At 34.4% G+C, this 115343-nt stretch carries 94 protein-coding genes, 1 tRNA gene and 1 pseudogene (2 of these 96 running past the window's edge); 64 read left to right on the forward strand and 32 right to left on the reverse strand.

What is annotated here, in order from left to right; genetic code table 11:
* The 13 genes and pseudogenes from AC5P2S_RS06765 to AC5P2S_RS06825 form a co-directional block, all read left to right on the forward strand.
* A protein-coding gene (locus AC5P2S_RS06765) for an efflux RND transporter periplasmic adaptor subunit (RefSeq protein WP_494556701.1) crosses the window boundary here: on the forward strand, window positions 1-5 show its 3' end. The gene continues 1315 nt to the left of window position 1, outside the view; only the last 5 of its 1320 coding nucleotides appear in the window; its start codon lies beyond the left edge, outside the window; the stop codon is at window positions 3-5.
* Window positions 6-67: 62 nt separating this feature from the next.
* Window positions 68-808, forward strand: a complete 741-nt coding sequence (locus AC5P2S_RS06770) for a methyltransferase family protein (protein ID WP_494556702.1) — start codon at window positions 68-70, stop codon at window positions 806-808.
* A 33-nt stretch (window positions 809-841) separates the two neighbouring features.
* A complete protein-coding gene (locus AC5P2S_RS06775) occupies window positions 842-1720 on the forward strand; it encodes a bestrophin family protein (protein WP_494556703.1) in 879 nt (292 codons plus the stop codon).
* A gap of 28 nt (window positions 1721-1748) precedes the next feature.
* Window positions 1749-2642: a cation diffusion facilitator family transporter gene (locus tag AC5P2S_RS06780; protein WP_494556704.1), complete on the forward strand. Its 894-nt coding sequence runs from the start codon at window positions 1749-1751 to the stop codon at window positions 2640-2642.
* A gap of 36 nt (window positions 2643-2678) precedes the next feature.
* Window positions 2679-4079 carry a dihydrolipoyl dehydrogenase gene (gene lpdA / locus AC5P2S_RS06785; RefSeq protein ID WP_494556705.1) on the forward strand — a complete coding sequence of 467 codons (1401 nt, stop codon included), beginning with the start codon at window positions 2679-2681 and terminating at the stop codon, window positions 4077-4079.
* Between the two features lie 144 nt (window positions 4080-4223).
* A complete protein-coding gene (locus AC5P2S_RS06790; RefSeq protein ID WP_494556706.1) occupies window positions 4224-6065 on the forward strand; it encodes an LTA synthase family protein in 1842 nt (613 codons plus the stop codon).
* Window positions 6066-6088: 23 nt separating this feature from the next.
* Window positions 6089-6559 carry an MgtC/SapB family protein gene (locus tag AC5P2S_RS06795; RefSeq protein WP_494556707.1) on the forward strand — a complete coding sequence of 157 codons (471 nt, stop codon included), beginning with the start codon at window positions 6089-6091 and terminating at the stop codon, window positions 6557-6559.
* A 45-nt stretch (window positions 6560-6604) separates the two neighbouring features.
* Window positions 6605-8644: a heavy metal translocating P-type ATPase gene (locus AC5P2S_RS06800; protein ID WP_494556708.1), complete on the forward strand. Its 2040-nt coding sequence runs from the start codon at window positions 6605-6607 to the stop codon at window positions 8642-8644.
* Between the two features lie 183 nt (window positions 8645-8827).
* A complete protein-coding gene (locus AC5P2S_RS06805; RefSeq protein WP_494556709.1) occupies window positions 8828-9619 on the forward strand; it encodes a phosphatase PAP2 family protein in 792 nt (263 codons plus the stop codon).
* A 288-nt stretch (window positions 9620-9907) separates the two neighbouring features.
* Complete coding sequence (locus AC5P2S_RS06810) at window positions 9908-10984, forward strand: endonuclease (protein WP_494556710.1); 1077 nt, start codon at window positions 9908-9910, stop codon at window positions 10982-10984.
* Between the two features lie 426 nt (window positions 10985-11410).
* Window positions 11411-11614 (forward strand): annotated as a pseudogene (locus AC5P2S_RS06815) (transposase); the annotation flags it as partial.
* 130 nt (window positions 11615-11744) lie between these two features.
* Window positions 11745-11999, forward strand: a complete 255-nt coding sequence (locus AC5P2S_RS06820) for an IS3 family transposase (RefSeq protein WP_494557012.1) — start codon at window positions 11745-11747, stop codon at window positions 11997-11999.
* A complete protein-coding gene (locus AC5P2S_RS06825) occupies window positions 12000-12494 on the forward strand; it encodes an IS3 family transposase (RefSeq protein WP_494556711.1) in 495 nt (164 codons plus the stop codon). It abuts the gene before it with no gap.
* Window positions 12495-12650: 156 nt separating this feature from the next.
* Here AC5P2S_RS06825 and AC5P2S_RS06830 read toward each other — a convergent pair whose 3' ends face one another.
* Window positions 12651-13898 carry a site-specific integrase gene (locus tag AC5P2S_RS06830; protein WP_494556712.1) on the reverse strand — a complete coding sequence of 416 codons (1248 nt, stop codon included), beginning with the start codon at window positions 13896-13898 and terminating at the stop codon, window positions 12651-12653.
* Between the two features lie 408 nt (window positions 13899-14306).
* On the opposite strand from AC5P2S_RS06830, the gene AC5P2S_RS06835 reads away from it, so the two are divergent.
* The 12 genes from AC5P2S_RS06835 to AC5P2S_RS06890 all read left to right on the forward strand — a co-directional run bounded on the left by AC5P2S_RS06835 (window position 14307) and on the right by AC5P2S_RS06890 (window position 32461).
* Window positions 14307-15548 (forward strand): tyrosine-type recombinase/integrase, encoded by a 1242-nt coding sequence (locus AC5P2S_RS06835; protein ID WP_241315154.1) that lies wholly within the window; start codon window positions 14307-14309, stop codon window positions 15546-15548.
* Window positions 15549-15563: 15 nt separating this feature from the next.
* Window positions 15564-16298: a hypothetical protein gene (locus AC5P2S_RS06840; RefSeq protein ID WP_241315152.1), complete on the forward strand. Its 735-nt coding sequence runs from the start codon at window positions 15564-15566 to the stop codon at window positions 16296-16298.
* A gap of 137 nt (window positions 16299-16435) precedes the next feature.
* Window positions 16436-21610, forward strand: a complete 5175-nt coding sequence (locus AC5P2S_RS06845; RefSeq protein ID WP_241315150.1) for a PDDEXK-like endonuclease domain-containing protein — start codon at window positions 16436-16438, stop codon at window positions 21608-21610.
* 177 nt (window positions 21611-21787) lie between these two features.
* Window positions 21788-24658, forward strand: a complete 2871-nt coding sequence (locus AC5P2S_RS06850) for an NERD domain-containing protein (protein ID WP_241315148.1) — start codon at window positions 21788-21790, stop codon at window positions 24656-24658.
* Complete coding sequence (locus AC5P2S_RS06855) at window positions 24658-26235, forward strand: hypothetical protein (protein ID WP_241315146.1); 1578 nt, start codon at window positions 24658-24660, stop codon at window positions 26233-26235. The genes AC5P2S_RS06850 and AC5P2S_RS06855 overlap by 1 nt, the downstream gene beginning before the upstream one ends.
* 215 nt (window positions 26236-26450) lie before the next feature.
* A complete protein-coding gene (locus AC5P2S_RS06860) occupies window positions 26451-27386 on the forward strand; it encodes a glycosyltransferase family 61 protein (protein WP_241315144.1) in 936 nt (311 codons plus the stop codon).
* 266 nt (window positions 27387-27652) lie between these two features.
* Window positions 27653-27931: a helix-turn-helix domain-containing protein gene (locus AC5P2S_RS06865; protein WP_241315142.1), complete on the forward strand. Its 279-nt coding sequence runs from the start codon at window positions 27653-27655 to the stop codon at window positions 27929-27931.
* A 71-nt stretch (window positions 27932-28002) separates the two neighbouring features.
* Window positions 28003-29241, forward strand: a complete 1239-nt coding sequence (locus AC5P2S_RS06870; RefSeq protein WP_241315140.1) for a primase-helicase family protein — start codon at window positions 28003-28005, stop codon at window positions 29239-29241.
* A gap of 279 nt (window positions 29242-29520) precedes the next feature.
* Complete coding sequence (locus AC5P2S_RS06875) at window positions 29521-30468, forward strand: DUF8464 domain-containing protein (RefSeq protein WP_241315138.1); 948 nt, start codon at window positions 29521-29523, stop codon at window positions 30466-30468.
* Between the two features lie 102 nt (window positions 30469-30570).
* A complete protein-coding gene (locus AC5P2S_RS06880) occupies window positions 30571-31041 on the forward strand; it encodes a plasmid mobilization protein (protein ID WP_241315136.1) in 471 nt (156 codons plus the stop codon).
* The gene (locus AC5P2S_RS06885) at window positions 31038-31892 is read left to right on the forward strand and encodes a relaxase/mobilization nuclease domain-containing protein (RefSeq protein WP_241315134.1); all 855 of its coding nucleotides are present in this window, start codon (window positions 31038-31040) and stop codon (window positions 31890-31892) included. The genes AC5P2S_RS06880 and AC5P2S_RS06885 overlap by 4 nt, the downstream gene beginning before the upstream one ends.
* 5 nt (window positions 31893-31897) lie before the next feature.
* Entirely contained in the window at window positions 31898-32461 is a 564-nt protein-coding gene (locus AC5P2S_RS06890) for a hypothetical protein (protein ID WP_241315132.1), read from the forward strand.
* Window positions 32462-32489: 28 nt separating this feature from the next.
* On the opposite strand, the gene AC5P2S_RS06895 is transcribed toward AC5P2S_RS06890, so the two are convergent.
* Both AC5P2S_RS06895 and AC5P2S_RS06900 read right to left on the reverse strand, forming a co-directional pair.
* Complete coding sequence (locus AC5P2S_RS06895; RefSeq protein WP_241315130.1) at window positions 32490-32903, reverse strand: helix-turn-helix domain-containing protein; 414 nt, start codon at window positions 32901-32903, stop codon at window positions 32490-32492.
* Window positions 32875-33000, reverse strand: coding sequence for a hypothetical protein (locus tag AC5P2S_RS06900; protein ID WP_494556713.1), 126 nt, complete (start codon window positions 32998-33000; stop codon window positions 32875-32877). The genes AC5P2S_RS06895 and AC5P2S_RS06900 overlap by 29 nt, the downstream gene beginning before the upstream one ends.
* 449 nt (window positions 33001-33449) lie before the next feature.
* Here AC5P2S_RS06900 and AC5P2S_RS06905 point away from each other — a divergent pair, with 449 nt between their 5' ends.
* Genes AC5P2S_RS06905 through AC5P2S_RS06920 form a run of 4 tightly spaced genes read left to right on the forward strand, consistent with a single transcriptional unit; the run spans window position 33450 to window position 39992 of the window.
* Entirely contained in the window at window positions 33450-36272 is a 2823-nt protein-coding gene (locus AC5P2S_RS06905) for a type I restriction endonuclease subunit R (RefSeq protein ID WP_241315128.1), read from the forward strand.
* Window positions 36273-36286: 14 nt separating this feature from the next.
* On the forward strand, window positions 36287-37201 hold the full coding sequence (locus AC5P2S_RS06910) for a DUF5655 domain-containing protein (RefSeq protein WP_241315127.1): 915 nt from the start codon (window positions 36287-36289) through the stop codon (window positions 37199-37201).
* Between the two features lie 39 nt (window positions 37202-37240).
* A complete protein-coding gene (locus AC5P2S_RS06915; protein ID WP_241315124.1) occupies window positions 37241-38785 on the forward strand; it encodes a type I restriction-modification system subunit M in 1545 nt (514 codons plus the stop codon).
* Window positions 38786-38831: 46 nt separating this feature from the next.
* Entirely contained in the window at window positions 38832-39992 is a 1161-nt protein-coding gene (locus tag AC5P2S_RS06920) for a restriction endonuclease subunit S (RefSeq protein WP_494556714.1), read from the forward strand.
* On the opposite strand, the gene AC5P2S_RS06925 is transcribed toward AC5P2S_RS06920, so the two are convergent.
* On the reverse strand, window positions 39985-40650 hold the full coding sequence (locus AC5P2S_RS06925) for a restriction endonuclease subunit S (RefSeq protein WP_494557013.1): 666 nt from the start codon (window positions 40648-40650) through the stop codon (window positions 39985-39987). The two genes, AC5P2S_RS06920 and AC5P2S_RS06925, sit on opposite strands and share 8 nt — an antisense overlap.
* Window positions 40651-41544 carry a Fic family protein gene (locus AC5P2S_RS06930; protein WP_277622908.1) on the reverse strand — a complete coding sequence of 298 codons (894 nt, stop codon included), beginning with the start codon at window positions 41542-41544 and terminating at the stop codon, window positions 40651-40653.
* A 214-nt stretch (window positions 41545-41758) separates the two neighbouring features.
* Here AC5P2S_RS06930 and AC5P2S_RS06935 point away from each other — a divergent pair, with 214 nt between their 5' ends.
* Window positions 41759-42268 carry a restriction endonuclease subunit S gene (locus AC5P2S_RS06935; protein ID WP_494557014.1) on the forward strand — a complete coding sequence of 170 codons (510 nt, stop codon included), beginning with the start codon at window positions 41759-41761 and terminating at the stop codon, window positions 42266-42268.
* On the opposite strand, the gene AC5P2S_RS06940 is transcribed toward AC5P2S_RS06935, so the two are convergent.
* Window positions 42261-42626, reverse strand: a complete 366-nt coding sequence (locus tag AC5P2S_RS06940; protein WP_494556715.1) for a restriction endonuclease subunit S — start codon at window positions 42624-42626, stop codon at window positions 42261-42263. The two genes, AC5P2S_RS06935 and AC5P2S_RS06940, sit on opposite strands and share 8 nt — an antisense overlap.
* 107 nt (window positions 42627-42733) lie before the next feature.
* Here AC5P2S_RS06940 and AC5P2S_RS06945 point away from each other — a divergent pair, with 107 nt between their 5' ends.
* Window positions 42734-43660: a tyrosine-type recombinase/integrase gene (locus AC5P2S_RS06945; RefSeq protein WP_241315116.1), complete on the forward strand. Its 927-nt coding sequence runs from the start codon at window positions 42734-42736 to the stop codon at window positions 43658-43660.
* A 924-nt stretch (window positions 43661-44584) separates the two neighbouring features.
* Here the strand turns inward: AC5P2S_RS06945 and AC5P2S_RS06950 are convergent.
* Window positions 44585-44998, reverse strand: coding sequence for a helix-turn-helix domain-containing protein (locus tag AC5P2S_RS06950; protein ID WP_241315114.1), 414 nt, complete (start codon window positions 44996-44998; stop codon window positions 44585-44587).
* Window positions 44999-45178: 180 nt separating this feature from the next.
* Between AC5P2S_RS06950 and AC5P2S_RS06955 the strand changes: the two genes are divergently transcribed.
* The 5 genes from AC5P2S_RS06955 (at window position 45179) to AC5P2S_RS06975 (ending at window position 48816) form a co-directional block, all read left to right on the forward strand.
* Window positions 45179-45721 (forward strand): hypothetical protein, encoded by a 543-nt coding sequence (locus tag AC5P2S_RS06955; RefSeq protein WP_241315112.1) that lies wholly within the window; start codon window positions 45179-45181, stop codon window positions 45719-45721.
* Between the two features lie 78 nt (window positions 45722-45799).
* Window positions 45800-46444, forward strand: coding sequence for a hypothetical protein (locus AC5P2S_RS06960; protein ID WP_241315110.1), 645 nt, complete (start codon window positions 45800-45802; stop codon window positions 46442-46444).
* Window positions 46441-48090: a hypothetical protein gene (locus AC5P2S_RS06965; RefSeq protein WP_241315109.1), complete on the forward strand. Its 1650-nt coding sequence runs from the start codon at window positions 46441-46443 to the stop codon at window positions 48088-48090. Before AC5P2S_RS06960 ends, AC5P2S_RS06965 begins: the two co-directional genes overlap by 4 nt.
* A gap of 72 nt (window positions 48091-48162) precedes the next feature.
* A complete protein-coding gene (locus tag AC5P2S_RS06970; protein ID WP_241315107.1) occupies window positions 48163-48423 on the forward strand; it encodes a helix-turn-helix domain-containing protein in 261 nt (86 codons plus the stop codon).
* 63 nt (window positions 48424-48486) lie between these two features.
* Window positions 48487-48816: a hypothetical protein gene (locus AC5P2S_RS06975; protein WP_241315104.1), complete on the forward strand. Its 330-nt coding sequence runs from the start codon at window positions 48487-48489 to the stop codon at window positions 48814-48816.
* A 369-nt stretch (window positions 48817-49185) separates the two neighbouring features.
* Here AC5P2S_RS06975 and AC5P2S_RS06980 read toward each other — a convergent pair whose 3' ends face one another.
* The 4 genes from AC5P2S_RS06980 to crcB form a co-directional block, all read right to left on the reverse strand.
* Window positions 49186-51444 (reverse strand): GmrSD restriction endonuclease domain-containing protein, encoded by a 2259-nt coding sequence (locus AC5P2S_RS06980; protein WP_494556716.1) that lies wholly within the window; start codon window positions 51442-51444, stop codon window positions 49186-49188.
* On the reverse strand, window positions 51434-53269 hold the full coding sequence (locus AC5P2S_RS06985) for a DUF262 domain-containing protein (protein ID WP_241315100.1): 1836 nt from the start codon (window positions 53267-53269) through the stop codon (window positions 51434-51436). The genes AC5P2S_RS06980 and AC5P2S_RS06985 overlap by 11 nt, the downstream gene beginning before the upstream one ends.
* A gap of 347 nt (window positions 53270-53616) precedes the next feature.
* Window positions 53617-53701, reverse strand: a tRNA-Ser gene (locus AC5P2S_RS06990).
* Window positions 53702-53812: 111 nt separating this feature from the next.
* The gene (gene crcB / locus AC5P2S_RS06995) at window positions 53813-54178 is read right to left on the reverse strand and encodes a fluoride efflux transporter CrcB (RefSeq protein WP_283414997.1); all 366 of its coding nucleotides are present in this window, start codon (window positions 54176-54178) and stop codon (window positions 53813-53815) included.
* Between the two features lie 181 nt (window positions 54179-54359).
* Here crcB and AC5P2S_RS07000 point away from each other — a divergent pair, with 181 nt between their 5' ends.
* Window positions 54360-55871: an acyl-CoA dehydrogenase family protein gene (locus AC5P2S_RS07000; protein WP_494556717.1), complete on the forward strand. Its 1512-nt coding sequence runs from the start codon at window positions 54360-54362 to the stop codon at window positions 55869-55871.
* Window positions 55872-55925: 54 nt separating this feature from the next.
* Here the strand turns inward: AC5P2S_RS07000 and AC5P2S_RS07005 are convergent, their stop codons facing one another.
* Window positions 55926-56375 (reverse strand): hypothetical protein, encoded by a 450-nt coding sequence (locus tag AC5P2S_RS07005; RefSeq protein ID WP_494556718.1) that lies wholly within the window; start codon window positions 56373-56375, stop codon window positions 55926-55928.
* Window positions 56330-56869 carry a beta-1,6-N-acetylglucosaminyltransferase gene (locus AC5P2S_RS07010; RefSeq protein ID WP_494556719.1) on the reverse strand — a complete coding sequence of 180 codons (540 nt, stop codon included), beginning with the start codon at window positions 56867-56869 and terminating at the stop codon, window positions 56330-56332. The genes AC5P2S_RS07005 and AC5P2S_RS07010 overlap by 46 nt, the downstream gene beginning before the upstream one ends.
* Before the next feature lie 344 nt (window positions 56870-57213).
* Here AC5P2S_RS07010 and AC5P2S_RS07015 point away from each other — a divergent pair, with 344 nt between their 5' ends.
* The 3 genes from AC5P2S_RS07015 (at window position 57214) to AC5P2S_RS07025 (ending at window position 58951) form a co-directional block, all read left to right on the forward strand.
* A complete protein-coding gene (locus AC5P2S_RS07015; RefSeq protein WP_283415000.1) occupies window positions 57214-57636 on the forward strand; it encodes a cold shock domain-containing protein in 423 nt (140 codons plus the stop codon).
* Window positions 57637-57713: 77 nt separating this feature from the next.
* The gene (locus AC5P2S_RS07020) at window positions 57714-58694 is read left to right on the forward strand and encodes a catalase family protein (RefSeq protein WP_494556720.1); all 981 of its coding nucleotides are present in this window, start codon (window positions 57714-57716) and stop codon (window positions 58692-58694) included.
* On the forward strand, window positions 58691-58951 hold the full coding sequence (locus AC5P2S_RS07025; protein ID WP_494556721.1) for a SemiSWEET transporter: 261 nt from the start codon (window positions 58691-58693) through the stop codon (window positions 58949-58951). The genes AC5P2S_RS07020 and AC5P2S_RS07025 overlap by 4 nt, the downstream gene beginning before the upstream one ends.
* On the opposite strand, the gene pdeM is transcribed toward AC5P2S_RS07025, so the two are convergent.
* From pdeM to AC5P2S_RS07055, 6 genes are all read right to left on the reverse strand, one after another.
* The gene (gene pdeM, locus AC5P2S_RS07030; protein ID WP_494556722.1) at window positions 58948-59592 is read right to left on the reverse strand and encodes a ligase-associated DNA damage response endonuclease PdeM; all 645 of its coding nucleotides are present in this window, start codon (window positions 59590-59592) and stop codon (window positions 58948-58950) included. The two genes, AC5P2S_RS07025 and pdeM, sit on opposite strands and share 4 nt — an antisense overlap.
* Window positions 59593-59691: 99 nt before the next feature.
* Window positions 59692-62139 (reverse strand): ligase-associated DNA damage response DEXH box helicase, encoded by a 2448-nt coding sequence (locus AC5P2S_RS07035; protein ID WP_494556723.1) that lies wholly within the window; start codon window positions 62137-62139, stop codon window positions 59692-59694.
* A 157-nt stretch (window positions 62140-62296) separates the two neighbouring features.
* Window positions 62297-63877, reverse strand: a complete 1581-nt coding sequence (locus AC5P2S_RS07040) for an ATP-dependent DNA ligase (RefSeq protein WP_494556724.1) — start codon at window positions 63875-63877, stop codon at window positions 62297-62299.
* 227 nt (window positions 63878-64104) lie between these two features.
* Window positions 64105-65124, reverse strand: coding sequence for a ligase-associated DNA damage response exonuclease (locus tag AC5P2S_RS07045; RefSeq protein ID WP_494556725.1), 1020 nt, complete (start codon window positions 65122-65124; stop codon window positions 64105-64107).
* Window positions 65125-65212: 88 nt separating this feature from the next.
* Window positions 65213-65719 carry a pyridoxamine 5'-phosphate oxidase family protein gene (locus tag AC5P2S_RS07050; protein WP_494556726.1) on the reverse strand — a complete coding sequence of 169 codons (507 nt, stop codon included), beginning with the start codon at window positions 65717-65719 and terminating at the stop codon, window positions 65213-65215.
* Between the two features lie 33 nt (window positions 65720-65752).
* Window positions 65753-66613, reverse strand: a complete 861-nt coding sequence (locus AC5P2S_RS07055) for an SDR family oxidoreductase (protein WP_494556727.1) — start codon at window positions 66611-66613, stop codon at window positions 65753-65755.
* A 162-nt stretch (window positions 66614-66775) separates the two neighbouring features.
* Between AC5P2S_RS07055 and ku the strand changes: the two genes are divergently transcribed.
* The 4 genes from ku (at window position 66776) to AC5P2S_RS07075 (ending at window position 70961) form a co-directional block, all read left to right on the forward strand.
* The gene (ku, locus tag AC5P2S_RS07060) at window positions 66776-67555 is read left to right on the forward strand and encodes a non-homologous end joining protein Ku (protein ID WP_120214141.1); all 780 of its coding nucleotides are present in this window, start codon (window positions 66776-66778) and stop codon (window positions 67553-67555) included.
* Window positions 67556-67644: 89 nt separating this feature from the next.
* Window positions 67645-68256, forward strand: a complete 612-nt coding sequence (locus tag AC5P2S_RS07065) for a DNA polymerase ligase N-terminal domain-containing protein (RefSeq protein ID WP_494556728.1) — start codon at window positions 67645-67647, stop codon at window positions 68254-68256.
* 65 nt (window positions 68257-68321) lie between these two features.
* Window positions 68322-70181 carry a DNA ligase D gene (gene ligD / locus AC5P2S_RS07070; RefSeq protein ID WP_494556729.1) on the forward strand — a complete coding sequence of 620 codons (1860 nt, stop codon included), beginning with the start codon at window positions 68322-68324 and terminating at the stop codon, window positions 70179-70181.
* Between the two features lie 48 nt (window positions 70182-70229).
* The gene (locus tag AC5P2S_RS07075; RefSeq protein ID WP_494556730.1) at window positions 70230-70961 is read left to right on the forward strand and encodes a DNA-binding domain-containing protein; all 732 of its coding nucleotides are present in this window, start codon (window positions 70230-70232) and stop codon (window positions 70959-70961) included.
* 259 nt (window positions 70962-71220) lie between these two features.
* Here AC5P2S_RS07075 and AC5P2S_RS07080 read toward each other — a convergent pair whose 3' ends face one another.
* The 9 genes from AC5P2S_RS07080 to kduI all read right to left on the reverse strand — a co-directional run bounded on the left by AC5P2S_RS07080 (window position 71221) and on the right by kduI (window position 81803).
* Entirely contained in the window at window positions 71221-72834 is a 1614-nt protein-coding gene (locus AC5P2S_RS07080; RefSeq protein WP_494556731.1) for a UxaA family hydrolase, read from the reverse strand.
* A 135-nt stretch (window positions 72835-72969) separates the two neighbouring features.
* Window positions 72970-74433 carry a tagaturonate reductase gene (locus tag AC5P2S_RS07085; RefSeq protein WP_494556732.1) on the reverse strand — a complete coding sequence of 488 codons (1464 nt, stop codon included), beginning with the start codon at window positions 74431-74433 and terminating at the stop codon, window positions 72970-72972.
* A 4-nt stretch (window positions 74434-74437) separates the two neighbouring features.
* Complete coding sequence (locus AC5P2S_RS07090) at window positions 74438-75967, reverse strand: MFS transporter (RefSeq protein WP_494556733.1); 1530 nt, start codon at window positions 75965-75967, stop codon at window positions 74438-74440.
* A 29-nt stretch (window positions 75968-75996) separates the two neighbouring features.
* Window positions 75997-76656, reverse strand: coding sequence for a beta/alpha barrel domain-containing protein (locus tag AC5P2S_RS07095; protein ID WP_494556734.1), 660 nt, complete (start codon window positions 76654-76656; stop codon window positions 75997-75999).
* A 210-nt stretch (window positions 76657-76866) separates the two neighbouring features.
* Window positions 76867-77871 carry a sugar kinase gene (locus AC5P2S_RS07100; protein WP_494556735.1) on the reverse strand — a complete coding sequence of 335 codons (1005 nt, stop codon included), beginning with the start codon at window positions 77869-77871 and terminating at the stop codon, window positions 76867-76869.
* A 139-nt stretch (window positions 77872-78010) separates the two neighbouring features.
* The gene (locus AC5P2S_RS07105) at window positions 78011-78358 is read right to left on the reverse strand and encodes a cupin domain-containing protein (RefSeq protein WP_494556736.1); all 348 of its coding nucleotides are present in this window, start codon (window positions 78356-78358) and stop codon (window positions 78011-78013) included.
* 276 nt (window positions 78359-78634) lie between these two features.
* Window positions 78635-80044 (reverse strand): glucuronate isomerase, encoded by a 1410-nt coding sequence (uxaC, locus tag AC5P2S_RS07110; protein WP_494556737.1) that lies wholly within the window; start codon window positions 80042-80044, stop codon window positions 78635-78637.
* A 36-nt stretch (window positions 80045-80080) separates the two neighbouring features.
* Complete coding sequence (locus AC5P2S_RS07115) at window positions 80081-80866, reverse strand: gluconate 5-dehydrogenase (RefSeq protein WP_494556738.1); 786 nt, start codon at window positions 80864-80866, stop codon at window positions 80081-80083.
* A gap of 100 nt (window positions 80867-80966) precedes the next feature.
* Window positions 80967-81803 (reverse strand): 5-dehydro-4-deoxy-D-glucuronate isomerase, encoded by an 837-nt coding sequence (gene kduI, locus AC5P2S_RS07120; RefSeq protein ID WP_494556739.1) that lies wholly within the window; start codon window positions 81801-81803, stop codon window positions 80967-80969.
* 791 nt (window positions 81804-82594) lie between these two features.
* Between kduI and AC5P2S_RS07125 the strand changes: the two genes are divergently transcribed.
* From AC5P2S_RS07125 to AC5P2S_RS07195, 15 genes are all read left to right on the forward strand, one after another.
* Window positions 82595-85885: a SusC/RagA family TonB-linked outer membrane protein gene (locus AC5P2S_RS07125; RefSeq protein WP_494556740.1), complete on the forward strand. Its 3291-nt coding sequence runs from the start codon at window positions 82595-82597 to the stop codon at window positions 85883-85885.
* A 9-nt stretch (window positions 85886-85894) separates the two neighbouring features.
* Window positions 85895-87715 carry a RagB/SusD family nutrient uptake outer membrane protein gene (locus AC5P2S_RS07130; RefSeq protein WP_494556741.1) on the forward strand — a complete coding sequence of 607 codons (1821 nt, stop codon included), beginning with the start codon at window positions 85895-85897 and terminating at the stop codon, window positions 87713-87715.
* A gap of 245 nt (window positions 87716-87960) precedes the next feature.
* Window positions 87961-90519 carry a pectate lyase family protein gene (locus AC5P2S_RS07135; protein WP_494556742.1) on the forward strand — a complete coding sequence of 853 codons (2559 nt, stop codon included), beginning with the start codon at window positions 87961-87963 and terminating at the stop codon, window positions 90517-90519.
* Window positions 90520-90765: 246 nt separating this feature from the next.
* Entirely contained in the window at window positions 90766-91779 is a 1014-nt protein-coding gene (locus AC5P2S_RS07140; protein WP_494556743.1) for a pectinesterase family protein, read from the forward strand.
* A gap of 101 nt (window positions 91780-91880) precedes the next feature.
* The gene (locus AC5P2S_RS07145) at window positions 91881-92879 is read left to right on the forward strand and encodes a DUF4861 family protein (RefSeq protein WP_494556744.1); all 999 of its coding nucleotides are present in this window, start codon (window positions 91881-91883) and stop codon (window positions 92877-92879) included.
* 162 nt (window positions 92880-93041) lie between these two features.
* The gene (locus AC5P2S_RS07150; protein WP_494556745.1) at window positions 93042-94286 is read left to right on the forward strand and encodes a glycoside hydrolase family 88/105 protein; all 1245 of its coding nucleotides are present in this window, start codon (window positions 93042-93044) and stop codon (window positions 94284-94286) included.
* 93 nt (window positions 94287-94379) lie between these two features.
* Window positions 94380-95216, forward strand: a complete 837-nt coding sequence (locus AC5P2S_RS07155) for a rhamnogalacturonan acetylesterase (protein ID WP_283415026.1) — start codon at window positions 94380-94382, stop codon at window positions 95214-95216.
* A gap of 150 nt (window positions 95217-95366) precedes the next feature.
* On the forward strand, window positions 95367-97034 hold the full coding sequence (locus AC5P2S_RS07160) for a glycoside hydrolase family 28 protein (RefSeq protein WP_494556746.1): 1668 nt from the start codon (window positions 95367-95369) through the stop codon (window positions 97032-97034).
* A 76-nt stretch (window positions 97035-97110) separates the two neighbouring features.
* A complete protein-coding gene (locus AC5P2S_RS07165) occupies window positions 97111-98055 on the forward strand; it encodes an alpha/beta hydrolase (RefSeq protein WP_494556747.1) in 945 nt (314 codons plus the stop codon).
* A gap of 4 nt (window positions 98056-98059) precedes the next feature.
* On the forward strand, window positions 98060-99031 hold the full coding sequence (locus AC5P2S_RS07170; RefSeq protein ID WP_494556748.1) for a pectinesterase family protein: 972 nt from the start codon (window positions 98060-98062) through the stop codon (window positions 99029-99031).
* 353 nt (window positions 99032-99384) lie between these two features.
* Window positions 99385-100167 (forward strand): T9SS type A sorting domain-containing protein, encoded by a 783-nt coding sequence (locus AC5P2S_RS07175; RefSeq protein ID WP_494556749.1) that lies wholly within the window; start codon window positions 99385-99387, stop codon window positions 100165-100167.
* A gap of 486 nt (window positions 100168-100653) precedes the next feature.
* Entirely contained in the window at window positions 100654-101430 is a 777-nt protein-coding gene (locus AC5P2S_RS07180; RefSeq protein ID WP_494556750.1) for a T9SS type A sorting domain-containing protein, read from the forward strand.
* A 222-nt stretch (window positions 101431-101652) separates the two neighbouring features.
* Window positions 101653-102960: a pectate lyase family protein gene (locus AC5P2S_RS07185; RefSeq protein WP_494556751.1), complete on the forward strand. Its 1308-nt coding sequence runs from the start codon at window positions 101653-101655 to the stop codon at window positions 102958-102960.
* Window positions 102961-103003: 43 nt separating this feature from the next.
* Window positions 103004-105628, forward strand: coding sequence for a pectinesterase family protein (locus AC5P2S_RS07190; RefSeq protein ID WP_494556752.1), 2625 nt, complete (start codon window positions 103004-103006; stop codon window positions 105626-105628).
* 177 nt (window positions 105629-105805) lie between these two features.
* Window positions 105806-106837, forward strand: coding sequence for a LacI family DNA-binding transcriptional regulator (locus tag AC5P2S_RS07195; RefSeq protein WP_283415034.1), 1032 nt, complete (start codon window positions 105806-105808; stop codon window positions 106835-106837).
* 49 nt (window positions 106838-106886) lie between these two features.
* Here AC5P2S_RS07195 and AC5P2S_RS07200 read toward each other — a convergent pair whose 3' ends face one another.
* Window positions 106887-107552, reverse strand: coding sequence for a head GIN domain-containing protein (locus AC5P2S_RS07200; RefSeq protein WP_494556753.1), 666 nt, complete (start codon window positions 107550-107552; stop codon window positions 106887-106889).
* 113 nt (window positions 107553-107665) lie between these two features.
* Here AC5P2S_RS07200 and AC5P2S_RS07205 point away from each other — a divergent pair, with 113 nt between their 5' ends.
* The 3 genes from AC5P2S_RS07205 (at window position 107666) to dnaJ (ending at window position 111084) form a co-directional block, all read left to right on the forward strand.
* Entirely contained in the window at window positions 107666-109210 is a 1545-nt protein-coding gene (locus AC5P2S_RS07205; protein WP_494556754.1) for a S41 family peptidase, read from the forward strand.
* Between the two features lie 142 nt (window positions 109211-109352).
* Window positions 109353-109892, forward strand: coding sequence for a nucleotide exchange factor GrpE (locus AC5P2S_RS07210; protein ID WP_494556755.1), 540 nt, complete (start codon window positions 109353-109355; stop codon window positions 109890-109892).
* A gap of 70 nt (window positions 109893-109962) precedes the next feature.
* Window positions 109963-111084 (forward strand): molecular chaperone DnaJ, encoded by a 1122-nt coding sequence (gene dnaJ / locus AC5P2S_RS07215; protein ID WP_494556756.1) that lies wholly within the window; start codon window positions 109963-109965, stop codon window positions 111082-111084.
* Window positions 111085-111120: 36 nt separating this feature from the next.
* On the opposite strand, the gene AC5P2S_RS07220 is transcribed toward dnaJ, so the two are convergent.
* Window positions 111121-111768, reverse strand: coding sequence for a metal-dependent transcriptional regulator (locus tag AC5P2S_RS07220; protein ID WP_283415039.1), 648 nt, complete (start codon window positions 111766-111768; stop codon window positions 111121-111123).
* Window positions 111769-111872: 104 nt separating this feature from the next.
* On the opposite strand from AC5P2S_RS07220, the gene AC5P2S_RS07225 reads away from it, so the two are divergent.
* A complete protein-coding gene (locus tag AC5P2S_RS07225) occupies window positions 111873-112904 on the forward strand; it encodes a threonine aldolase family protein (protein ID WP_283415040.1) in 1032 nt (343 codons plus the stop codon).
* A gap of 35 nt (window positions 112905-112939) precedes the next feature.
* Here the strand turns inward: AC5P2S_RS07225 and lgt are convergent, their stop codons facing one another.
* Both lgt and yidD read right to left on the reverse strand, forming a co-directional pair.
* Window positions 112940-113770 (reverse strand): prolipoprotein diacylglyceryl transferase, encoded by an 831-nt coding sequence (gene lgt / locus AC5P2S_RS07230; protein WP_346772090.1) that lies wholly within the window; start codon window positions 113768-113770, stop codon window positions 112940-112942.
* Between the two features lie 453 nt (window positions 113771-114223).
* Window positions 114224-114460, reverse strand: coding sequence for a membrane protein insertion efficiency factor YidD (gene yidD / locus AC5P2S_RS07235; RefSeq protein ID WP_283415042.1), 237 nt, complete (start codon window positions 114458-114460; stop codon window positions 114224-114226).
* A 324-nt stretch (window positions 114461-114784) separates the two neighbouring features.
* On the opposite strand from yidD, the gene AC5P2S_RS07240 reads away from it, so the two are divergent.
* On the forward strand, window positions 114785-115343 hold the start of the coding sequence (locus AC5P2S_RS07240) for an MFS transporter (protein ID WP_494556757.1). It continues 593 nt past the right edge of the window; the window shows 559 of its 1152 coding nt (coding positions 1-559); the start codon lies at window positions 114785-114787; its stop codon lies off the right edge, out of view.

The raw sequence follows: 115343 nt of genomic DNA on the forward strand, positions 1-115343 counted from the left end.
ATTAATTAACAAAAAGAGTGGAATTAACCGTAAGGTGTTTCCACTCTTATTTTAAATATTAATTATTATGGCTTTAAGACAAGAACTAGAAACACAAGGTAGCTGGCTATTCAGATACAGAAGTTTTTTACCACTCATTGTTATTTTCATCGGTTTAGCAGTTTTTATTGAAAGCAATTGGAACAGAAGTGCTTCCGAATGCAGTCTTTATTACGAAATAATCTGCCTCCTTATTAGTATGTTCGGATTGGGAATAAGAATTTATACGGTTGGATTTACGCCTAAAAATACATCAGGCAGAAATACAAAAGAAGGTCAGGTTGCTGATGAGCTTAATACAACAGGTATTTATAGTATTGTCAGAAACCCATTGTATCTTGGTAATTTCTTTATGTGGCTTGGTCTGGCTATGTTCACTGAAAATGCATGGTTTATAGTTTCATTCATTCTTTTCTATTGGATTTATTATGAAAGAATCGTATTTGCAGAGGAGCAGTTTCTTGAAAGAAAATTTGGAGATTATTATGTCAGATGGACTGAAAAAGTACCTCCTTTTATACCCAATTTTTCATTATTCAAAAGTAATCAACTGAGATTCAGTATCAGGAAAGTTTTACTTAAAGAAAAAAACGGACTTTTTGCCATCTTCCTGATTTTTACGGTTTTTGATCTTACAGCCGAACTTATGAATAATCATCTTCATTTTAATACTATCTTTATGATAGGTTGTCTATTGACTATGCTCTTATATGTTGTTTTGAAGATACTTAAAATTAGGAACATGTTTTCTCTGGAAAATAGCAGATAGAAAATATATAAATAAACAAAAAACAAAAAAGCGATGTTACTAAACAAAAGAATTTCAATCGGATATTTTATCCGACAAATTAAATACCAGATTGTACTGATTGTATTTTTTGCCTTTCTTATAGGATTTTTAGATGATATCTCAATTTTAAATAAGATATCAATCCCTCTAAGTATTCCCGCGTTACTGGGCACTGCCGTGTCACTATTATTAGCATTCAGAACTGCACAATCCTACGAAAGATGGTGGGAAGCAAGAACGGTTTGGGGGGCGATTGTCAATGACTCAAGGTCATTTATAAGACTTGTAAAGCAATTTGTTCCTAAGGAAAGTCAGGATACAAAAGAATTTGCAGAAAGACAAATTGTTTGGCTTTATGCTCTCGGTGAGGCGCTAAGAAAACAGCCATTCTCAAGTAGGGTTCAAGAGTACCTTAACTCTAAAGACATCAAAGGAACAAATATTCCGAATGCTTTGTTAGACAATCATTCTGAGCAGATTCGGAAAATTGCTAACGATTATGATGTTTCAGATTTTAAGCAAGTACAGCTTAATGAAGTATTAATGAGATTATGTGACAGTATGGGTAAATGTGAACGATTGAAAAATACTGTTTTCCCAAGAGCCTACAGTATATTATTGCATACATTAATTTATGTTTTTGCTTTTTTATTGCCCTTTGGTTTGGAAGATTCTCAGTTGACTGTAGAAATAGCCACTACTATTATTGTCCCTATTATATTTATTTCGATAGAGAAAACAGCAATCATTATGCAGGATCCATTTGAAAATACACCGGTTGATACACCAATGACCTCTTTGGCACAAACCATAGAGATTAATATTCTTCAGATGATAGGAGAAGAAAATGTTCCTGTAAAAAAACTAAATGATTCTTATTTTGAAATGTAGTTTAAGTTTAAATTAATGTCTAAAAATTATGAGTAACGATAATAAAAATCTATCTGCCTCTGCAAAACACAAAAAAAATCTTTTGATTGTGCTTTGTTTAAGTGGTACATATATGATTGCAGAAGTAGTTGGAGGTATAACTACAAAAAGCTTAGCACTATTAGCTGATGCTGCACACATGTTGACAGATGTTGTAGGATTGTTTTTAGCATTTATTGCCATCAAGATAGGTGAAAGAAAAGCAACCTCTCAAAAGACTTTTGGCTATTATAGAACAGAAATTCTGGCAGCAGTTATCAATGCAGTAGTTTTATTGGGTATTTCTATATATGTTTTGTTTGAAGCCTATCAGAGATTTCAAAGTCCTCCAGAAGTACAGAGCACTCCAATGTTAATCGTGGCTGGTATTGGTCTTATTGTAAATATTATAGGAATTATGATCATTCGCAAAGATTCAAATACGAGTCTTAATATGAAAGGCGCTTATTTTGAAGTTCTTTCAGATGGTTTAACGTCAATTGGGGTAATGATCGCTGGTGTAATAATGTTAACGACAGGATGGTATTATGCTGACCCATTGATTTCCGCAGCAATTGGTCTTTTAATTTTTCCAAGAACTTGGAAGCTCTTAAAAGAGGCTGTAAATGTCCTTTTAGAAGGAACGCCAAAAGATGTAAATATTGAGGACTTACGAAAATCTCTTGAATCCATAAAAGGGGTTAAAAAATTACATGATCTTCATGTCTGGTCTCTAACTTCAGGTGTTAATGCAATGAGTTCACATGTTATTACTGAGCATAGTGAGGATACAAATATTCTCCTAAAAACACTTTCAGACAAAGCTACCACTGATTTTAAAATTTCACATACTACCTTTCAAATTGAGACGGAAGGGCATCAAGAAGGTGAAGTACACCTTTAAAATTTTTAACCAGAACATTATTGAAAATACTGAAATATGGAAAACAAATTTGATGTAATAATTATCGGCTCTGGTCCCGGAGGGTATGTTTCAGCTATTCGCTGTGCACAACTGGGTATGAAAACAGCAATTATAGAAAAGTATCCCGTCTTAGGAGGAACATGTCTTAATGTTGGATGTATTCCCTCTAAAGCAATGCTGGATAGTACAGAACGTTTCGCAGATATTATAAATGATGCTGCTGAACACGGTATTTCTGTAGAGAATCCTAAAGTAGATTTCAATAAGATGGTAGCCCGAAAATCTGATGTTGTATCTAAAATTAATGGAGGAATCAAATTCTTAATGAAAAAAAATAAGGTCGAAGTTCTTCAAGGCTGGGGCTCATTCATTGATAAAAATACTATTCTTCTAAAAACTGAGACGAGTGAATTAAAAATCACTGCAGATAATATTATTATAGCTACGGGATCCAAACCGTCTTCCTTACCAGGAATAACAATTGATAAGCATCGAATTATAAGTTCAACGGAAGCACTTTCATTGAAGGAAATTCCAAAACATCTTATCATCGTTGGAGGAGGAGTAATAGGAATGGAAATGGGGTCTGTTTTTGCAAGACTGGGAACTAAAATTACAGTTTTAGAATACTTAGATAGGCTGATTTATACCATGGATGAAAAAATAGGTCTTGAACTTCAAAAATCGCTTAAAAAACAAGGTTTTGAATTTCTTATGAATCATGAAGTCAAAGAAGTTATTGCTGCAGATAATAATGTAAAGGTTCTGGCAAAAAATAAAGAAGGTGAAGAAATCTTAATAGAAGGCGATTATTGTCTTATTTCTATTGGAAGAAAGCCCTATACTGAAGGGCTTGGTTTAGAAAATGTCGGAATTAAACTTTCTTCTAAAGGTCAGATTGAGACTGATCAAAATTTAGAAACGAATGTTAAAGGTGTCTATGCGATCGGAGATGTCATTAAAGGTTCTATGCTGGCACATAAGGCTTCAGAAGAAGGAATATTTGTAGCAGAGACTATTGCAGGACAGAAACCCCATATCAATTATAATTTAATACCAAATATAGTATATACAAGCCCAGAAGTTGCTGGGATAGGAAGTACGGAAAGGGAATTGAAATCACAAGGTAGATTATATAGGGTAGGAGAATTCCCTTTTTCTGCATCAGGCAGGGCAATTGCGAGTGGTCATACAACTGGTTTGATCAAGATTCTCTCTGATGATCAATCCGATGAGATATTAGGAATCCATATAATCGGTGAACGAGCCTCTGACATGATAGGAGAAGCAACCGTAGCCTTGGAGTTCAGAGCTGCTTCTGAAGATATTTCCCGCATTTCTCACGGCCATCCAACTTATTATGAATCGATACGCGAAGCTTGTCTTGCCGTACATGGAATAGCTATTCATATTTAATACTTCTAAGCTAATTGCAGGATGAAATTTACAAACCTATTTAAAAGTAGTTATACGCTACTTATCAGATTTTTTATTTTATACATTATCCTTTCTTTTTTGATAAGATTAGGATTCACAATATTTTCTATAAATCAATCTGATTTGGCAGTAATCTCATTTGTGAAGATCTTTATTTTAGGTTTTATCTTTGATCTTGGAGTAGGACTATTTTTTGTTTTACCATATAGTATCTATTTATTATTTCTTCCTAAGAAATTAATTAATACAAAATTTAATAGGTCAATCACCTATTTTAGTTTTTCACTTTCTGTTCTTATACTATTTTTCTCATTTTTCGCGGAAATAACCTTTTGGCAGGAATTTGAAAGTCGTTTCAACTTCATTGCTGTTGATTATTTGATCTATACATACGAGGTGGTCAGTAATATCAATCAATCTTATCCATTACCCTTCTTGTCAGCCATTATGATTGGGCTGACCGTCCTCGTTATTTTTATATTTCATAGAAAGAAATATTTTTCAGACGCATTTACTGGAAAAACAAAATTTTATACACGACTCAGGGTAACCGCAGTTATTGTTTTTGGTACTTTAATCTATGCACTCTTCGTCGATAATAGTCTTGCAGACACTAGCAGAAACAGATACCAAAATGAATTATCGAAGTCAGGTATTTATTCATTCTTTTCAGCATATAAAAACAATGAGATAAATTATGATCATTTTTATAAACTCATTGACAGTACTGAAGCTTTCAAAATTGTAAGGAATGACCTGAAAGAGCCTAATTCATTTTATTCATCAAACAATTTTAGTATAAAGAGAAAAATTAAAAGTCCATTACCGCTTCCCCAAAGACCCAATGTAATAATGATTACAATGGAAAGTTTCAGTGCAGATTTTATGAAAACTTTTGGAAATAATCAGAATTTAACTCCAACTCTCGATTCTTTAGCAAAAGAAGGCATTTTATTCACAAATATGTATGCAACTGGAACAAGAACAGTGAGAGGAATGGAAGCTCTTTCAATTGCAGTTCCTCCTACACCAGGAAATAGTATCGTAAGAAGGAAAAATAATAATGACCTTACCACAATTGGATCAATTTTTAATTCGCAAGGATACAACACAAGTTTCTTTTATGGAGGTGATGGATATTTCGATAATATGAATAAGTATTTTGGAAACAATGGATATAATATATTAGATAGACCAAGAAATGCCATTGTAAAAGAGAAATATTCTTCGACTAGAACTTCTATTGATGATCGTAATGTCACTTTTGAAAATGCATGGGGTATTTGTGATGAGGATCTTTACAATGAGGTTATTAGGAATGCAGATCAACAATATAAAAGTGGAAAACTATTTTATGATTTTGTGATGACTACTTCAAATCACAGGCCCTTTACGTACCCTGAAGGGAAAATTGATATTCCATCTGGTTCGAGTCGCGAAGGTGCTGTAAAATATACAGATTATGCTATCGGTGCTTTTTTGAAAAAGATTAAATCAAAGCCGTGGTATAAAAATACAGTCATTGTGATTGTATCAGATCATTGTGCAAGTAGTGCTGGAAAAAATGAGATTGATGTTGCTAAATACCATATACCTGCATTAATAGTCAATCTTGCAAAAAAAGAGCCTTTTAAAATAGAAAAAATGTGTTCGCAAATTGATTTATATCCTACGTTATTTAGCATGTTTGGATGGAATTATACAAACAATCTTTATGGTAAAGATGTACTTGCTGATAATTATACTCCAAGGATTTTCGTTGGAACTTATCAAAAGCTGGCATATATGGAAAATAATGAACTTGTTATTTTATCTCCACAGCAAAAATTGGAAACTTATCAATATCAGAAAGAAAATAATGAACAGACTCCCTGGAAAAATAATAATGATGTCATAAAGCGTGCAATTGCTAATTATCAGACGGCTTATTATCTTTTTAAAAATAATGGATTGAAGCAGAAATGAAAATAAACAAATATTAACCAGAAATGGAAATGGATATACGCTTTGAGATTTTAATATTAGGAAAGATTTTGCTCTCATTAGTACTTGGCTGTATTATAGGTTTTGAAAGAGAAACTGCCCATAAAGATGCAGGTATTAGAACATTTGGTGCAATAACATTGGCATCATGTCTTTTTGTGGCTATCGCATTGCATCTGACAAATGATAAATCAGCTATTGCGAGAATGTTGGCAGCTATAGCTACGGGACTAGGATTTATAGGAGCTGGTTTAAGCTTTAAGGATAAAGGAAATAATCTTCTTGGATTAACAACCTCCTCTGCTCTTTGGGCAGCAGCAGCAGTTGGTTCAGCAGTTGCACTTAATATGTTTGTATTGGCAATATTTTCAACTGTTTTTATATACATATTATTATCGCTTAATAAGTTCACATGGTTTAAAAAGATTATAAAGAGTAATATTCCAAAGAAAAATACACAAGATGAAGAACACTAAGTTTAGCATTTTGTAAATTTTAATAAAACATCTAATCAAAATATTATGGAACACATTCACAAATATGATGCAGAGGGCAAACAGCTCTGCTGCTCACCACAAGAAGAAAAGATTGATAAAAAAGCAAACAAACTATTAAAAAAAGAGAAACATAGTTCAAACGATGGCCATGGTCATGAGCATAGCGATGATGATGGACATGACCACGGAAGTACTGACAAGACAGTTTTTCAAATGTTCTTGCCATCAGTAATATCGTTTGTACTTCTGTTGATAGGGATTATATTTGATAATTATGTGAAAGTTGCCTGGTTTAACGGATGGATTAGAACGGTATGGTATATTGCCGCCTATATTCCTGTTGGTCTTCCTGTAATAAAGGAAGCAGCTGAAAGTATAATTAAAGGTGATGTATTTTCAGAATTTTTCCTCATGACTATAGCAACTGTCGGTGCATTCATTATAGCAGAATATCCTGAAGGTGTTGCTGTAATGTTATTTTATGCAGTAGGAGAGACATTTCAAACTCTTGCAGTTACAAGAGCCAAGAGCAATATTAAAGCTTTATTAGACCAGCGCCCAGATGAAGTAACAATTTTGGAAAACAATACACCAAAAACTATAAAAGCAGAGCAAGCTAAAATAGGAGAGATTATTCAATTGAAACCTGGTGAAAAATTAGCATTGGATGGAGAATTACTTAGTGATTCTGCCTCATTTAATACTGCGGCTTTAACTGGTGAAAGTAAACCGGATACGAAAAGTAAAGGGGAAGCTGTTTTAGCGGGTATGATTAATCTAACTAGTGTCGCACAAGTAAAAATCACTACAGCTTATGAGGATAGTAAGCTTAGTAAAATTTTGGAATTGGTACAGAATGCTACATCACAAAAAGCACCAACAGAGCTTTTTATTAGAAAATTTGCTCGTATTTATACACCAATAGTTGTTTTATTGGCCGTACTGATATGCCTTATTCCATATTTTTTCGTCAATGATTATGTATTCAGAGATTGGCTATATCGATCATTGGTATTTTTAGTGATCTCTTGCCCTTGCGCATTAGTTATTTCAATTCCATTGGGATATTTTGGAGGAATTGGCGCTGCAAGTCGAAATGGTATATTATTTAAGGGAAGTAATTTTTTGGATAAAATTGCTGAAATCCAGAATGTGGTTATGGATAAAACTGGGACTATGACCGAAGGCGTATTTAAAGTTCAAGAGGTAAATATTCAGCCGGAATTTGATAAAAATGAAATTCTGAAAATTGTAAATGTTTTGGAAAGCAAGTCAACACATCCTGTTGCAACGGCAATTCATGAATACGTTGGAGAAATTGATAACTCTGTAAATTTTGAAAATACTGAAGAGATCGCAGGGCATGGACTTAAAGCTTCGGTTGGAGGAAAGGAATTATTAGTAGGAAATTTCAAATTGATGGACAAATTCAATATTAAATATGATATTGACCCTTCCAAAATTGTTTATACAATTATCGCGATTGCCTATGAAGGAAAATTTGCTGGCCTTATAACTATTGCTGACAGTATTAAACAAGATGCAGAAATGACTATTAACAAACTTCATAATCTTAATATCAAGGCAACTATGCTCAGTGGTGATAAGAGCAGTGTTGTTAAATATGTTGCTGATGAGCTAGGTATTGATAATGCTTTTGGAGATCTTCTTCCCGAGGATAAAGTTAATAAAGTAAAAGAGATTAAAGCAAGAAAAGAAAGCGTAGCATTTGTAGGTGACGGAGTAAATGATGCTCCAGTGGTGGCATTAAGTGACGTAGGAATAGCTATGGGTGGATTAGGTAGTGATGCTACCATTGAGACAGCGGATGTTGTGATTCAAGATGATAAACCGTCAAAGATTCCTGTTGCAATCAATATAGGTAAACAGACCAAAAAAATAGTTTGGCAGAATATCATTCTTGCATTTGTAGTAAAAGCGATTGTACTTATACTTGGTGCTGGTGGTTTGGCAACAATGTGGGAAGCTGTTTTTGCAGATGTGGGAGTATCATTGATAGCTATTTTAAATGCTGTTAGGATTCAGAAAATGAACTTTAATTAGTAGATACTGATAATATTAGCATTCTATAATGCAATAGAAAATTTCAATTTTTAGTCCTATGAGAATCAATGTCTAAATAATTTCTAAATACATATTGGTAACCTAGTGAATTCCGATTTTTTATCGGAACAGGTAAAGTTATATTCTGAAATTAAAAAAAAATTATATAAAATATCAGTGATAATGAAAAATTCAGTGAAAAAATATTTGTTTTCAATTCTAATTGTTTGTAATTATTTTCTTTCTGCTCAAGATAGTCCGATTTTGACAGATATTAATGCCAAGGATTCTTTGGTTGTTACTGACAACCACTCTTTAACTTTAAAAAAAATGATTGTGCCAGCAGGCTTAATATCTCTAGGGGCAATTAGTTTTGCTATTCCTCAAATGAAAAAAATTGACAGGGATATAAGGGGAGAAGTTAACGAGCATAACCTCTCTAATTCGAAACTAGACAATTACACCCAATATGTTCCGGCCGCAATGGTTTATGGATTAAATGCAGCAGGTATAAAAGGTAAACATAATCTAAAAGAACGTACAGTAATATTGGCAACAAGTCAAGCTATCACCGCAGCTATTGTACTCCCTAGCAAAAAAATAATAGGAGAGGAACGTCCTGATAGATCAAATAATATGTCATTTCCTTCAGGACATGCAGCCGTAGCTTTTTCAACTGCACAATTTCTTTTTAGAGAGTATAAGGATACAAATTACTGGATAAGTTTATCCGGTTATCCCTTCGCAGTTTTTACGAGCATTTATCGAATAATTAATAATAAACATTGGGCAACGGACGTATTTGCAGGTGCTGGTGTTGGAATATTGTCAACAGAACTGGCTTATTGGTTATATCCTAAAATCAATTCTTTGTTTAACATCAGCAGAAATGAGTCTTCTTTTATAATTTCTCCATTTTATCAAAAACTTGATAAAACAAATATGATTGGAATAAACTATCAACTGTCTTTCTAAAAATTTTGTAATGACTGTTAAAAGAAGAAAAAATAGAGAGGCTAAAAGAAAAGTAATGCAGGGAGATAAACGTCGGATTTCTTCCACGGATATCTTCTATCTTATGTGCTGTATTCTCTTTTTTCTTTTGTTGATAATACATCAGGTTTACACATTCGGTGTAAAAAAAGCAAAAATTCTTCATGAGTCACCACATCACGAAACTCATAATAAATAATAATATATACTACTCATTCAAACAAAATTTATTTAAATAACTATTATCAATTTTTTATTTTTTTTATCAACATGAAAAAATTATTACTAAATCTTTTGGCGGGATTTATGTTTACCGCTTTTAACGCGCAGGCACCTGCTAATTACTATGATGGAACATCGGGATTATCTGGTGCAGCACTTAAATCAAAACTTAAGTCAATAATTACCAATGGACATCAAGACAAAGGATATGGAGGTCTATTAAATGCATTTCAAACTACCGATCGAGACAATTTTTATGAAAACGACGGAACTGTAATGGATATGTATTCTGAAAATCCAATTGGACCAGATCCATATAATTATAATCACGGCTCTAAACAATGTGGTAATTACAGCAATGAAGGAGATTGCTATAATAGAGAGCATGTGATACCACAAAGTTTATTTAATCAGAACTTACCAATGAGATCCGATGTTCATTTTGTTACACCAACTGATGGGAAAGTGAATGGAATGCGTTCAAATTATCCCTTTGGAAAAGTAGGATCGGCTTCCTTTACTTCATTAAATGGATCAAAACTAGGAACTTCTGCTTCGGCGGGTTACTCGGGAACGGTTTTCGAGCCAATAGATGAATTTAAAGGAGATATTGCAAGAATGATTCTTTATTTTGTAACAAGGTATGAGACACAACTTTCAGGTTTCAGCAGTGGAAATATTTTAGGCACTTCAGCATTTCCAGGTCTTCAAACTTGGGAGCTAAAGCAATTACTTACGTGGAATGATATGGATCCGGTTTCAGCTTTTGAAATAGCACGTAATAATGCAGCATTTATCTACCAAGGAAATAGAAATCCTTATATAGACCGTCCAGAATTTGTTGCGCAGATTTGGGGATCTTATATGGCTGTAGATGACGTTGTGCTTTCTACAAATATTTCGATTGTTCCAAATCCTGTTAGAGGCAATATTTTACAAGTAACTGGCGACAAAGATCTGAAACAATTTAAAACCGCATTAATTTATAATTCTGCAGGACAAAATGTTCAAACTGTTGAAAAGCCATTTGAGAGTGGCAATACCATTAGTTTGAAAAATCTACCCAAAGGAGTATATTTCCTAAAATTGGATAACAGCAATATCAAATTTATTGTAACAGAATAAATAACAATGCAACTAGGCCGGTGATAATAACCGGTCTTTTTGTTTAATTAATATATTGATTTGACTAGTTAAATTAGGATTTAATGCTAAATATCATAGGCTGATAAAATTCCTAGATTTATTTTTGCAATATTGAAAAATATTCTCTCCATTTTTATAATTTTTACGCTTGTAGTCAGTCCTCTGTCTCCATTCATAAATTATGTGATGAATTACAATTTTATCGTAAAAAATCTTTGTGAAAATAGGGACAAACCTCAATTGATGTGTAATGGGAAATGTTACCTTGCAAAAGTGGAGTTGCTAACTTTTTTAGGACACAATTCTTATACTCTTTATCTTTAAGAGTATGAAAAAGATCAGAAAAATTACAGTTTAGAGATTTAAAATCCAAGCAGTATCTTTAAGTGAACAACAACCTCGGTAGCTGAAGAATTAGGGATCTGTAAAGAAAGTCTCGTTAATTGGCGAAAACTTCACAAAGAAGGTAAACTTAGCAAGGAAAAACAAATATCCTCTGATCCGATAAGGGAAGAGTTATTGAGGCTACGCAAGGAACTGGAAGAAACAAAGCTTGAACGTGACATCTTAAAAAAGGCGGTAGGCATCTTCTCCAAGAGAGACGGGTAAGATATAAATTTATCAAAGAACACGCTGGATTGTTTCCTGTCGGAAAGATGGCGAAGTACTAAAGGTAAGCAGGAGCAGTTTTTATCATTGGAAGAAAAGAAAGCCGAGTAGTCGGTCAGAAAGAAGAGCCATTTTATCAGCAGAAATCTTCAGTATTTATCATTGGAGCCGTGGGAGGTATGGAAGCCCCCGTATTGCCCGAGAACTAGAAGCAAAAGGAATGAGAGTCTCACGTCCTTTAGTGGCTAGATTAATGAGAGAACGCAATCTGAGAAGTATTGTAAAGAAAAAATTTAAGAAAACTACCAATTCCTCCCATCGATACCCTGTTGCTGAAAATTATTTGAATCAAAATTTTCAGGTTAAAAGCAGTAAAGAGGTCTAGGTGTCTGATATTACGTATATCCACACAGGTCAGGGTTGGTTGTATCTTACTACAGTCATTGATTTGTTTGACAGAAAGGTTGTCGGCTGGTCATTAAGTGGGACGATGAAGGCTCAGGACACCAGTATTGCTGCCTTGAAAATGGCAAGACTCCATCGTTCTTTACAGGATCATGATAGCTTGATTTTCCATTCAGATAGAGTGATACAATATGCGTGTACAGAATTTACATCAATAGTCGGAAAAAACATTATCCGAAGTATGAGTGGAAAAGAAAATTGTTATGATAATGCTGTAGCGGAGAGTTTTTTCAAGACTCTGAAAACCAGGATTGTCTACCAAAATAAATATGAAACTAGAGATCATGCCAAAAACTCTGTGTTTGAACATATAGAAACATTTTACAACCCTCACAGAAGGCATTCGGCTTTAGGAAATTTAACCATAAAAGATTATCAAATTTTAATGTCTAATCAATCTAAAAATGTAGCATAAAGAGTATATAAATTTTGTCTCAAAAATAGTTGCAATTTCATTTGAAATATTTTGGTAAACTAGTACATTGTTATAATTAAAATTCCCTTTCTGAAATTTAGAAAAGGAATTATTAAGAATTCTATAAAAGATGATTTTACAATGGAATTATGCAGACTAAATATTATTGATAGTGTTTTTAGATTTTTCTGATTTTGTAAGAATGTTTCTCAAATTTGACATATCATCACTAATTCTTTTATCAAGTATTTTTGCGTAATGTTGAGTGGTTTTTATATTAGTGTGCCCAAGCATCTTGCTTACACTCTCAATTGGAACACCATTCGACAAAGTAATCGTTGTAGCAAATGTATGTCTGGCAATATGGAAAGTCAATTCTTTATTAATTCCACAGACATTAGCAATTTCTTTGAGATAAGAATTCATTTTTTGGTTACTTAAAACAGGGAATAGCACATCTGAATTTATACATTCTGGATGATATTTATATTTTATAATAAGTTCTAATGCTAACGGTAATAATGGAACTCTAGTTGATGTGTCAGTCTTCTGACGTTTTTTAAATATCCATTCATTACCATCTACACCAGTATTAATGTGAGATTTTGATAATTTCTTGACATCTACATATGCTAATCCTGTGTAGCAACTAAATAGAAAAATATCTCTAACTTGATTTAATCTTTCGGAAGCAAAATCTTTTTCGAAAATAGCTTGTATCTCTTCTTTATTTAAATATGTTCTTTCAACGACTTTAATTTTTGCTTTGTATCCTACAAAGGGATCTTTGGCTAACCATCCGTTCGCCATACATAATCGTATTATTTTTTTGAAATTTTTAAGATATTTAACTGCTGTGTTATTTGCACATTTGCGCTCGCTACGAAGCCAAAAATCATAATCAGCAATAAAAGCGTGGTTAATCTGAGTAATATCTATATCTGAAATTTTATATTTCCATTTTAAAAATTCCTGAGTGTGTTTTAAAGATGTCTTATAACGTTCTAATGTTCCTGGCGCGAAATCCTGACCGATTAATGCTTCCACTTTATCATTGTGATCTTGAAATATGGGGATTAGCATCCGTTGTTCTAAATCAGTACCCAAAAGCTTCGACTTTAAACTATCTGCTGTCACAAAGTTTTCTTCTTTCAACATTGAATAATGTGTGTCATAAACCTGTTGTTCCAAAGTTTTTAGGTAAGTATTTAGTATTTTGGCATCTTGCCCATAGCCGATAGCTTTATGAGATTTGCTGTCCCATTTCTTTGGATCGATATACCTTTTGGCTGCAATTTCTGCGGCTTTGCCGTCGATTGTGATACGTAAATAAATTGGAGCACTTCCGTTTGTGCGGATTTTATTCTTTTTGATAAAGAATAGAAGATTGAATGTTTTGTTCATTGTGTGATAATTTTAATTGTTTAAAAAGTTACTTTTTATTACCACTTTTTTGCAAGATGAATGTTGTTTAAACATCCTATTCATAAGCCTTTTCAAGATTTTTAGTGACCTGTTTTTGGCGTTTTTTGAATAGGTCACTAAATAGGTCACTTGAAATATGCTCTTTTTTGTATTATTTTGCTACATGAACAGAAACAAAAAACGCTGTAAACATTGATGTTTACAGCGTTTTAGCTTATTTTGGTTTCCCAACTGGCGGAGAGTGAGGGAAATGAACCTTGTTAAAATTATCATAACTCATTTTATTTAAATATTCTATTTATCAATATTTTATGTATATTTACATATATGAAAACAACTTGTTTTTATGTTTAATTATAGAAGTATTAGCACCTAAATTGGCACCTTATGAATTCAACATTTAAACTGAAAGAACCTAATAGCGAAAAGGAAACCCTTATTTATTTCCGTTCTTATTTTGGAAGTGAAAATAAGAATTTTATTTATTCCACAGGTGAAAAAATAATTCCTTCTGAATGGGATTTTGAAAGCAGACTGCCTAATGACATTAATGGGAGGACAAAAAGAGCAGAGAATCACAGAAGTATAAAAAAGCAACTCGATAGATATGTTGGTTTTTTCACTGAAATCGTTAACCGATATAAAAACATAGGAGAAGAATTAACAATTGATATTGTAAGACAAAGATTCGATGAAGAATTCAAAAAGATTAAGATTAAAGATGATTTTTTCAGAATATATGATGAATTCATTCAAGAAAAAGAAAATGATTATTCCGGCAATTCCATATCCAAGTCTACTAAGGACAGATATGACTATAATAAAAGACTATTGCAAGATTTTCAAGATTACTACAAATTAAAATTGAGTTTGGGAAATTTTGATGATAAGATTTATAACAAATTCCTCAAATATTGCATTGAAATAAAAGACCATTCCGCCAATACAGTACATAGAAATGTTGGATTGCTGAAAACATTCCTGTATTGGGCTTTGAGCAAAAAATATACTTATAATAATAATTTCATTAATTTTAAGAAACCTCCAAAGTTCAGAACCGATGAAATAGCTTTGAATTATCAGCAGGTAGAAGAAATTTACGTATATGATTTCAGTAAAAACAGAAGATTGGAAAGAGTGCGTGATTTATTTGTATTTGGTTGTGTAACAGGAATGCGTTTCGGAAACTACAGCCGTATTTCGAAACAGGATATTCAAGGGGATTTTATTCGGGTAGTTGATTTGAAAAGTAAATTAAAAAAACTTTCCATTCCGCTCAACAGTATGTCGAAAGCTATTCTTGAAAAATATGACTATGAACTTCCTAATATTTCTAATCAGAAAATGAATGAATTTATCAAAGAGGTTTTTAAAGAAATGAAGTTTACTGAGGGTATTAAAAAGACAATGAAATATGGTGACGAGTTAATAGATAAGAAATCTGAATTTTGGGAGAGGATTTCTTCGCATACCGCCCGAAGAAGCTTTATTACTATTATGAAGAACAATAAAGTTCCCGATAAAGTAATTATGAGTTACACAGGTCACACCAGCTTAGAAGTTTTCAATAACTATTATCGACCAAGTGAAGAAGATAAGGTTAATTATATGAATGAGGTTTTTAAATAATTATACTCTTAGTTTATGGATAAAAAGAAGCTTTACGGGCGTTGGTTCATTTGGGAAGAATTTGTCGGCATTCCAATGATAGCCTATCATTGGATTAAAGGTGATAGAATCAAAAAATTATTATCTGAAAGAATTGATAAAGCAAGAGAAAATGGAGAACAAGTTGAATTAACAGAAAAAACAAAGCAGGAATTCCTGATTGAGTATGAAAGGCTGGATAACTTTTTCAGTTACCATTTCAAAGAAATCGACAAATCCAGAAATCACAATTTTGAGGATAAAATCAACTATTGCCTGAAACAATACAGAAAGGAATCTTCAAAACAATTGACCTCAAGTAATCTGATGAAGTTGCAGGGCAACTTTCTCAATGGAGCTGAAACCACACTTTTTCTATATTTTGCTTTGAAACAAAAAGTAACAGACGAGATTAGGATTTCTGATATTGTTTTAGGTGAGAATACTTCAAAGATCCTTATCAATTATCTCAAAGACAAAAAATTCATTGATAATAAGAACAATTTCATTGCGGATAAAAAGTCGTCATTTATTCGTATTCATAGATTTCTGAAAGATAACCATATCATAAATCCTGACTTTGAAGATTCTACAATAATCAAAGCAATGGAAAATGAATACAATACAATTTTTGATAAAGGGACTTTTTCAAGAGCGATAAAGGTTAAATCCAATGATTTTGAAGAAAGTATCTATCAAGAACTATCTAAATTGCTTAAAATAGAGTATTAATTTTAAGATGTTAATAGAATTAAAATTGATATTTTACAATCAACAAATTATGTACATTTGAGTATTAAGCACAATCTTACCCAACACCTTGGAAAAAATTGTAAATTTGAACAAAACTATTTTACTATTGAAACTAAATGAATGTACTCAACCAATACATAACCTTTCTAAAAGAATATAAAAAACTACTAGAAAGAGGTGTGAAAGATGTATTAAATTCCACTGTTTCGAGTAACTTTATTTGGAACAATGAAGTTGACTCCTTCATTGATGCAGGTATTTGTGAATCTACCCTACCAAATATTTTCACTTCTAAATTCGCAAAACAGCCTTTAATTTTTTCATTAGAGAAACCTCTAAAGCCCAACATATGTATTCCAAACAAATTCATAGGAATTATTGAATTTGACGAAGCTAAAAACAAGTTTGAAAGCCTGAATGGAGATGATGAAGAACTTCAAGGCTTTCAAAGTTCAACAGAAGGTAAAACAGAAATAGAAAAACTTAAAAAGTTCAAGAAAAACAAAGAGGTTTACTCAAAGCTATATAGAGCATATAACGACATAAAAAATGATTCAAATTTAGAAATTGTTTTAAGCGTTGGATTTGTTCAATACTCGAAACTCAACAATAATGGGAACTTATCAAAAACCAATCAACATTTATTTCATTTCCCATTATCTTTAGATATTGATTCAAATAATGTTGTGAAAATTTCATTTTCAGAATTAGAAAATCCGTATGCAGATTTTTTCTTTCTTAATAACACTCCCATTGAGAAAGAAGTGTTATCAAACATAATTGATAGGTTTGATGAAAGAATTACAGAATTAGGTTATGAATTTGTTTTTGAGAATGACTTTAAAGAACTAATATCAAAATCTATTCAAAAAATTTCCAGTAATTCCGAGTTTGAAAATTCCATATACAGACCTGAAAGCGATTATTTCAGAGAAGATTATTTTAAAATTTCATTTTCTCCAGCAATAAACATCAAACAAAGAAAACCTCGTTTTTTTGAAAGATTAACTGATTCAATTATCAAACATAGTGAAGAAAATGAAATTGAAGCAAAATTATTCAATCTATTAGTAAGAAATCCTGAATCATCGGGAAACAATTCCTATACTAAACCAAACTATTTTAAAGACGAACTTTTTGAAACATATAAAGATAAAACCAAAAGTTTAAACGGAGAAGAAGATTTTTCTGTCTTTTTTCCTCTTCCATTTAATAAAGAGCAAAAACAGATTTATGAAAACTATTTGAAAAATAGATTAACAGTTGTAACAGGACCTCCAGGAACAGGAAAGTCGCATACAATTGTAAATATACTTTGCTCTTTGTTAGCCCAAGGTAAAAGAGTTCTTGTTACCGCTCAAACAGACAAGGCTTTAGAGTCATTATTAGATAAGATTCCAGAAACTTTTGATGATTTAATTTTTACAAAAATTCAATTAGAAACCAATCAAAATCGGTTTTCTTTAGAAAAAAGCATTGGAAATATTTCAAAAATCCTTACAGATAATTTTTACCTAAATGTCGAATCTAAAATTGATGAATTAGACAGTTTAAAAGCAGAATATATAAAACTGAAAACTGAAATCATTCAAGCTCTTGAAAAAGAATATACCCAAATTAGAATCAATGATTCTTTTAATGGTTTTAGAGCCTATCAAATAGTTGAAAAATTTGAATCCAAAAATTCAGAAGAATGGAATTGGATTCAAGATGAGCTAACTAACGATGAGCTTTCTAATTTTGAGTTAATTAGACAAGAAATATTAAAGTACAAAGAATTAATTGATACTGAAATTCGATATAGCAATTCTTTAAATATTAATATTTCTACTGTTTTAAACGAATTAGAAAATTTTGATTTTAAAAATTTTCTATCACTTCAAGAAAATTACAATAAGCAATTAAATCACTTAGGATTAACAGAACATTCAAAAGATAAGGTACTAAAAATAAAATTAGAAAAAGTTATAGATGTTGCGAGTGAATTTTCAACTTCTGATATTATTCTTAAAAACATTAAAGAATTAGAACAACTTCAAAAGCAAATCAATACTCGCATTTCGCAAGAAAATCTGACAACTAACAAAACCTTTAGCGACCTCGCACTAAACGGAACAAAATATCTTTTAGACATAGAAACCTATTTGTCTTATATTGAAAATGGTAAAGCCGGATTTCTGACAAGACTTGCAAACTCTAATTTTAAACAAGTTTCATATTTGGAGCAATTTACCATTAACGGTAAGAAATGCAATAATAAAACTGAAATAGTACAACTAAAGTCGCTGATTGAAAACCTTATTGTAATCAATAATAATTTCAATTTATTGAAACAAAATGGCTATTTGTTCACATTTGATGACAATTCCAATTTGCTCGAAAAATGTAAAATTTTAAACGATGTTCTAAAGAAAGTAGAAATCAACAAAAATGTTATTTCTCAAATTCAGTTTAATTCTGATTTTATCAATCTTTCAGAATACTGTCAGATTAATTTGTTCAACATTGATGAATTGTCACGAAAAGCAATTTTATTAAAAGACGATTTTGAAAAATTACAAAATCTAAACAATAAGTTGACTGAACAAAAACAAATGCTTCAAAATATTGACAGCATTATAGAGCAATCCACGATTAAAGAAATTTTATCAGATTTTTTACCTGTTAATAAAATTGATGATGTTCAAAAATTTGAACAGCTAAAAAGTAAGTTTTTAGAAATCGGTAAGCAAATTGAAATTGAACAAACTTTTATCAATTTAAAAAAGTATCTAAAGAATTTACTTCCTAACACCTTTGATTCGCTAAATAATGTTCCTAATCATTATATTTCAAAAGAAAATTTTGACTATGCGTCTGCAAATGAGTTTATAAAACAAAATGAATTTATCGATTTACAAAAGTGTAAAGAAGAGTTGTCTTTTATCAACAAAAAAATATTTCAAGTCAAATGCGATATTTTATTTGACTTAGCGAAATCAAATTTCAAGAATAAGTTTGAAAAAGATGAAATTGATGCATTCATAAACCTTTTAGAAGTATATAAATACAATCTTTCTCAAAGCGTTAGAAAAATTCGCAATCAAACACAATATCAAATATTAACCCGTAAAAACAGCATTGATATTAGTAAGCAATTATCTTGTTGGGTAATGAAATTTAATGATGTATTAAATTCTGTTGGGAATGAACCTGAAATCTTTGATTGTATTATTGTAGACGAAGCGAGTCAATTAGATTTCAATAGTCTTATTTTAAGTTATTATGCCGAAAATATGATAATCGTTGGAGACGACAAACAAACATCTCCAAGCAGTTTAACAGGTGCAGATGGAAACGATTTTGAGTCTATCAAAAACAAACATCTAAAATTTTTAGGAGCTTATGCACTTCATATAAAAAGTGATAATAGTTTGTTTATGCTTTCAAAAATGGTTGCAGGAACTTCTAACTTAACACTTAGAGAGCATTTTAGATGTGTTCCCGAAATTATTGAATTTTCAAAAAGAGAATTTTATGACAATTCTTTAAGACCTCTAAAACAGATTAATTCAAATAGACTAAATCCAAAAGAAACTTTTTTTGTTAAAGATGCTTTTGCTGAAGATAAAATCGTTCACAAAGAAGTTCAAGAAATCAAAAAGTTTCTACAAAGAATTCTGAATGATGACCAGTATGCTAATAAATCAATTGGTGTAGTTAGTTTAGGAACTGTAAATCATACAGAAAATCTTAAAGATATAAAAGAAGATTTAGCAAATGAATTTGGAAAAGAAAAAATAGATAAACATAAACTTATCATTGAGGATTCTCCTAAATTTCAAGGAGATGAAAGAGATGTAATGATAGTTTCGCTCGGTGTCGCATTGGATTTTCAAAAATTAAAAGAAAACCAAAATGCAAAACCAAGAGCAATAATAAGTAGTCAGGACGAATTTAAAAAAATCAATGTTGCTTTAAGCAGAGCAAAAGAGCAAATGATTTTATTTCATTCTGTCAAATCTGAGCATTTACAATCGAGCGATTTTAGAAATAGAATTCTTACTTTCTTTAACGATGAAGTAAGACCTATTGAACCACTACAAATTGATGATTATAATATTGAAAGATTCCGTCATAATGTTCCTGAACCATTCGATAGTTGGTTCGAATATGATATAACAAAATCACTTATTGGAAAAGGATATAGCTATATCCAACCTCAATATAATGTAAAAGAAGCTGAACTTTTTTATAATCATAAACTAGGAAAACAAGTTTACATAAATTTCAAAATAGATTTAGTCGTTCACAACAACGGAAAAATGGTTGCTATTGAGTGTGACGGAGACCCGTTCCACTCACTTCCCGAAGATGTAGCTTACGATATAGAAAGACAAGAATTTTTGGAACGTGTGGGTTGGAAAGTATATCGTGTACTTTACTCTGCGTTTAAGAGAAGCCCACAAGAAGAAATGGAAAAAATTATTGACTTTATCGAAAAGAACACGAAAAAGGACAATTCAATAATTATTCAACAATCTATTCAAGTCCGTGAAGTTTCAGACAATGAATTTGATGCTTACGAAGAAGCAGATGATAATTCTCCGATACACAAATCATATATCAACATATTAGAAGATGAAATCTATATAACAAACAACGGAAATACATCAAATGGGAGTACTATTAATAACCATAGACATAAATCATTCATAGATATGATTCAAGAAGATTTGGAAAAATCTAATCAAGTGGATTTATTTAGTGATGAAACAAAAATCATTTGTTATTTTAATCTTTTCGATGATAACACTTATAAAATCCAAGAATATTCAGACGAAAGTAGTTTGTTTTCTTTACCCATTGAAGAAAAGTATAGAAACGGCTTTCTTCTACAATGCTACGACAATGGACATATAAACAAGGTCTATGTAAAATCTATTTTGGATAAAAGAATGAATTATCATTATTCTAATGGAAAAAATCCAAATGCCAAAATACTATACTTTAAACTCATTGAAAAAGATTCTATAATTGCATTAAAGATAAAGCGAGGTTCAGAAACTGTTTTCAAAGCACATAAGACCGAAAGAATCTCTAATAGAGAACTTTTAAATTTACAAGGATACAAAGTTGTTTATCAAAATGCTGACAGCATAGAATACAAAATATTGCCTCAAAATATCTACCAGGATATACAGCGACTTATATTTACAAGTTTTACAGCCGAGGGAAAATCTGTGTTGAATAACTATTATGAGAACGAATGGAATATAATTAAGCGATTTATACCAAAATTAAATGAATAAGAAAGACTTTGTGCCAAGGTTTTTTGCGTCAGGCGCGCTGAAATAAAAACTCGATTTAGCATTTCAGATGAACGTAATAATATCGGCTTTTGTGCCTTGATTTTCCGCCCAAAAGCAAAGCCCCGAAACGTTAGCATACTCCAACGACACCGCTTGAAACAAAAATAACCAACAGAAATGCTAGAAATCAGAAAAGGAACTGCAACAAAAAATTATGAGAACACTTTTTTTAGAGAGTTTGCGGACAATCTGAAAAAGATGTTTGACAAATATTCTCTTGACGGCTTACTGATTGCAAACTCTGAATGTGAAGCTGAAAAAAGACTACAAATTGATGCTTTACTCGTGACAGAAAAGGCGGTTTTAATTATTGATTTCAAAAACTTTGGTGGAAAAATTATTTTACCCAAAAATGCAAAATCAGAATTTGCATTTGGTGTTTGGACAAACGAAAACGGAGAGCCAATAAAAGGAGGAAGTTCAATCAATCCTTTTATGCAACTGAAGACACAAAAGGAGCGCTTTATAAAAGTGGTGGAAAAAAACATTTTACCCAAACTCTCAAAAAGTGACTATTTTAATGCTTTTCATACTGTTAGAGCGGTTTGTTTTCAGAAATCAATAGGGCTGAACGGCAAAATTCCGTCAAACGAAGAATTGAACTTCTTCATTTTTGATAAGAATACCTATTTGGAAACAATAAAAGATATTATTGATATTTCAGACAAACAAGTGTCAATATCCAAAAACTCGTTTGATATATTTAAAGAAGTTTTTAGAGCTAACCTATTTGACACTTCTGAAAAATACGACCAAGCGAGCAACTTTACATCTTATCATACCGAATTAGATTTTGACAATCTTTATCCTGACCAAAAATCGGCACTCAATGAAATTGAAAATTTCATAAAATCAGATAAAGAAAAAATATTCATTTTACAAGGAACTTCATTGAGTGGGAAAACACATTTAATCCCTTTCATTCACGAAGTTGCGTTTAATAATCAAATTACGGAAGTGAAATTATTTGCTTCATCAAGTCGAATTTCTAATAATCTTTTAAAAAGTTCAAATTTAGAATTTGAAAGCATTTACTCATACATCTACGGAGGAAATTCAACAATCATAAACGAACAAGAAAGCGAAGAAAAAAGTGAAGAAGAAAACGAAAATTCTTTGAATTTGGAAGTCGTTCCGCTTTTAAAATCTGACGATACGGAAGAAGCAATTTTTATCGTTGATGAAGCCCATTTAATTTCGGACAATTATCATCAATCCGTTGATTTAAGGTTTGGTTCAGGTAAATTACTAAAAGATTTTTTGGAATTTTCAGACTTGAAAAATTCCAAAAGAAAAGTAATTTTCATTGGAGATAGTTTTCAACTGTCATTAGGCAAGAAAGAAGAAGCGTCATTAAATCCCGAATATTTGAATGAAGAATACGGTTTTAAAAACAAAGCATTTCAACTAATTGACAAAGAAAACAAATCGGTTATCGTTTCAGAAGCACTCAAAGCCGTTAATTGTATTCGTCAACAATCATTTAACAATCTTTCATTCAGCTTTTCAGAGAATATAAGAACATTAGCAAAAGAAGATTTGAAGACTGAAATTGAAAGTTCGTTAAATACAAACTCTCACATTCTTTGCTATTCAAATTCTGATGCTCAAAAAGTAAATTATTGGATTAAAAATTCTATTCTGAAAAACGGAAATGATTTGACAAAAGACGATTTTGTCATTTTTGGAAACAATATCCGTGTCGAAGATGAAAACGACCCATTTGCAGAACCAAAGAAAATTTACAATGGACAGTTTGGAACTATTTTGAACGTTGCGGATTTAATCACAAAAGATGTAAAACTTCCTACGCCCTTGTATTTTCGTGAAACCAAAATTCAACTTAAAGAAACAAATCATATTCTTACGTTTTTGAGCTTTGAAAATTTCCGTTTGAGCGATAAAGGAGAATTATCTAAAGAAGAAATAATTTCATTCTATATTTTACTCAATCAACTTGCCGAAAAGGAAATATTCAACTTTAAAAGTGGTAAATATTACGCTGATGAAGATTTAAAAAGTTTATTGGAAAAATACGACCCGAAAACAAGAAAAGGAATAACTAAACTGCAAAAAGCACTTCAAAAGCATTTGCGAAATGTTCCATCATCAGAATATTACAAATTCAAAAACTCGGCACAAATTCGTTTTGCTTGGGCTTTGACAGTTCACAAATCAATGTCTTACAAATGGAATGAAATTTATTTCAATGTAGAAACTGGTGGTGGAAAAACGAACGAAACATATTTTAAATGGATTTACACAGGTTTAATCAGAGCAACACAAAAAGTTAGCTTAATTAATTACGAACCCATAATTCCTTTTTTCAAATTGACAATAAATCCAGCTGTTCCTCAAATCGGCATAGGACAAGAATGGTTTTATATTGCTGACACAACAGCAGACCTTTCAAATTTGAATAAGATAACATCGGAGAAATACAAGTTTCCCGATATTGAAAACAAGTCTTCTTTATTGCAGTTGTATCAGTTTGTTGAAAACAAAATTGCACAAAACAACTTATCAATAAACCTAATTAATCACCCAAATTATCAGGAATTATACGAAATAAAAGGAAATTCGAGCGAAGTAGCAACAATTTCGATTTATTATAATAACAGGGGACAATTTAGAATGCCTACTTTGATGAAATCAACACCAAAAGAATTTGGCGAAGAACTTATCAATCTTTTGAAATCAGAAAATCAGATTTCCGACTTTGCTTTTATCCAAAGTAATTGGAGAAAATCGGCTTATGAACAATTATATCAAAAATTAAAATCAAAAGAAATTGGTTTTGGTTACATCATTCAAGTTCCGTACAAAGACACAATACAATTCAATAACGGAACGGAAGCCCTTGTTGCAGATTTGTATTATGACGGAGACGGATTTTTTACATCAATGATTGCAATATCTTGCACTAACATTGATTTTTGGACTGAAATTCAAAATGTATTTAACGACCTTAAAGAGAACTTAACTTAATGGATAACCAAATTGAAACAAAGCAAGAACTTGATTCTAAAGCTAAAAGCAATTTGGAATCTAATCCAAATAAAGCAGTCAAGATTTATAAATCAATGTACGAGCAATATCCCGACCAATTTAATAATTGGGATGCTTTTTACTCAATTAAAGCAATGAGGATTTCCAGTTCATTTGATATATTTTGGGCAAGTGAATTGGCAGAAAAATATAAAGATGAAAGAGTAAGTGGTTTATATGGCTGGCTTGTTTTTGACAAGTGTATAAAGGGAAAAGAGCGAACAGAAATAATAAACAATGAACAACACATCTCATCACTCATAAATTTATCGCCGCAGAAGAATTTAAAAGAAAATAACAAGTTTCCTTGTCCAACAACAATTTCAATTTTAAAACTGTGTGATGCACACGCTGAAAATTTATTTAATGCTCAAAAAATAAATGATTTTTTGTCAGGATTAGATTATAACTTATTATCAGACAAAGCACAATCCATAGAAACACAGACAAGAGGCGATGTTGAATTATCATCTGACCTTGAAAAATATTTTGCTCTCAAAACAAAAGCATTATTGAAACTAAATGAATTTGAATCTTGCAAAGAACTGTCTTCAATTGCACTTCAATCAATTCAAAAGTTTCATTACGATAATGATTTATGGTTTAAAATGAGAATTGCTTTATCAGAAGATGGTCTTGGTAATTCAGAAAAGAGCGAAGAACTATTTAAAGAGTTATTAAGCAGTAAAGCAGGTAGTGGCAAATGGTTTTTATATCGTGATATTTCGCAAATATATTTTGAGCAGGATAATTTTGAAAAGGCTTGGAAATATGCTGTTGATGCAACTTTTTATGGTAACGAACCTCATTTTTTAATCGGTTTGTATTTACTTCAAGCCAGAATTTTATTCAAATTAAACCGAGCTTCGGAAGCAAGTATTCTTGCTGAACTTATCGCATCAATATTAAAAGAACAACAATGGAATGATAAATTAGAATACAACAAACTTTTTTCATACTTCAAAACAGATAGACTGAATGTTAAGCCTGTAAAAGAAATAATCAAAACATTAAATACTTTTTGGCAGAATGAGAGATATGGAAATAAAACCAAAACAAAAGGTATCATAATTTCAATTCATCATAACGGAAAAGGTGGTAGAATCAAAGACTCAAACGGTATTGTATTGGGTTTTATGAAAAAAGATTTAGTAAGAAAACTAAAATCAATTGACAATATAAAAGGAGCAAGTGTTGAGTTCTATTCAATGAAAAATTTTGAAGGTAAAGACATTGCAGAAAGTGTAGAAGTATTGAATTTTCCAACACAAAACAATTATAATAATAATTCACAAACTGGAGGAAGTCTTGAGGGTGAGATAGTAAAAATTTTACACGACAACGAGCGTGGAAAAGTTGGCTTCATAAAATGTAATGGAAATGAGCATTATTTTTCAGTAAATCCAAACTATCATTCTATTTCAAAAATTGCAGTTGGAACAAAAGTATTATTTGACATTTTACTACCAAAAAACGACAAAAAGGAACAGACAAGAATAAAAAAAATAATAAAGTAACAGGGTTTAGTTAAATATTATATTAACGAAATTTGGGTTTTAAAGTCTAGATGGAAATTTTTGTAATATTTAGTCATAACGGCTATTTTATTCTATAGTTTTGTTAATTTAGTTGTATCGAAAAGCATTTGGTGCAAGCGTAGCCAGAACTAAACTTTATCAAAAGCCCGAACTCGTAAATACTTTTTCCTTTAGTTACAATGTTGTATAAGATTATGATTAAAAGTTCAGACTATCCAATAAATGAAGAAATTTTTAATGACCTAAACAAATTAACTTTAGAGTATGATATTCTAAACTCCATTGAAATTCTTGAAAATAATGCAGAGAATAAAATAATTTTAAAAGATTCTGAAGATAAGGTTTGTAGATTTTGTAAAAAGAGTTATCCAACTGTAAAGTTTAGAAATATTTCACATACTATACCTGAATTTATTGGAAACAAAACTTTATTTTCAGATTTTGAATGTGATAATTGCAATCACTTTTTTAGTAAGTTTGAAAATGAATTTGCCAATTATTTATTGCCTTATAATACTTTTTCTGAAACAAGAACAAAAAAAAATAAAATACCAAAGTATAAAAATAAAATAGAAATATTCACTGGTGATGGCAACGTAATAAATGTCAAAAATATTTCTGAAAAATCTATAATTGATAAAAAAACTATTATTTTTCCTGTAGATGTTCCTTCATATATTCCTGAATTCATTTATAGATTATTAATCAAGATTGGTATCTCAATTATTCCTGAGAATATAATACATAATTATTCTAAAACAATAGATTGGTTGCTTAATCTTAACGCAGATACAAGTGTCGCTCCAAAAATGCTATTCACACTCTTTCCGTTTTCAAATCCAACAAATAAAATTAGAATAATAATACTAAAATCAAAAACTAATTCAAGAAGAAATATCCCAAATAATATTTTAGCTTTGAGCTATAAAAATTTTACATTTCAAACTTTTTTCCCAATTTTCCCTGAAAAAGAAATGTCAAGTTTCTTTCCATTTCCACACATTATTCCCACTCCATTGGATTTAAATAAAGACTTAATCATTGAAAGGCAATATGTGCTTCTAGATTTGAGTAAAAAAGAGAAAGAAAAAAATGAGAAAATTGAATTTACGATTAAATCTCTTGACTAGTGCACAAAATACGGAAGAGTATTTAGCTGTGTTTTACCACTCCATTACAGGTACAAAAACAAGATTTTCAACTATAAGATTTGGAAAAAATCGTTATGCCTAAAGTAATTTACTATTTATTCCAATCACCCAAGAACATTGTAATTATATCCATAATTTATACAAACCCTTAAATATCAATTATTAAACTTTACGCAATTGAGTAAAATTGCATAATTAGTTATTCCAATTACACAATTTTGTCTGCAAATTAAATATCACAGATTATGCAGACAAACAATCCATTTCAACCGATTATGGACGGATTAGAAGAGTTAAAAGAACTCATTCATTCCATAAAGAAAGAACCTGAACTCGAACTGAAAAAGAAATTCTATTCCTTTAAAGAGGCATCAGAAATTCTAAAGTTGGATTATCAGACCATTCGCTCCCACGTACTCAAGGGAAACATCAAAGCCGAAAAGATAGGCAGATTTTATCGTATTAATCATTTGGATTTGATGAATGCTTTAAATGAAGTGAAATCATTGAAGTACCGAAGATAAGCACAATACCAGTTTATCCGTAATATCATTTCTAACCTTCCGTAGTCCTACGGAGTAATAACATTACAAAAATGAGCGAAAAAATCCCTTACTTGCGAGTAGGCACAACCTATTACAAAACTATAGAGAAGCCTTTGATTTCGGGTGATAAGATTTCAATATTAGTTCGGTGGAATCGGGAAACGATTGTCAGTGACCACGGGAAAATCTATGTTTCGAAAGTTCCAAAGTATGATGGCTTCTGCTGTATCCCTTCACATCTCAATTACGAGCAGATTATTGATGGATTCTACAATAAGTACAATGAGATTCCATATCAACCAATTGAGGAAAATATCGGTTCTGAAGCTTTAAAAGAAAGGATTTCATTTTCACTGAGATTTATGGAACATATTTTCGGGGAACAGCTGGAACTTGGTTTGGATTACATCAAGATATTACTAGAAAAACCAACTCAGATGCTTCCGATTTTGTGTCTTGTCTCTAAAGAACGAGCTACAGGAAAATCTACTTTCATCAAGTGGCTGAAAGCTATTTTCGGTCTTAATATGACCTACATCAAAGGAGATTCATTCAGCAGTCAGTTCAACTCGGATTGGACTTCGATGCTTGTTGTAGCAATAGATGAAGTATTTTTTGATAAGAAAGAAATTACAGAACGACTGAAATATCTTTCCACTACCAATAAAGATAAAATGGAAGCCAAAGGTAAAGACCGAGAAGAAGTAGATTTCTTTGCCAAATTCATCCTGTGTTCCAATAACGAGAACAACTTCATCCAAATAGATGAAAACGAAATTCGTTTCTGGATTTTAAAGGTCAATCCGATAAAAACAGAAAATACAGAGTTCCTGAATAACCTGATTAGTGAAATCCCCTACCTACTGAAATATTTAATCCAACGAAAGTCTTTCAGCTCTAAACAGACCAGAATGTGGTTCACTGAATCACAAATCAGAACAAAAGCTCTGCAAAAATTGGTCTGGAAGAATAACAACAAGCTTGAATCAAAAATCATTGAACTTTTATACGAGTTCTTTGAATGCAACGAAGACAGGGAAATCAATTTTATCCCTCAAGATATTTTCAATATGTTGGGTAGGATGCTCAAGAATCAATATTGGACAGTAAATGATGTCCGAAAACTATTCAAAGAAAGCTGGAAGCTTGAGCCTCAAAATAATTCATTGGCTTACATCAAATACGATATTGATTACAGCGGAAGCTTCTATCAACAAAACAAGACAGGAAGATATTTTACTGTGAAAAGAAATTTTATCGTCCAGAAATTTGATGAAATGATGAATTAATTGATAATGAAAACAAAATCAATTAATTATATCTCATCAAAAGCCTCATCAAATTTTTAAACCCTGAATTTTGATGAGAGAGTGATGAGAAGAATATTTCAAGTTTGATGAGATGATGAGACTTTGATGAGAGTATAACTTTTTAATATTTAATAAGATACTTCATTCGCTCATCAATTCATCAAAAAATTCGCAAAATCAAATCCGTCCGCTTGAAGCGAAAAGCGTTCCTTGAGTTTTTTCCTAAAAACAATTACAAAAATTTAAAAAACAACAAAAATGAACTGTCGACAATTCAACCGTATATCGTTGGAAGAAGTCCTCCTTTCTCTCGGACACCTTCCCACGAAACAAAATGAAAAAGAAGCTTGGTATCTCAATCCTTTTGCCAGCGAATCCCAAGCCTCTTTCAAACTCAATAAAAGTTTAAACATATGGTATCTTCATTCTGAAGGTATTGGAGGTAACAATATTGATTTTATCAAGAAATATCTGAACGCTTCAATAAAAGGTGTATTGGAATGGGCAGAGAAACAAAATTTTTCTTCCTTTCATCAGCAAAACATAACTCAGAAGCAAAATAGTTTACAGCCGAATTATCAAATCACGGAAATCAAAGAACTTCAAAATGAGCATCTAAAAAAATATCTTGAACAGAGAGGACTCTCTTCAAATATTCATCCATTTGTAAAAGAGATACATTTCAAAACAGGAGATAAAAATCTATATGCTATCGGTTTTGAAAATCAATCCGGAGGGTGGGAATTGAGAAACTCCTTTTACAAAGGAGCGGTGTTGAAAAAGGATGTTTCAATCATTAATCTCAATGAGAATAATTCCAACAAAAATGATAATGATAACGGAAAAATCAAGACTGAAAGTGTTGCAGTTTTTGAAGGCTTCATTGACGCTTTATCTTTTTTAGAAATGCGTAAAAATTTCACTGGAGATTTACTTGTAATGAATTCCATTGCCTTGCTCAACAAGACCAAAGAATATTTAGAGAATTATTCTGAAATCAACCTTTTTATGGACAATGACCCAGCGGGAATAAAATGCAAAAATGAGATTTCACAATCATTCCCCAGCGCCAAAGATTATTCTGAAATCTACAAGAATCATAAGGATTTGAATGAGCATCTGATGAATATTAAAAACGATTTATCAAAATCCGGCAGTATCATAGTGCAAAAAGTACCCAATGTTTACAAAAAGCGTGGACGCTAATTGTAAAATCGGGAATTTTTGGTTTTTTCCTATCGTCAAAAACGTTTTGAAAGACCTTTTAAAAACAAACTGAAATTCAATTGAAAATAAATACACACAAATATGGAGAATGATTTTTTGAAAAGTTTTGTACTGAAAGTTTCCCGTGAGCAGGAACAAAAAAAAGAGACGGAAAACAGAAAACAATACTTCCGTGAACTCGGAAAAAAGGGAGGTCTGAAAAAGAAAAGGGCGAACCAGCTTTTACGGGTAGTTTCCGTGCGATTTACCGAAAAGGAATTCAAGTTTCTGGAAGACAAAGCTCAAAAATACAGCTTGAAAATTTCGACCTACCTGCGAATGGTAGCAACAAAAGAAGAATTGAAAGTCAAGGAATTCGAAACGGATAAAATCCTTCTGGAATATGGCAATCACTTTATTCGAATCGCCAACCTTTTGCGAAATTCCGAATGGTCTGCTGTTGAAAATAAAAAAAATATCCTGATGGAAATCGAAACCGTATTGACCTTAATAAAACAATACCTCTATCGAAAAATACAGGAACGGGAGAATCTGAAGAATGAAGAATTATGAATAATTCGGCAACAACAAGACGGATTTCCAAAATCGCTTTGGAATATAATGGAAATGATAAGGGAACTGCGAAGATGCTTAATACAAACAATCTTCTCGGAAGCAATCCGGAAGAACAATTTTTGGAAATGAAAGCAGTGGCAAAAAGAAATTCCAATGTCAAAAAATGGGCGTTGACAGGTTATATCTCTCCGCCAAAAGAAACCGGAGATAAGCTTTCTGATGCGGAATTGGCGAAAATCACAACTCTGGCTCTGGCAAAAGTCGGGGTTTCTGAAAACAATCAATATCGTTTGGATGTCCACAATTCTACAAAGCAAAAGCATATCCATTTTGTGGCCAATAGGATTGACACTTTTGGAAAATGTACGGTGAAATCCCATAATATCGGCGAGCATTTCGGCAAGGCTGTTCGGGAAATCTGTCGAGATTTGGGGATAAAGACCGACATCGAAACAGGTATTGAAAAAAGAAATGATATGTATGAGAATCTCGTTTCCAGTATCGGAAATTCTAAAAATTTTGAAGAGCTGGTTTCTGAAATGTCGAATCGTGGCTATTTGGTTTCATTGTCCAGCAATGTCAAAGTCGGAATTTCGGGAATGAGAATCGCCCTTAAGACGGACATCAATGAGGAAACCTCACGGCAGTACAAAGCAGGATACAAGCTTTCTGAAATCACAAACAAACTAAAAATCTCTGCAATAAAGCAAATCTTTGAAGATAAAACAAAACGCTCGGAAAAATTTAAAACTTCAAATGATACTGAATTTATTAAACAAAATAATCAGAATGAGGATTTGAGAAATAATGAAATTGAAATAGAGAACAATAAAAAATTTAAACGCTAAAAATTATGGACAATACAGAAAAAGACGGAATGGAGATTCTGAATCAGGTTATAGAATCCTGTAAAGCAAATATTGAATCCAATGCAGAAACCAAAGCTTCGATTGAAGATTATATGAATGTATCTTCAGAACTTGAACAATCTGTATCGGCTTTGATAAATATAATCGATGAAACATCAGGAACTTATCAAAAAGAAAATGAAACATTTAAGAAAACCGTAAGTCAAATACCGAAAATAATTCCTGCGGAATTATCTCAGCAAAGTATTGAAGCTTTACGAAAATCGAATCTTGTCTGGGGAGTTTTCGGGACGATTTTTCTGGCTTTTCTGATGATTCTGATAAGTGGCAATCAGGCGTTTAAATGGTATTCGGAAAGCATTCGTTCCAAAAGCGAGCTTAGGCAGGAAATCCTTTCAGAATTTGAAAAGGATGGAAAACAGCTTTATCCAAAAGACAATATTCAACAATTAGAACATAACACCAAGGTCTTGCAAAAATGGATTGAGAAAAATCCTAAAGATGCCGAGAAATTCCTGAGATTCAAAGATGGTTATGAGGCACGGTAGGTCTTTGTTTTTATCTTTTGAAGAAGTGTTAAGATTCTGATGACGGTATGGCTGCTGAAATATCTCCCTGTTCTTCTAACTCTTTTTTTCTTTGCTTTATAAAATCTGTTGGTCGGATACCGTTGATTTCCTGAAAAAGGTCTGAGAAATTCTGACGGGAAGTGATACCACGTTCTTTGATTAACCCTTCAATTGTATATTTCAGAAAGTCAGGATTATGATACAATTTATGTATAATGTAATGGATACGCAACTCGTTCAGGTAAGTATTGAAATTCTTAGCTTTAAACTCATTGATTACAAAAGAAAGATAGGTGATATTAGTATTAAAACTTTTAGCAAGTTCCTGCTGGGCAAGTCCTTTTTTTAGAAATCCCTTTTTCTGTTCAAAATTATTAAGTTTTTCTAAAATATCACTTATTGCTACTTCGGGAAACAGCAATCTTATTCTCTCTTACTGCATAGATAGCCTCAATAACTTTTTCCGGTGATTTATCTTTGTCAATAATTCTTTTTTCCAGTTCTAAATATTTGTCCAAAATTTCTTTTTCTTTCCTTTTTCTGTAAAGGCAATTATATACTAATGATAATATAACGTTAAGTAGGTAAGTATATTTTCGAAGTAGAGCAACAAGGAGAAGACCATATAGATTATGGTAAGTTGCTGATTAGATATGGGATATGGTAGCGTTTTCTATAAAAGATAGGTTGAAATATCAGACCTTATTCATTGTGAACACTGTATTCGCAAGATGTGTGAATTTTAAAAACTCTTTTTTATGTTGGATTTGACAGCCTCCTTTCTGAGGCTATTATTTTTTATTTTAAGGAAAACCGTAAATAGATTAAGTATTAATGATTTAATTTTATCCTTTTAACAAAAGTTTAAAAAAGCTTTAGGAACAGGAAAACATTTAATATTTTAGTACATTAAAAATTAATAATAGACATCATTACTTTTTTTGAATTCAGTAAATTAATATAACTAATGACCATTCAAAGTGAACAAGCCCTAGAAAACGGACTCATAAAAACTCTAATTGATAATAGTTATGAGTATGTACAACTAAAAGAAGAAGAAAACCTCTATGCTAATTTCAAAAAGCAATTAGAAAAGCATAATAAAAAAAGATTAGCCGAAATCGGAAAATCATCTTTTACAGACAAGGAATTTGAAAAAATCCGTATTCATCTGGAGGGAGGTTCTCGGTTTGAAAAAGCAAAAAAACTTCGTGATTTATATCCTTTGGAAACCGAAGATGGTCAACGTATATGGATTGAATTTCTGAATAAAAATAAATGGTGCAAAAACGAATTTCAGGTTTCTAACCAGATAACAACAGAGGGAAGGCGAAAATGCAGGTATGATGTTACTATTCTTATTAATGGTATTCCACTAGTCCAGATTGAGCTGAAAAGAAGAGGTACAGAGCTTAAGGAAGCGTACAATCAAGTTCAGCGCTATCATAAAACTTCCTTTGAGGGCTTGTTTGATTATATTCAGTTATTTGTTATTTCCAACGGTGTGAATACAAGATATTTTGCTAATAATCCAAATGGCGGATTCAAATATACTTTCAATTGGACGGATATGCTTAATAATCCATTCAATGACCTAAGCTTATTTGCTAATTTTTTCCTTGAAAAGTGTAGTTTGGGAAAAATGATTAGCAAATATATCGTTTTGCACGAGGGAGACCGTTCATTGATGGTTTTACGTCCATACCAATATTATGCTGTAGAGAAAATATTGGACAGAATTGAAAATACGAGCAAAAATGGCTATATCTGGCATACGACTGGAGCAGGTAAAACTTTAACCTCTTTCAAAACAGCACAATTGGCAGCTGAGATTGATGGCGTAGACAAAGTGATTTTTGTAGTAGACAGGCGTGATTTGGATACTCAAACGCAAAGCGAATATGATGCTTTTGAAAAGGGAGCCGTTGATAGTACGGATAATACCTATGAGTTGATTAAGCGCTTGGGAGGAAATTCAAAAATTATCATTACTACCATTCAAAAACTGAACAATGCTGTGACTAAAGACCGTTACAATAAATATTTGCAGAAAGTGAGGGAACAAAAAGTCGTTATGATTTTTGATGAGTGCCATCGAAGCCAGTTTGGAGAATCTCATCGTAACATCAGAAATTTTTTTACAAACCTACAGGTATTTGGATTTACAGGAACTCCTATTTTTGCGGAAAATTCCAATGACCATACTACTGCTGAAATATTTGAAGACTGCCTGCATAAATATCTTATAAAAGACGCAATTGCTGATGAGAATGTTCTTGGTTTTCTAGTTGAATATTACAAGGGAAAAGATGAACTAACGGGAGATTATATGAAGGATTCCAGAATGAATGAAATCGCAAAATTCATTTTGAATAACTTTAACAAATCAACATATGATGGAGAATTCAATGCTTTATTTGCAACTCAGTCCGTTCCAGCATTATTGAAATATTACAAAATATTCAAATCACTGAACCCGACAATTAAAATCGGAGCCGTATTTACATACGCAGCCAATGATAATCAGGATGACGAAAAAACAGGAATGAATCAAGGCTTTGCTAATGAAAAGGTAAATGCAGATGAATTGCAAAGCATTATGAATGATTACAACCAATTGTTTGACACTTCTTTTTCAGTTGAAAATTTCGGAGCTTATTATGATGACGTCAATTTTAGAATGAAGAAGAAAAAAGAAGATATGGAACCGGTTGATTTGCTTTTGGTGGTCAATATGTTTTTAACAGGCTTCGATGCAAAAAAACTGAATACATTATATGTAGATAAGAATATGGAATATCACGGGTTGGTACAAGCATTCAGCAGAACCAACCGGATTCTGAACGAAAAAAAGAGATTTGGTAAAATAGTCTGCTTTCGTGACCTGAAGTCAAATGTTGATGCAGCTATCAAATTATTCAGCAATAACCAACCGAACGAATTTATTATTAGGAAACCTTATGTTGAAGTAAAAGAAGAATTCTCACAATTATTGGAGGATTTCAAAGAAAAATATCCTGAAGTTCAATTTATAGACACTTTGAAAAGCGAATATGACAAACGTGATTTTGTACTTTCATTTCGTGAGATTATCAAAAAACGGGCAGAAATCCAGATATATGAAGACTTTGATACATCCGAAGAATCTTTCCCGATGACTGAGCAGGAATTTATGGATTTCCGAAGTAAGTATATGGATATTGCTACAGGCGTTATTGCTCCTCCTACCGAGCCTTCTGGAGTTGGCGAAGAACCAGCTCCTTATGGAAATGACCCGCAAGGATTAGAAGATATTGATTTTTGCTTGGAATTACTGCATAGTGATATCATTAATGTGGCATATATATTAACATTGATAGCTGGTCTTAATCCTAATAACAGTGATTATAAAAAAGAACGCCAGCAAATTTTGGATACAATGGTCAATGATTCGCAGATGCGTAACAAAGCGGTTTTGATTGACGATTTTATTAAAGAAAATATTGATAATAATAAAGACGGTTTTGAAAAATCGAAAGCAGATGGTTCTATTGACTTGGAAAGCAGGTTGAACGAATTTATCCGAAAAAAACGAGATTCAGCTATTCAGAAGTTAGCAAATGAGGAGGATATTGACCCAACCGCATTATCGGCATATATTACCGAATACGATTACCTACAACGTGAAAAGCCGGAAATAATACAGGAGGCTGTAAAACAAAAAAAAGTAGGTCTTAGAGAGCGTCGCAGTATAATGGAAAGAGTCTCTCAGAAATTAAGAAATATTATTGAAGTCTTTAGCTGGGACTAAACCAAAATACCTATATGGCTATATTAAAAATTGGGAATGAACTAAAAATTGTAAAAGAGTTTCCATTCAGATTTGAAAAAGAAATCCAAACCTTGGTAGAAATAAATCTACAGACATTGTTACATTTAGATTTTATTTGTTCTGAGTTTTTTCTGAATAATTTTCGCATAGATACATTGGCTTTTGATAGAGAGACAAATTCTTTTACAATTATAGAATATAAGCGAGATAAAAATTTCAGTGTGATAGACCAGGGGTATGCTTATTTATCACTGATGCTTAATAATAAGGCAGATTTCATTCTGGAATTTAACGAGAAACAAAAACATACACTTAAAAGAACTGATGTTGACTGGAGCCAATCCAAAGTGATATTTATTTCTCCCCAATTTACCAATTATCAGAGAGAAGCAATCAATTTTAAAGATTTACCTATCGAGTTATGGGAAATTAAAAGATTTGAAAACGATACCATCTCTTTTGAGCAGATACAGAAAACATCTGCAAAAGAAAGTATTAAAACAATATCTAAAAACGATGAAACTGTTGAGGCTGTAAACAAAGAAATAAAAGTTTTTACAGAACAAGACCATCTGCAAAAAACAAGTTCCGAAACTCTCGAACTGTATGATGAAATCAAACGCAGGTTGATTTCATTGGGTGACGATGTTACCATTCAGCCAAAAAAACAGACCGTTGGATTCAAAGTCAATAATAATATTTTTTGTGATATTGTTTTGCAGGGCAAAGGAATCAAAATCTATGTAAATCTTAAAAGCGGAGATTTGCAAGACCAAAAAAAAGTAGCCAGAGATGTCTCTAATGTAGGGCATTGGGGAAATGGCTCTTATGAGATAAAAGTTACTGATTTGGATGATATCGACTATATCATCAGTCTTTTAAAACAATCTTTTAGAAAAAATAAATAAAAAATAATAGTTGTTGTTACAACTTAAATAACCCGTAAAATGAGCGAAGAATTACAGGAAAAACTCCGAAATCAACTATGGATGGTTGCAAATGCCTTAAGAGGAAATATGTCACCCAGTGATTTTATGTATTTTTCATTAGGATTTATTTTTTATAAATACCTATCAGAGAAAATAGAAATGCACGTGAATGATGAGCTGTCTTACGATGGTTTAACATTCCAACAAGCGTGGAATGGTAAAGATGAAAGTTTAAAAGAAGACATCAAACAAACCTGTATAGAAAATCTGGGATATTTTATTCAGCCTGAAAATCTTTACTCATCTATAATTGACCTGATAAATAAGAAAGAAAATATACTGCCTGCACTGGAACGTTCTATGAAACGTATCGAAGACAGTACAATAGGTCAGGAAAGTGAAGATGATTTTGGAGGATTATTTTCCGATATAGATTTAGCATCGCCTAAATTAGGAAGAACTGCAGACGATAAAAACAGATTAGTAAGTGAAGTGCTTATTGCTTTAAATGGAATTGACTTCGGACTGAAAGAGGCTGACGATATTGATATTTTGGGAGATGCATACGAATATATGATTTCTCAGTTTGCGGCTGGAGCAGGTAAAAAAGCGGGGGAATTTTACACGCCTCAAGAAGTAAGTGAGATTCTAGCGGAAGTTGTTACCACGGACAGGACACGATTAAAAGATGTGTTTGACCCGACTTGTGGAAGTGGTTCCTTACTACTTAGAACAGCAAAGAATGGTAAGGCAGATGCTATTTACGGACAGGAGAAAAATCCAACGACTTTTAATTTATGCCGAATGAATATGCTGTTACACGGTGTAAAATATAAAGATTTTGATATCCGAAATGGAGATACCTTAGAGGCAGACGAATTTGGTGACCGACAGTTCGATGCTATCGTTGCAAATCCTCCATTTTCTGCTATATGGAGTGCTGCTGCTAAATTTAATAACGATGACAGATTTAGTCCTGCAGGAGTTTTAGCTCCAAAATCCAAAGCAGACTTTGCGTTTATCCAACATATGTTATATCATCTGAATGAGCAGGGAACGATGGCTTGCGTGGCTCCTCACGGTGTCTTGTTCAGAGGAAGTTCCGAAGGTAAAATACGGCAATTCCTGATTGATAAGAAGAATTATATTGATGCTATTATCGGACTCCCTGCAAATATTTTTTACGGAACCAGCATTCCCACTTGTATTATTGTGGCAAAAAAATGCCGAAAAGAAGACGACAGTATTTTATTCATTGATGCCAGCAAAGATTTTGATAAGGTGAAAAACCAAAACAAGCTTCGTAAAGAACATATTGAAAAAATTATTGAAACATATCGTACTCGTGCAGAGATTGCTAAATATAGCCATAATGCTACACTTCAGGAAATTGAAGAAAATGATTACAATCTAAATATTCCAAGATATGTCGATAGTTTTGAGGCTCAGGAAGAAATAGACATCCAAACAGTGATGCAGGAAATCAAGTCTTTGGAGGCCAAGCGTTCTGAATTGGACAAAGAAATTGAGGGCTACTTTAAGGAACTAGGACTTATTTTTTAATTTTTTAATCCTTAATGTTTTTACTAACGAAAGTTGAATTATCAAGATGACAAATAAAAAATCAAAAGTAAGCAATGTTCCCAATTTGAGATTTCCGGGGTTTGATGGGGAATGGGAACAAGTAACTTTAGGAGAATGTTCTATTAGCCTTGACTATGGAATGAATTCATCTGCAAAAAATTTTGATGGTGTTAATAAATACATCAGAATTACTGATATTGACGAAAATTCGTCAAGATATAAATCCGATAATCCAGTTTCTCCATCAGGAAATATAGATGAAAAATATTTAGTCGGAGAAAATGATGTCCTATTTGCTAGGACAGGTGCAAGTACGGGGAAGTCATATTTATATCATTGTGATGATGGGAAATTATATTTTGCCGGATTTCTAATTAGGGCGAAAATTAGGAATGAATATGATTCAAAATTTATATTTAGTCAAACACAGACACAAAAATATAAAAAGTGGGTACAATTGATGTCTATGAGGTCAGGGCAACCAGGTATTAATTCACAAGAGTATTCGAGTTTTAAATTTTTTCTTCCCAAAACAAATCTGGAACAACAAAAAATCTCATCTTTTCTATCGCTCATTGATGAACGCATCCACACCCAAAACAAAATAATTAAACAATTAGAAACCTTAATTAAAGGGCTTTATCAAAAAATATTTGAGGCAGGGCGATTTCAATTTTCTGTTCTACCTTTAAAATTACTTTGCATTATAAAAAAAGGGGAACAAATAAACGCATCTGAATTATCTGAAACAGGACTTTATTATGTAATGAATGGAGGAATATCACCATCTGGCTACTATTCTGAATATAATTCAGAAGCAAAAACAATTTCGATAAGTGAAGGTGGAAATTCCTGTGGATATGTTCAGTTTAACAATTCTAAATTTTGGTATGGAGGGCATTGCTATACACTAAATAATATTCATAACAGCATTAAAAACAAATATTTATATTATTACCTGAAAGCAAATGAAAACAAAATTATGGCACTACGAGTAGGTTCTGGATTACCCAATATTCAAAAATCTGCATTAGAAAAATTTGAAGTAAAAATTCCCAATATTTATGTACAGGAAAAAGTCATATTAGCTCTGGATAGTTTATCAAACAAAGTAGCCATAGAAAGTAAACTTCTTAAAAAATATCAACAACAGAAAAAACATTTGTTACAGAACTTGTTTATATAAATAAGTTCTGTAACAAATATTGCTTTTGAAATTGGTATTTATTTAAAATAGTTTTCTCTACCTCTATCTTACTATCAATTGAAAAAAGCAATTGAGCAATATCTTTTTGTTCTTCCAAAGATGGTAATATGATAGTTAATTTCATTAATTCGCCTTTAGACATATTGTATCGAGTACTGCCTTGCGCGAGCTTAATTATTTCTTTTCTAAAATTAAAACTTCTGAATAAATAACTCGAAAAAAGTGGATTAATGACTTGAGATGATGATGGTCTATAGGCAAAACAGAAACTATTTAAATACATTTCACCTACTTCTTCTAATAAGACCGAAGACATTCCTATCTCTTTAGGTGTTTCAGATGAAATCGTAAAAAACACATCACCATACATTACACGATTCTGATTTTCATTCTCTGAAATTTCCACAAATCCACAATTTTTTATATGAACTTTGGAAGAATCAAAAATTTGTTTGTATTGGATGTAAGGTTTACCGGTTCCAAAATTGTCTTTAGTTTTCCCTGAAAGCCCATTAAATACTTCTCCTATATCTCCCAGACTCTGTAATTTCCACTCATCGTTAAATTCCTGAAATCTAATCTCCCTAGAAAATAACTTTTCACTTAGCCCTTTACTAAAAGAAAAATAATCCCAAATCTAATCAAACTTTATTTCAAAATACTGAAGAATAGCTTTATAATTATCCTGAGCTGTAAGACAAGTGTCTAACAGATATTCTCTTATATGAGTCCACTCCTGTAAGCCTCTGTAATAGAATAACTTGAGCTCTTCATCTATAATGAAAGGAACTATATTATTGCAGAGACATTCTTTAAACATTATCAACCTACCTACACGACCATTACCGTCTTGAAAAGGATGAATGATTTCAAATTGATAATGAAAATTTATAATATCTTGAAAACTCTTCTTTTCAATACTATGATAATCAGAAAGTAATACTTTAATTTTTGAAGATACTTCCTTAGGCGGACAAGTTTCATTTCCCCCGACTTCATTAGGCAATTTTTTGTATTCACCAACATTGAACCAATCTTTTCTGCTATCTGAAGTACCTGATTTCAAGAGAAAATGTAACTCTTTAATAAATGATTCAGTGAGTTTATTTTTAGCTTTATCAATGATTAAATCAATACATCGGAAGTGGTTCGTAGTTTCTATAATATCGTCCACATTTACACTTTCTTTGGATGCTCCGATGGTATTGGTTTCAAAAATATAGCGGGTTTGGTCGTGGGTTAACCTGCTTCCTTCAATCTTGTTGGAATTGTAGGTCAAATCAATTTGCGTGCGATGGTAAATACCACCTTTGAGCTTCATTTCTTTTTGTTCTTTAAGATGATTGAGTAAAATATTATTACTATATTTTTTCTTATTCCCTTTCTCCGGCAATGTCGAATCTTCTGGAATATTCCAAGTTTTACCTGTTAGGAAAGCTCCTTTGATTTTTCCCGTAGCACAATAATTCCGAATAGTTCTTTCCGGAATATTCCATTTTTTTGCAAATTCGTTGACCGAAATATAATTCATAACTAATAATAAATGCCGTCATCGGCAAATATACAATAAATAAAATTTGATATTATTTATATTTTTGCCGATAACGGCTAAGATTGAGGATTTAATTTATTAAAGGAATACGCTTAGTAAGAAAATATTTTCTTGTGAGTTAAATTTTAATGATCAAGAAGGCAATCGTTATCCTGAATGGCACAGTATAGCACTTGGTAATATTGGAGAAATAATTACAGGAAAAACACCAAGTACAAATGACTTAAACTTGTGGAATGGGGATATACAATTTGTTACACCAACTGATATTACAGAAAGTAAGTACCAGTATTCTACTGAGCGGACAATTAAAAGGACTAATAAGTTAAGAATATTACCACCTAAGAGTATAATGTACACTTGTATAGCTTCTATTGGCAAAATGAGTTTATCAATGAAATCTTGTGTAACAAATCAACAAATTAATTCCATTATTCCCAAACCTGAGTTTAATAATGAATTCGTGTTTTATGCTTTATCAAACATTTCAGAATTTATAAAATCTACACAGAGTTCATCTACAATGCCCATTATTAACAAAACCGAATTTTCAAAATTTAAAATATCAACTCCTTCTTTACAAGAACAAACCAAAATCTCCCATTTTCTTTCGTCTATTGACATAAAGATTGATATTGAAAACAATTTTTTAAATAAGCTAGAAAAGCAAAAACAATATTTACTTGTAAATCTATTTATATAAATAAATTAGCAAGCAAATATTGTTTTTGTTCAAGTAATAATTTATAAATCTCAAATTCATTTTTTATTTTTTTATCAATGCCTGACAATGTATTAACAATTTGACTCTGTTTATTAAAATCGGGCAATGGAATTTTCATTCGCTCTATTTCAGAAATATAATGCCTTTTGTGATCATTAGATGACAACCCTAAAAATGATAAATATTCAAACATAAATTTCAAATTAACATCAGTTTTAGTAGTTAAAATTTTAATGGCAGAAGATTTTACTTTAAATAGAAAATCAACAAATTTTATATCCATTGTAAAATCATCAAATATGATACATTCACCTTTGTCATAAATACCAAATCCCATTCCCCATCAAACCCCGGAAATCTCAAATTGGGAACATTAACAAATTAATATCCTCAAGGTTTTTGAATCATTAATTGCTTTCCTTTGATATTTAAATTTAAAAAATAATGATTAAACAAAAACAATTGTCCGAAGTCATCGAACTATGGAAAGTAAACAAGAAACAATACGTTAAAAAATCAAGTTTTTCTGCTTACACACTTCTAATTGAAAATCATATAATTCCAATCTTTGGTAAAGCATTTATTATCGAGGAAACCGATGTGCAAAACTTTGTTTTCAAAAAACTAGAAGTGGGTTTAAGCCATAAGACGATTAAAGATATCCTAATTGTTTTAAAGATGATTCTCAAATTCGGTGCAAAAAATAAATGGTTTGATTACACACCTTTTGATATACAGTTCCCAACGGAAAGAGAAAAGCATAGCTTGGAGGTACTTACCAAATCTGACCAGAAAAAGATAATGAATTACATTCAGGAACATTTTACATTTAGAAATCTGGGTGTTTACATTTGCCTAAGTGCTGGAATGCGAATTGGCGAGGTATGTGCATTGACTTGGGAAGACGTTGATACAGATAATGGAATTATAAGCGTCAATAGGACAATCCAACGTATATATGTAATAGAAGAAGGAGTCCGAAGAACAGAATTGATATTGGACACACCAAAAACTAAAAATTCTATCCGTGAAATTCCTATAAGTAAAGATTTATTAAAAATCTTAAAACCTTTTAAAAAGATTGTTAATCCATCATTTTTTGTTTTGACAAATGATGCGAAACCAACAGAACCGAGAACTTATCGAAGTTATTACAAAGGCCTTATGAAGGAGCTTAATATGCCTGACCTTAAATTTCACGGATTGAGACATAGCTTTGCTACAAGATGTATCGAGAGTAATTGTGATTATAAGACAGTAAGTGTACTTCTCGGGCATTCTAATATCAGTACAACATTAAATCTGTATGTCCATCCTAATATGGAGCAGAAAAAGAAGGCGATTGAGCAGATGTTTAAAGCTCTCAGATAAAATATTGAGCACTTACAATATTGAAACTTAATTTAAAACTATTTAGATAATTAATTTACAATGGTTTTAAATGGATTTGAAGGGGGTAGGCAACAGAGTGTATTGGTGGTTTTGTTACAAATGAATATTTAATGAAATAGGAAGTTCTTGGGGATTGGTTTATCCCTGTTAAAATTATTCTTGGACTCATATTTTATTTTTTCATAACATTTTAATTGAAAATAAAACAATCAATAGGAAAGTATAAGAATATATCGAAGATTCGATAAAAGATCAATGCTGGTACTTAAAATTTTTTAGAAATAAAAAGGCTTAAAAATAAATGATTAAGCCTTTTTATTTTACCAAATTAGTCAACTTCTAGAGTTCTTTTTCAATGTTTATTAATAATTTTATCAGTTCTTTTAATTCATCTTTGTTGAATTCATTAAGAGAATTTTGGCTATATATCATTGAGGGAAATTTTGTATAATTCGTCCAAGTTTTGTTCCCCTCATTGTAAAAAGCTGCAAATTCAATATAACTAAGAGTTAAGAACTTATATTTGGTCTACATAATAGTTTTCGGATTTTCCTTTTCTTCTAAGGTTTAAAGAGATTATATTAATTTATTAAGTTCAGGTTTTTCAATGGTTTAAGTTCTTTTTGAAACATTATCGTATGTTTCGTATTCCGTCATAATTCCAAGTACATTCTCAGTGAAATTGTCTGTTGTATCTTTGGAAACTATTTTTTGCAGATTTAAATTTTTGAACTTCCCGAAATTGAAAATTTGTTTTTGAATTAATGTACCTCTAGGGAGTTAAGTTTTAATTTTCCCGATGTAGTAAGAGGATTCTTAATAACCGGAGGAAACTCCTGAGCAGTAATGAATTAATGTAATGCAATATACATTACCAAAATTGTTCTTTTCATCATAATGCAATTATTTATTAATAAGCTTCTCCAGCCTATCCATCATTTCATCTTTTTCTTTCAACATCCTTTCATACAAAGCAATTTTTTCTTCGTGTAAGGCAACTAATTTTTCAATTGGATTTACTGTTGGGTAGTAGCTAAACAAAGAATTCCCATTAGCATTGTCGTTATTATTGACAGTATTTGAAATTATGTTGATGGCTTGTTGCTCATCAAAATTCTGAAAAGCCTCTACAGGAATTTTAAGAGCAATAGAAATTGCTTCCAATAGATCATCTTCTATAACATCTTTTTGCTCCAGCATAGAAATTTTCTTTTGATTCCATTCCTCTCCCAAGTCAAAAGCCAAAGCCTCCTGCTTGATTCCAAGCATTTCTCTAAAGCGTTTCACATTTCTTCCTTGATGTATTTTCTGTTCCATAGCGGTTATCAAAATTTTGAAGGCTTAAATATAAAGCCATTTCTGTTAATTCGTCTGAATTGTAAAGTTAAAAAAATATCCTGTAAAACATCCCTTCCAACGGATATTTTATTCGCTAAAAGAATAGATTACTCAGTGGCAACAAGAGAATTTAGTTCTCACATTTTAAAACCTATTCTTATGAAAAAGATAAAATTATCTTTGGAGACGAGTTTCTGGGCAATCGATGAAATTGAAAATCCATTTCAACTGATCAATGCTTTCTTCAACTACTGTACTGTAGACAGTTATAAGAATACACTCAGCGAAATTATGCTGTATGTCTATAAAGCTGAGGTCTGTAATAAAGAACGTCCGGGAGATGTCTTCGATTTTCATACTGCTATCAAATCGTTTATAAGGGGAGCTTATCTGCTAACATTCAAAGCTAAAAAATGGAGAGTAAAAAAGACTCCTGAAGAATGGCAGATCATAAGTCAGGCATCTTTAAACAAAGAAGAATATGAAGATCCGTTTTTGGTTTTTGAAAAAGCATTTGAATGCAAAACACTGGAAGAATATGAGTTTTTCCTTAATGAAATTGTTCACGTATCGCTTTCACCTTACAAAGAGGAATTTGATTACGATCTGACTACTCCGCACATCTACCTTGTTAAAATGCTGGATGCAGCGCAGGTAATGCGTGAAAGAGGTATCAAAAAAATCAAAAATAAAAAATCGTAAATTCCGAATAATTTATCCCTTCTCGGAATAGAATATCCCTCACTCCTTCGTCAACTTTACTAAAGCAAAATTATAGAAATGAAAACTAACACACCCTTTAGTAAAGAGAAACAACTTGTACATACAAAAGAACAAGCTGAAATCGCATTAGATATTATGGTTCAGAATTCTCAAGGAGAAAATCTTGAATTAGGTATATTCCGCCTGCGTGACCAACTGAATAATGCCAGGCTCACAGAACTGCTTGATAGCTATCCTGATTTGATTCAAAAATACGAATTGGAAAAATTGCTATCAGGAAAGATTGAGATCAAAGATGCAAGCGTCCAGGATGTGAAGACGGCAGGACTGCTGTCCTGCCTGTTATTACTCATTCATTTTTACTTTGACAAGCATAAAGATAATCTGATAAGATCCGAAAATGATGAGTTGAAACATTTTGACAGTATCAAGTATATATTAAATTCGATCACTTCTGAGGAATGTATTCATAAGTTATTTCTTGTAATCTTATCAATAGTAGGAATTGATTACTTTGAGAAATATCAGGAAAAGATGAAAGACCCTGATTTTTTATTGAAACAGACCATAGGATTTGACAACGATACCGAAATGGATGAACATATTGATATGATGGTGTGGTTTGCCTTGGTTCGTTTATTTATTGAAGCTATCTTTATGTACTATGATAGTGGTTTTGAATCTAAAAACGTTCAGCTATGAAAACACCAAATAAATCTCCGTTTTCAATCCTCGCCAATGAGTTTATTGAAAATACACTAGAACAAATTGTTAAGGATTATTCCATCGGTCAGGTATTCTATAAGAAAGAAAAGCAAACAACTCGATCACACATTTTGGTTCAGCTCAATAAATTTGCAGATGTAGCCAAATTGCGCTCAAAAAAATGGGTGAAAGAATTTAGAGACCAGTATCAAGTTTACGTTTATTTCATTGATTATTCGAGATTGCAATATCAATTATCAAAAGGGCATCCTTTCATAGAGTACCATTGCCAGAAATCTTCAATAATCTATCAAAATGATTATTCTAGATCATCAATTTTGATAGATAGGATTTGGAAAAAATACAAGAAGAAATTCAACCGTTTTGAAGACGCTTTCCATCACGATCACGAAATTCGTAGGGTAAAAATTGAAAGACTTAATGCTGAGAATTCATATAACAGTGTTTTTACTTCTTTCGAAGAATTGATCCATTATGACTTGGAATACCTAGAGGAATTATATAGCGGAGAGAGTACAAGTGACATCGATCTGAACCAAAGGATAAATCAATTGTTGATTTATATTCCGGAACTACAATCCTATTTTGTCAAAAAGAATCCAAGGGAATATTTTATAACTGAACTTTTCGCAAAAGTAAAGAAAGCTATTGACGAAGATGATATCATTTACAATACAGAAATGTTTGAATCATTAAGAATCATCGAAGATTCGTTATTTACATTTATTGAAGCTAGATTCTACGAATTGAAGCATCTGATCAAAAAGCAATATGAAAAAATTTATACGGTCGATCGGGATATATTCCCTATGGAAGAGTATCGAACAGATGAAATACTTGAAAAGGCAATTGACAGAATCCTGACTTTTATAGAACTGGAACAAATATATTTTTTTCATAAAACAACCTATGGAGAAGTGACAACCTACTATTTACTTTTGATTGGTTTGAATGTGAATAATGAAAAAATAAAAGCCATTACTCATTCTTTAACGAGTATATTTGGAAAAGAGTACAGATTTTTATTGCTTGGTCACAATCGGTATTGGATTCAAAAGAATCTATATCAATATCAAAGCTTCTTCGTTTTCATTATACAAGGCAAACATTTGGTCTATTCCTCGGATGAATATCATCCCGAGCCACATTGGCAGATGCCTTATCATCCACAACACAGTGATCTTTACTTCCATTACAAGAGTGCATTACAAAGTTCATTGCAGTTTTATAAATTGATTGATGGAGAGCAAGAAAATTATCAGGGAGTAGATAATATTTTCGCATTATTTTTCTTGTCCTTTTGCAGAACATACATCTATGTAAAAACTTTTTATCTACCCAACTATATGACCAGCGAAGCCCTTTGGCAATTATGTATTTACGCTGATAATGACATATATAAATACAACTATCTATTTGAACAATTTTCTAACAACATATTTTCTTTCACGGATTACAATATGAGCGTGCATCACAGTATAGGAAAAGTTGATACTGAGAAAGCAAATTGTATGAAAATGATTGTAGAAAAGCTGATGAATGAACTCAATGTAACTGTGGTCGATGGTAAATTACTAGATAATTTTGAGATGAATTTAATAGTTGAAAAAAGTATTGATTAGGATTACATTAAATATTATTTCAGACTTATAATGGAGACTTACTACTTCAAGAAAGTTAAACAATGAGCAACTATGAATATAAATATTTTAACCAAAGAAGACCTCCAAGAATTTAAAGTAGAATTACTGGAAGAGATTAAGAAATTGATAGATATCAAAAGTTCAGAAAACAAATCGTGGTTAAGATCCACGGAGGTTAAAGAACTTCTCAAAATTTCTACAGGAACATTACAAAACCTTCGTATTAATGGAACGCTGTCTTACACTCGTGTTGGAGGCACGTTATATTACAAGCACGCGGATATCGAGCGGTTACTAAATAGTAAATCTTGATATTATCTCATCCTTTCTAATCTTTTTAATCCTATAAATTTAAAGTAAATTATTATCAAGGAAATGACTTACAATAAACATTTAACAGCCCTCTATGGGAAAGTAGCTCAAGAAAACTCATTAAATCCTACTCACTTAAGTCTCTATATGGCTTTATTTCAATTTTGGAATTTCAACCGATTCAAGAATCCATTTAATATCTCTCGGGATGAAGTTATGCGAATTAGTAAGATTCGCTCAAAAGCTACTTATCATAAATGTATAAAGGATTTACATTCATTAGGATATTTTGACTATCAACCCTCATATAATCCATTTGCAGGAAGTAAAGTTAATATGTTTGATTTTTCAGGTGAATTAAAACCTTCTAGGAAATATACACGCAAGCATTAACCATTTAAATTTTCTCCCACCTATTTGGCTAATAAATTTAGAATGCTAAAATCTTCTCAGTAGTCTAGAATGTAGCATTTGGCCAAGCCAACGCCATTCATTTTAAAAATCTTAGCGTTTAGATAATTTGATATAATTTTTGGGATTGGTTGATTCACTTATCGGTCTTGAAAATATTTTATAGTTTCTTTTTCTAATTGTTCAATTTCATAAGCTTGAAGTTGCTTAACAGGAAATACCCGATTTATTTAACTAATAAAATTCTTTAGATTGTCCACGATATAGTTCTTGATAGTTTTCACCAATGAAAGTTAGTCTTTCAGAATTAATTTCTGAAATAACATTTCAAATTCAGCAATTGTCTCGATTTTACTTTCGTTTATTATTTTTTAGTTTTTCAATTCGAATTAATATTCTGTGGAGTAATTCTATTCTATCCTCTAAATCAATTAAGTCTTCTGTTTGCCGAACAAAATTATACCCATTATCATCAATTATTCCTTTCTTCTCCATTTCATCCAATAAAATGTTTCCATTCCGATTGCTCATTCCATTTTCAAATAGAAACCCCTTTGGAGCTGATGATATTAATATCTTTTTACGATTATGGGAATAGACAAGTTTTCCCCCAAAATTATCTATGCTTAAATTTTTAACCTTAGCATTCTTAGCAATTTCCTGCAAAAAAGGATCCCAATGCCAGCCATTGAACTGTCTTTCTTTCATTTTGAAAATGCAATAATCACCTACTTCCTTGAAGGAATAATAACCTTGATTACAATTTTCTCTGAATGAAGAGTATTTCATAAAATAGTATGTCCAATCTTTTGGCTTATTGGAATATTCATTAAGTGTTTTATCAATTTTTTGCTGGATTGAAACCGATTGATTTTCAATAAAATAATCTAAGCACTGCAAAACTATTTTTTGTGTTTTTTCGTAGAAATGAGATTTGTTGTACCCTGGTGTTGTGAAAAAGTTTCTGATAACACGATTTTTATTTGACATTAAATTAGCCAACGTTCCATCTCTTTGTGAATAGTCCCCGAAACTTAAAAGAAGATTGCTTTTTGTGTTGAAGTCTGAAAGAATACTACTCTCATCAAATAATGACAAAAACTTCTCTGCTCTATTTTTAAAGTCATCGACTAAAGGAATCAGAGATATACTTCCTCGCAAAATATCACTATCCTCAAGTCGTTGAAGAATTTCCTTATTACTAGAATGTTGAGCAATGTAATCTTCTTTAGATTTTTCCTCTTCAATTTGGTCAGTTTTAAAGGTCTTAAAAATCTCACAATCTCCATTTGTGATAAATTGCTCAGTTTCCTCAAAACTATTTCCTAAATTAGATTCACGTAGTTCATTTTCAGAATTGACAACTAAATTTCTCAAAGTCCTGATTTGGTCATTAAATATGTTGCTTGGTCTTTTAAGGTGAGTTAGACAAGCTAATAACAATATTTGTTCAGGAAAAGAGAAACCTCGTGAATCAGAAAAATGGAGCAAACAACGTTTTAGGAGATTTGTTTCCTTGTGTTGAAAAAATAATCTTGTTTTACCTAATTCAAATTTGGGCTCGTCTACATAGAATAAATCACTCCAAAATGACGGATTTTCTTTTTCTTGTTTGCAAATGGAGTCTAAAGTATCAAACAAAAAGTTCTGATTCTCTACGTCACTGTAAATTTCTTTTAATAACTCAGCAGAATCAATCGTATTTGCATAGCGAAAATCGTTTGAATCTCTCAAGTCTTTTTTGATAGAAATTATCGAAGTAATGAAGTTGAAGAGATTTAGAAACGAATTATCAACAGTTAAAGCAATGTCTTGATCTTCTGTTAATATACCTAGCTCAAAAATAATATTCCAGATGGTATCTGTCCAAACCCCATCAATTGCTTCTTCGAAACGTTTTCTTTGTTTTAATTCTGAAATTGTTTCTGCGAATCCTGCCTTAAAATATTCGAACTCAGTTAAAGGTTTTCCACGAGAATTCATTTTAATGTACAAATCGTCAGTTAATCCGACTTTGTCCATATCCAACTTATAAAAGTAGAAAGGACAATCTTTTATTATGCCCCATATAGAGTCTGTATTTAAAGATTTGTATCTTAACTCTATATCTTTTAAAACAACAAGCATTGCCTGTATGCTAGGGTCATAGTCCCAAGTTTCAAAATACCAAGATTGATTTGCAATTTCTTTGCTAACGTCCTCGTGTGAAAAGTTAGGTCTGAATTGAATTAAATTTTTGTAAAATTGAGTAGTGCTATGTCTAGTTTCATAAAGAAAATTTGAAAGAAAAATTACTTCACTATTTGAAATAATTTCTTTCACTGATACGAACCAATACAATAACCAGAGGGTTGTTAATCTTTGCTGACCGTCAATTGGGACAAATGTAATTTGGTTGTTAGAATCAACCTCATTGAATCCATAAATAAAATCAAGTTCAATTTCGGCCTCAGGATTTGCTTGCTTTTTAGAAACAAAGTCAAATAAAACATCCAAAAAGTCCTTTCTGATTTTATTAGTTTTGTTATCTGTTCTACCTTGTGCATAATCTCGTTGAATTATTGGTATTTCTACCTTATTATTCAATATATCTAAAAAATTATTTCTCATTTTCTTCGATAATAACAGGTTTATATAATTCTATACAACGTCGAATCTCATCTGAGTAAGATTCTCGTTCGTCTTTTGTCCAGACACAATAATGTTGACCATTTTCTGAAGAATAGTACTTTAAAAAAATACGTTTTGTAGCTAAAGGAATAAATTCGCCTCTTCTATCCAAATCAATTATTTTTCGTCGTTTTACTTCAAACACAGAATTACTTAATGAAATATTTTCTGTGAGCCCAATCAATGCCATATTTTGAATTTTATGTAAATATTCATTTTCATTTGTGTCGTCAGATGGAATAAGTTTTAAAATTCGTTCACTTAATGTTTTAAAGTCCTCATATCGATAAGTTTTCTCATCTATTAAATCAACCTCTGCGATGATTTTCTTTGCTTTTTCTTTATCAGTTGCAACATTCAATAATATGTTGGAATGAGAACGAAGCCAATTAAACCATTCCTCCTTTTTATTTTCGTTAATTCCATCAATATTTTGTGCGTGAATATGCTCCAGACTTTTTGTAATGTTTTTATAAATTTCAAAGGGAAAAAACTCATTATTATTTTTATTACCTCTGGTTAGTTCTATATTAGCTAAAAGTAAAACGTTGGTGATTTTACTGTGATCGCTTCTTTTGCTGTAACTTAAATCTTCCCAATCATTATCAATGCTATTTGCAATTAGTTGATCTATTTTTGTTTCAAAATCTTCTTTGGTATTATCTTTTTTAATCTGTATCAGACTACCAATTGCTGTTCCTGTGGTTATCAGATAACCGATTTTGTGATAAAGATTTTTGTTCGAATACCAATACACTAAAGAACGGTATATTTGTTCCACATCTACCCACTTTTGCCAAAGTGAATTAGCAGTCTCTTTTTCATCGAAAAAATGAATATAACTAAATAATGGATCTTTTTCATTTGGAATTTTCTTAGAAACGACATCAAACAAATATTCAATTTTATTACTATATCTATCTAATTTTTCGTTTGATACAAAAGCCCAAAATTTTTGATTATTAAGCTGGTTCTCGATTTCATCCCAAATCTGTACTAACTGTGTTCTGCGTTTAATTTTATCGTCTTCCGGCATTCCTTTGAAGCTGTCAGAATTTACAAATTTTGCTTTAATCAACTCGGCACTTGTCAAAGGTATTTTACCACGATTTAAACGTGTGAACAAATCTTCGCTCTTTTGTTCTTTATCTTTAATTTCATACCAAATTACTTGTACACTCCATTCAGGAAGTTGTTTTTCCCCTTCATTATTAATTAAAATGCTCGGTAAAATTATTTCAAGCATTTTGTTTTTAAGTTCTCTTAAATTACCTTTTTTTCCATCTTCAAACCATTCTTTAATGCACTTGTAAGCCTCGCTCATATAGTATAAATCGGGCTTAGTATTGTTAGTATCATTAGTTTCCAAAAAAGCTTTGGATTCAAGTCTAGTTTTGTAATAAATAGAATATAAATCATCGGGATATCCCTCTGATTTTAAATTGTTTTGAAGATATTCTAATGTCAAATATGTAACAATTCGATGAAGCGTCGTTAAGCGTTGTTGTCCATCAATTAACTCATAACCTTTTACATTATTCCCGTCAATATCTTGCCAGTCAGGTTCTCTTTCTCTTACCACAACAGGTTGTAAACAATAGAATGTATTTCTATTATTGGGTTCTTGTCTATATTCCCAAATATCATTGAGTAATTGTAGAACATTATTTTTAGTCCACCTGTAACCTCTTTGATATTCCGGAATGTAGAAGTTATTTCCCAAAAGTTCTGTTATACTTAATGTCCTAATTTGGTTTTCTTGCATAGTTTTATAATTTATTTTGGAATTTAAGAATAATTGCTTTTGTTCCGAGATTATCAAGATTTATTATTCTTGTTCCAGTACCACAATACTACACAAAAAAATACATGCACTATTGAGTAGATATACCTATTTTGTTATTTTTTTGAATTTTATCAAAAATAAGATTATAACATTATTTCGTTTTATAACCCAATTTATATAATTGGCACAAAAAGAATCGACAAATCAGTTGACGTAGTAGCTATAAATTTGAAAATATATATATAAGAGCGATGTATATTATTAGCACCTATATTAGCACCAATAATTAAAAAACCCTATAAACATTATATTTATAGGGTTTTTTGCGGAGAGTGAGGGATTCGAACCCCCGGACCTGTTACAGTCAACAGTTTTCAAGACTGCCGCAATCGACCACTCTGCCAACTCTCCTTACTTGCTACGATTTCTCGTTTTCAGTGGTGCAAATATAGAAAGCTTTTGTATGATGCGCAAATTATATTTGAAAAAAGTTTTTAATTCACTAATTATCAAATGGAAAAATTAATTTCTGACAATCTGAAAACCTGTAAATACCATGGAAACTCCAATAATCAGGCTTAGTAGAGCATACAAAATCAATATGCCGTAATTTCCATTTTGCCAAAGTGAAAAATTCTCAGCAGAAAATGTTGAAAATGTAGTATAACCACCACAAAGGCCTGTAATCAGAAGATATTTTAAAGAATTATCAACTTTCAGAAAATAAGCAGACAGAATTCCGATCAGAAAACATCCCGAAATATTAACTACAAAAGTTCCCATGGGAAAACTATTGATATTCCAAAGTTTGTGGGTATAGTTAGAGATCAAAAAACGCATTATACTCCCAAAACCACCACCAAGAAAAATGTAAACTAAATTTCTCATTATGCTAAATTATAAATAATCATTGATTTCTAAAATAACTCTGGATTATTAATAGTATCTTTGACGTAGTATCATACATTGTGAAGCGACCTATTTTAGATGATAAATTTGTTGCCATTCGCTTCGCTTTATAATTTTTAAGTTGTACAGATGGCTTGCAACGTTTTTTATTTTATCTATTATGAATGCACTTGCATTGGACGCTTCGGTAATTACATATCCGGAATTTCTCAATCGTTTTAAATCTTCACTTTCGTCCCTTTTTCAAAAAGAAAATATTGATCAGTTAAGCCTTTCCAGAGGTTTACCACCCAATATTTGGAAAGATATTTTGAATTTAAAACCATTGTCGGTTTCGATCCCGAAAGAATTCGGTGGGAGAGGTGCAAAAGTTAAAGAATGTCTTGGCGTTTTATCGGCAGCGGCTTATGAATCGTTGCCACTATCATTAACATTTGGGATTAATATTGCTTTATTTTTAGAACCATTGGCAAAATATGGGAACGAAATTATCAAAGGTGATATTTTCAAACATTTCCTGGATTTTGGAGCAATGGGCGGATTGATGATCACAGAACCAGATTTTGGTAGTGACGCATTGAATATGAAAACCCAAAACGAACTGAAAGACAATACTTACCATATCAAAGGGACTAAACATTGGCAAGGTTTGACAGGTTTAGCCAATTATTGGTTGGTAACTTCCAGAAATATCAATGCTGACGGAAATCTTGCCAGAGATGTTGACTTTTTCGTTGCAGATACGCACAAACCGGAACAAAATATAGAAGTTCTGGAATATTACGACAATCCGGGACTTTATATGATTCCGTACGGATTAAATAAAGTGGATATCAAAGTGCCTGAATATAATAAATTGATTCCTGAAACAACAGGTCTTAAAATGATGTTGGACATTCTTCACAGAAGCAGATTCCAATTCCCTGGAATGGGAATGGGATTTCTCAAAAGAATGATGGATGAAGCGATGAAACACTGTAAAGAAAGAATCGTTGGGACCTGCAATTTATTTTCCTTGGATCAGGTTCAATATCAGATTGCAAAATTACAGTCATTTTTCGCATTATCTTCAGCGATGTGTGCTAAAAGTACATGTGTAAGCGGTATTGATAAAGATGTTTCTGCAAGTGGTGTTCACGCCAACAGTATGAAAGCTTTTGTAACTGATATGATGCAGGAAGCAGCTCAGATGTTGGTTCAATTATCTGGTGCAAAAGGTTACAGAACCAGTCATATCGGTGGAAGAGGAATAATGGACAGCCGTCCGTTCCAGATTTTCGAAGGTTCTAATGAAATGCTTTATACGCAGATCTCTGAAGGAATTTTAAAAGATATGAAGAAGAAAAAGGCGGATAACCTTGGAGAATATCTTTCTATTAACGAGATTACAAAAGAAGCTGCAAAATTATATGCTAAAGAGCTGAACGTAACGATTAATGGGCCATTATCACAAAGAAAAATGATCGATCTTGGGAAAATTATCTCCAGAGTTGTTACCGTTAATGATTTGACTGAGCTAAATGAAGCAGGATTTAATCAGGAATTAACAGATAATTCTATCGAGATTGTAAGACAGGAGATTGTAACGCTTTTTGCATCATTCCAACATCATAAGGCAATTAGTGCTTTGGATGATATAAGTGATAAAAGCGATTGGATGACGTTTTTCTAATCAATCAAGATAGATGAAAAAGACCTTTAAAAATCAATTAAAGGTCTTTTTTATTTAATTATTTTGACGATCATTAATCCTTAATTCCCGCTCTATCTCATCAATGTCAGGTAATTTGGTATTATAGTTTTCTTCGATATATTGCAAAACGGACTTATCAGTTTTACCATCTATTTTCCTGATGAAAAGGTGGTTATTAGATCTTAAATAATTAATGATTGCATCCGGATTAATCTTATTTAGTAAAGATTTTTCCAATACAGCTCTTTTGTCATCATTTACAATCACATCGTGAAAATCCGTATTCATAAGAACGGTCTGAAAAAACGATTCTCCGGGCAAATAGGTGTTAATATAGAATTCTTCGAAAAGCATCACCTTTTTATTGTTATTAAGAAAAGCACAGGTGTCTCTTGTGAAAAGAAACCACTTACCACCTATAAAAGGGATAACGTTTTTTATAAATTCTCTTTTGTAAATGAACGAGGAGATTTTATAAGCCATTCTGTAAAATGGTTTTGTATTCTTTGGAGTGTGTCGGGTCTGTAAAACTTTTGGTCATAATAAAAAAGATAGTTTTTACCATTGTTTTCAGATAAAAATTTGCGGATAATATTTTGAGATTTCAAAGGAAAGTCATCGCAGCTTAGATTAATAAAATAATCCCAATCCGGACTTGCATTCAGGAGAAATTCCATTGCGTTAAGTTCTGCTTGGACAATGCTAAAACCGCCTGAAGTTATGTTCATACTTTCTAGTAGAAAGGCATTTGGAAACTGTATTAAAAATAGTTGAATCGCCTCAGTTATCTCTGGCTTAGCTTTTCTGTCAATATGAATGAGGTAGAACTGATCTCTTGTGTATATTTTTTTGAATAGTATGATAAATTTCTCAGTTTCGTTATGAACCATTATGAAATATGCAATCCTTAATGCCTTATCATTTTGATTTTGAGAAGTTTGGGGTTGAGGTTGTGTTGAAGAGAAATAATTCTGCATTTTATATGGATTTCAAATTATCCACACTTGCAAATAACTTATTTATTTAAATTTACAAATATATTTTTGATAATCAGTGAATTAAAAAATAATATTTTCTGCATATTTTATTGTATCTTTGTATTATAATTTATAATGGGTTTCTGTATTGCTAATCAGTAATATATATTTCTTTTAATTCTTGTGTATTTTATGCCTAGAAGGCGCAACAAAATTTCCTCGGATAATAAAGACAATTACCTTTTAATCTTATACCAGTCGATTTCAAATTCATTTCTACGAAGATTTTAGAATTTCAATTGATTCATTTTCACTACATTAATTTAAAATAATAGCAATAATTTATGGCAGATTCTTTCTCAAAAAAAGAAAACTTCAAGAAAAAACAACAAAAACAAAAAGAAAAAGCACTTCGTCGTGAAGAGCGTAAAACCAACAACGACAAAGGAAAAGACATCGAGTTTATGTATGTTGATGCATACGGAAGATTAACATCTACACCGCCTGAGGAAAGGGTGGAGGTTGATTTGGATAACATTCAGTTAGGAGCAGCGCCAGTGGAAGCAGAAGAAACTGTGAAAACAGGAATCGTAACTTTCTTAAGTGAGAAGGGTTATGGATTCATTACGGAGAGTAAAACTAACGAGAATATCTTTTTCCATAGTAACAATTGTGCAGTGCCGGTAAAAAAAGGAAACAAAGTAGCTTTCGAAAAAGAAAGATCACCAAAAGGTTTTTCGGCAGTCAATATCGAACTAGTCAAATAACTTTTTGATTTAAAATATTTATAATAAGCTCCAGCTGGAGCTTATTTTTTTGGCTTCATTTTAGTTTGGGAAATGTTATGGCCTTCAAAATAAAATATAATCCTGACTTAGATTCCTTGACATCTAAAGAGCTTAAACTTCTGGAAAAAGCTTGTGAAGCTGTTAGAAACTTCGTTTCCAAATCGGACAAAATCAATCAGACTAACTATAAAACCAGAGACGCTCACGTTACGACTTATTCAACTTTAAAAGGAACTTTTGTTGCCAATCAAACGTTTGAGGAGCATCATATTTTTTCAAGGCAGGAATTAGAGTGCTTGATTAGAATTTCCAATGCACATATGAAATTAGTTTCTAAGAAAAGAGCGATTCCGGCTTATGGTTTTTCGGTTAAAATTTCTGATGACAATCAAACTATTGCCAACTTTCCGTTGGTGAATTTTCCACTATTTCCGATTAATAATGTCTCGCAATTTCTGAAAATTTTCATTGCGATTAACCGGTTTTTCTCAGGAAATATCTTACAAAAATTCTGGAATTTAATAAAAGTAGCCAGAAATTTTATCTTGATTTCTCCGGCTTTTTTTCACCCTTCTTTTATGGTTGAGGTTTTTAAATTCCTGAAAAATCGAAACAATTTTATTCTGTCATTTGATTACCATTCCATTGGCGTTTACAGATTGAGAAATCATTTGGTTAAATTAAAATTGGTTCCGAAAAATGTGCCTAACAAAGTTGATGAAAATCGAATAGATTATTCAATTCAAAATTATTTAAAAGAGAATGACTACGAATTGGAATTAATGGCTCAATATTGTTACGATTTGAAAAAACAACCTGTCAATCAGTTGAATACAATATGGAAGAATTCTGAATTTGCATCAATTGGAACAATTAGAATCACAGAATTGATTGACAAAAATAATCAATGGATTGAGAATTTATCCTTCAATCCTTTTGAAAACATTGAGGAATTACAGCCCGTTGGAAGGATTCAGAAATTACGGGATGAAGCTTATAAAACGTCTTTTGCAACAAGAAAAAATAATAATTTATGAATACAGAATTATTGGGTTTAGTTGCCGGAGGAATCACATCTATCGCAATGATGCCACAACTCATCAAAGTTATTAAAGAGAAAAACGCTGAAGATATCTCTGTAGTGATGCTTTTGGTCTTGATTACAGGATTGTCGCTTTGGGTTTGGTACGGTATTTTACAGGACGAATTGCCAATAATTTTATCAAATGGTTTCTCTGTTTTAGTTAATCTAATCTTATTGGTTTGCTGTATTATTTTCAAAAAGAAAAATTAAATCTCATAGATCTCAGCATCCGTAAAAACATAGAATCTTCCTTTTTTAGGGAGATTTTTTGTGTCCAAACCTGTAAATTCACTAAAAGCAGGAAGCAATAATTGATTATCTGTGACCACAAAACAGGGCAGTTTAATATTTTTCACAGAAGAATTAATGACAAACCCGGGATGAATATGACCTGTGACTTGAAATTTAGGCTGTTTTTTGTCAAAATCATGCACAAACATAAAATCATCAATCTCGAGAATCTCGTCCCTGAAATTGAGGCATAATTTTGATTCCAGCTTTTTGGAAATTTTATCATGATTGCCTTCTATCAGATGAAATTCAAGATCTGAAAACTGGTTTTTCCATTCACAGAATTTATCCACATCCGAATTATCTCCTGCATGAAGCAGATCGCCGACAACGATAAATTTTTCGGGCTGAAAATATTCAATTAAAACAGATAATCTTTGCAAATCATTTTCAAAGATCTGGTCAGAAAGTGCAATGCCGTTTTTACGGAAATGAGCCGTTTTCCCGATATGCAGATCGGATAAAATCAAAGCTTTTTCTTTTTTCCAGAATAAAGCCCGCTGATTGGTTAAAGTGAAAACTTCGTTCTGAATGGTTATATTTTTTGTTACTATTTTCATTATTTTTTATTAATGCTTCGACAAGCTCAGCCTGACAATGCTGATAAAAAGAATTTAGTATTAGAGATATCACACTAAGCCTGTCGAAGTGTTTCAAATTCACTTAAGTTTCCTCGCCTGCTGAATTAGTTTTTGAATTCTCGCATCTAATCCTTCACTGGAAAGCGTTTGCCTCAAACTGTCAACTTTGATCGGAAAACTTAATGGTGTAAAAGTATTGGCAAATTTCAGAATTATTTTTGATTTTTCGATTCGCTTAAAAGCTTCAACAAGCCTTTGTTCCTGCAATTGCGCATTGAAAACTTCTGTATAAGCCTGTCTTACAAGAAAATGGTTCGGATCATAATCCTCAAGAACTTTAAAAATCAGACCGGCAGAACTTTGTAAAGATTTGTTGGAACGTTGTTTTCCTGCGTAATTCTGAATCACCATTCCGGAAATTACCGCAATATCACGGAATTTTCTTCGAGCCATTTCCGCAGAATTAATGCTTGAAATGACATCGGTCATCAGATTTTCCCGGGTTAAAATTTTATGCAGATTTTCTTCATTTAGCGGAATTTCTTTATCACTGAATAATTCAAAACCATAATCATTCATCGCCATCGAAAAAGAGATCGGAGCCAGCTTTGAAATCCTGTAAGCAATAAGCGCCGACATCACTTCGTGAACCAACCGCCCTTCAAAAGGATACATGAATAAATGGTAACCCTCGCGGTTTTTGATGAGTTCCACCAAAAATTCATCATCTTTTGGGATATGAGAACGTTCTTCCTGATTGATCAATAAAGGATGCAGGAATTTCAGTTCTTTTTCTGAAGCTTTCGGATTCAGCGCACCGGATAATTTCTGCCTTAAAAACTGACCTAAATTTGAGCTTAAAGGCAGTCTTCCGCCGAGATAACTTGGTGCAAATGCCTTTCCTTTTGCGGCGCGTACGTAAACCGTCATATCTTTGATCATCGCAACTTCAAGCACTCTTCCCGCTAAAATAAATTTTTCGTCTTTTTTGAGTTTTGAAATAAAATATTCCTCCACCATTCCGATATAACCCCCGGAAATAAATTTCACTTTCAGCATGGCATCACTTACAATGACTCCCATATTCATACGGTGAAGCATGGCAATTTTCCTCGAGGTAACTTTGTATAAACCATCTTCCGTCACCACAACTTTATGAAATTCTTCGTAGCTCTTTAAAACGCTTCCGCCAATGGTAAGAAAATCGAGAATGCTTTTCCATTCTTCGTCCGTCATTTCCTGAAATGCATACACTTTTTTGATCCTCTCATGCAGTTCATCGGGATAAAATCCGTCGCCAACCGCCAAAGTCATTAAAAACTGAACCAGAACATCGAAACATAAAACCTGTGGATCGCGCGGTTCGATCACTTTCTGTTTTACGGCTTCCTTTAAAGCGGCAACTTCAATTAATTCCAATGAATGAGTCGGAACACAATAGATTTTTGAAGTTTCAAAAGGGGAGTGGCCGCTTCTTCCGGCACGCTGCAAAAATCGGGCTACACCTTTCGCAGAACCGACTTGAATGACCATATCAACAGGTTTAAAATCAATTCCTAAATCCAAAGACGAAGTAGAAACCACGGCTTTTAATTTCCCTGAACTTAAATTTTCTTCAATCCAGATCCGTAAATGAGCATCAATCGAACTGTGATGAATCGCAATTTGTCCGGCAAAATCAGGATAAGCATTCAATAACAACTGATACCACATCTCGCTTTGACTTCGCGTATTTGTAAAGACAATCGTCGATTTTGACTCTAATATAATTGGAACAACTTTGTCGGCTAATTTTTGTCCAAGATGTCCCGCCCAAGGTAAAATTTCAACTTCATCAGGAAAGACAGGAAGAATATCGATCTTTTTCTGTTCTTTTGCCGTAATTTTTGTTTTTTTGATATCGTAAGGAATCAGAACCTCCATGGCTTCATCAAGATTTCCGATGGTTGCCGTAATTCCCCAGATTTTTATTTTCGGAACATATTTCGTCAGCTGAGAAATTCCCAGTTCTACCATTACACCGCGTTTTGAACCCAGTAATTCGTGCCATTCGTCCACAACAACTGTTTTCATTTCTTTAAAAAAACGTTCATTATTTTTCTGCCCGAGAAGCAAATGTAAACTTTCGGGAGTTACCACCAGAATTTCCGGCATATTTTTGACCTGTTGCTGGCGGACTTTTGGATCTGTATCACCATTTCGTACACCCACTGCCCAATCCAGACCGATTTCGTCAATCGCTTCCTGCATTGCTTTGGCAATATCTTTTGACAATGAACGGAGTGGCGTGATCCAGATCATTTTCAATCCTTTTTTATATTTCTCGGGATGATTTAAAAAATTCGTTAATAAGGCTAAAAAAACAGAAAATGTTTTTCCGAAACCCGTAGGCGCAACAACCATTCCGCTGTATCCGTTTTCAAATTTCTGCCATGTCTCAATCTGAAATTTAAATGGGGAAATACCTTTATCAGCCATCCATTGCTGAATGATTTTGTAGCCGTCGGTATTTTCAAATGTTGTCAAAATTATTTATTTTTTTGAACCACAAAAGTCACAAAAGATTTTAGTGGTTGCTTAAGTTATTCAAAAGTTCAAAAAAGTTGTATGTATAATCTTTTATGGACTTTAATTTTAAATCAATAAGTCTTTGAAAAACTTTTGTGACTTTTGTGGTTAAATTTTACTGTATCAATTTTTTTATCTCTTCCAAATCATCAATTTCATCCACTGTTTTATCTTTTCGCCATCTCAGAATTCTCGGGAAACGAAGTGCAACACCACTTTTATGACGGTTGCTGAAACCTATTCCTTCAAAAGCAATTTCGAAAACCAACTCAGGTTTTACCGTACGAACCGGCCCGAATTTTTCAATTGCATTTTTATTCACGAACTTGCTGACTTCCATGATTTCTTTGTCTGTCAAACCGGAATACGCTTTGGCAATCGTGACCAATTTATCTTCATTCTTCACGGCAAAAGTATAATCGGTGTAATAAGCACTTCGCCTTCCGCTTCCTTTTTGAGCGTAAATCAAAACAGCATCAATCGTTAACGGATTAATTTTCCATTTCCACCAGTCGCCTTTTTTTCGCCCGGAATGGTAAGGAGAATTTTTCTGTTTCAGCATCAGACCTTCACTGTTAATTTCCCTGGAATTTTCCCTGATTTGGTCTAATTCGTTCCAGTTTTCAAAATCAATGACTTGAGAAATTTTTATATTCTCAGGATTTTCATTTAATAACAATTCTTCCAGCATGGCGCGTCGTCCGGCAATCGGTTTTTCTCTCAGATCATTACCTTCCAATTCCAATAGATCATAAGCAAAAACCTGGATCGGAATTTCAGAAAGCATTTTTTTTGTTAAAGTTTTTCGGTTGAGACGTTTCTGTAATTCATTAAAATTTAAAACTTTATCATCTTTTACAGCCAGAATTTCTCCGTCAATGACAAAATTTCCTTTCATCTTCTGAACAACATCTTTGATTTCTGGAAATTGTTCGGTGATCAGTTCTTCACCTCTCGACCAGATAAAAACTTCATCATTCCGTTTGATAATCTGTCCGCGGATTCCGTCCCATTTGTATTCAATCAGCCATTCATCGGGCGTTCCGAGTTCTTCCAAATCTTTTTCCAAAGGATAAGCCAGACAGAAAGGATAAGGTTTTGAATTGTCCGGATTCACATTTTCTGCTGAAATTAATTCCTGGAAAGAAACTTCATTCGGCAGCCATTTTCCCATCAAACTATGCATTAATGCACTGGATTCTTGTTCGGAAAATTTAGTTAAAGCATTGATCAAAGTTTTATCCGAAACCCCGATTCTGAAGCTTCCGCCTAATAATTTGTTGAAAATCAATCGTTCCGTATAATCCAAACCATTCCAAGAATTCAGAACAAATTCCTTTTTCTCTACATCTGTTTTATTTTTTAAACCGATAATGTCATTCATCCATTCAGATAAAGCACGTTCGATCTTTTCTGTTGGTGGAGGAAGAATCAGAGATAATGTTTCTCCCAAATCGCCGACCGAAGAATAACACTCCTGAAACAGCCAGAAAGGTAATTGAGTAATTTCCAACGCCCATTCTTTCATATAATTTGTGTTCACATTCCGTTTCGGTCGTTTTCCTGTAAACAAGGCGATGAACCACACTTTATCTTCATCCGGCGCACGTTCCAGATAATCAATGATCGCATCGATTTTAGCGTTGGTTTTATTGGTGCTTTCGAGAGCGTTGATGAGTTCTGCGAAATGTTTCATTTTATTGTTGTTTTTTTGTCATTGCGAGGAACGAAGCAATCTGTTCAAAATAGTTCCTTAAGTAAAAAAGATTACTTCGTTCCTCGCAATGACGAGCTCCATTCAAGCCGGGCTGCGTGCAATTCGGCGTTTTTTATAATTGTCAGGTCGCTCCTCCGGAGCTCCGCTTTACCATTTATTCTTTTACTATTAACAGTAAGTTCCTATGGAACTTTTCAAGCATTGCTTTAATCTTTGATAATTTCTTTTTCTTTCTCCTCTTCGTCATCGTCACCATACAGGGTTTCAACGACATCAGATTTAATTCCGATTTCATTTAAATATTTAGAAAAAACTTCGGTTTGTCCGTGTGTGACGTGAACAATTTCGGCTTCTGTCGCTTTTATGGCTTGTAACAGACCTTTCCAATCGGCGTGATCGCTCATCGCAAAACCTGCATCCGCACTTCGCCATCTTCTGGCACCGCGAACCTGCATCCAGCCTGAACAAATCGCTGTCGCCGCATCTGGAATTTTCTTGATAACATTCGAATCCAATAAAGCGGGCGGAACAATGACAATATCCCCCCCAATGTGTTTTATACTTTCCCGAAAATCAGGAATTTCATATTCAGGAAGAACAATTCCAACTTCTTCAAAAGCCTGATTAAGCTTGCCGATGGAGTAATGAACGTGAATCTTTCCCAAGCCTTCAACAGCTTTCATAATTCGTTGTGCCTTCCCCAAAGAATAGCCGATAAAAACGGATGTTTTCTGATTTTCCTGATTTCTGAGAACCCAGCTTTGCAGTTTTTTATTTAGATCATTAACTTCCAGCCAGTTGTAGATAGGAAGTCCGAAAGTACTTTCCGTCACAAATTCATTGCATTTTACAAGCTCAAAAGGCGTACTTAAGCCGTCGTCCTGAACCTTATAGTCTCCCGAAACAACACTCACATAACCTTTATATTCTAGCCTGATCTGTGCAGAGCCGATAATATGACCAGCCGGATGAAGCGAGACTTTTACGCCATTGATATTGATCATCTCACCATATTCCACACTTTGACATTCGATATCTTCACTGATTCTTTTATGTAAAATCGGTTTGGTAAAATGGTGACAAAGGTATTTTTTCATTCCCCAGCGTGCGTGATCGGCGTGACCGTGCGTAATGACCGCCAAATCAACCGGCCGCCACGGATCGATATAGAATTTTCCCTGTGGACAATAAATGCCTTTGTTTGTGAATGTAATGAGTTTCGCCATTTGTAGTTTGATAAGGAATGGAAAATAAAAGTCACAAAGTTCATTAAATATGATTTTCTTTGTGACTTAATTTCCATTTTAAAATTAATTAAATTTTTGCAGTTCCTTCCACGCCATCAGAATTATCAGTTTTGTTTCCGGTAATTGCTGCTGCTGCAAAAGTTAATAGGCTTACCAATTTTCCCGCCTTCGTGTCCCAATAATAGGTATCTTTTGGTTCCACTCTTATGATTGAAACATTCGGATCATCTTTGCCATCGAACCAGGCATTTGCCATTGGCGACCATTTTTCTTCGATTGTCGCTTTGTCTTTATATATGAAAGCATTTCCGTACACTGAAAGATATTCGGAGTCGCTGTTATTCATAAAATAAAGCTGTACACGGTTGTCTTCCTTGATTTCAAAATTTTTATTGCTGGTTTCGCTGCTGATAAACCAGAGATTTCCGTTCTCGTCGGTTTCCTGGATGCTCATTGGTCTGGCATTGACAGGAAGTCTGTCCAGTTCCGTACAAAACATACAGATCCTGGCTTTTTTCGAGAGTTCTTTGATTTTCTTAATAGCTTCCTGGTTGGTAAGATTTTCTGTTGACATAATATTTTGTTTTGATGTTATAATTAATTGTGATTATCCGTTAACAATTTCCCCGCCATTTGGATGCAAAACCTGTCCCGAAATAAAACTGGAGTCTTCACTGGCCAGAAAAAGGAAGCTTGGTGCGACTTCATTCGGCATCCCTGCACGTTTCATTGGCGAATCACTTCCAAACTCTGAGTTTTTTTCTTTATCAAATGATGATGCAATCAAAGGTGTCCAGATTGGACCGGGCGCAACGGCATTTACACGGATTCCTTTATCAATGAGATTGGCGGAAAGGCTTCTGGTAAAGGCAACGATGGCACCTTTTGTCGAAGCGTAATCAATGAGCTGAGGACTTCCCCTGTAAGCCGTAACGGATGTTGTGTTGATGATACTTGCTCCTTTTTCCAGGTAAGGCATCGCATATTTTGTAGTCCAGAAATAGGAGAAAAAATTATTCTGAAATGTTTTTGTCAGTTGGTCAGTAGTGATATCTTCAATCGATTCCGATTCCCAGTGCAATGCAGCATTATTGACCAAAATATCGATTTTTTGGTGTGCTTTTATGGTTTCTTTAATGACCTTTTTGCAGTGATTTTCATTGCCTAAATCACCTTTGATCAAAGTACATTTTTTGCCATAAGCTTCCACTTCTTTTTTAGTAGTTTCAGCATCTTGAGTCGCGCTGAGATAAGCAATCGCAATGTCCGCACCTTCTTTTGCAAATAGTAAAGCCACCGCTTTCCCGATTCCGCTGTCGCCTCCGGTGATTAAGGCTACTTTAGTATTCAATTTACCTTTTGGATAATCAATCGGGCTGGTTTCTGGAACCGGAGTCATTTCTTTTTCCAGACCGGGTCGGCTTTGTTCCTGCTTTGGTCTGATTTTCTTTTTAGTTTCTTTTTCCATTTTACTTTTATTTTTTTAAGCAGTTACAAATAATGTGCTATTTCTAAATTGTATTAGAAATAATTAATCTTAAATATTTTGCCTAATTGATGTCAATGGAATGTTTCTTGTAAAAATCAAATAATAAAATTTCATTATTAATATCAAATCAAAATTCTAATTATGAGAGCAATTTGGAATGGTGCAATTGGTTTTGGGTTGGTTAATATTCCCATCAAATTGTATTCGGCGACAGATTCGAGTACTTTAGATCTGGATATGCTGGACAGTAAAGATCTTAGCAATATCAGATTCAAACGTGTTAACGAAAGTACCGGGAAAGAAGTGGTTTGGGAAGATATTGTGAAAGGTTATAAAATAGAGGATAAATATATCGTTCTGGATGATAAGGATTTTGAAGCGGCAAGCCCGGAAAAATCTAAGGTTCTCAGTATTTCTCAGTTTGTCAAGGAAGCGGAGATCGATCCTGCTTTGTTCGAGACGCCTTATTTTCTGGAGCCACAGAAAAATGGTGAAGCTGCTTATAAATTATTATTAAAAGCTTTAACCAAAACCAAAATGGCGGGAATCGGTTCATTTGTCCTGAGAGAACGCGAAATTCTTTGCCTGATCCGGCCATATGAAGATAAAATTTTAATGGTTAACAGGATGCGTTACCCCGAAGAGATGCGCGACTTTGAAGACTTAAAAATTCCGTCCGGAAGCGCACCCAAACCTGCCGAGCTGAAAATGGCGGAACAGCTCATAAAATCCCTTGCAACGGAATTTGACCCATCAAAATATAAAGACACTTATAATGCAGACCTTTTAAAAATCATTAAACAAAAAGCAAAAGGCAAAAAAATCAAATTGACCGAAATTAAAGAACCCGAAGGCAAAGCAACCGATCTGATGGCAATGCTGAAAGCCAGCCTGGAAAAAGGAAAGAAAAAAGTGGGGTGATTTAGGTTATAGATTAAAGGTTTTAGAATGTGGGTTCGGAGTAGTATTTTTCAATTATAAAGTATCATTCATCATTTATTATTACTGTTATGGCACTAGAGGATTATAATAAAAAAAGGAACTTCAAGGAAACAGCGGAGCCGGAAGGTAAGGCTAAGGTCAGCGGGAAAAAATTAAAATTCGTAATTCAGAGACACGCTGCCACAAGGCTTCATTACGATTTTCGTCTGGAAATGGAAGGTGTTCTGAAAAGCTGGGCGGTTCCCAAAGGACCTTCTCTCAATCCTGCGGATAAACGGCTGGCGATGATGGTTGAAGATCACCCGTATTCTTACAGGACGTTTGAGGGCTCTATCCCGAAAGGTAATTATGGTGCTGGCGAAGTAGAAATTTGGGACGAAGGAACATATGAACCCATTGAAAAGGTGGAAGGCAAAAGTGACGATCTGGTAATGCGGGCTGAACTGCATAAACAGTCATTGAAATTCATTCTTCACGGTAAAAAGCTGAAAGGTGAATTTGCATTAGTGAAAATCAAAAGTTCTAAGGATGAAAACGCCTGGCTGCTTATCAAACATAAAGATAAATATGCCGTTGATGAAGACTACGACGCTGAAGAACACACGCTGAAAACCTCCAAAGTCACCGCTTATCTCGAAGAGAAAGAAGGTAAAAAAAAAATGACTCGTCCGAAGGTATAAAGCACTTTAAAAATTATGCTCCGGCACTTTCAGGCGCCAAAAAGTTATCGGAATTCATCAAACCTATGCTTTGCAAAGTATCCGATAAAGCTTTTGATGACAAGGAATGGGCATTCGAAATCAAATGGGACGGTTATCGCGCGATTGCTGATTTGAGCAATGACGACATACGATTGTATTCCCGGAACGGTATCGATTTTTCCCAGAAATTTAAAAAAGTTACTAATTCGCTGAAGTTACAGGAACACAATATGGTCCTTGACGGTGAGATTGTTGCTTACGATGGCAAAGGAAAACCTAATTTCCAATGGCTGCAGCAGATTGGCGATAATCCTAACCTCGCATTAACTTTCCAAGTGTTTGACTTGCTTTGGCTCAACGGACATTCGACCGAAAATCTATCTTATCTTCAACGGAAAGAATTATTAAAAGATGCTCTAATCGAGAATGAAATCATTAAATATAGTGACCACATCCTGGAAAACGGGAAAGAGTTTTTCCAGGCTGCAAAAGATTTGGGGCTGGAAGGAATTGTAGCCAAAAAAACCGAAAGCCTTTACAAAGAAGATGTCCGAAGCTCGGAATGGCTGAAAATTAAAATCCATAAGAGTGATGAAGCGATTATCTGTGGATTTACAGCGCCAAAAGGCTCAAGGAAAAAGTTCGGAGCCTTGATTCTGGGTAAATATCTGAATGGTGAAATGGTATTTTGTGGTCATACAGGCGGCGGTTTTAACGACAAATCCCTTTCCGAGGTTTATGATAAAATGCAGCCATTGATTACCGGTAAATCAGTTTTCAAAATCACACCAAAAACCAATACCAAAGCAACTTGGATAGAACCTGAGCTGGTGGCAGAAATCAAATTTACGGAACTGACAAAAGACCTGATTTACAGGCACCCGATTTTCCTCAGACTCCGGGATGATATAGAGCCTGATGATGTGACATTCAATCCAGAAAAACCTTCAAAAAAAGAACCCGTGAAAAAAGCAGAACCTAAGAAAAGAACAGGAAAAGACGATGTCGAGAAAAAAATCGGAAAGCAAAAACTGAAACTTACCAATCAAAACAAAATCTATTTTCCCGATGATGACGTGACGAAAGGTGATGTGATTGATTATTATCAAAGCATTTCGAAATATATCTTACCACATCTGAAAAACCGCCCACAATCTATGAACCGTTATCCGAACGGTATCAAAGGAATGAGCTTTTACCAGAAAGATGCTGCTGAGGAAACGCCAGAGTGGATAGAAACGCAGAAGGTCTTCTCGGAAAGTACCGATAAATATATCAATTACATCATCTGCAATGATAAGGAAACAATGGCCTATCTGAACAATCTCGGTTGCATCGAGCTGAATGTCTGGACAAGTAAAATCCAAAAGGCGGACAATCCGGATTATCTTGTTCTGGATCTGGACCCATCGGAAAAGAATACCTTTGAAGATGTGATAGAAACCGCTTTGGCTGTGAAGGAGGTTCTGGATTTAGCAGGAATTGATGGCTATCCGAAAACATCGGGCAGTTCGGGCATTCACGTTTATATTCCCATGGGTGCAAAATATTCTTATGAGCAGGTCAAGGATTTTGGGCATCTTCTGATGCAAATGGTTCAGCAGAAGTTACCCGATTTGACAACGCTTGAACGCAGCCTTCAGAAAAGGGATAAGAATAAAATCTATCTCGACTATCTACAAAACAGAAGAGGACAGACTCTTGCAAGCGTTTACAGTCTTAGGCCGAAAAAAGGTGCACCTGTCTCAATGCCGTTGGAATGGGACGAGGTCAAAAAAGGACTTAAGCCGACCGACTTCAACATTCATAATTCATTAGACCGGCTGAAAGAAAAAGGTGACATCTTCAAACCGATTTTAGGAAAAGGAATTGATATGCTGAAGACAATTAAAAAACTGGAGTAGTAGTTCTTAAAATAATTGTATATTAGGGATAACATAAATGATTAAATTATGCCCCTTATACATACAATTAATGCTCATCTTTATGAGAATCTTTTAACAAAAAATGATTCTGCCGATTATCTGGCGCGTACCATCAGTGAGGAGTCGCTCAATATCAAACAGATCTGTGAGGCTGCTGTCAATAGGGGCGGAGCGGATATGTCGGCACTGTCTATGGAGTATGTTGTAACGCTTTTTCTGAAAGAGATGGCTTACCAGCTTTGCGATGGTTTTACCATTAATACCGGCTATTTTACGGCAGGTACCAAGATCAAGGGTGTTTTTAATAGCCTGTCCGAGACTTTTGATAAGGATAAGCATAAGATATTTTTCCAGTTCAATCAGGGTGAAAGAATGAGAGCAATGATTCCCGATATTCAGGTTAATATTCTTGGTGCAGCCAGCAGAGGTTCTGTCATCTATCAGGTGACAGATATGAAGAGTGGCTCCATTAATAATAAGATCTCACCTGGTAGAAATCTGAACATCAAAGGCGCAAAAATAAAAATAGCTGGAGATAGCCCCGAAAACGGAATCTTCTTTGTCAATAGTGTCACTAATAACAGGACAATAGTTCCTGCAGATGATATAATAGTGAACAAAGCATCAGAGTTGATCATCATTATTCCTGAATTAGAGACCGGTAGCTATTATCTGGAGGTTACAAGCCAATATTCCGGGAGTAACTTGTTGAAAGCTTCCAGAACCGCAGGATATGATAAGGTGTTGAGTGTGGAGTAGGCTTTATTTCATGAATGATAACTCTTATCGAAGCATAACTTCTACTCTTATCGGGGCATAAGTCTTACTCTTATCGAGGCATAAGCCATACTCTTATCGAGGTATAAGCCTGAATTTGCCTTAACGTATAGTGGTGATTTAGCTGAATAAAACTAATAAGCGAATTGCTCAGTCTTTGATAACATTGACTAAAAAATAAAGAGCACTCTTCAAAAAGAAGAAATGCCCTTTAAAAATAAAAACCTTAAAAATTCAAATATTATAATGATACCCCTCGTTTCCAAGGAATAAACACATCTTGTTTCAATTGGTCTGCTTTTGTCTCTACGTTGCCGCTTGCCAGCTCAATAATATAATCTACGATTTCTTCGCCCACTTCCTGGATACTTTTTTCTCCGGTGATTACAGTTCCTGCATTAACATCGATGATGTCGGACATTCTGTTGATCAATGCGGTGTTGGAAGAGATTTTCACAACCGGAGCAATTGGATTTCCCATCGGATTTCCTAAGCCTGTTGTAAACAAAACCACAGTTGCTCCAGCTCCAACTAGTCCTGTGGTACATTCGGCATCGTTTCCAGGTGTGTTCAATAAGTTCAGACCTGGTTTTGAAATGTATTCACCATAATCCAGAACATCAACGATAGGTGCGGTTCCACCTTTTTTAGAAGCACCTGCAGATTTCATAGCATCGGTAATCAAACCGTCTTTGATATTTCCTGGCGATGGATTCATATCAAATCCTGAGCCTGCATCCACAACAGATTTTTCAAAAGCTTTCATTAATGATAAAAATTTATCTGCTTTTTCCTCATCCACGCATCGGTTCATCAATTCCTGCTCCACGCCGCATAATTCCGGAAACTCGGCCAAGATTGTTTTCCCGCCTAATGCTGCAAAAATATCTGAAACAACGCCTAAAGCCGGATTCGCAGAGATACCTGAAAAACCGTCAGAACCACCACACTCCAGACCTATGCTCAGCTTAGAAACCGGTGCAGGCTGGCGTTGGATTTTATTAGCTCTTTTTATCGCTTCGAAAGACTCTTTGATGACCATTTGGAACATCTTGTCCGTCGTCCCGATTTTCTGTTGTTCAAAGATCAGCACTTCTTTATCGCTGTTCGGGCTCATTTCTTTCAAAGCATTTTGGAAGATATCAACCTGAAGATTTTGGCATCCCAAGCTGAGAACCGTTGCACCAGCCACATTCGGGTTGTTCACATAACCGGCAAGCAGTTTTGCCAAAAGTTCCGAATCCTGACGGATGCCGCCGCAACCACCTTGATGATTGATAAACTTCACTTCGATATTATCCAGAAGATTTTCATTTCTGGATTGGTCTTCCACTTCTTCCACGCTTTTTTCTTCAATCAGAGAACGTAGAAAATTCTTATAGGAAACTTCTTTTTTCGGTAACAATTCGTTCTCGAAAATATCTTTCAGCTTCTCGATATTCTTGTTTTCACAAAACACCAAAGGGAAGAATAACCAGACATTTTTTGTTCCAACTTGTCCATCAGAACGATGGTAGCCGTTGAAGGTCTTGTCTTTCCATTTGTCCACATTCGGCGGTGTCCAGCCAAGATTTCCTGTCTTTTTAAAAACCTCTTCGCTCTCGTGTTTTACATTTTCCGTCGTGATGACTTCGCCTTTTTGAATTGGCTGATTCGCTTTTCCAACAATGACGCCGTACATAATAATATGGTCACCCACCGCAAAATCTTCTGCCGCGAATTTATGTTTTGCTTTCGTATCTTTCAGTACCGTGTAATCTGCACCGTCCAGATGCACGATGTCTCCGGCAGGCAAATCCGTCAGCGCAACAATGATGTTGTCTTTCGGATTGACTTTTAAAACTTTCTTTTGCATAATCTTTAGCTTTAATCAAGTTCAACACAAAGGCACAATTTTCTTATTCTTCTGTTTTTTTAAGGCACTAAGTTTTTTCTTGTGCCTTAAAAAACGACAATTAGATTTATGCTTTTATGTCTTTATGTTTAAGTCTTATAAATTATTAATATAACTTTTATATCCTTCTTCAATTCCTGTGGAATCGATTGCACTTAAAGCCTTGGTTACAGCTTCTGTTAATCCAGAAACCTGAGTCAGATCTGTATCCCAGAAACTCACTTCAGATAAAGCATTTTTCGCTACTTCTCCAAGGTCGTTAGTTGACCAGATTTCTTTGAATCTTTCCAAAACCGGCGCATCATCGCTTACAGGAAGTTGTTTTCCATCAAACTCACCTTGGTAGAATCTAATCAACGCTGCTAATGAAAAAGTCAGGTTAGTTGGTAATTCGTTCTTGATTTCAACATACTTCAGAAAGCTTGGTAAAACTCTCACTTTGAATTTCGAAACAGAATTCAGTGCAATGCTGGAAAGCAAATGTTTCAGGAACGGGTTTCTGAATCTGTCAAAAACTTCATCCGAAAACGCCGTCAATTCTTCTGTTGATAAATCCAGAGTAGGAATGATCTCGTTATAAACCGTTTCGGAAATCCATTTTCCCGCAAAGTCCGCATCAATAGCTTCTTTCACAGTTTCTTTTCCGTCAAGGATAGAAAATGCCAACATTGCGGTGTGAGCACCGTTCAGGATTCTCACTTTTCTGGTTCTGTAAGGCGTGATATCATCCACAATCAAAACCTGGTCATCAATTTTATCAAACGGAATCAAGGCTTTCAATTTCTCATCACCTTCGATAACCCAAAGTAAAAATGCTTCACAAACTACCATCAGATTATCATCATAATCCAATTTAGCTTCGTATTCATCTTTTTCTTCTCTTGGATAACCCGGAACAATTCTGTCCACCAAAGTATTGTGGAAATAGTTGCTGTTTTCTATCCAAACAGAAAAATCTTCTTCAAGATTCCAAAGCTGGGCATATTTCAGGATATATTCTTTCAATGTCAAGGCATTGTTTTCGATCAATTCGCAAGGAATGACATGAAGACCTTTTTCTGTATCGCCATTAAAATGCTTGAATCTCTCGTAAAGGAAAGCTGTCACTTTCGCAGGGAAATTCTTATGAGGACCTGAAGCTAAAGACGTTTCAGATTCATCAAAAGCAATTCCTGCTTCAGTTGTATTGGATAAAATGAACTGTAAGTCTTCGCCTTTTGCCAATTCTAGATACTCCGCATAATTTTCGTAAGGACTGAATGAACGCTGGATTGCAGAAATCACTCTCTGGTCATCCACGATCTGGCCTTTTTTTACACCTCTTATGAAAAGTGTGTAAAGGTTATCCTGCTCTTCCAGCATATCAACAAGACCACCCTGAGTCGGCTGAACAACAGCTACGCCAGCATTGAAGCCAGCCTCTTTGTTCATCTTATCGATAAGGTAATCTACAAATGCACGAAGGAAATTACCTTCCCCGAATTGTAAAAATTTGATGGGAAGTTTCTCAGTCGAACCTGAGTTTTCACGGTTAAGTTTTTGTTTAGTTTGATATTCCATTTCTTTATTCTTTAATGATTTTGTATTTAGGAACCAATGATTTCATTACAAACCACGCAATCAGATAGGCTACTGCGCAGATTGAGAAAATAATCATATATCCTTTGTCGATACCGTCTGAAATGACAGCACCGGAATTTTTCAATTGAACCAACAGATTATCAGGAAGCCTTGTATCCTTAAATTCAGGATATTTTTCCAAAAGTGGAACGCCGTCAATGGTTGTCCAGGCTTTGTGGGCATGATCGAACAGTAATCCGGACCCTTTGTTAATCAGGAAAGAACCGATTCCTCCAGCCATTCCGCCAATTCCTGTGATGGTTGCGATTGCTTTTTTCGGGAACATATCGCCAACTGTTGAGAAGATGTTAGCCGACCAAGCCTGATGTGCAGCTCCAGCGACCCCAATAATTAAAACCGGAATCCAATAACTGATGCTTCCTGCAGGTTGCGCCACCAAAGCTAATAATGGAAAGAAAGCGAAAATCAACATAGCACGCATTCTTCCTGCGTAAGGATTCATTCCTTTTTTGTCTACAAAATATTTTGGAAGCCAGCCTCCGACAATGGAAATCAAGGTTATCATATACAAAACGAAGAGTGGTAATGCACTTTGCGTGCTATCCATTCCGTAAACTGAACTTAGGTAGGCCGGAGTCCAGAAAAGGTAAAACCACCAAACACCATCTGTCATAAATTTACCAAAGATAAAAGCCCAAGTCTGTCTGTATCCAAAAGCCTGTTTCAAGCTCATTTTTTTCTGAGGCTCATCAGACATAGTTTCTACAACATCATCCTGGTCTTGCTGGATATAAGCCAATTCGTGTTCGTTAACTTTCGGATGCTGATGAGGTTTTTTGTAATAGAAAATCCAAAGTCCCATCCAAACGAATCCAAGCGCACCAATGATGATAAATGCCATTTCCCAACCCATCGATTTGGCGATGAAAGGAATAGTAACTGGCGCAGCTAATGCACCAACAGTTGCTCCAGCATTGAAGATACTTGTAGAAAACGCCCTGTCTTTTTTAGGGAAATATTCTGCCGTCGTTTTAATTGCCGCAGGGAAATTTCCTGCTTCACCAACGGCTAAAACGAATCTTGTAAAGATGAAAAGCGTCACACTTGTGCTTGTAACCAGAGAGATATTGTTTAAAGTTCCAATAATTTCCTTTGATTCTGCAAAGCCTACAAACCAGTTTCCTGTCAAAATTCCCGAAGTTGCGATGCCGCAGAATGCGTGTAAAATAGCTCCAATTGACCAAATGAAAATTGCCCAAAGAAATCCTTTTTTCGTATCCATCCAATCCACAAATTTTCCGGCGAATAACATACTTATTGCATAGAAAATTGAGAACAATGCCGTGATGTTTCCATAATCATTATTATTCCAATGGAACTCGGGTTGTATAAAATCTTTCCAGGTCAAAGAAAGAACCTGCCTGTCAAGATAATTGATGGTTGTAGCAATGAACAGAAGTCCGCAGATGGACCATCTGAAATTACTTGGTTTTAAGGATTTGACTGAACTCATATAGGTTTTAGGAATTTAGTTTTCAATAATTATTTGATAGATTGGATGATGTCCAATACTTTTTTCGTTTCGTTTTCGATGGTTGCGTAATCTTTAGAAGCCATCAGTTCTTTACTGACTAATTTACTTCCCATTCCAACCGCGGAAACGCCGGCTTTGAACCAGCTTTCGATGTTTTCTTTGGTTGTGTCAACACCGCCAGTTGGCATAAATTTCAAGTTTGGAAACACATCTTTGATGGCGCTCATAAATCCAGTTCCTAAAGCATTTCCAGGGAATAATTTGACGAAAGTCACACCTGCATTTTCAGCTTCGATGATTTCTGTCGGCGTCATACAACCCGGACTGTACAACACATCTTTCGGAATCAGGAATTCTGCAACCTCTGAAACAAATCCGGGACTGATGAAAAAGTCAGCACCAACTTTGTAATATTCTTCAGCTTGCTTTTGATTCTTAATGGTTCCGATTCCAAGCAGCATATCCGGCATTTCAGCATTTCGAACTTCAACCATTTTTGTAAAATTGCTTAGTGCAGATTCACCACGGCTTGTGTATTCTACTGCACGGATTCCTGCTCTGTAAAGCGATTTCAGTATTTCGAGAGTTACCGTTTCGTCTGCATTATAATACAAAGGCAACATACCTTGTTTGATAATCGCATTCGTCACTAATTGAATCTTTGTCATTTTAAATTTAGGCTAAAGCCTTTTTACTGTTATTTTTTGAATGGGCTAAAGCCCAATCCTATTGATATTTGCAATGCAATGTTTGAATTTTGTGATTTCTAAATCGTCACAAATTTTTCATCAATTGCGTCCGGTTTTAGCCGATGTTTTCTTTGTTTTTCTAATTTGGCTTTAGCCAAAAGATAATTTTTCCTAAAATTAATTTCTAAATTATCTTTTAATTCTTCCTCCTGAATTGCCACTCATCACTTCCAGAATATCATTGGCACTGCTCAGATTCACATCACCTAAAATCGTATGTTTGATGGCGCAGGCTGCGTTGGCAAACTTCAAAGCTTTCTCATCATCGAAATGGATTAAACCGTAAATCAAACCTGCTGCAAAAGCATCTCCGGTTCCGATTCTGTCCACAACGGGATTCACTTCCAGACTTTCGGTTTCAAAATATTGTCCATTGACCAAAGCTCTTCCCTGTGTCGCCTGATTACTTGCCGTAACACCAATTCTGGTTTTATCAAATACTTTTTTGATGGAAGGAATTTCTTTCATTAATGTCTCAGCAGCTTGGATAAAACTATCTTTATCGTATCCGAAACTTGTTCCCAATATTTCATTGATTTCGTTCACCCCGCCGATGAAAATCGTAGAGTAGGAGATGAGTTCTTTAAGAACAGTGAATCCTTCTTTTCCGTATTTCCAAAGATTGGAGCGATAAGCAGGGTCAGCGGTGATTTCAATTCCTTTTGAATGAGCTAATTGCAAACCTTGCCTCAAAGTTTCATAAGCACCTTCCGAAATTCCAGGAGAAATTCCTGTCCAGTGGAAATACTCAGCACCTTCCAGAGCTTTTTCCCAATCTACTTGTTCCGGTTTGATGTTGGCAAAAGAGCCATTCAAACGATTATAGGAAATTCGGCTGGCACGCATTGCAGAACCAACTTCCATGAAGTATAATCCAATTGGATGTTCTGTTCTGTTGACGAATTGTGTATCAATCCCGTAACTTTTCATTGTTGCAATGGCTGATTCTCCGATGAAACAACTGGAAACATTGGTTATGTGTCTCGTTTCGCATCCCATAATTGCTAAAGACGCAGCGACATTCATTTCTGTTCCTCCGAAGAAGAATTCCATTTCGCGGCTTTGTCTCAGCATTTTGCTGTCGGACGGAGACAATCTCATCAATACTTCGCCAAAGGTTACAACTTTGCTCATTTATGTAGTTTTTTTTAGAATCGAGATTCTTAATTTTTATTTTTTCTGAACGCAAAGAGCGCAAAGATTTTTTAGTTAATTCTATGTTTTTAAGTTCACAAAGGCGTAAAACTTAACAATGTTCGCAGAGAGAAATTAATTACTTTATAAAATCTTCTCTAAACGGGCTGAAAACATCTACTAAAATCCCGTCTTCCAGACATTCAACACCGTGAAGAACATTGGAAGGAACGAAGAATGAATCGCCTTTTTTCAAAATCGAAATATCTTCGCCGATGTTGACTTCAAACTTTCCTTCTGCAACATAAGTTACCTGAATGTGAGGATGTTTGTGCTTGTATCCGATTCCGCCTTTTTTGAAACAGACATTTACCATCATTACAGATTCGTCGTAGCCGAAAATTTGGCGGTCGATATAATCATCGATTTTCTCCCATTCTGTTGAATCGGATTTGTAATATATTTTGGATGTTTGTTTCGTTTCCATTTTTTATTCTAATTCTTTTTTGAACGCAAAGAGCGCAAAGATTTTTTATTTAGTTCAATGCTTTTAAGGTCGCAAAGCCGCTTCGCTTAAATAAGCTTTTTATCCGTTGAATCACTTGCAGCCCGAATTATCTCATCCTTTATATTTTTTGATTTGAATCGATGAACCACTTCGTTAGGTTTGAGCGGGAGCCCTTCGACAAGCTCAGGATAAACTACAGGCGGATTAAGCTGCCCTAATTATTCTGAAATCCTTCGAGAGCCTCAGGATGACATTTTAAAAACTGAAATATTCCTTAGCGTTAAAATAACAAATATCTGCCACAACTTTTCCGACTAAATCCAAATCCTCAGGAAGTTCGCCTGACTCGATTTCGTTTCCTAAAAGGTTACACAATACACGTCTGAAATATTCGTGTCTTGGGAACGAAAGGAAGCTTCTGGAATCGGTCAACATCCCAACGAATGTGCTTATGAGTCCCATATTGGAAAGCGCGTTCATCTGTTTTTCCATGCCGTCTTTTTGGTCCAGAAACCACCAGCCGGAACCGAACTGTACTTTTCCTTTTACCGAACCATCGTTGAAATTTCCAATCATTGTTGCCATAATTTCGTTATCGGCTGGATTCAGATTATAAATGATTGTTTTTGTTAATTTATCCTTAGAATCCAATGTGTTTAGGAATCTCGAAAGGTTTGCAGCCTGACTGAAATCGCCTATGGAATCCCAACCTGTGTCTGGCCCAAGAACTTTCAACATTCTTGCATTGTTGTTTCTCAACGCGCCCAAATGATATTGCTGAACCCAGCCCAATGAATGGTAAGTCTCGCCCAAAAACAACAAAATGGCTGTTTTGAATTGCTCAATCTGATGTGGCGTCAATGTTTCTCCTTTTCTTTTAGTTTCAAAAATTGAGTTGATTTCCGAATCTGTGAACGTTTCAAAAGAAATGTTATTCAATCCGTGGTCACACAATCTGCATCCGTTGGCGTGAAAGTATTCAATCCTTTTGATTAGTGCATCCTGTACATCCTTGTAAGATTGGATTTCGATGCCTGCGGATTCGCCTAATTTATCAATGTAAGAATTATAATCCTCGTTATCAATCAAAATCGCTTTGTCAGGACGGAAAGCCGTGCTAACTGTGATTCCGATATTATTTTGTTTGATTGTTTGATGATATTCTAAAGTATCAATCGGGTCTTCTGTCGTACAAACCGTTTCCACATTTCTCATTTTCAACAAGCCGTGAACAGATTTCTCAGGCGTTTGAAGCTGAGCGGATACATTTTCGTAAACTTGGTCCGCATTTTTTTCGCTCAACAAATCATAGACGTCAAAATATCTTGCTAGTTCCAAATGGGTCCAGTGGAACAAAGGATTTCTCAACGTATTCGGAACTGTTTTTGCCCAGGCTGCAAATTTTTCTTTGTCAGAAGCGTCTCCGGTAATAAATTTTTCGTTCACGCCCATCGTTCTCATCGCTCTCCATTTGTAATGGTCGCCACCAATCCAAACCTGGGTAATGTTCTCAAACTGACGGTTTTCTGCAATTTCTTTCGGAGGCAAATGGTTATGATAATCGATAATCGGTTGGTTTTCAGCAAATCTGAAATACAACTCCTCAGCGAATTTGTTCTTTAATAAAAATGTATCTGTAATAAATGGTTTTGTAAGTGTGTTCATAAGACTAATAGATAATAGACTGATAGATGAAAGACTTTATTCGTTTGAAGGTTTTCCGATTGTGGCTAGGATTCCGCCGTCAACGTAGATGATTTGTCCGTTGATGAACTGACTTGCTTCGGAAGCCAGAAAAATTGCAGTTCCTGCCAAATCTTTGGGATTTCCCCAACGACCTTCCGGTGTTCTGCTGATAATGAACTCGTTGAATGGATTTCCGTCAACTCTGATTGGTTCTGTCTGAGACGTTGCAAAATATCCGGGACCGATTCCGTTAACCTGAATGTTATGTTTTGCCCATTCTGTTGCCAGATTTTTAGTCAGCATTTTCAATCCGCCTTTTGCAGAAGCGTAAGCCACGACATTGTCACGACCCAGTTCGCTCATCATAGAACAGATGTTGATGATTTTTCCGGCTCTTCTGGCAATCATACTTTTTGCGACCAACTGAGACATAATGAAAGGTCCCGTTAAATCCACATCAATCACTTTTCGGAAATCGGAAACTTCCATTTCTAAAGCGGGAATTCTTTTGATGATTCCGGCATTATTAATAAGGATATCGATTTGCTTGTGATTAACTTCGATTTCTGCCACTTTTTCAGCGGCAATTTTCTCATCGGTCACATCAAAAATATAGCCTGTTGCTTTGTATCCTTTTGACTGGTAATATGCAATGGCTTCTTCCAATTTGGATGGAGTAGTACTGGTTACAACCAATTCCGCTCCTGCTGAAGCCAAACCTTCTGCCATTGCCAAGCCTAAACCGTGTGTTCCTCCAGTTACTAATGCTACTTTTCCAGTTAAGTCAAATAAATTTTTCATTTAGAAATATCGTTGATAATTTTTTAATTCTCGCAGATTTCGCAAATGATGCAGATTTTAAAATCAGCTAAATCGGCAAAATCAGCGAGAAAATATTTCATTATTTTAATTCGTCAGTTTTTACAGCATCCATATCTCCGTAGTCCATATTTTCTCCCGCCATTCCCCAGATAAATGTATAATTTGAAGTCCCAACACCAGAGTGGATAGACCATTCCGGAGAAATCACGGCGTCTCTATTTTTAAGGAAAATGTGTCTTGTTTCCTGAGGCTGTCCCATAAAATGTGAAATCGATTGCCCGTCTTCCAAATCGAAGTAGAAGTAAGCTTCCATTCTTCTGGTATGCGTGTGAGAAGGCATTGTGTTCCAAACGCTTCCTTCGTGCAATTCCGTCATTCCCATCTGAAGTTGACAAGTTTCCAGAACGCTGTTTACCAATAATTTGTTGATTGTTCTTCTATTAGCGTATTTCGAATCACCTAATTCTACAATTTCAGCTTCGTTCTTTGTAACCTTTTTTGTAGGATATGTATGGTGAGCCGGAGCAGAATTGATATAGAAATAAGCTTGTTCACCCTCAACATTTTCAAAAGTTACATCTTTATTTCCTTTTCCTATATATAAGGCTTCCTTATTATTAAGTTCGTAAACTGTTCCGTCAACTGTTACTTTCCCTTTTCCTCCAACGTTTATGATTCCGATTTCTCTTCTGTCTAGAAAGTTTTCAGCTTTTAGTTCATCAATTGTTTCAAGCTTTAAAACTTTGTCTGTTGGCATTGCTCCTCCTACAATTAATCTGTCATACATTGTATAGACTAATTTGATTTGTCCTTCTTGAAATAAATTGTTGATTAGGAATTCTCTTCTAAGATCTTCTGTTGTGTATTTTTTTGCATCATCCGGATGATGAGCGTATCTGAATTCTGAAGTTGTCATTTTTTTATAATATAATGTGAACTAAAAATTAATTTTGTGTAATCGATTGCATTAAAAAATGCTCTTTTTGAGACAAAAATTAATTTCTGTAAATATATATATAAATATTAACCAAGAAAGAAAAAAAACAAATTAATTATAAATATTTAATAATCAGGTATTTATTAATAAATAATTGAATTTTTTAAACTCATTAGGTAGTGTTTTGGATGCTTAATTTTGCACAGTAAAACTAATTTCATGCAAAAATTTGTCATTTGTTGCTTTTCTTGCTAAAAAACTATTTTTCAGAATAAAATAATTATTAAGTATTTGATAAATAAGTATTTATGCTTTTATTTTAGGTTTTGTAAAACAATGACTCAGATTTTAACTCATTTTTGATTTTAAGATGAAGAAAAGGGATTTTTTATAAAATTAAGTCTATTAAGTTAAATTTCGGTTAAATAAAATTGCACAAAACTCTATTTTATGGTCTTAAATTAATCAAACTAAATGTTAAATAAAAGTTAATTTCTATGATGAGTCGTTTTATACCTAAAATTTAATTTTGTCATAATTTATTATAAATCAATAATTTATTATTGTTTGTTGTTAATGATAATTCTTTATGTTAAATTAATATTAATAAAAAAATGATTTTTTTTATTTGTCAATTGAAAAATAATCTTAGTTTAGTCGAGTTAAGAAAAGTTTCAAATTTAAAGTGCAATCGATTGCATTTTTATTGTGAGATTTCCAACTATTTTAAGTAAATAATTGCTAAAATTTATAAAAACTAAAAAATATCTATGAGTGGTTTAAAATTAGGTATTCAAAGTGCTTTTGTAAAGACGACTATTGCATCGGTCTTTTTACTGCCGGCATTTGGATTAGCTCAAGAATTAATTAAAATTTCCGGAACTATCACGTCTGATCAGAAGAAGCCTTTGACAAATGTCGAGATCTCTGTAAGGAATTCCAAATTCTCTACAATGACAGATAAATCCGGAAAATATGAATTGAACGTTCCAAAAACCGCAACACTTGTGTTTCGTTCCAAAGGTTTTGAGGAGCAGGAAGTGGAAGTCAACGGTAGAACTGTTATTAATGTTTCATTAGCAAAATTTGATAGTAATAAGGAGAAGGCGATTGATGAAGTGGTTTTGGTGGGATATACAACTGTGTCTAAAAAAGATGTGACCAATTCCATCGCTTCCGTAAAAGGAGAACAATTGGCTGATATGCCTGTAAATAGTGCGGCAGAAGCTATCCAGGGCAGAATGGCTGGTGTACAGGTAACTTTTGGCGAAGGTTCGCCAGGATCTGATCCTGAAATTAAAGTCAGAGGTGGCACGTCTATCACTCAGGATAATGCGCCGCTTTATATAGTGGACGGAATCCAGATGGATAATGCCTTATCCCTAATCTCTCCAAAAGAAATTGAATCTATAGAGGTTCTTAAGGATGCGTCTTCAACTTCAATTTATGGTGCAAGAGGAGCAAATGGAGTAGTTCTGATCACAACAAAAAGCGGTAGAAAAAATGCTAAAACCACCATTAACTATAATGGTTATACAGGTGTTAGAACAATTGCAAAAACTCTGGATGTGATGAGTCCTTATGATTTTGTCCAGTACCAGTATGAACTTCGTAACAAAGATGGTTACCAGGATCAGATCGATAAGTTTATACAACTTTATGGCAATTATAATCCGACTTATGATGATAATGGGCAGTTGATAGATGTGGGAATTGATAAATATAGAACTATCAAGACCAAAAACTGGCAGGATGAAGTTTTTGGAAAAGAGGCATTTAATTATACTCATAATATCAACATTTCCGGAGGGAATTCCAATTCGGCATTTACATTGGCATTGAATCATGTGGAAGAAGACGGGATTATGCTTAATTCCGGCTACAAAAGAAGTATGGCTAATTTCAAATATGATTTTGATATCAGTAAGAAACTGAAAGTAGGATTGACCGCAAGATACAGCAGGACTTCGATTCTGGGAGCAGGAACATCCTCGTCAGGAACCCAGACAACCAACAGGCTTAGAAATGTTATCCGTTATAAGCCATTTGAGAACGGTATTAGCTTAGGTGCCGGTTCTGATGAGTTCGATACAGATGATTATGCAACTACCAACCTTGTTAACCCGGTTTTGCTTGCCAATAACGAAATAAAATATAATGATGTTAATAACTTATTCCTGAATGGAGTTATTACGTATAATATTTTTAAGGATTTAACATTCAAAAGTACCATTGGTTATGTCCAGAATGATCAGGATATCAAGCAGTTTTCCGGACCATCCACTTATCTGTCAAGGATCAATTCTGATATGTCTGTAGTTCAGCTAACAAGTACTCAAAGCAGAAGAATAACAAATAGTAATACGCTTGCTTATAAAAAGAAATTTGGTGAAAGCAAATTAGATCTATTGCTTGGGCAGGAGATTGTACAAACAGACGGCGAAAAAACGGACATGACAATCAGATGGTTGCCGACTTCTTTATCAGCAACTCAGGCTTTTGCAAATATTGTCCTTGCAATGCCGCCTATGGGAATGGTTCAGGAAGCTCCTATTGCAGCAGCTCAGCCTCCAATGAGACTGGCTTCATTCTTTGCAAGAGCCAATTATATCTACAACAACAAGTATATTGCGACGGTATCTATAAGAAGAGATGGATCTAATTCTTTTGGGTATTCTAATAGATGGGCCAATTTCCCTTCAGCATCTTTGGCCTGGAAAATTGGCGAAGAAAACTTCCTGAAGGATTCCAAAATTGTAAATGACCTTAAATTACGTGCAGGTTATGGACAATCCGGGAATGATAGAATTGCTTCTTTCACATTTGATACTTTCTATATGCCGTCAAGTACCTATGGATATACTGGTGGAGTAGGAATTATTACAGGAGCGGCGCCAATAAACATTATGCCGAATCGTAACATCAAATGGGAAGCAACCGTTTCTCAGAATGTGGGTATAGATTTTACATTGTTTAATAAAAGAGTCTATGGAGCACTTGACGGATATATCACGGACACTAAAGATTTATTATTATTAGCTAAAATTCCTCAAACTTCCGGATATGAGTATCAATATCAAAATTCCGGAAAAACTCAAAATAAAGGTATCGAATTCAGTTTGGGAGCTATTATCGTTGGTAATGAAAACTTTACCTGGAAAACTGATTTCAACATCGCAGCTAACAAAAATGTCATAAAAAGTTTAGGGTCTTTAACACAGTCCGGAACAGATTATTATCTTCAGCCATCAGGATGGGTTAATAACTTATTTGACTTCAAAGTTCAGATAGGTGCACCTGTGGGAACATTTTATGGGTATGTTACGGAAGGCAGATATGAGCTAAGCGATTTTGATTACAATGCAACTAACCGTACTTATAAACTGAAAGACGGAATTCCGAGTTCAAGCTCTGTTGCTTTAGGAAACAAAGCGCCTCAGCCGGGAGATTTGAAATTAAGAGATTTGAATGGTGACGGGGTAATTGATACAAAAGACCAGACCGATCTTGGGAATGCCCAACCTAAGTTTTATGGAGGATTTAATCAGACATTCCGTTACAAAAATTTTGACATGAGTTTATTCTTCAATTTCTCTGTCGGAAATAAAGTGTATAATGCTAATAAAATTGAATTTACAACCAAGTATCAATATACAGACCAGAACATGTTAGCAGAAATGGCAAATCGTTGGAAGTGGTTCAATGCAGATGGTGTGAAAGTTACAGATCCTACGGAGTTGGCAGCTCTTAATGCCAATACTACAATGTGGACACCAACCGGCGGTAACTATTTTCTGCATTCTTATGCAATAGAAGACGGTTCTTTTCTAAGACTTAATAACATAACAATAGGCTATTCTTTACCAAAAGATTCTCTTAAAATGCTTGGTATAACCAATTTCAGATTGTATGCAACAGCCAATAATGTATTCACGATCACAGGTTACTCTGGCTATGACCCCGAAGTGAGTACAAGAAAAAGCACGCTTACACCAGGGGTAGATTATGCGGCTTTTCCGCGAAGCAGATTTTTCTTAACCGGTATTGATGTAACTTTTTAATTCAAAAAAATGAAAATTAACAGATTAATTTATATTCTTAGTTGTTTGGTTGCCTTCAGTATTTTTACATCTTGTGAAGACTTCCTTAATGCAGAAAATATTTCCAGTTCCAACGAAGCACAACAGTTTGACAGCACTGCCGACACTTTCAGCGCATTAGTTGGTGTTTATAACCAAATAATTGGTGATGATGGATATGGACAGAGACTGAATTTATATTATCCCCAGTCGGCTGATGATTTTAAAACATCAGGAGATTATAACTGTAATGACAGAAGGGGAATCAGTACGTATGGCGCTTGTACTTCTAATCCGGATCTTAACAGACCATTTTTAAAATTATATTCAGGGATTGAAAGAGCTAATCTTTGTATTAAAAACATTCCTTTATCACCCGTTTATCAGACAGGTTCAACAGCTGATAAAGCGTTAATGGATCGTTACTATGGCGAAGCTTTGACACTGAGAGCAATGTTCTATTATGATCTTATCAAAAACTGGGGTGATGTTCCAATGCAAATGGTGCCTTCATCAGATTTGGAATCGGTTTATTTACCAAAAACGGACAGGGATATTATTTATGATAAAATTATTGCAGACCTTGCAACTGCTGCACAATTAGTTCCCTGGAGATCAGAATCAGGAACATCTAATACAAGATTCACCAAAGCTGCTGTAAAAGGTCTTAGAGCAAGAATTGCTTTGGCTAGAGCCGGGTATTCTCTTAGAAGAGATCCAAGAGTTATGGCAAAAGGATCTAATTCCGAGGTGTATTACAAAATTGCTTATGATGAATGCAGAGATATTATCAATTCCGGGCAACACGGTTTGAATAGCAGCTTTGAAGCAGCTTTCAGACCATTGCATGAGAATACGGAAGATGCAGCACATGAGGTTATCTTTGCAGTAGGTGCATACGGAGGTAATGCTGCAACAGATAGTAAGATTGGTTATTACAACGGAATGCGACACGATGATGCTTCTAATTGGAAAAGTAGTGGCGGTATCAATGCTATAGCAACTTATTTTTACGAATTCGGAAAATATGATGTCAGAAGAGACCTTACCGTAGCGTCTATGCAGATCAATGCTACCAACCAGGCAATATTGTCGACAGGCGTTTTGTGTACAGACGGAAAATTCAGAAAGTCTTGGACAAATGTTACAGGAACTGCACAAAATCTTGCTATCGACTGGCCATTGTTACGTTACTCTGACATTCTTCTAATGTTTGCTGAAGCAGATAATGAAATCAACGGCAATCCTTCTGCACAGGCTGTGGATGCGGTAAGACAAGTTAGAAACAGGGCATATGCAGGTAACTTAGGACAGGCTGGAACAATTCCGACAGATAAAACAGGATTCTTTAATTATATTGTTCATGAGAGATTATTGGAATTCGGAGGAGAAGGTCTTAGAAAATATGACTTGATCCGTTGGAATCTCTTAGCAACAAAAATTGCTGAAACCAGACAAAAGCTTTCAGATCTGTTAAATGGAACGGGACAGTATGCGAATGTTCCTTCTTATCTGTATTACAAGGTTTCTCCATATGACAAAACAAAATCCGCACAGGCAGCACTTCAGGCAATTGATGTGTATGTTCCTGCGGGTGTTGACAGATCAGACGTATATTATACGCCATCAGTAGCAAATACGCCGGCAGGCTATACAAGAGTCAATTGGAGAGCAGCTATGACAGCTACTTACATCAATGATCCTGCAAAAGGATACGCCCAATATTTTGAAACAAATAGAAAAGAATTACTTCCTATCTATAACGATATTATACAATCAAACTATAATCTGACTCAGGATTACGGTTATTAGAAATAGAATTCTGGACTAGAATTTTTTTAAGTTATTATATTTTTAATTTTTTTTGAAGACTCACTCTATCAGGATTTTATATCCTGGTAGAGCTGAATCTAAGGGATTTTTTGTCCAAAATTTAAACAAAAACTATATTCTATTATTTAAAATTAGTTAATGAGAAGGGTTCGTTGAAGTCAACACTAATTATAATAATTACATTTTATAAAAACTCGTAAAAGACTCATTAAAATAAATTTTATATGAATAAATTTAAACTACTTTATGTATTCTTGTTATTTGTAATGACGCAGGTATCAGGACAGTCTGTTACATTCAACGAATCTGCAGGCTGGGTAGAAACAGCCTTTGTAAAATGGCAGCCGGTAGAAAATGCCGGAAGATACAATGTTTACTATTCCGGTGAAGGCGTTGTAAACAAGCAGGTTGATGATTATTTGATTCGCAGTTACGGATCATATTTCAGAGCTGACATTTTAGGACTGAAAGCAGGTAATTATACCATTACCGTTAAACCGGTAATTTTAGGGATTGAAGGCTCAGGTTCTACAACCGGTGCTTTGACAGTTCTTCCACAGGACAGGAATGGTTTTGCCTTTAATGGTGGAAGAGTTCCAGGTGGTTACAAAGCCGACGGGACGCCAAAAGATAATGCTGTCATCTTGTATATTACAGAGAAAAGTAAAAACACGATTTCTTTTAATGTAATTACCAGTAACAATGGAAATACGACTAATTATGTTGGGTTTCAGAACATCTTTTCCGGTATCAAAAAAGGAATTGATAAAAGACCTTATATTTTTAGATTAGTTGGTAATATTACCGATTTTACAGATATGGAAGGCGGTGATCTTGTGGTTGAAAACAAGAACAATGATCAGAGCTATATTACTGTAGAAGGTGTCGGAAATGATGCAACGGCAAATGGCTGGGGAATTCGTGTAAAGAATGCGACTAATATTGAGATTGCGAATCTTGGATTCATGAATTGTGACAGCAGCGAAGGCGATAATATTGGCATGCAGCAAAACAACTCTTATATCTGGGTTCATAATAATGATTTGTTTTACGGACATGCCGGCAGCGATGCGGATCAGATCAAAGGTGACGGTGCACTGGACAACAAAGGAACAACTTATGCCACTTATTCATATAATCATTTCTGGGATTCAGGGAAATCAAGTTTATTAGGATTGAGCGAAGGAACAACGTCTGGATTATATGTAACATACCACCACAACTGGTTCGATCATTCAGACTCAAGACATCCAAGAGTTCGTTATTATTCGGCTCACATTTACAACAATTATTTTGACGGAATTTCTAAATACGGTTCAGGATCTACGGAAGGTTCATCTTTATTTTTAGAAGGGAATTATTTCAGAAATTCTAAAAATCCAATGATGATCTCTTTACAAGGAACAGATGTTTGGAATCCTTCAAAACAAATGAACGATCCAACCAATCAAGGGACTTTTTCTGGAGAAGACGGAGGAATGATCAAAGCTTTTAATAATGTTATGGATGCAGATATTGCAACCAATTCTATGCGTTTTGTAGCTTATGCAGACCCGAATCCTTTATACAATATCGAAGGAAAAATCAGTTCATTAACAGATTTTGATGCTTACCTGGCAACCTCACGTGGAGAAATAGTTCCTAACACGGTCAAATCAAAAGTAGGAGCAAACTCATATAATAATTTTGATACAGATGCTTCTCTTTATGTAAAGAATCTATCTGTTGAAGATCCGACTGCTGCTAGAGACAGAACAAAATTATATGCAGGACGTGTACAAGGTGGCGATTTCAAATGGACTTTTGATAACGCTGTTGATGATAAATCTTATACAGTAATTACAGGCCTCAAATCAGCTTTGACTGCTTATGGAACAACTATGGTTTTTATCCAGGCAGAAGGCGGTTCACAGACTTTGGTTAACACGTCAGGAAACAAAGATCAGACGGTAACTTCAGGATCTGCAGTGGCTCCTATTGTATTTACTTGGGGTGGAGATGCGACAGATGTGTCGTTAACGGGTGTTACCAATGGTCTTACATTTACAAAAGATGTAACTGCTAAAACTGTAACAATTACCGGAACTCCGACTCAAACTACAGCTTACACAGTTACAACAGTTGGATCCACTGGGACAGCTGTTTCTATCAGCGGAACTGTTACAGTCGGTTCAACCGGGAATCCGGGTTCAGATGGATTGATCCATAACTTCACAACTTCCGGGAAAATAAGTACATTCTACACCATCACAGGTAACATGAATTCTACAGATGGTTCTCAGTCTTATGACGGATTTACACTGACTAAGCGTTTCAAAATGGAATCTGCTACAAGTATCAATTATACAACAACTGCAGTATCAACTTTGGTATTGGTTTTCGATGCCGATTTTGCTAAAAATGTGAAATTTGATGGCGTTAATTACACTGCGGTAAACGGTATTGTGACAATCCCTAATGTTGCACCAGGAGCACATAGCATTACAAAAGGAGATACAACCAACCTTTATTATATTAAAACAACTTATGCATTAGCAGCAAATGATATTAATAAAGCGCAGATAACTTTATATCCAAACCCGGTTTCTGATTATTTGCATATCAATACTGCCGGAGAAAAAGTGCAAAGTATTAAAGTTTACAATTTTGCAGGTGCATTGGTTAGGAATATAACGGATGCAAAAGCAGATACAGTTGATTTGAGAGATCTTACAACAGGTAATTACATTATCAGCATCACAACTGATAAGGGAGTAATCACTAAAAAGATTATCAAAAAATAAACTTAAATCATCTAATGTCAGCCTGTAGCATTCAGGTCACATTATTTAATTGTTAAATTCATACAGGTTTTCATCCCGAAAGGGGTGGAAACTTGTATATTTAAAAAGATTGGCACGACTCATACAAAAAAATTTCTAGAAATAGACATCAAAAATTTATAGCTCTGTAAGAGCGATATGTTTGTAGTAAAATATTAAAAAAACAAAGAGCTCCGTAGGAGCGACCTGTTAATAGAATCAACATCAATGAAAACCAGAAATCCGTTATTGTTTTTTTCTTTCATCCTTGTTTTGATTATTATCAATTCTTTCAGCGTTATGCATAATTCTGAAACAATTTATACCGTTTCAAAAGACGGAAAAGGAGATTTCAAAACAATTCAGGAAGCGGTTAATGCAGTTGAAGATAAGTTGGATTCCAAAACAAAGATTATTATCAGAAAGGGAATTTACAGAGAAAAAATAATTGTTCCTGCAGCCAAAGGGGCTATTTGTTTCGAAGGTGAAAGTTTGGATGAAACCATAATTGTTAACGGCGATTTTGCATCAAAGAAAAATCCCGAAGGAAAAGAAATGGGAACAACAGGTTCATCAACCATTTTTATTTTTTCAGACAACTTTTCGGCGAAGAATATCACTTTTCAAAATGATGCCGGAAAAGTAGGACAAGCCGTTGCTGTTCTCATTACAGGCGACAAAGCTATTTTTAAGAATTGCAGGTTTCTCGGATTTCAGGATACCTTGTATCTGAAAGGACAGCAGGATGTTCCTGAGCCCAAAAGGGAAATCCGTCATTATTTTAAAAACTGTTACATTGAAGGAACAACTGATTTCATTTTCGGCGCGGCAACTGCGGTTTTTAAAGATTGCACAATCTATGCGAAAGAAAGTGCAACTTATCTCACAGCAGCTTCAACTCCGGAGAATGTAAGGTTTGGTTTTGTTTTCATCGATTGTAAAATCAAAGGCGAGGCGAAACCAGAATCTGTTTACCTTGGAAGACCTTGGCGACCTTTTGCTAAAACAGTTTTTATCAATACAGAAATTTCAAATATCATAAAACCCGAAGGTTGGCACAATTGGAAAAAGCCGGAAGCTGAAAAAACTGTTTTTTACGCAGAATTCAATTCGACCGGAAGTGGAGGTGATGTCAAGAATAGAGTTGCCTGGTCTCGTCAATTAACAAAGGAACAGTCCAAAGACTACTCAATCAAAAATATTCTTTCAGGAAAAGACAACTGGAATTTTAAAATAAATTAATATTAGGTCACTGAACGAAGTCGAAGTGTCTTTGCTAACTTAAAAGCATTGCATAGAATAAAAAATCTTATAGGACTTTGCGTTCAAACAAAATAATAAAAATGAAAAACATCATACTCAAAACTATTTATTCAGGATTGCTGATAAGTTTTATCAGTTGCTCTGCGCAGACAGATGTCATACGGACAATCAGGAAAAACGGAAATGCTCCATTTTCTTACGCCGAATTATCTATAAAAGAAGGCGGAAAATGGGATGGTAATCAATATGTCGGAGGGAGGTTTAAAAATGTTAACCAGCTTACGATTCCTGCGGAACACACAGACCATTCAACTTACATCAGATATGAAGGGATAGGTTTGGAAAACAACCAGATTGGTTATAGATTATATCTCGATTGGCGCAATGCAACGGATATTTTCGGGAAAAAAGTTAACACTTTGGTTTTGCCGGAAGTCGGTCAGGATGGCTTCGAATCATACCACCACGATGCAGTTTGGGGACAGGATATATTGAAATCCGGGCGAACGATTGGTATTGGTTCTTACGGCAGATATGATGAACAAAACGATTTTGTCGAGACTTTCAAAATGGTAAAATCAACAGCCGCAAAAGTAATCAACGAGAAAGATTACTCATATGCGATTATCAATTACAAAGGCTGGAAAACCTGGGGCGATGCGATAGATGTTCATTCCAGACTCACGATTTTCAACAGAGACCGTTTTGTAAAAGTAGATTTAACTTTGAGCAACGCCATTTCCGGATTATGTACAGGGATCGTGGCGTTCGACAAAATACCGGTCGAACAGGTTACAGGCAAGAATAAAAAGTGGGCTTACATTGCTACTTTTGGTCAGCAGACTTTGGCTAAAAAAGATGACAATCTCGGGATGGCGGTTTTTTATCCCATCAATAGTTTTGATAAGTATGTAAAGACCAAATCCACACATACAGTGGTTTTCAAAAAGACCCAAAATGTATCGTATTACTTTTTGGCAGCATGGTCACAGGAACCAGACGGCATCAAAACCGAAACCGAGTTCTATCAGGATCTGAATAAAAAATTAGACCAGCTCGACAACGATGGAACATTGTAAATAGAGTAATTTGGGCAGCTTAATCCGTCCTCCGTTCCCGCTTTTTTCTTTTTCGGTAAAAAAGAAAAAGAGCTCCACTCAGGCCGGGCTGCGTGCTATTCAACGTTAAAACAAATCATCTCGATCTGTTTAAACAGAAGAGAAAGAATAAAAGTAAGAAAAATGAAATTCAACAGACTCAGAATATTAACTATGGCTGCATTAGCATCAGGACTGTTTTTTTCCTGTGCGCAACAACCAAAACAGACCAATCAAAAAGTTTTGAAGGTTACAAGACAGACTATTTCTACAAAGCTGCCTTGGTCAGAAAGAATGATGCAATCCGAGATGAAACGTTTTCCCGAAGCCTGGATGTTGGATTTTTTCAAATCACCGAAATGGAGCTATCCCAACGGCTTGGTTTTGAAAGCTGCGGAACAATTATTCAGGAAAACGGGAAAAAGAGAATATTATGATTACATCAAAGCCTATGCTGACGAATTGGTCAATGCAGACGGCACGATTAAAACCTACGATATCAATAAGTATAATCTCGATATGCTGAATTCCGGTAATGTTTTAATTTATCTTTTCCTCGCAACCAAAGATGAAAAATACCTGAAAGCGACGCAATTGCTAAGGTCACAACTGAACGATCATCCAAGAACTTCCGAAGGCGGATTCTGGCATAAGAAAATTTATCCCAATCAAATGTGGCTGGATGGATTGTATATGGCAGAGCCGTTTTATGCTAATTATACAAGATTATTTGATGAAGGAGCTGATGCGGATAAAGCTTACAATGATATTGTGAATCAGTTTGATATCATCCAGAAGCACATGGTTGATCCTAAAACCGGCTTGTTGTATCATGGCTGGGACGAGAGCAAAGAACAACAGTGGGCAGATAAAAAAACAGGACTTTCCCCCAATTTCTGGGGACGTGCGATGGGCTGGTACGGCATGGCTATCGTAGATGTTCTGGACTATTTGCCGGAACATCATCCCGGAAGAGCAAAACTCATGGGTTATCTTAAATCTTATTCAGAAGCTTTGGTGAAAGTTCAGGACGAGAAAACGGGACTTTGGTACCAGGTTTTGGACAAAGGTGGCGAAAAAGGAAATTACCTCGAAGCTTCAGCATCATCAATGTTTGTTTACACCTTTGCAAAAGCTGTCAGAAAAAAATACTTACCAGCTTCTTATAATGCGGTTGCTAAAAAAGGCTACAACGGAATCCTCAAAAATCTAATCTCGGTTGATAAGGATGGGACAGTCAATCTGAACCAAAACTGCGCAGTTGCCGGATTAGGCGGAACACCTTACAGAAGCGGAACTTACGAATATTATGTCAATGAAGAGATACGTTCCAATGATCCTAAGGGAACAGGCCCGTTCATCCTCGCAAGTCTGGAATTAGAGAAATAAAATATAAGTTCTGTCAGAGCGTTCAGGTATTTTATGTCAAATTTGACTTTTCAGAATTACAAAAAATTAAAACGAAATAGATTATAATCAAAAATGAAAATTTCTTTCAAAAAAATCTCGACAGCATTTTTTATCGCAGCTTCTGTGATGATTGTTGCTCAGACAGAACAGGATAATCAAAAAGAGAGAATCGTGCAACCTTCCACAGACAAAAACACGACCAATATTTTTTTAGCTGGCGATTCTACGTTGACCGATTATACTTTAGAAAGCAATTATCAGGAAAAGCGTTATCCGCAGCAAGGTTGGGGCGGCGTTTTTCAGGAGTTTTTTGGCGCGGACAGTCTCAAAACTTTCAAATCGAATTTAGCAAAACAAGTTTTGGTTGTGGACAAAGCTAAAGGTGGAAGAAGCACAAGAACCTTTTTTCAGGAAGGCCGGTGGCGTTACATTTTTGAAAATCTGAAACCGAAAGATTGGGTACTGATCCAGTTTGGTCACAACGATGAATCTGAGAAAAAAGTCGACCGTTATGTGGATGTCCCGGGTTACAAAGAGTATTTGAGATTGTATATTCATCAGGTTCGTGAGAAGGGGGCAACGCCCGTGTTGGTAACGCCGGTTTCAAGAAATTATCCTTGGAAAGAAGGTATTTTAGAAGATAGTCATGTCGATTACGCAAAAGCAATGATAGAAGTCGGGCAAGAACAAAAAGTCGATGTTATTGATTTGAACAGATTGTCCAGAGAATTTTTCACGAAAAAAGGAAAAGATTTCGTGACCACAACCTATTTTATGAATCTTCCCGAAGGAAAATATCAAGCTTATCCAAAAGGTCAGAAAGATGACACCCATTTCCAGCCGGAAGGTGCAAAAGCTGTCGCTCAATTGGTTTATAATGAATTCAAAAAAATAGTAAGCAAGAAATAAACTCAAAGTTTGTCATTCCGAAGGAAATCTCGACAGTTTGGATTCCTACGGAATGACAAATATTGAAAATAAGGTCAAAAACCTTGCAACTTTAAAAATATAATAAAAATAGAAATTTGCGCTCTTTGCGTTAAAATCAAAATACTGAGAATGAAGAACACGATTAAAATTTTAGCTTTTACCTTAGCAACATTAGTTTCAGGAAACACTTCTGGACAGAGTATTGTCGATATTTACAAAAATGTGGAATTCAAAATGCCAACAGTTGCAGAAACTTCTTTTCCCGCAACTTCCGTTAATATCAAAAATTTTGGTGCTGTTTCTGGCGGAATCGTAAAAAATACAGAAGCCTTTAAAAAAGCCATTGACGAAACCTCCCAAAAAGGTGGCGGAACAGTTGTTGTTCCAAGAGGAATCTGGTTAACGGGACCAATTGTTCTGAAAAGCAATATTAATCTGCATTTGGAAGACGGCGCTTTGCTGATGTTCAGTAGAGATTTTGCGGATTATCCTTTGGTTGATGTCAGTTTCGAAGGTTTGAACACAACGCGTTGTCAGTCTCCGATTTCTGCAAAAGGGGCGACCAACGTTGCCATTACCGGAAAAGGTGTGATTGACGGCAACGGCGATGCCTGGAGATATGTGAAAAAAGGAAAAATGACCGACGGGCAATGGAAAGAATTACTGTCAAAAGGCGGCGTTTTGTCAACGGACAAAAAAATATGGTTTCCGAGCGAAAGCTCCAAAAGAGGTTTTGAAAGTACGGCCAATTTTAATATTCCTGAAAAATTGACAACTCGAGAACAGTTGGAATCGGTGAAGGATTTTCTCCGGCCGGTGATGGTGAGTTTGGTGAGCTGTGACAAAGTGCTTTTGGACGGACCAACCTTCCAGAATTCACCAGCATGGAATCTTCATCCGTTGATGTCAAGTAATTTGATTTTAAGGAATCTGACGGTCAGAAATCCTTGGTATTCACAAAATGGTGACGGTCTGGATTTGGAATCTTGTAAAAACGTTTTGGTTTATAACAATACATTTGATGTTGGCGATGACGCAATTTGTATCAAATCCGGAAAAGATAAAGATGGTCGCGACAGAGGCATTCCGACCGAAAATGTCATCATCAAAAACAATACGGTTTATCACGCTCACGGCGGTATTGTTATCGGAAGCGAAATGTCCGGCGGTGTCCGGAATCTTCATGCTTCAGATTGTACGTTTATCGGAACGGATATCGGGCTTCGTTTCAAAACGACTAGAGGAAGAGGCGGTGTTGTTGAGAATATCTGGGTCAGCAATATCGATATGACAGGAATTCCAGCTCAGGTAATTGGTTTTAATATGTTTTATGAAGGCAATTCGCCAATCATCGAAGATGACCAAAATGCTGACAATGAAAAAAGAAAAGAAAAAGATATTCCTGTGACCGAGGAAACACCGGTTTTCAGAAATGTGTTCTTCAAAAATATCACAGCTTCCAATTCCTACGAAGCGTTGTTACTAAATGGTTTATCTGAAATGAACCTTAAAAATATCGTGATAGAAGATTCTTATTTTGATACCAAAAAAGCTTTAACCATCGTAGATACAGACGGAATTACATTGAAAAATGTTAAAATAAAGTACACCGATGGAACTGGTGCAACTATTTATAATTCTAAAAATGTTGACATCTCCGGATTAACTTTGGAATCTTCCAAAACACCTTTGGTAAAGGTCATCGGAAGTAAAACTATAGCCATCAAATTACCAAAAGGAATCTCCGGAGATAAATTATCGATTTCCAAAGATGTTCCGAAGAATGCTGTAAAATAGTCAGTTTTGTCATTCAAAATTTTGCGCAGCATTATGAAGTGAAGAATCTTAACTTAACGAACAAAAATTTAAACGGATGAAGCCAGCCCAAGTTAACTTGAATCAAAATAGTCGCCTGCGGAAGATTTTCATCCGTTTTTCTTTGGTGTTCATTTCGATTTCAAAGATTTATTCTCAGGAAATCGAAAGACCAAACGCGCAGCCTTATACAGTTGAAGCAACATTCGAAAAACTGAAAAAGAAATATTCTTTCATACAACCTTTGAATCTGGAATTTCCAAAAAATATCAAAGTCAAAAAAGACTTAAAATACAAAATCAGAAACGGCAAATCACTTTTGGCGGATATTTATTTTCCTGAAAATTCATCTCAGAAAGATCCTGCAATTATTCTTGTTCACGGGGGTGGTTGGATTTCTGGAAGCAAAGAAAATGAAAAGTTTTTGGCTCAGGAATTAGCTTCAAAAGGTTATATTGCAATGGCAATCAATTACAGTTTGAGTGATTTTGCAAAATATCCTGCCGCTGTTGAAGATATTGAAGATGCTTTGAAATTCCTCAAAAAGTATCATAAAAAATTTGGTCTTAATAAAAAGAAAATTGCAATTGGAGGAAACTCAGCCGGAGCACAATTGGCAACTTTGGTTGGCGTCAAAAATAAAGTTCAGGCGATTGTCAATATCGATGGAATCGTTTCATTCACCCATCCCGAATCGGAGGAAGGAACTTATGCGGCTTATTGGTTTGGAGCTACTAAATCCCAAAATTTCAAACTCTGGAAAGATGCTTCACCTTTGGAATATGTCGGGAATCATACGCCTCCAACATTGTTTATCAACAGTTCTCAGCCGAGATTTCACGCTGGAAGAGACGATATGATAAAGAAATTAAAACAATACAATATCCCAACAGAATCTCATGAAATCAAAGAATCTCCGCATTCATTTTGGCTGGTTCAGCCTTGGTTTGGTGAAACTCTGGAATATATTGTTGATTTTCTGGATAAAGTTTTAAAAAATTAATCCAATGAAAAAGTTACTTTCTTTTCTCAGTTTGTGTCTTGTTATTTTAAATTTTGCTCAATCACCTTACATCACTATTATTGTGGCGAAGGACGGTTCAGGTGATTTTACAACAGTTCAAAATGCAATTAATTCGATCCGTGATTTAGGTCCGGCTGAAGCTTTAATTAAAATTAAATCAGGAATTTACAATGAAAAAGTAATTATTCCTTCCTCAAAACATTTGATTACGATTGAAGGCGAGAATAAGGAAAACACCATCATTACCAATGATGATTTTTCAGGAAAGCAGAATCCTTTGACCAAAGAAAAGCTTAATACATTCAATTCTTACACATTTTTGGTTGCTGGAGATAATATTAAGATTTCAAATCTGACCATCAAAAATTCGTCGTGTAATCAAGGACAAGCCGTGGCACTTCATGTAGAGGGCGACCGATTTATGATGAAAAATTCCAAAATTTTGGGTTGTCAGGATACACTTTATGCAGCGACTGATCATAGCCGGCAATACTATGAAAACTGTTATATAGAAGGAACGACGGATTTTATTTTCGGTCAGGCGATTGCAGTTTTCAAAAATTGTGAAATCAAAAGTTTAGCGAATTCTTATATCACAGCTGCAGCAACAAGTAAAGACAATCAATATGGTTTTGTCTTTATTGATTGTCATTTGACTGCAAAAGAAGGCATCTCCAAAGTTTATCTTGGAAGACCTTGGCGACCATTTGCGAAGACTGTCTTCATTAATACAACTATGGAAAGCCATATTTTACCGGAAGGTTGGAATCCGTGGAAAGGTGATAAAATGTTTCCTGATAAAGAGAAAACTGCTTATTATGCAGAGTTCAAAAGTTTAGGCATTGGTGCCAATCCCGGCAAAAGAGCTGAGTGGTCTCATCAGCTTTCCAGAAAAGAATTGAAGAATTATTCCCTTGAAAAGATTTTCAAAAAATCGGATAACTGGATTCCCTAAATTTGTTGCACAAACTAAAATTTTCTGTAATCCCGGAATTTTGAATTTCACTTATGATTTCGGGAATTTTATGCAATCGATTACGTTATTTTTTTTAACAATTATAGCTCACATGATGTATCTGAACATTATGATCTGAAAAAATAATTAAACAGTTATTTAACGATTGAGCTATTTATTTAAAGCGAATTTTAATTAATTATTAATTTAATCTGAACTCAATTTTAAAATATTTTCTGAAAAATAGTGGACGACATAAAAATAATTCTATATTAGAACTCTTGGTTTTTACTATTAAATAGTGTAATCGATTGCGCAATAAATTTTAACAACAACTATAAAACTCATTTATTATGAAAAAACTATTATTTTCTTTGATGCTTGCAGGGATTTCTGCAGTTACTCTCAATGCCCAGGTTTGGGATCTTGCAGATACGACTACTTTTCCGGACGCATCTATTGTTGTTCCTACTACAATAAACGGTCTGAAATTTAGTGGAGCTTCGGGATCTTCGGCTTTTGCCATAACATCTAATTCGGTTACATTTGGTGATAATTTTGCTGCAACAAAACGTTTTCAGTTTGGAGGTAACAGTTATTCCGGCTCATCAAGCCCGGCTGTAGGATCACAGACGATGCCAACAAAAAAATGGGTGGAAGTTGCTGTGCCGACTAATTCCGTTCTGAAAATATGGGCTAGAGGTGGCGGTGCCAGAAATGTTCTCATCTCTGATAATACGGGAACGGTGCTTAGTTCCACAGCTTTTGCCGGTAATACAACAGCAGATATTGCTGTTATTTCCTACACCTATGCTGGGTCAGCGCCTTACTTGATAATTTCGTCTGGTGTTGGAGATAACTATATCTACAAGATTGAGGTTTCTGCAGGTACTTTGGCTGTAAGCGGCTTCAAATCCGGAATCAAGGCAACTGCTTTTTCAGCTGGTAATACAATTCACGTGAGAGACTTGGAGTCTAAAAATACACACATTAATGTTTATTCTGCCAATGGAACCCTGGTGAAAACTACTGAAACTTCTACGGATACTAGTTTTGATATCGGTGCAAAAGGTGTTTACATAGTGAATGTTAAATCAGATGCTGGCGAAAAGTCTGTGAAAGTGATGATTAAATAACATTCAATCGTGAACTTTTTCTGTTATTTTTTTAAGAACTCCCTGCAGGCTTTTGTCTCAGGGATTTTTTTATTGAATTATAATTATTCTTTTCCGTAATAAGAATTAATATTTATTTATTTATTTATTTATTTATTTATTTATTTATTTCTGTTTGTCATAAAGTTAGCATGGAAAAAATATTCAAAAACGAATTTTATCCAAATTGGCAGAGATTTTAGTTAAATTAAGACAACCGATTGCATTGATTTTTGTCATAAAATTACCTTCTTAATAATATTAAGTTTCACAAAATAGAAAATTAGTATTACCTGAAAGTGTTATTAATAAAGAGTTTTTGATTGATGTGTGTAAAAATTAATATTAAATTAAAAAAAAATATCTTGCAATTAAATAATAATTTTATATTAGAACCATAGAAAATTTACACATAATTGTGTAATCGATTGCATTAAAATTTAAACAAACAATTAATAATTATTTATCATGAAAAAATCATTACTTCTTTTAGCTTTTTCTATTGTTGCTACCGTTGGCAATGTTAAAGCACAAACCACTTGGGATTTTTCAAATTGGGCAACAAATGCTACTGGAGAGCCTGTAAGTGTAGTGAAAAACAATCTTGGTCTTGTACCTGGAGAAACTACGAATTTCGGTATTGTAGAGGCTAGCACAGCTAATTTTCCTGATGGTTATCAGGGAACAAAACGTTTTAAACTAAATGGCGGTGGTTATGATACGACAGGTACCAATACAACTCCTACAAAACGTTATATACTTTTCAAAGTTAATGGTAATTCTGAAGTTACAATATGGTACAAAAATGGCGCAACTTCCGGAGAACGGACTTTGTTCATTGGTACAGGAACGTCAATTCTCGCTTCTAATCCTTATCCTAATGGTACAGATGGTGTTAAATATGTTTATCAATATGTAGGATCAGCAAGAGATATTTATATCTATGGTGACCAGTCTCTTAATATCTATAAAATCACTGCTACAAATGTTGGAACAACTGTACTTGGGGTAAATGATGTTAAAAAAGAAATGAAAGCTCAGGTTTTCTCAAGCGGTAACAAAGTTTATATCTCTGATCTTGAATCAAAGAATACAGAAGTTAACGTTTATTCTGCAACTGGATCCTTGGTAAAAACTGCCAAAGTTTCTGCTGATACAAACTTTGAAGTGAATACTAAAGGTGTTTACATTGTTAATTTGAAATCTGATGCAGGTGTAAAATCTGTGAAAGTTTTAGTTAAATAAAACAGTTCCGGGAAAATTTAGAAATCAATAAAAATTTATAGGAGATTAAATTTTTCATTAATTAAAGTTTGATGAAACTTGCTTTCGTCAAACTTTTTTTTACCTCAATCAATACAACTGTTCCTTAAATCCTTAATAACCATTTTGTTATAAAATAATTCCGAATTAAGATTGATGTAGCAATCTTAGACTTCCAAACAAATTCTTAAAGATTTTATTCTAATGAAAAGAATATTTTTAATACTTACATTATTAACATCAACTATTGTAACTAATTTATTTGCACAATGTAATGTTGCAGGCTGGGCTTCTACCAATGGTGTTACTGGTGGCGGAACTGCTGCTCCCACTGTTGTGACAACCTATGCAGAGCTGAGAACCGCCGTAAACAGTACAGCTGTAAAAGTCATTCATGTTTCGGGGCAAATCACTTTTCCAAGTGCGGGAAGATTGACGCTTAATAATCAAACCAACAAATCGATATTAGGTCTGGCCGGAGCAAGATTGATTTCAACAGATCTTACAGCTGGGGGTTCCGGAATTTTGACTTTGAAAAACAGTTCCAACGTTCTCATCAAAAACATCACTTTCGAAGGTCCAGGTGCTTATGATGTGGATGGAAATGATAATATGACAATTGATAATTGTACTAATGTCTGGGTGGATCATTGTACCTTTCAGGATGCTTTGGACGGCAATCTTGACATCAAAAATGGTTCTGATCTTATTACAATTTCCTGGACAAAGTTCGAATATCTGAAAGCGCCGATTCCTGGAGGTTCCGGAGGAAGTAATGATCACAGATTCTCCAATTTATTCGGGTCATCCGACAGTGATACGCAGGATTCCGGAAAGCTGAGAATTACAATGCAATACTGCTGGTGGGGCAATGGTGTAAGGGAAAGAATGCCAAGGGTGCGTTACGGTAAAGTTCATCTTCTGAATAATTATTTCAATAGCTCCGTAAGCAATTACTGCATCTACGCAGGTTACCAGGCAGATCTGTTGATAGAAAGTAATTATTTTGAAGGTGTGAAAAATCCAATCCGTCTGGAAACAGGTAATTTTACTGCGGCACAATTGGTTGACAATACATTTGTTGGAACATCGGGGACAGCAACTGGTTCGGGAACAGCTTTTACACCACCATATTCAATTAACAAAATTGCATCTCAGGATGTTAAACAAACAGTTATGGCTGGAGCAGGAGCGGTTCTGTTACAACCAACGGATTGTGCTTTTTTATCAACCAATGAAATTAATTCTAAATCTAAATCTGATTTTTTGTTTTATCCAAACCCGGCCTCAGAACAAATTTCTTTAAAAGCTTTTTCTGGAAATAATCAATCGATAAAAATTAATGTAACAGATATTTCAGGTAAATCAGAAGGAACTATTTACCAGGGAAATCTTAGTAAAGGAAATAACACGGTTAATTCGATTTCGATTAAAAAACTGAGCAAAGGGGTGAAAATTTTTGAAGTGAAAACAGACAAAGATTCCTATACCCAAAAAGTGATTGTAAAATAAATTTAGAATCAAATACTAACTTAACTACTAACTTTAATTACTAATGAAAAAAAATCTAATCTTACCAATTGTACTTTTCGGTACAGCTACGATTTTTGGGATCGGAAAGAGCATATCTTTTTTTTCAGATTCTGTCAATGATGATGCAAAAAAGCATTTTTCATCGATAAAAGAAAATAAGAATACAACGGAAACTACAAAATATCCGAAAATATTTGAAGCAACTCCGGCTTCTGTTAACTGGCCTTTGATTACAGATGTTACTACAAAATCCTTGGAAGGTAATCTGGAATCTACACTCAGTTATCCTTCAACTGTATCTTATAATGTCAATACAAAAATTGATTTTACCGGAGATTCTGTAACGGACAGCAATGTCGTATTTTGGGAAGGAACAAGCAGCAACAATAGCTGGACAGCAACAGGCAACATCAATACTATTAATTCGTCGGTTTATATTCAGTTGGATGTTAAACCAACCAACAGCGGAACTTTCACAGTTAGTAAAATTGAAGGATTGGTTGGAGCTGCCGGAACAGGAAATATGTATTACCAGGCTTTCTACAGTTTGAATTCTGATTTTTCTAACCCGGTTTCGATTCAGGCTGCAACAAAATTACCTAATAACGGTTCATCGGCTCTCAGTGTAACACTATCTACGGCGGTTGTACTTTCCGGAACCCAAAAGATGTATGTGAGATTTTACCCATATCTGGCTGCAGCTGCAACGAATAAGCAATTCGGATTAAGAAATATTAAAATCTCCGGAACAATGGAAGGTTCTGTTGCCAATCCTGCAACCGTTTCTACAACAGCGATGACCTCAATCTCTACAACAACAGCAGTAACAGGTGGAACGATATCCAGCAACGGCGGTGGCGCTGTAACAGCAAGTGGTGTTGTTTACAGTACCAATGAAAACCCGACAACTGCAGATTCTAAAACAACTGAAAATGCAACCTCTGGCTCATACACGAGTAATTTGTCAGGGCTTTTGCCTTCAACCACGTATTATGTTCGTGCGTATGCAACCAATTCTGCTGGAACATCTTACGGCAATCAGGTTAGTTTCACCACTTTATCAAATATTGTCGCACCGACTGTCACAACAACTTCACAGTCTCAGGTCACGAACAAGTCATTTGTAGTTTCAGGAAACGTTACAGACTGGGGCGGTGCCAATGTGACTGACAGAGGAATTGTTTATTCGACATCCGCAAACCCGACGATTGACAACGCTACCAAAATTTCTACAGGAACAGGACTTGGGACATTTTCGTCTTATGCTTACGGTGTTGCATCTTCTACATTATATTATGTAAGAACATTTGCAACCAACGCTGCAGGAACTTCTTATGGTTCACAAGCTACAGTTACCACAAAGGCTACAGAGCCGGATGTTGTCAAAACAATAGCTAAAGACGGCTCTGGTGATTATACCACTGTTCAGGCAGCTTTTGATGCGGTTCCTGATAATTATACGGGAAGGTGGATCATCCACATCAAACCGGGAACTTATACAGAAAGACCAACACTTTTATCTAATAAGATTAATGTATTCCTAATTGGGGATAATGCCGATACAACGGTTATTACCAATAATATCTCTGCTGGTGATATCAACCCTGATACAGGAATCGCTTACGGAACTTCTCTTTCTCAGACTATGGCTGTTTTCGGAAGTGATTTTACAGCTTCCAAAATTACTATTGCCAATACATTCGTTAATTCAACAGCCAATACACAGATCAATTCATCAACCCAGGCTGTTGCTCTTAAAACGCAAGGTGACAGACAGGCTTTTTATGATTGTAAAATTTTGGGTTATCAGGATACATATCTGGGAAACAGCATTGGAAGGGCTTATTTCAAAAATTGTTATATCGAAGGTAATGTGGATTTCATATTCGGACGCCAGACTGTTGTTTTTGATCATTGTACAACTTACATTAATCGTAATAATAGTGTTGTAACAGCGCCTTCAACAGAAGCTACCACTAAGTTTGGATTTGTATTTCTAGATTGCAATTTGACAGTGCCTGCAGCTGGAACAGCGGATTTTAACGGAACAATTATCAGCAATTTCCATTTCGGAAGAGCTTGGCAGAATACGCCAAAGTCCGCTTTCATACGATGCGAAACACCTTCTATGCTGAATCCTACTGGTTGGACAACACCTATTAACGGAACAATTCCTGTGACATTTGTAGAATATGGCAATACAGGAGCAGGAGCAACACCTGACAGATTAGCACAAAGAGCTAATGGAGGAGTCGTTTTAACAGAAACCGATTCTCAGGTTTATACAATTTCTAATGTCTTCAAAAAAGATACAGATCCATCTTTCGTTTTTGACTGGATGCCGGATGCGGGTGTTAATATCGATTTCGAAACTTTGGCTGTCAATGATGTTAAAAATAATAAGCTTTTAGTATATCCAAATCCTTTTACGGATAAGGTTACGATTGCATTTGATTTGAAATCGAATTCTGATGTTAATGTTACATTTTATGATGTTAGCGGGAGAGTTGTGAAAACTTTAAAAAGCGATGAAAAGAAAGGTTTCAATCAATTAGTGATTGATACAAAAGATTTGAGAACAGGAATTTATTTTTATAATCTGAAAACAAACTCAGGAGAATCAACAGGAAAGTTGGTTAAGAAATAAAAACAACTTAATTTCATAATAGAAGCCGTCTTCGTTTCGGTGAGGCGGCTTTTTATGAGTTGAAAAATTCTGATTTGCAGGACTGAAAAAGCAATTAAAGAAGATTTTGGTTCCGAAAAGCAGTTGTGACACGTATTATTTTATATATTTACAACAACCGAATATTCACAAGAATATATGACGAAAAAAAACACGACCATCTATGACATTTCCAAAAAACTGAATGTGAGTGTGGCGACTGTTTCCAGGGCGCTAAACAACCATCCAAGAATCAGTCAGGAAACCAAGGAATTGGTTGCGGCTGCAGCTAAGGAAATGAATTATAAGCAAAATAATCTTGCAAAGGCACTCAAAAGCGGCGAGACAAAAACCGTAGGTGTTATTGTGCCTTATATTAATACCAATTTCTTCTCATCCGTCATCAGAGGCCTGGAAGAAGAGTTGTCTCCTCACGGTTATCGTGTGATTATTTGCCAAAGTCATGATGATGCTGCTATTGAAAAAAAACAACTGAATACATTATTGCATACTCAGGTAGATTGTATTTTTATTTCGATTTCCAGAAATACGTCTGATATGGAGTATGTCAAAAAAATTCTTAGTACGACCAATACACCGATTATATTTTTTGATAGGAAGAAAGATATCCCGGGAATCAGTACGATTACAATTGATGACCATAAGGGTGCTTATCAGGCTACGGAACATTTGATTCAGCAGGGTTATAAGAATATTTGCCATTTTGCGGGAGATCAAAATCTTGAAATCTATCAGAACCGTCTCAATGGCTATCTCGATGCACTGAAAGATTATAAACTGCCCGTGATTAAGGAAAATATTATTAATACAGGAAGTTCGATTGAAGAAGGAATCAGTGCGATGAAAAGCTTATGGAAACGCAAAGTGAAACCGGACGCAATTTTTTCTGCCAGTGATTTTACGGCATTGGGCGCCTGCAAAGAAATCAAAAATCTGAAAATTAAAATCCCGGAAGACATTGGTGTGATTGGCTTCAGTAATGAGCCGTTTACTCAATTTATGGAATTGTCAATAAGTTCTGTAGATCAAACACCGGTTTTGATGGGGAAAATTTCAGGGAATGTTTTTCTGGAAAGTATCAAAGATAATTCATCGGGAATCAGTATAGAGAAAAAACTGGTTTTAACGCCGACACTTCATATCAGGCAATCATCCAAAAGAAAAAAATAAAAAACTCCCGAATCCCGGGAGTTTTACTTTTATAAGACAGATCAAACTGTTAATGGTAGTTGATTTTGCCTCCGACTACTTTTTTATCATTTCTGGTTTTCGGATTTCCATAAACATCTATTACGCCGCCGGCTCTGGTCGTTGCATCTACAGAAACCGTTGCGTTCACAGAAGCGTTTCCTCCTGCATTGGTAGTAATTTTGGTAATTTCTGTTTTTAGGTTTTGTCCTTCATATTGCCCGCCGGTATTCACGACTACGGTTTGAGATTCCGCACTACCGGAAAGTTTCAATAATCCTCCGGTATTCACTTTTCCTTCCAAGACTTTAGCATTGATATTGAGGTCAATTTGAGAACCTTCATTTGATGTTACTTCCAGTTTGGAAAATTTTACGGTATCATTTGAACTTATTCTTGCACCTTGGCTTGCCTGGATCTGATTGATGTCCTTATAATAAATAACTACTTTGACATCATCACCTTGCAATAATTTTGTAGGTTTCATTCTAACTCTTAGCTCGTTACCGGAATTTACCAATTCGACATCATCTGCTTTAGTCCCGCTTAATTCAGCTTTATAAGAAGTAGATGAAACTAATTCTACAGGTATTTTGTCAAACACTTTAAGCGAAGTGAAGGCTGCTACATCTTTTGTCTGTGCAAATGAAAACTGGGAAACCAGAAATACAGATGCTGCAATGATTATGTTTTTCATGTCTTTTTTAATTTGTGATTCAGTAACAAAATCAAAACCACATCTATGTTAGAATATGTTAAATTTCCTTACAATACTGATTTTCTGATGTAAAAATCATACTTTTATCTCAGATGAAGAGAACGGTTATTCTTTTTGTATTAAGCATCATTTTTTCTTGCCAATCCGTTAAGAAAAACAATCTTTTCCTTGAAAAGAAAATTTCTGTTTCACAACTGAAAGCAGATGTCGATTTTGCTTATAGCAAATTGCAACGCTTTCATCCAAATCTCTATTGGTACATTACAAAAGAAGAACTGGATTACAAGTTTGACAGCCTCAAAAACAGTTTGTCAAAACCTTTGACGCCTAACGAGTTCTATTTCCAATTATCACCCGTCATTGCAAGTGTGAACGAAGGTCATTTGAGATTGAGGGCAATCCCGAAGCAATATACCAAAGCTGAACAAAAAGCATTCAAAACAAAGAAGCCCCTTTTTGCTTTGTTGGATTACAGGATTCTGGATGATAAGATGTTTGTGGTAGAAAATAAAGAAAATGTTGGCCAAATCAAAAAGGGAACGGAGATTATCAAAATCAATAATGAAAATGTCTCTGATTTAATAAAAAAATACAGGAAACTTTACAGTTCCGATGGAAAGAACCAGACTTTTCAAAAATATTTTATGAATCTCTCGTTTTTCAATTATTATACATTGGAAAACGGCTATCTGGATAGCGCGAAATTAGTAACCAGATACAATAACAAGCTTGAAAATGTTTCTATTAAAAGACAGAAAAAAACCGAAAAAGAAGTTATTGTAGATAGGGTACAGCCAAAAATAACAACACTGCAAAAAGTTCAGGATTATGATGCTAATTCCAAAACTTATAACAGAAGCTTTAAGTTCATGAGTCCGGACAGCGGTGTGGCATATATAAAGGTGAAAACATTCTCTGCAACTCTGGCAAAAAAGTTTTATAAAGAAACTTTTGAAAAAATTAATCACGCAAAATCAAAGTATTTGATTCTGGATATCAGGGATAATCTGGGCGGTTCACTTTCAGAGATCAATACGCTGTATTCTTACCTTACAGATAAAGAATTTACATTGATAAAGCCTCCGGAAATGACTTCCAGAACTTCCGGGATGTATCAGAATTATTTCCGTGGTCAGACTGTTTTTTCTTCAGTTTTTAGTGCTTTTGGTTATCCGTTCTTTTTGGCAGGCAATTACCTCTTATCATCCAAAAAAGAAGATCACTATTATTTCCGGGAGTTTGCTTCTCGTTCCACAAAACCCAGGTCTAATACTTTTAAAGGTAAGATTTATGTCTTGATTAATGGTGCCAGTTTTTCCGCATCATCCATTATATCAGCAAAATTAAAATATGAAAAAAGAGCGGTAATTGTGGGGGAAGAGACAGGCGGAGCTAATGACGGAACCGTTGCAGGTGTTAACAATACAGTGACTTTACCTCATTCTAAATTGTCTCTGCCAATAGGCCTCTTTTTAATTCGTCCTAATATTGAATTCGAAAATCAAAGCAGGGGCGTGATTCCAAACTTTTCAGTGGATCCGGAATTCGGGAATTTATCAGATTCTGAAGATAAAATCCTGAATTGGGTTTTGGATGATATTAAATTCCGCAATTCTATTATAGAGAGAAAGAAATGATCTTATTTCTATGAACTTTTACCTGCAGAATAAAGTCTCATTTATCATTTAATAAAAACTTTTCCGCTGAAATTCTGCCTAATTGTCAAAAAATCCGAATTGGCAAAGGAATTGAAAAACAGTTCCTATAAATTAATCGATAATGGAAGAAAACAAAGATATACACGAGGAAAACCTGGATACAAACACGCAGAATACTGAATCATCTGAACAGGATAATCAGGAAAATGTGTCACAACAGCAGTCTGCAGAAGAACTTTTGGCAGAAGAAAAAGACAGATATATCCGTCTGTATGCAGAGTTCGAAAATTATAAAAAAAGAACTCTTAAAGAAAAGAACGAATTCTACCTGTATGCTTCAAAAGATTTGATGACGTCTATGCTGGGTGTGTTAGATGATTTCGAAAGAGCTTTGAAGGAAATTGCTAAAAATGGCAATGAAGCAGATCTTAAAGGTGTTGAACTCATCTATCAAAAATTCAGAAACAAATTGATTGAGAAAGGTCTTAAGCCAATCGAAGTGAATCCAGGTGACGATTTTAATGTAGATTTTCACGAAGCTATTACGCAAATCCCAGCCCCAAGCCCTGAATTGAAAGGCAAAATCGTTGATGTTATAGAAACAGGTTATCAGTTGCACGACAAAGTTATTAGATTTGCTAAAGTTGTAACGGGTAATTAATTTAAGAATTTAGAAAAAAAGGTATTAGATAATAGATTGCGGGCCAATCAACATATATCAATCATCAATTATGAGTAAGCGAGATTATTACGAAGTTTTAGAAATATCCAAATCGGCCAGTACGGAGGAAATCAAGAAAGCCTACAGAAAAATGGCAATCAAATATCACCCGGACAAAAACCCAGGTGATAAAGATGCAGAAGAAAAATTCAAAGAAGCGGCCGAGGCTTATGAAGTACTGAGCGATGACAACAAAAGGGCAAGGTATGACCAGTTTGGACATGCCGGAATGGGCGGTGCAGCAGGCGGCGGCTTTGGTGGTTTTGGTGGCGGAATGAATATGGAGGATATTTTTAGCCAGTTCGGCGATATCTTTGGTGGACATTTTGGTGGAGGCTTTGGCGGTGGTCAAAGACAACAGCAATCTCGCGGTTCCAACCTGAGAATCCGTATCAAGCTGAATCTTGAAGAGATGATTAACGGGACTCAGAAAACCGTTAAAGTTAAAAAGATGAAATTGGCTGCAGGTGTTACTTCTAAAACCTGTCCTACTTGCCAGGGAAGCGGTGTTCAGGTAAAAGTAATGAACACGATGTTCGGACAAATGCAGACACAAACCACTTGTAGCACTTGCCAGGGTGTTGGAAAAGTGGCTGACAAGATTCCTTCCGGAGCTAATGCGCAAGGCCTTATCAAAGAAGAGGAAGAAATCACCATCAATATTCCTGCTGGGGCAAGAGACGGCATCCAACTGAATGTAAGAGGAAAAGGAAACGATGCGCCACTTGGAGGAACTCCCGGTGATCTTTTGGTTGTAGTAGAGGAAGAGGTGGATAAACTCATCAAAAGAGAAGGTGACAACCTTCATCAGGAGTTATATATTTCGTTTGCGGAAGCTGCTTTGGGCACTTCGAAAGAAATCAACGTGGTTGGTGGAAAAGTGAAAATCAAAGTGGATGAGGGGACACAGTCCGGTAAAATTCTTAGATTGGCTGGAAAAGGTCTTCCTAATATTGAAGGTTACGGTGGAAAAGGCGATATGTTTGTTCATATCAATGTTTGGACACCACAAAAACTGACAAAAGAACAAAAAGAATTCTTTCAAAGTCAGCTGGAAAGTGGCGATATGAATGCCGAACCAACCGGAAAGGAAAAGACATTCTTCGAAAAAGTAAAAGATATGTTCAACTAAGCATAAAAAAGAGACTTAAATTTTAAGTCTCTTTTTTTATTTCACCAGCAATCTGTCACAAACCGTTTTGCTGAAATTCTCTTCCTGATTATTGTAAAAAACCTTCATAGACTGGTCAAATTCTTCCTTTAGCAAAACCTTGATTTCTGTTCCAAGACTTAGATTTCTTTTATTAAGGAAGTTAAGAAATTCTTCAGAAGAAGTCGTTACGGAGGCTAATTCTACTGTTTCGTTTTCTTTACACTTGCTCAATTTTTTCAAATCGGGCTGTATTACATTACCGTCTTTGTCAGGGATTGGTTCACCGTGAGGATCCACTTTTGGATAATTCAGGATTTCGTCCATTTTATCAAAAAATAGTTCCGAATGGATGTGTTCCAATTGTTCAGCAATTTCGTGAACATTCTCCCAGCCAAATCCCATTTTTTCTACTAGGAACATCTCTGTCAACCTGTGTTTTCTTACAATGAGCGAAGCCTCTTTTTTCCCGGATTCCGTCAATCTGATAGGTTTGTATGATTCATATTTTACCCAGTTTTTGTCCGCAAACTTTTTAATCATACTATTCACAGACGGCATTTTGATGTTAAGCTGTCGGCTCAGATCATTCACAGAAACTTCATCATTCTCATTCACAAGATGATAAAGCGCTTTCAGATAATTTTCTTCTGTCAAAGAATTCATATTTCAAAGATAAGAAAAAGTTAGAAGGGATTATATTTTATTCTAACAATTTAATTTTAATTGATAAATCAATACCTTTGATATCTAGAAAAGAAGAAGAAATAATGAAGAAATATTCCTTTAAAAATGATTATTCGGAAGGTTGCCATCCTAATATATTAGAAGCATTAATCAAAACTAACCTCGTTCAGCAAAACGGTTACGGTTACGATGATTATTCTGCAGAAGCCAGAGCATTAATCAAGCAAAAAATGAATTATCCAAACGCAGATATTCATTTTGTGAGTGGTGGAACGCAAGCTAATCTATTAATCATTTCTTCGGTTCTTCGTCCCCACGAGAGTGTTGTTTCTGCGGAAACAGGTCATATTTTTACCAACGAAACAGGCGCAATTGAAGCAACCGGACACAAAGTTCACGGGCTTGTTACAGAAGATGGAAAACTAAAGCCAGAGCACATCCAATTGGTTTTGGATACGCATACGAATAAGCCTCATCAAGTCAAGCAAAAATTAGTTTACATTTCGAATTCTACGGAGGTTGGGACGATCTACACCAAGAAAGAATTGCAAGAATTATCAGCATTTTGCAAAGCCAATGATTTGTATCTTTTCATGGATGGCGCAAGATTGGGACAAGCTTTAACTTCCGATATCAATGATTTGACATTGGAAGATATTGCTAAGCTGACAGATGTTTTCTATCTAGGTGGAACAAAAAATGGTGCTCTATTGGGCGAAGCGATTGTCATTACCAATGACAAACTGGGAGAAGAATTCGGATTCCATATCAAGCAAAAAGGAGCGATGTTGGCGAAAGGCAGATTGTTGGGCATTCAGTTTTTGGAATTGATGAAAAATGATTTGTATTTCGATTTGGCAAAACATTCCAACGTTCAGGCGATGAAAATCAAATCTGCTTTTCAGAACAAAGGTTTCCAATTTTTATCCGATACATTCACCAATCAGATTTTTCCAATCTTAACCAATTCTCAAATCGAAAAATTATCAGAAAATTTTGATTTTTATGTTTGGAAAAAGATGGATCAAGAAAATTCTGCAATCCGATTGATCACTTCTTGGGCAATTTCTGATGAGATGATAGAAGATTTTGTAAAAGAAATCCAATTATTATAAAACAAAAAACTCCCGACTAAATCGGGAGTTTGATTTTATGCAACGGCTTCCTCTTTCGGAAGTTTGAATTTCTTAGAATAAATCATAATCAGGAATCCTGCAATCATAAACGGAATGCTCAAAACCTGACCTGTATTCAGTCCGGCAAATTGGATGAATTCATCACCCTGCGGTTCTTTCAGGAATTCTACAAAGAATCTTACCGCCCACAGAATGATAAAAAACAATCCAAATAACCAGCCTTGCTGATACTTTTTGTCGGTCTTACGATAAAGAAACCATAATAGTACAAACAAACAGAAATAGCCAACGGCTTCAAATAATTGGCTTGGATAACGCGGAATCGTCACACCATATTCGGAACTCTGCTGTGGGAAAAGAATCGCAAATGGAGAGCTTGGGTCAACCGGCTTTCCGATGATTTCCGAATTGAAAAAATTTCCCATTCTCACAAAAGCACCACCTAAAGCCACTACAATTCCGATTCTGTCATAGACCCAAAACGGATTTTTCTTAATAATTTTAAAACTGTAATATAACGTGGTAAAAATCAAAGCAATCGTTGCACCGTGACTAGCCAGACCGGAAAATCCTGTAAAATGCAAACCACCTTTGGTACTGATAGGCAAGAAAACACTGAAAAAATCTTCTTTAAACAATTCCGGCTGATAGAAAATAACATGTCCCAATCTTGCACCAAGTATAGTTCCTATTAAAGTCCAGGTGAAAAGAGGCTCCAGGAATTTTTCATCAACACCATCAATCTTAAAAATTTTTGCCATGATTACATAACCAAGCCCAAATGCAAAAATGAACATCAGGCTATAGAAATGCAGCATTACAGGACCAAGAGGAATTCCTTTCATCGGATCCCAGATTTTGAATTGGGTTTCCAGTTCAGTATTGTCGGTTGATTTCAGAATCTTATCAGATTTCAGAAGATATTTAAAATTCTCAATGTTTTTCTGTTCAAAAACAGATTCTACCGGCTTGAAATTTTTATCCAGAAACTGGAATTTGTTAGTCTTGAATGTTTCTAAAATATTCTGAATATTCGCCAAATGTTCTGCAGATTCCGCCTTGATATTATCTTCATTCAGTATAATCAATTCATTCGGAATGTTTTTAGAAGCTTGTTGATAAAGCTCATTGCTGCTTTGAGTTGCAAAAATTTTTACAGCAAGATCTTCTTGGTTATTGATTTTAAGAGTTCCATCGGAAAGACCAATGGAAGAGGTTTGAGAAGAAAATAACTGGAAAATTCCTGCAAAAAGGATTAGATAAAATCTAAGAAAAATATTGTTCATTGATTGATTATTTTAATGTTGTTTTGGCGGAACCGGATCATAACCTTCACCACCCCAAGGGTGACAGCTACTGATTCTTTTGATTGCAAGCCAGCTTCCTTTGAAAAGTCCATGAACTTTCAGCGCTTCCAAAGTATAATGTGAACAGGTTGGGTCGTATCTGCAGTTTTTCCCTAGCCAAGGCGAGATACAATACTGATAAAATTTTATCATTATCACAAATGGAAAAGTGAGAATCCTGTTTAACATTTTGGTTTTACTAATACAAAAATAACAGAAAAAAGCTAATGGGAATCAAATTTAACCAACAATAACATTAATCTTTCTTTATTTTGATACTGCTATTTCCCTTCTTAGTTTTAATGGCTCGCAGAAAGTTTCACATTTTTAACTTCTTGTATGCACGGTCTCAAATTCTAAGTAAAGTGCTCTAATAAAATTAGGTTACAATTATTTGGTAAAAAATTCTTGTTTATTAACGGAATTTAAACTATTGTTTAAATCAATCTTATCATTATAGATTTTATATCTCAAAAACTTGAAAATGATTGGTAAAAACAAGACTTTTGCAAAATGGATAAAAGAATATTTCCGTTGGCTTTGGGCGCATTAGGAATTGGAACTACAGAGTTTGTGATTATGGGCCTATTGCCGGACGTTGCAAAATCCCTGAACATATCAATCCCACAGGCCGGACATTTGATTTCGTCTTATGCATTCGGCGTTGTTGTCGGAGCACCGGTTCTGATTGCTTATGCTGCTAAATTTCCACCAAAGAAAATTCTGGCATTCTTGATGATTGCCTTTGTGATTTTCAATGCATTGTCTGCATTGGTCAATGATTATTACACGATGATGATTGTCCGGTTTCTATCAGGACTTCCGCACGGCGCATTTTTCGGCGTCGGGACTGTGGTGGCAACAAGGCTTGCAAAACCCGGAAAGCAGGCGCAAAGCATCGCCATGATGTTCACTGGATTGACATTGGCTAACCTGGCAATGGTTCCGTTTGTCACCTGGCTTGGTCATCAGCTGAGCTGGCGTTACGCATTCGGCGTTGTTTCTGTTTTAGGACTTTTAACTCTGATCAGTCTGAAATTCCTTTTGCCTTATATGGACAGTCTTCGAACAA

This window comes from Epilithonimonas sp. 33E (assembly GCF_059372615.1).

What these genes read in the sequence shown, in the direction of transcription:
- AC5P2S_RS06770 (WP_494556702.1), top strand. Translation starts at nt 68, where the DNA reads ATGGCTTTAAGACAAGAACTAGAAACACAAGGTAGCTGGCTATTCAGA.
- AC5P2S_RS06775 (WP_494556703.1), top strand. Translation starts at nt 842, where the DNA reads ATGTTACTAAACAAAAGAATTTCAATCGGATATTTTATCCGACAAATT.
- AC5P2S_RS06780 (WP_494556704.1), top strand. Translation starts at nt 1,749, where the DNA reads ATGAGTAACGATAATAAAAATCTATCTGCCTCTGCAAAACACAAAAAA.
- lpdA (WP_494556705.1), top strand. Translation starts at nt 2,679, where the DNA reads ATGGAAAACAAATTTGATGTAATAATTATCGGCTCTGGTCCCGGAGGG.
- AC5P2S_RS06795 (WP_494556707.1), top strand. Translation starts at nt 6,089, where the DNA reads ATGGAAATGGATATACGCTTTGAGATTTTAATATTAGGAAAGATTTTG.
- AC5P2S_RS06800 (WP_494556708.1), top strand. Translation starts at nt 6,605, where the DNA reads ATGGAACACATTCACAAATATGATGCAGAGGGCAAACAGCTCTGCTGC.
- AC5P2S_RS06805 (WP_494556709.1), top strand. Translation starts at nt 8,828, where the DNA reads ATGAAAAATTCAGTGAAAAAATATTTGTTTTCAATTCTAATTGTTTGT.
- AC5P2S_RS06810 (WP_494556710.1), top strand. Translation starts at nt 9,908, where the DNA reads ATGAAAAAATTATTACTAAATCTTTTGGCGGGATTTATGTTTACCGCT.
- AC5P2S_RS06830 (WP_494556712.1), bottom strand. Translation starts at nt 13,898, where the DNA reads ATGAACAAAACATTCAATCTTCTATTCTTTATCAAAAAGAATAAAATC.
- AC5P2S_RS06835 (WP_241315154.1), top strand. Translation starts at nt 14,307, where the DNA reads ATGAATTCAACATTTAAACTGAAAGAACCTAATAGCGAAAAGGAAACC.
- AC5P2S_RS06840 (WP_241315152.1), top strand. Translation starts at nt 15,564, where the DNA reads ATGGATAAAAAGAAGCTTTACGGGCGTTGGTTCATTTGGGAAGAATTT.
- AC5P2S_RS06845 (WP_241315150.1), top strand. Translation starts at nt 16,436, where the DNA reads ATGAATGTACTCAACCAATACATAACCTTTCTAAAAGAATATAAAAAA.
- AC5P2S_RS06850 (WP_241315148.1), top strand. Translation starts at nt 21,788, where the DNA reads ATGCTAGAAATCAGAAAAGGAACTGCAACAAAAAATTATGAGAACACT.
- AC5P2S_RS06855 (WP_241315146.1), top strand. Translation starts at nt 24,658, where the DNA reads ATGGATAACCAAATTGAAACAAAGCAAGAACTTGATTCTAAAGCTAAA.
- AC5P2S_RS06860 (WP_241315144.1), top strand. Translation starts at nt 26,451, where the DNA reads ATGATTAAAAGTTCAGACTATCCAATAAATGAAGAAATTTTTAATGAC.
- AC5P2S_RS06865 (WP_241315142.1), top strand. Translation starts at nt 27,653, where the DNA reads ATGCAGACAAACAATCCATTTCAACCGATTATGGACGGATTAGAAGAG.
- AC5P2S_RS06870 (WP_241315140.1), top strand. Translation starts at nt 28,003, where the DNA reads ATGAGCGAAAAAATCCCTTACTTGCGAGTAGGCACAACCTATTACAAA.
- AC5P2S_RS06875 (WP_241315138.1), top strand. Translation starts at nt 29,521, where the DNA reads ATGAACTGTCGACAATTCAACCGTATATCGTTGGAAGAAGTCCTCCTT.
- AC5P2S_RS06880 (WP_241315136.1), top strand. Translation starts at nt 30,571, where the DNA reads ATGGAGAATGATTTTTTGAAAAGTTTTGTACTGAAAGTTTCCCGTGAG.
- AC5P2S_RS06885 (WP_241315134.1), top strand. Translation starts at nt 31,038, where the DNA reads ATGAATAATTCGGCAACAACAAGACGGATTTCCAAAATCGCTTTGGAA.
- AC5P2S_RS06890 (WP_241315132.1), top strand. Translation starts at nt 31,898, where the DNA reads ATGGACAATACAGAAAAAGACGGAATGGAGATTCTGAATCAGGTTATA.
- AC5P2S_RS06905 (WP_241315128.1), top strand. Translation starts at nt 33,450, where the DNA reads ATGACCATTCAAAGTGAACAAGCCCTAGAAAACGGACTCATAAAAACT.
- AC5P2S_RS06910 (WP_241315127.1), top strand. Translation starts at nt 36,287, where the DNA reads ATGGCTATATTAAAAATTGGGAATGAACTAAAAATTGTAAAAGAGTTT.
- AC5P2S_RS06915 (WP_241315124.1), top strand. Translation starts at nt 37,241, where the DNA reads ATGAGCGAAGAATTACAGGAAAAACTCCGAAATCAACTATGGATGGTT.
- AC5P2S_RS06920 (WP_494556714.1), top strand. Translation starts at nt 38,832, where the DNA reads ATGACAAATAAAAAATCAAAAGTAAGCAATGTTCCCAATTTGAGATTT.
- AC5P2S_RS06930 (WP_277622908.1), bottom strand. Translation starts at nt 41,544, where the DNA reads ATGAATTATATTTCGGTCAACGAATTTGCAAAAAAATGGAATATTCCG.
- AC5P2S_RS06940 (WP_494556715.1), bottom strand. Translation starts at nt 42,626, where the DNA reads ATGGGATTTGGTATTTATGACAAAGGTGAATGTATCATATTTGATGAT.
- AC5P2S_RS06945 (WP_241315116.1), top strand. Translation starts at nt 42,734, where the DNA reads ATGATTAAACAAAAACAATTGTCCGAAGTCATCGAACTATGGAAAGTA.
- AC5P2S_RS06950 (WP_241315114.1), bottom strand. Translation starts at nt 44,998, where the DNA reads ATGGAACAGAAAATACATCAAGGAAGAAATGTGAAACGCTTTAGAGAA.
- AC5P2S_RS06955 (WP_241315112.1), top strand. Translation starts at nt 45,179, where the DNA reads ATGAAAAAGATAAAATTATCTTTGGAGACGAGTTTCTGGGCAATCGAT.
- AC5P2S_RS06960 (WP_241315110.1), top strand. Translation starts at nt 45,800, where the DNA reads ATGAAAACTAACACACCCTTTAGTAAAGAGAAACAACTTGTACATACA.
- AC5P2S_RS06965 (WP_241315109.1), top strand. Translation starts at nt 46,441, where the DNA reads ATGAAAACACCAAATAAATCTCCGTTTTCAATCCTCGCCAATGAGTTT.
- AC5P2S_RS06970 (WP_241315107.1), top strand. Translation starts at nt 48,163, where the DNA reads ATGAATATAAATATTTTAACCAAAGAAGACCTCCAAGAATTTAAAGTA.
- AC5P2S_RS06975 (WP_241315104.1), top strand. Translation starts at nt 48,487, where the DNA reads ATGACTTACAATAAACATTTAACAGCCCTCTATGGGAAAGTAGCTCAA.
- AC5P2S_RS06980 (WP_494556716.1), bottom strand. Translation starts at nt 51,444, where the DNA reads ATGAGAAATAATTTTTTAGATATATTGAATAATAAGGTAGAAATACCA.
- AC5P2S_RS06985 (WP_241315100.1), bottom strand. Translation starts at nt 53,269, where the DNA reads ATGCAAGAAAACCAAATTAGGACATTAAGTATAACAGAACTTTTGGGA.
- crcB (WP_283414997.1), bottom strand. Translation starts at nt 54,178, where the DNA reads ATGAGAAATTTAGTTTACATTTTTCTTGGTGGTGGTTTTGGGAGTATA.
- AC5P2S_RS07000 (WP_494556717.1), top strand. Translation starts at nt 54,360, where the DNA reads ATGAATGCACTTGCATTGGACGCTTCGGTAATTACATATCCGGAATTT.
- AC5P2S_RS07005 (WP_494556718.1), bottom strand. Translation starts at nt 56,375, where the DNA reads ATGGCTTATAAAATCTCCTCGTTCATTTACAAAAGAGAATTTATAAAA.
- AC5P2S_RS07010 (WP_494556719.1), bottom strand. Translation starts at nt 56,869, where the DNA reads ATGCAGAATTATTTCTCTTCAACACAACCTCAACCCCAAACTTCTCAA.
- AC5P2S_RS07015 (WP_283415000.1), top strand. Translation starts at nt 57,214, where the DNA reads ATGGCAGATTCTTTCTCAAAAAAAGAAAACTTCAAGAAAAAACAACAA.
- AC5P2S_RS07020 (WP_494556720.1), top strand. Translation starts at nt 57,714, where the DNA reads ATGGCCTTCAAAATAAAATATAATCCTGACTTAGATTCCTTGACATCT.
- AC5P2S_RS07025 (WP_494556721.1), top strand. Translation starts at nt 58,691, where the DNA reads ATGAATACAGAATTATTGGGTTTAGTTGCCGGAGGAATCACATCTATC.
- pdeM (WP_494556722.1), bottom strand. Translation starts at nt 59,592, where the DNA reads ATGAAAATAGTAACAAAAAATATAACCATTCAGAACGAAGTTTTCACT.
- AC5P2S_RS07040 (WP_494556724.1), bottom strand. Translation starts at nt 63,877, where the DNA reads ATGAAACATTTCGCAGAACTCATCAACGCTCTCGAAAGCACCAATAAA.
- AC5P2S_RS07045 (WP_494556725.1), bottom strand. Translation starts at nt 65,124, where the DNA reads ATGGCGAAACTCATTACATTCACAAACAAAGGCATTTATTGTCCACAG.
- AC5P2S_RS07050 (WP_494556726.1), bottom strand. Translation starts at nt 65,719, where the DNA reads ATGTCAACAGAAAATCTTACCAACCAGGAAGCTATTAAGAAAATCAAA.
- AC5P2S_RS07055 (WP_494556727.1), bottom strand. Translation starts at nt 66,613, where the DNA reads ATGGAAAAAGAAACTAAAAAGAAAATCAGACCAAAGCAGGAACAAAGC.
- ku (WP_120214141.1), top strand. Translation starts at nt 66,776, where the DNA reads ATGAGAGCAATTTGGAATGGTGCAATTGGTTTTGGGTTGGTTAATATT.
- AC5P2S_RS07065 (WP_494556728.1), top strand. Translation starts at nt 67,645, where the DNA reads ATGGCACTAGAGGATTATAATAAAAAAAGGAACTTCAAGGAAACAGCG.
- ligD (WP_494556729.1), top strand. Translation starts at nt 68,322, where the DNA reads ATGCTTTGCAAAGTATCCGATAAAGCTTTTGATGACAAGGAATGGGCA.
- AC5P2S_RS07075 (WP_494556730.1), top strand. Translation starts at nt 70,230, where the DNA reads ATGCCCCTTATACATACAATTAATGCTCATCTTTATGAGAATCTTTTA.
- AC5P2S_RS07080 (WP_494556731.1), bottom strand. Translation starts at nt 72,834, where the DNA reads ATGCAAAAGAAAGTTTTAAAAGTCAATCCGAAAGACAACATCATTGTT.
- AC5P2S_RS07085 (WP_494556732.1), bottom strand. Translation starts at nt 74,433, where the DNA reads ATGGAATATCAAACTAAACAAAAACTTAACCGTGAAAACTCAGGTTCG.
- AC5P2S_RS07090 (WP_494556733.1), bottom strand. Translation starts at nt 75,967, where the DNA reads ATGAGTTCAGTCAAATCCTTAAAACCAAGTAATTTCAGATGGTCCATC.
- AC5P2S_RS07095 (WP_494556734.1), bottom strand. Translation starts at nt 76,656, where the DNA reads ATGACAAAGATTCAATTAGTGACGAATGCGATTATCAAACAAGGTATG.
- AC5P2S_RS07100 (WP_494556735.1), bottom strand. Translation starts at nt 77,871, where the DNA reads ATGAGCAAAGTTGTAACCTTTGGCGAAGTATTGATGAGATTGTCTCCG.
- AC5P2S_RS07105 (WP_494556736.1), bottom strand. Translation starts at nt 78,358, where the DNA reads ATGGAAACGAAACAAACATCCAAAATATATTACAAATCCGATTCAACA.
- uxaC (WP_494556737.1), bottom strand. Translation starts at nt 80,044, where the DNA reads ATGAACACACTTACAAAACCATTTATTACAGATACATTTTTATTAAAG.
- AC5P2S_RS07115 (WP_494556738.1), bottom strand. Translation starts at nt 80,866, where the DNA reads ATGAAAAATTTATTTGACTTAACTGGAAAAGTAGCATTAGTAACTGGA.
- kduI (WP_494556739.1), bottom strand. Translation starts at nt 81,803, where the DNA reads ATGACAACTTCAGAATTCAGATACGCTCATCATCCGGATGATGCAAAA.
- AC5P2S_RS07125 (WP_494556740.1), top strand. Translation starts at nt 82,595, where the DNA reads ATGAGTGGTTTAAAATTAGGTATTCAAAGTGCTTTTGTAAAGACGACT.
- AC5P2S_RS07130 (WP_494556741.1), top strand. Translation starts at nt 85,895, where the DNA reads ATGAAAATTAACAGATTAATTTATATTCTTAGTTGTTTGGTTGCCTTC.
- AC5P2S_RS07135 (WP_494556742.1), top strand. Translation starts at nt 87,961, where the DNA reads ATGAATAAATTTAAACTACTTTATGTATTCTTGTTATTTGTAATGACG.
- AC5P2S_RS07140 (WP_494556743.1), top strand. Translation starts at nt 90,766, where the DNA reads ATGAAAACCAGAAATCCGTTATTGTTTTTTTCTTTCATCCTTGTTTTG.
- AC5P2S_RS07145 (WP_494556744.1), top strand. Translation starts at nt 91,881, where the DNA reads ATGAAAAACATCATACTCAAAACTATTTATTCAGGATTGCTGATAAGT.
- AC5P2S_RS07150 (WP_494556745.1), top strand. Translation starts at nt 93,042, where the DNA reads ATGAAATTCAACAGACTCAGAATATTAACTATGGCTGCATTAGCATCA.
- AC5P2S_RS07155 (WP_283415026.1), top strand. Translation starts at nt 94,380, where the DNA reads ATGAAAATTTCTTTCAAAAAAATCTCGACAGCATTTTTTATCGCAGCT.
- AC5P2S_RS07160 (WP_494556746.1), top strand. Translation starts at nt 95,367, where the DNA reads ATGAAGAACACGATTAAAATTTTAGCTTTTACCTTAGCAACATTAGTT.
- AC5P2S_RS07165 (WP_494556747.1), top strand. Translation starts at nt 97,111, where the DNA reads ATGAAGCCAGCCCAAGTTAACTTGAATCAAAATAGTCGCCTGCGGAAG.
- AC5P2S_RS07170 (WP_494556748.1), top strand. Translation starts at nt 98,060, where the DNA reads ATGAAAAAGTTACTTTCTTTTCTCAGTTTGTGTCTTGTTATTTTAAAT.
- AC5P2S_RS07175 (WP_494556749.1), top strand. Translation starts at nt 99,385, where the DNA reads ATGAAAAAACTATTATTTTCTTTGATGCTTGCAGGGATTTCTGCAGTT.
- AC5P2S_RS07180 (WP_494556750.1), top strand. Translation starts at nt 100,654, where the DNA reads ATGAAAAAATCATTACTTCTTTTAGCTTTTTCTATTGTTGCTACCGTT.
- AC5P2S_RS07185 (WP_494556751.1), top strand. Translation starts at nt 101,653, where the DNA reads ATGAAAAGAATATTTTTAATACTTACATTATTAACATCAACTATTGTA.
- AC5P2S_RS07190 (WP_494556752.1), top strand. Translation starts at nt 103,004, where the DNA reads ATGAAAAAAAATCTAATCTTACCAATTGTACTTTTCGGTACAGCTACG.
- AC5P2S_RS07195 (WP_283415034.1), top strand. Translation starts at nt 105,806, where the DNA reads ATGACGAAAAAAAACACGACCATCTATGACATTTCCAAAAAACTGAAT.
- AC5P2S_RS07200 (WP_494556753.1), bottom strand. Translation starts at nt 107,552, where the DNA reads ATGAAAAACATAATCATTGCAGCATCTGTATTTCTGGTTTCCCAGTTT.
- AC5P2S_RS07205 (WP_494556754.1), top strand. Translation starts at nt 107,666, where the DNA reads ATGAAGAGAACGGTTATTCTTTTTGTATTAAGCATCATTTTTTCTTGC.
- AC5P2S_RS07210 (WP_494556755.1), top strand. Translation starts at nt 109,353, where the DNA reads ATGGAAGAAAACAAAGATATACACGAGGAAAACCTGGATACAAACACG.
- dnaJ (WP_494556756.1), top strand. Translation starts at nt 109,963, where the DNA reads ATGAGTAAGCGAGATTATTACGAAGTTTTAGAAATATCCAAATCGGCC.
- AC5P2S_RS07220 (WP_283415039.1), bottom strand. Translation starts at nt 111,768, where the DNA reads ATGAATTCTTTGACAGAAGAAAATTATCTGAAAGCGCTTTATCATCTT.
- AC5P2S_RS07225 (WP_283415040.1), top strand. Translation starts at nt 111,873, where the DNA reads ATGAAGAAATATTCCTTTAAAAATGATTATTCGGAAGGTTGCCATCCT.
- lgt (WP_346772090.1), bottom strand. Translation starts at nt 113,770, where the DNA reads ATGAAAGGAATTCCTCTTGGTCCTGTAATGCTGCATTTCTATAGCCTG.
- yidD (WP_283415042.1), bottom strand. Translation starts at nt 114,460, where the DNA reads ATGTTAAACAGGATTCTCACTTTTCCATTTGTGATAATGATAAAATTT.